The following is a 115,343-nucleotide window of genomic DNA, read 5'->3' as shown; positions in this document are numbered from 1 at the left end:
ATCAAGCAAAATGCGAGCAGGAACAGCCACTTTGCCACTGTCGGCACTGTCCACCGTAAGTTCTGTTACGATGGTTGTTTGCAAATCCGACGCGGTAACCGAAAGTTTTTCCCCGTCCAAGTCGAAAAGGAAATTTTCCAAAATCGGCAGAATCGGATTAGAAGCAATCACCCCATTAATGCCCGAAAGTTGCTTTAGTAAAGCCGTCGAATTGACTATAAATTTCATATTGATTTCTGTCTGAATTTAAGAGGGACAAAAGTACATACAAAAGCGCAAATTTCCTCAAAAAATAGGCGTTTTTTACCTCAATTTCTCGTTTTGCTGATGGCGGTCAGCATCACGCAATGTTTTCTTCTCCAAATTATTTTGAAGGGCTTCCGTAAGGTTAATGCCCGTCTGGTTGGCCAAGCAAATCACCACAAAAAGCACGTCGGCCAACTCGTCGGCGAGTACCTTGTCTTTGTCGCTGGGCTTAAAGGATTGTTCCCCGTATTGGCGGGAAATAATACGCGCCACTTCCCCAACTTCTTCCGTCAGGATGGCCATGTTCGTAAGTTCATTAAAGTACCGAACGCCTGTTGTCTTAATCCAGTTATCTACTGTTTCTTGGGCTTGCTCAATGGTCATAACTATAAGTTTTGTTTTAAAAAATTCTACAAAAGAAAAAGCCTGTATTCTTTGCATCAATGAAAAAATACAGGCTTTTAAAATAATATAATCAATTTATTTACAATGTATTACACATTTTAATCAACTGCTCAGACTCGGCCACACCCGCCAACGACTCGGCTACCGTGTAGCTGTTGATTTTACTCAAAAATGCGTCTGCTTGCTCTAAAAACATTGCATTTCGGTCAAAATTATTGAGGCTCACCACTTCCGTTGTCGTTTTGGTACGGAATGTTAGGGTTGCTTTGTAATAATCGAAATACACCGTTCCCGTTTCAAATACAAAGTGCATAAAACGCGTTGCGGGCTGTTCGTAGAAATTCAGATGTACGTGTCCCGTTACGTCATTTTCGTATTTAATCAAAAAATCTGCCCCAGCTTCCACGCTCACTTCCAAAGCCGATTTGCGATTGGCCAAACTCATAAAACTGGCTATCGGTCTGCCCACCAACCAGTTAGACATATCCAAATCGTGGCTTAGCGTCAGTGCTGCACCGCCTCCGAGTTCTTTACGCGCCGCATACGACTCGCGGTAATCTTCCCACGGATGCCAGTCGGGTAAATACTCGCCCCAATGCGTGGTAAACGAAAGCAATTTGCCATAGGTTTCCGCTTCAACAAATGCCCTCATGCGCTTGAGCAACGGATGAAAACGCAACATATACGCAATGTAAACATATACGCCTTTTTCGCTAATGGCTTGTTTGAGTGCATCCAAACCTTCCAAGTTATGCGAAAGCGGTTTTTCTACCAACACGTGCATACCCGCACGCACGCACGCGAGCGTTTGTTCTACGTGCAAAGCCGTCGGGGACGTAATGAATGCGGCCACAGGTTTCACGGCTTCCACTTCGTTCCATTTGGTCAGCACTTTTACGGTGCTGGCATCAATGTTACGCATCGGCAAATTGCGCGAACGCAACACGTATATATTACGGAAACCTTTGGCCTGAAGGTTGCCGATATGACGCTCGCCGATAGAACCTGCGCCAATCACTAATAAAGGACTTTCTGGACTAAGCATCGAATTTGATACAATTAATTTTAGGTAAAAGATTTTCGGCACGACGGAAACTGTCGATGTCGTCTATATCAATGGACAAACTCGCGTCCATCACGTAAGGCAAAATGTGACGGCCTGTCATGGATTTTTGCTCCAGCAACACCGAAGGGCGGAAAATATCCAACGTTCCTGTTTGCCAATAGACTTTCGGGAGGTTTTGGCGCGGCTCGTTGTAAGGCTCTGCGATGCCGTCCACCGTGAGCAAAGGCGTCATAAAGTCGTTTTCGCTTGCACCCAAACGCCACATTTTGTACGGAGTGTTAGGAGAAAGTGTCACGGCACGCAATGCGGTAGCGGCTGGCGTGTCAGCCAAGCGTGCGATGCAGTCGTCTATTTCTTCTACAAAACGAATCGGCGACGTAGGGCGAAGTTGTATAATAAGATCAGGAATTTCGCCTTCGTTGGCTTGCAACCATTCCAAAGCGTGCGTAAATGCCTCTACGTCAGTGCTTAGGTCGGCGGCCAAATGCGCAGGGCGCAAAAATGGAACATCTGCTCCGTATTGGCGCGACACGTCGGCGATGGCCTCCGAATCGGTCGTAACTAACACGCGATCAATGTATTTAGAGCGTTTGCTAGCCTCAATACTGTAAGCAATAAGCGGGTGGCCAGCCAACGGCAATATATTCTTGTTGGGTAAACCTTTGCTACCGCCACGCGCAGGCACAATGGCCATTATTTTCAAATCTTTATACATGATAAGTTTTTGACTATTATCGATTTTTTTAATATTATTTCGAGGTTAAAAGAAGATGACGTAAAAGTATAGAATATTGATAGAGTTGGCAAAAAAACATCTATAACAAAACATACCCTATCATTTGATTTTTTTGCTAAAATACTACCATAAAAACCTCATTTTTAGCATATTTTATTTTAATAAAAAACTGATATTCAATTGATTGTTATTATTTTTTGTGATAAAAAGACACCCAAACAAGGCTTTTTTGATAAAAATCAGGAAAAAATATGTAATGAAATGCCGTTTGGGGGCATCCGAAATGATAAAATTCTGATTTTCAATATTTTGCAAAAAATATTTTAAAAATATAACACTGATAATCAGTGAGTTGCAAAAAAAAGACAAACTATTTTTGCTTTATTTTTTTGGAATTAAAAAAAGCGGCTATTTTTGCACTCCCAAAAATTTGGGAAACAGTAGATTATAGAATTGTTTAACATCTAATTACAATAAAAGTGACAAAAGCAGAAGTAATTGCCGCTATCGCCGAAAAGACAGGCGTTGACAAAAACGACGTTCAGACTACTATCGAGAACTTCTTTGAAGTAGTAAAAGACTCAATGGCACAAGGTGATAATATTTATGTAAGAGGTTTCGGTAGCTTTATCAACAAGCACAGAGCCGCTAAAGTAGCTCGTAACATTTCTAAAAATACGGCTATGACCATTGATGCTCACTACGTACCAAGCTTCAAGCCTTCTAAAGAATTCGTGAAAATGATCAAAGAAAGCGAGAAACTTAAAGCTGAACTTAAAAAATAAGTTTTTCATTTCGGGGCAGATGCAAGACTTATGTGTTACCTTTGGGGCATCAAAGTTTTGCATCTTCCTTTTTTTCTTTTTTGACTTATGTCAAAGCAAAAATTAATAATCACAGGATTGGCACTTTTGGCAGTAGTAGGCATCTACTTTTTGCCGAAAGGCGTGGTAAAAAAAGCTGGAGGAGAGCAGGCAGTCCGCGACCAAATGGCCGGAAAGAGCAGCACCCCAACCGATACCGCACAGCATTCGGATACACACACGGATGAGCCGCAGCACGAGGAAACTCCGCTTTCGGAATCAGAAATGAAGTATTTGGCTTCTTTGCGTAAGCGTTACCAACAAGCCAAACCAAACCAAAAGGCTCAATTTGCCGACTCGCTGGCCAAGCGTTTTGCGCTAAACAATCAGTTTGACAGCGCGGCGGTTTATACAGGCCAATTGGCAAGCCACGCACCAAATGCCGCGAATTTTATCAAAGCAGGCGATGCGATGTTTGACGCAGCAGGTTTTGCACTCAAAGCCGACAAAATTGCTTACTGGACTGAGCACTCAAGGCAAATGTACCAACAAGCATTGGAGGCCGATAAAAATAACCTCGACGCAAAAGCTAAATTAGCGATGACTTATGTGGATACAGATAATCCCATGCAGGCAATCGGAATGCTTCGCGAAGTGGTAAGTGCCGACCCCAAAAACGAAACGGCTATTTATAACTTAGGTTTGCTTTCGATGCGCTCGAATCAATACGAAAAGGCCATCGGACGCTTTGAGGAACTCCTCAAAATCAATCCTAAGCACTTGAAAGCCACGTACTTTTTGGCGATGAGCTACAAACAAGCTGGCAAAAAAGAAAAAGCAATCGAGTTTTTTAACAAAGTAAAACAACTCGATAAAGACCCCGCCGTACAAGAATCGGTGGACGAAAATCTGGCAGAATTACAAGCCCTATAACCAAAACGGCCTGAAATACTTTCCACGTGGCAACTAACTGGTTTCCACAAAGTTAAAATAATTGTTTCACTTCAAAACAGGACAAATTATGCCTTGCGGTAAAAAAAGAAAAAGACACAAAATCGCTACACACAAGAGAAAGAAGCGTTTGAGAAAAAACAGACACAAGAAAAAATAGTTGTCTTATACTATACTAAATGATAGCTGTGTAATGCTTTATTGCATGGCTATCATTTTACTGTTTTATTCCCGTTCATTCTAAATCGCTACGAATTTGAGCAACGAATTGCTAATCAGTTCTACTCAAAAAGGTGATAGAATTGCTCTCTTACAAAACAAGCAACTAATTGAGTATCACGTAGAAGAAAATGGCAATACCTTCACGGTAGGCGACATTTATCTGGGCGTGGTACGGAAGGTGTCCAAAGGGCTGAATGCGGCTTTCGTGGACATCGGCCATGAGAAAGATGCCTTTTTGCATTATCAGGATTTGGGGCCTAACATTCGTTCGCTCAACAAGTTTCTGAAAAATTCGCAAAGCAACAAAGCGGCTACGCACAAACTCAACGGCTTCAAATATGAGCCAGAAATTGAGAAATTGGGCAACATGACGCAAGTGTTGAGCAAAGGCCAACAGGTATTGGTGCAAGTCATCAAAGAACCTATCTCAACAAAAGGGCCTCGCCTTTCCTGCGAGTTGTCTCTGGCTGGTCGGTACATAGTGTTAGTGCCCTTTTCGGACGCTATCAGTATTTCCAAAAAAATAACCAGCAAAGAAGAACGTCAACGCCTTTCGCGCCTGATGCAATCCATTAAGCCAGATAATTTTGGCGTAATTATTCGCACCGTAGCCGAAGGAAAAGACGTAGCCGAATTGGACAAAGATTTGAGCAATTTGGTACAAAAATGGGAAGAAGGATTTGGCTTGTTGCGCACGGCTCGCCCTCGCGACAAGGTAATCGGCGAAATGAACCGCGTTTCTTCTATGCTACGAGATTTGTTAAACGAAAGTTTTGACGGCGTATCGGTAGATAGCAAAGAAATTTATGACGAGGTCAAAAACTACATTCGCAACTTCGCCCCCGACAAAGAAAAAATAGTGCGCTTGCATACTGGTAAAGCCAAACTTTTTGAGGCTGCCGGTATAGAGAAACAACTCAAAACACTCTTTGGGAAGTCGGTAAGCCTGCCAAGTGGCGGTTACCTGATTATAGAACACACCGAAGCATTGCACGTAATTGACGTGAACAGCGGCAGCAGTGCCAACAAAGCCGAAGCGGAAGACCAAGAAACGACGGCCTTTAATGCCAACAAAGAAGCTGCTCGCGAAATAGCCCGACAACTGCGCTTGCGCGATATGGGCGGTATCATTGTTATTGACTTCATAGACATGAAAAAGGCTGAGAACAAACGCCTTATCTATGAACAAATGAAAACCGAAATGCAGGGAGAACGCTCCAAGTTTACGGTTTTGCCTCTGTCCAAATTTGGACTCATGCAAATCACCCGACAACGCGTGCGCCCCGAAATGAATGTTATCACACTCGAAACCTGCCCTACGTGCAACGGCACCGGGAAAATATCGGCCAGTATCTTGGTTGCTGACCTGATAGAACAAAACATTGAATTTATCGTTGGTAAACAAAACGAAAAAGGACTCACCGTCCGTATGCACCCGTTTTTGTATTCTTATTACACCAAAGGATTCTTCTCCAGACAAGTACAGTGGCTTTTTAGATACCACACTTGGATAAAAGTAGTAGAAGATACGTCTTTAGGTGTTACAGACTTTAAGTTTATCAACAAACAAGGCGAGCAGATCGAAATAAGTTAGTCGAATCGCATAGCCTGCCAATGAAATGTAAAGCCTCCGTAATCCAATGTGTTACGGAGGCTTTTTTATTTTTCAAGAATCAAAACGCCTTAGAGTTGCAGAATAAACGGCAGTACAAAATTTGCCACAATGATTCCGCCAAGCATAAAACAAATGGTAGCCACCAAAGACGGCCATTGCAAATTGGCAATGCCACTAATGGAGTGGCCAGACGTGCAGCCGCCCGCATAACGCGTGCCAAACCCCACCAAAAATCCACCACCAACCATCATTAACAACCCTCTGATTGTCAGCAAATTGGACAGGCCAAAAAGTTGCTGTGCCAACACATCAGGATTTTGGGAAAGGCCATAACTGGCCAATTCTTCGCGCAAATCAGGTGCAATGCCCATCTGATAATCAGGCGAAACCAACAACCAAGATGCAATAAAAGCTCCCAGCGTGATGCCCAATACAAAACTTAAATTCCAGCGTTCTTTGCGCCAATCGTATTGGAAAAAACTTATTTTGGCAGGAACACAAGCCGCGCATAAGTGCCGCAGTGACGAGGAAATCCCGAAAGTTTTGTTACCCAACAACAATAAGGCGGGAACAGTAAGCCCGATAGCAGGACCAGCCACATACCACGGCCAAGGCGAGCGAAGCCAATCTATCATTTTTTAAAGTATTATTTTTTGACTTTACAAGTGTTAATGCCAAAAATAGTATAAAGCGGGCAAAAACTAACCAAACTTGTAAGTACAAATACAAACCCAAAAACAAGTAAAATAATTTCCAGTGTACCTTCAATCACGTGCGTAAACGACAAAGTCGCGATTACTAAAGCAACCGCAATGCGAATACCGCGGTCAACTAACCCCATGTTTGCTTTCATAAGTAAAGTATTTTTTAATTGTTAAATATGCATAGAAAAAACACTATTACGAAGGTATAAAAAATATTCAATTTATAGCAAAAAAAAGATTTGAATTATTCTGTCCATACCATTTATCCCAATCTGTTTTGTTTTGGGGCAGTGGATTTCTAAATTGCCGCTTTGGTTTTACTTATCTAATCTTTTCAAAATGATTAAGAAACTACTGTTGGCAGGTTTGCTCTGCGGGACGCTTTCCGTGCAAGCCCAAAACAAAGCCGAAGACGTGAAGTCTTTTACCCTCAAAAACGGCATGAAAATCATGGTGTTGGAAGACCATTCCATTCCCAACGCCAATATGTATTTGTTCTGGCGCGTGGGTTCGCGCAACGAAGTACACGGCATTACGGGGCTGTCGCACTTCTTCGAACACATGATGTTTAACGGCTCAAAAAAATATGGCCCTAAGATGTTTGACCGCGTCATGGAAGCAAATGGCGGTTCTAACAACGCTTACACCACCGAAAACGTAACCGTTTATACCGATTGGTTTCAGGGCAAAGCACTCGAAACAATTTTTGATTTGGAAGCTGACCGCATTGGGCATCTGAACATTGATTCGGCGATGGTGGAAAGCGAACGCGGTGTAGTGCTTTCGGAGCGCAGCACAGGCCTTGAAAACAACAATTTCAACATGTTGAGCGAGGCACTGAACTCAGTGGCCTTCACGGAACATCCGTACATGATTCCCGTAATTGGCTACGAATCAGACATTAAAAGCTGGACAAAGAAAGATTTGGAACGCTATTTCCGTACTTATTACGCCCCCAATAACTGTACCGTGGTTATTAGCGGCGATGTAACGTTGGCGGAAGTAAAACAATTGGCTGCCAAATATTTAGAGCCAATTCCAGCCAACACGCCGCCGCCTGCTTTGCGCACGGTAGAGCCGCCGCAAAATGGCGAACGTCGTTTGCTCGTACACAAAGACGTAAGTTCTCCGAATGTGTTGTTGGCGTATCACGTACCCGAAACGCGCAACGCAGACTATTACGCATTGGATTTGCTCAATAGCATTTTGTCGGCTGGCAACTCGTCGCGTCTGAACAAATCGTTGGTTTTTGATAAAGAATTAGCCACAGAGCTGTTCACGTATATGCCCGAAAGTTTCGACCCGACACTTTTCTTTGTATATGGCGTGGTGGCCGACGGCGTTGCGCCTGATACATTGGAAAAAGCAATGTTAGGGGAAATTGAGAAAATCAAGAAAAACGGCATAACGGCAGACGAATTACAGAAAGTGAAAAATCAAAAATTGGTGGCTTTTTATCATCAATTAGAAACCATCAACGGCAAAGCCAACAACTTGGGTACTTACGAAGTGTTTTTTGGGGATTACAAGAAAATGTTTGATGCGCCTGCGCTTTACCAAAAAGTTACAAAAGAGGACATTCAGCGCGTAGCCAAAAAATATTTTACCAAAAATAACCGTACGGTCGGCTATTTGCTGCCCGAAACACCAGCCGACAAAGAATAATAAGTCGCTGGTTTTCTGTTATTTATTCTTGATTTAAAAAATTTCAAAATCGAATATTTCAATCCGATGAAAAAAATATTTGTCATGGCGATGTTGTTGTTTACGGCGCAACAAAGCCTTTGGGCGCAGTCATTCAAATTGCCTGCTTACCAAAAAACAAAACTCAAAAACGGCCTTACCGTTTATTTGATGGAGCAACACGAAGTGCCGATGGTCAATGTTTCGGTAGCGGTAACGGCGGGGTCTGTGAAAGACGGCAACCGTTACGGCTTGGCCGCCCTGACTGCCGACGCGCTTTTGTTTGGCACAAAAAAATACAGCAAAGAGCAAATCGAAGAAAAATTGGAGTTTGTGGGTGCAGAATTGGCCACTGGTGCGGGCAAGGAAGCGTCCGAAATTTCGGCTTCGTTTGCCAAGAAAGACCAAGCCTTAGTGCTTGATATGCTGCACGATGTGTTGGTCAATCCTGTGTTTGATGCACAAGAATTTGACAAACACAAAACACGCCTTGTGGCTCAACTCAAGCAACAAAAAGAAAGTCCGCGCGAGGTAATCGGCTCGTATTACAATGCGTTTATGTACGGTTCGCACCCTTACGGCACGCCTGTAACGGGTTCGGAAGGCACAGTGAGCAAAATCACGGTGCAGGACGTAAAGCAATTTTATGGCAAAGAATACGCACCGACCGAAACGGCCATTGCGGTGGTGGGCGATTTTTCGGCTAAAGCCATGCTCAAAGAAATTACGGCTTTGTTTGGCACTTGGCAACCAAGCAGCCAACCAACTAAACTGAATTTGGGAACACCGAATTTGGACTTTACGGAAAGCCGCATTTTGTTGGTAAACAAAGACGATGCCCGCGAAACTACGTTCCGCATTGGCGGCAAAGGCGTAACGCGCAACAACTCAGATTATGTTGGCATACAAGTAATTAACACGATTTTGGGAGGCCGTTTCACCTCGTGGCTCAATGATGCGTTGCGCGTAAATTCGGGCTTGACATACGGTGCAAATAGCCGTTTCGACCGACTGAAGTATGCGGGTACGTTCCAGATTTCGACATTTACCAAAAACTCAACGACCATCGAGGCGATAGATATGGCCTTAGACGTGTTGGACAGTTTGCACAAACACGGTGTGAATCAGGAAATTTTGAACTCAGCCAAAAACTACGTGAAAGGCAACTATCCGCCTACTTACGAAACGTCGGGTGCGTTGGCAGATTTGCTAACGGAAATGTATATTTATGGCTTTGATGAGTCGGTAATTAACAATTTCCAACGCGATGTGGACGCTATCACGCCAGAACGCGCCAAAGAAATTATTGCTAAATATTTCCCTAAAAATAATTTGCAATTCGTACTGACGGGCAAAGGCTCAGAGATTCGCGAGAAAGTGAAAAAGTACGGAAAGTATTCGGAAAAAGACATCAAAACAGACGGTTTTTAATCGTTGCTTTTGGTAGAAATGAAAATACAAACGAGGTACATCGGCGGCGTGTCGGTGTACCTCGTTTTTGTTTTTTCGGGAAAATTATACCCCAAAATCGGCCAATATGCCCACAAAAAAAGCCTGAAAGCGGCCTACACAATCCCAAACAATCTGTATATTTGCGGTTCGGATAAAATACAGTGCTTTATAAGCAAAGTACACCCCTTTGCGGCGGCTGTAAACCTTACCCAAACGCATCAAAATCAACATCAATGTCTGCAAGAGAAAAATATACCGTCGTGATAGGTTTAGAGGTTCACGCTCAATTGCTTACAGCAAGTAAAGCCTATTCCACAGACTCCACAGAGTTCGGCAATTTGCCCAATACCAACATTAGTGTTATTACGTTGGCACACCCTGGTACGCTGCCGCGCAGCAACCGCAAAGTAGTTGAATACGCTATCAAAATGGGTTTGGCGTGCCACTCGGCCATTACGCGTTACAATTTCTATGACCGTAAAAATTATTTTTATCCAGACTTGCCAAAAGGCTACCAAATCACCCAAGATAAAACGCCGATTTGTGTGGGCGGACACGTGCCTATTAAGCTAAAAGACGGTTCTACCAAAAATGTACAACTTACGCGCATTCACATGGAAGAAGATGCGGGCAAGTCTATGCACTTGGCTGGCGAAATTGAATCGTTGATTGACCTTAACCGCGCAGGCGTGCCGCTTATCGAGATTGTTTCAGAGCCAGAAATTTGCAATTCGGATGAGGCTTACGCCTACCTGAACGAAGTACGCAAATTGGTGCGCTATCTGGAAATTTGCGATGGCAACATGGAAGAAGGTTCGTTGCGTTGCGATGCCAACATTTCGATTATGCCCGTAGGCACTACCAAGTTTGGCAACAAAGTGGAAGTGAAAAACATGAACTCTTTCCGCAACGTACAACGCGCCATCGAACACGAAATTGACCGTCAAATTGTATTGGCGGAAGCAGGCCAGACGATTGTATCCGAAACGCGTATGTTCGATGCCACCACTGGCGAAACGTACAGCTTGCGCAGCAAAGAGAATCTGAACGATTACCGCTATTTCCCTGAGCCAGATTTGCAACCAATCGTAGTTTCTGACCAATGGCTTGCCGACATCAAAGCACTAATGCCAAGCCTGCCAGCCGAATTGTTCGAGAAGTTTACGGCACAATTTGGTTTGTCAGAATATGATGCTAACGTATTGACAGACAGCAAAGAAATCGCTTTATATTTCGATGAAGTTTGCCGCCATACGAGCAGCTACAAAATGGCTTCTAACTGGGTAACGGGTGCTGTAAAATCGTATTTGAACGAAAGAACTTTGCACATCAACGACTTCCCGATTAGTGCGGCACGTTTGGCCGATTTGATTGCACTCATCGAAAGCGGCAAAGTGAGCCACACGGTAGGCGCACAAAAAATATTCCCTGCCATGCTTGAAAATTCGGACGCGCCTTTGGCCATTGCCGAAAAACTCAACGTGTTGCAAGAGGGTGACGCCGATTCGCTTACGCCAATTATTGCCGAAATCATCGCGAAATACCCGCAAAAAGTAGCCGAATACAAAGGCGGCAAAAAAGGGATTTTGGGAATGTTTATGGGCGATTTGATGAAAGCCACCAAAGGAAAAGCCGACCCGAAAGTAGCCAACAAGCTCATGGAAGAAGCCTTGAACAATGCTTAAAAATCTAATTTTACAATATTTATAATACAAATTCATTAAATAAAAAGCCTATAAGTAAAATCAGACACTTATAGGCTTTTTATTTTTAGTGCAAAAGTTTCAAAATCTGAAACGCCGACGTGCATACAATCACAGCCAACACGATGTAGCGAAACGCCTTTTCCGAAGTGCGTTGCAGGATAAGTTTACCCAAATAACTCCCCAACACACTCACGCCAATCAGTACAGGAATGAGCACAATGTATTCTTTCTGAAAATAACCATTGGCCACATACACCACCGCGCGACTGCTGTCCACCCCCAAATCTATGAGTGCGGACGTAGCAATAAATATTTCTTTGGGCAAATGAAAAGCCGACAAAGTAATTCCTCGAATAGCTCCGCCTGTGCCAGCCACACCCGCCAAAAAGCCCGAAGCCACACCACCCAAATACAGATTGGAGTTTGTTTGCTCAATGGTTTTATTGAAATTGATAATCAGGTAAATAGACAAAAGAGCCAACGCGAAATTCATACCCAATTCCATGTACTTGACGGGCAAATACGCCGTAAGCCACGCGCCAATTATCACAAAAACCACCGCAGGAATCCCCAATTTCAAGGCAATGTCTTTCTGGATTCCTTGCTTAAACAGCGCGATTTTGGACAAATTGCTGAACACATGAAACACCGCCGTAATGCCTAACACGGTTTTGAAATCAAAAAACATGGACGCTATGGGCACAAACAAAATAGACGAACCAAAACCCGAAGTAGTCCCGATAATTTCTGAAATGAGTGCCAGCAGCACAAACAAATAATATTTCTCAAACATCGCGTTTTTTACAAAAAGTCCTTTTTCTCTAAAAAGTAAAGGTACACTTTTTACTATATGTTACTAATGCCAATAAAAATAGGTACGTGGCTACCACATACCTATTTCGTTCATTTCGTGTTATTTTCTCAAAAATTTCATTTTTCAAAGAAAGCAGCCGAGCCGCCAACCCACGTTTTATCTTTGTTGTAACGCACGCCCATCAGGTCGGCGCGGCCAAGCCTTACCAAACTCGTGGCCAGTGTCGGACGCGCATCGCCATCTTTCCAAATGAACAACATGCGCAATTCGGTTTTGATGTCTCCGTCTGGCGAATGTAGCGCAGGCGCGTATTCTACTTTTTTCATCAAAATATAATTTTCCTTGTCGGCAATTGCGTCGATGTCAGCTTGCGTAACATTGAAAATCACGCCCACACCCGCAAACGAAAACAACGGCTTGAGTACATAATTTTCGAGGTCTTGCGGATATTCCGTGTACTGGCTCAAAAACTTGGTTTCGGGTACATAGCGGCTTTTCAGGAACGGCAACGTGTATTTGCTGATACGGAAAAACCAGTTCGGATGGCCTGCCCATTCCACATCTACATCTTCGGTGAGGTTAAACTGCAAATCTAAATCCGTGCGGCGGCTCAACTCATCAAAAATCACGCGGTTGTAAATGCGGTAAATCGGCGTTTTGACGCCATCGCGCATATAATAAAGCTTGCGGCCTTCGCGTATCACTTCCGTAATGCACACGGGCTTGATGCCTGTATAGTCTTGGGTGCAATAAAAATCGACTTTGGTTTTTTGTTTTTCGGGTTCCACCTCCAACAAAATCACATTTTCAACGGCGTGTTTGCCCAGAAACACTTCGCGCAACAGTTCCACGTAGCTTTCGGCCGTCAGGCCTCCGAACAAATAATCAAGTTGCGGCGGAATATCAAAAAATTTGCGATAGCCCAACGCAATGAACTGCTGAAACGCATACAACGACGGGAATCCCTGTAATTCAATCAGTTGCGGAATCAGTTCGCCAGTTTGTTTGTCCTGACAAATGGCAAAATCTATGGCCAAACAAAGCGTATGTTCGTCTTCGTTGGGCACAAAAAGGCCTTCGGGAACGGCTTTTTGGGTGATTTGCTTAAAGTCTGGACGCACGATTACGTCAATAATTTCATCACAAGCCTTTACCACGTGGTCGGTCAGGGCTTTGGGAATGAAAACGGGCGTTTCGGCAATGCGAAATTCAATTTCGTAGTTGTAAGGCGCGTAAAGCCATTGGCGCAAAGCCTGATACTTTTCGTCGGTAAATTGCTCGTTGTAGTTTTGTCTGATTGGAGGAATCATAAAATCAAGTAAACAAAGGAAAAGAACGTATATAAAATAAAAGTCGTTGGGCTTTTGGCTTGGTGTGGGTGCTTTAGCTCAAATGTAATTAAAAAGCCGAACAAGAAAAATACAAAACACACCCAATACAAAATTTATAATTGTTCATTTTTGTTGTAACCATATAATTATTTGGCAAAAATAAAATTTGACAATGTAAGGCCAACCAAACGTTATTAGCCAATCGTGTTACATTTCAAAAGTTGGTGGCGTGGGCTGTCGCAAATACAAGGTTTATAAAAAAAATACAATACTTGTGGAATATTTGTTAAGCTATACGAGTACAAATAATGTTTTGTAATATGCTCAATATCAACAATAAAAAAAATATTTCAAAAAAAATTACCACCCAATTATTTTTTAACTATCTTTGTTCAGTTAAATTTAACACCCGAAACCAAAATACATCATTTATATTATGGACATGACTTTTGCTTCACCAGCAACTTCCAATGTTGCTGTAATTCCAGCCTCACAACGCCGTATTCGCCGCGCAACCGTTTTGGGTTCGGGCGTAATGGGCAGCCGCATCGCTTGCCATTTGGCCAACGTTGGTGTAGAAGTATTACTTTTAGATATTGCACCAAAAGAACCAAACGACGCAGAAAAAGCGAAAGGCCTTACTGTAAACGATAAAGCAGTGCGTAACCGCATTGTTACGGACGCTTTCACTTCTGCCGTAAAATCAAACCCAAATCCTTTGTATCATGCTTCGTTTGCAAGCCGCGTTTCGCTTGGCAACTTCGAAGACAACATGAAAGACATTGCCAATTCGGATTGGGTAATTGAGGTAGTAGTAGAAAACTTGGCTATCAAAAAAACTGTTTTTGAACAAGTAGAAAAATACCGCAAACCAGGTACACTAATTACTTCTAACACCTCTGGTATTCCGATTCATTTGATGGCGGAAGGCCGTTCGGAAGATTTCGTGAAAAACTTCTGCGGTGTTCACTTCTTCAACCCTCCACGCTATTTGCGTTTGCTCGAAATTATCCCTACGCCTCACACTGATGCAGAAGTGGTTAATTTCTTGATGCACTACGGCGACCGTTTCTTGGGCAAAACAACCGTTTTGTGTAAAGATACGCCTGCTTTCATCGCTAACCGCGTGGGCGTTTATGCCATCATGGAAGTAATCAAGATTATGCAAGACCTTGATATGACCATCGACGAAGTGGACAAACTCACTGGTCCTGTAATCGGACACGCTAAATCGGCTACTTTCCGTACTTCGGACGTGGTTGGTTTGGACACACTTACGAAAGTGGCCAGCAACTTGTACGCAGCTCTTCCAAACGACGAATCACGCGACATTTTCGTGTTGCCTGAATTTTTGAAGCAAATGGAAGCGAACAAATGGCTTGGCGACAAAACCAAACAAGGTTTCTACAAGAAAACAGTTGGGGCAAATGGCGCGAAAGAAATTCATAGCCTTAACCTCAAAACATTAGAATATGCCCCTGCGGGTAAAGTGAAATTCGCAACATTGGAGCTTACTAAAACAATTGAAGTTGTAAAAGACCGCTTCAAAGTGTTGGTAAAAGGCCAAGACAAAGCAGGCGAATTTTACAGACAAATGTTTGCTGGTTTGTTCCAATACGTTTCGCACCGCATTCCAGAAATTTCTGATGAGCTTTACAAAATTGACGATGCACTTCGTGCTGGTTTCGGTTGGGAAGTAGGTCCATTCGAGAAATGGGACGCAATTGGCGTGGCGAAAGCTATCGAAATCATGACGGCTTTGGGCAAAAAACCTGCGGCTTGGGTTACGGAAATGTTAGCAGCTGGTCACACTTCATTCTACAAAGTAGAAGGTGGCGTGCGCAAGTTCTACGACGTAGCTACCAAATCGTACAAAGGTATCCCAGGTACTGAAAACTTCATTATTTTGGACAACTTGCGCAGCACCAACAAAGTATGGGGCAATGCAGGTTCTACGATTTTCGATTTGGGCGACGGCGTTTTGGGCGTGGAATTCCATACCAAAATGAACACGTTGGGCGCGGAAGTAATCGAAGGCGTAAACAAAGCAATCTCTTTGACTGAAAAGAGCTACAGAGGTTTGGTAATTGGTAATCAAGGTTCTAACTTCTCGGCGGGTGCTAACTTGGCCATGTTGTTTATGTTTGCTGTTGAGCAAGAATACGACGAAGTGGACATGATGATTCGCCAGTTCCAAAATACGGTAATGCGTGCGCGTTATTCGTCTGTACCAGTGGTAGTTGCACCACACGGCCTTACTTTGGGCGGTGGTTGCGAGTTCACGATGCACGCAGACGGCGTACAAGCAGCAGCCGAAACGTATATCGGTTTGGTGGAATTGGGCGTAGGTCTTATCCCTGCTGGTGGCGGTACAAAAGAAATGGCTTTGCGCGTTTCTTCGTCCGTAGAAACTGGCGACCCAGAATTGAACCGTTTGCAAAATGCGTTTATGAACATCGCGACGGCTAAAGTGGCTACTTCGGCTAACGAGGCGTTCGACATGAACATTTTGCGTCGTGGCGACCGTATCTCTACGAACCTTTCTCGTCAGATTCGTGATGCGAAAGAATTTGTATTGGATTTGGCTAACGCTGGTTATACACAACCAAAACAACGCACCGATATCAAAGTACAAGGCAAAGCAGGTATCGCGCTTTTCAAAGCAGGTATCAACGCGATGCGCATGGGACGTTACATTTCGGAACACGACCAAAAAGTAGCCGAGAAACTCGCTTATGTGATTTCGGGTGGCGATTTGTCTTATCCGCAATTAGTAACCGAACAATACTTATTGGACTTGGAGCGTGAGGCGTTCTTGTCGCTTTCTGGCGAACGCAAAACATTGGAACGTATCCAAAGCCTTTTGAATGGCGGCAAAGTAATCCGCAACTAATTTATATTGTTTATTGTGTTTTGATTTTTTCAGGCTGTGTTCACGTTGAACACAGCCTGAATTTTTATATAAAAAAACTACATTTTACAAAAAACGACCACAAGCAACACAACAATCAAATTTTTATTGTTTACCGCCCGAACTGTGTGTAATTTCGTGGCTTAAATTTTTTATAATCATCTTCTTATGAAATTTGGCGTAATTGTTTTTCCGGGTTCTAACTGCGATGCAGACATGGTGCATTCTTTGCGCCACGATTTACAACAAGAAGTCGTGCAACTTTGGCACAAAGACACTGACTTGCAAGGCTGCGATTTTGTGGTACTTCCAGGGGGCTTCTCTTATGGCGATTATTTGCGTTCGGGTGCGATTGCGCGTTTTTCGCCTATCATGCAAGAGGTGATTGCGCATGCGAATCGTGGTGGCTACGTGTTGGGCGTTTGCAATGGGTTTCAGATTCTGACAGAAGCAGGACTTGTCCCAGGTGCATTGTTACACAATAACAGCCAACAATTTATTTGTAAAAATGTGTACATCAAACCTGCCACGTTCCAGACGGCTATCACGCAGGGACTTGCCGCACAAGCTTACAAAATTCCGATTGCACATGGCGAAGGCCGTTACTTTGCTTCCACGCAGGTAATCGAAGAGCTAAAAGCCAACGACCAAATTTTATTTCAGTATTGCGATGCGCAAGGCGTTGTAGCTGAGGAATTTAATCCAAACGGTGCGATTGATAACATTGCAGGCGTTTGCAACAAAGGCCGTAACGTGTTTGGTATGATGCCACACCCCGAAAGAGCTACTTCGGCGGCACTTAGCAACACCGACGGACGCGCTATTTTTGAATCTGTGCTTTCGGTTTTAGCCTAATTTTTTCAAGAAAATAAAAAAAAATATAGCAATTCTGGAACAAAAAAGAGACCTTTATGGTTTATAAAGGTCTCTAACTAATTGTTTTAGAGCGGCTGGAATGAAACGACTATTCCCAGCGTAATTCTGTATCGTTATTATCTGTGCTGTAACCAGCGTTGTTTTCTTCGGAAGAATAGCGGTCTGGTTGACGGGCGAAATCATAATCTGGCATCAGTGTCTTGACATGGTCAATGGACTGCTGCAAACCCTCCATAAACGGAAGAAAATCTTCTTTCTGTAAAAAAATCTTGTGCTTTTCATAGAAAAAGCCTTCGCCGTCATCCTTCGGAACTTTTTTGCTTTCAGTAATCGTAATGAAATAATCGCCGTGCCTTGTGGCTTTAACGTCGAAAAAATAAGTTCTTTTCCCCGCTTTCAGACGGTGCGAGTACACCTCGTTTTTATCCTGAAATTTTTTTCTTTCCACAACGTTGTTTTTAAAATGTTAATGGAGAGTAAAATTAGTAAGCAAAACCAGATTTCAAAATAAATACCCTTGATTTTTAAGGAAATTTGCAATCGGTTTGCTTTGTTGTTAAATATATTACCACTTAACCCATTTATAACCATGAAGTTTACTATTTGGATATTTTGGCTTTGTAGCTTGACATTTGCGTGGGCTGGCGGAAATAATAAACGCCCCCAAACAGGTATGGCCTCGTACTATGCCGATAAGTTTCACGGTAGGCGCACTTCCAATGGCGAAAAATTCAATATGTATGCCTATACCGCAGCCCACCGCACGCACCCTTTCAACACCATGCTCAAGGTAACGAATTTGGCCAACGGCAAATCGGTGATTGTGCGCGTAAATGATAGAGGGCCTCATGCCCGCAAGCGTGTTTTGGATTTGTCCAAGCGTGCCGCCACAGATATTGGCCTTATCCGACAAGGAAGCGGAAAGGTAAAAATAGAAGTAGTGGGCAATGAAGGCAAAATTACCAGCAAAGACCCTAAGAAAGACAAAAAAGCAACGCCAGCCCCCAACGTCATCAAAGCATTACCCAAACCGAAGGGCATTTTGGTAGCCAACCCAAACGGAAACGGCGGTTTCGGAACGGGCAAAACCTTTAGCCTTTGGGGAACAGAAAAAGAACCAATGGGTTTTGGCGTGCAAATCGGCTCTTACGACAATTTGGAAACGGCCAAAGCAGACTGCAAAGCCGTCATCAACAAAGGCGTTTCTGATGCCTATATTCAGGTAGGTTGGACAAAAGGAGCTAAAACGTACCGCGTGGTATTGGGCGAATACGCTCGCCGCGAACACGCCGAAGCCGACTTAGATAAATATAAAAAACTCGGCTACGATGGTTTTGTGAAAAAACATTTATAAACTACTGATAATCTTTCGTTTATTCACATAAAAAGCAAATTCAGTCGCCTTTATAACCTGTGATTTATTATTAACTCACTGTGTTGTTTGTTGGCAAAAACACGTTTATTTGCAAGTTGAATTTTACCAAAAACAATGCCCTTGTCTCAAATTTTATTGCTGCAAGATATTTTTTCAATAAAATGACAAGTTAGGCGTTTGGTATAAAAGTTGCCGTAATTCAATTCATTTTATGAATATCAAAACCATCATCAAACAATTTTTGGGCTTGGCCTGCATGGGCTTTTTGTTGCTATTGGCCAACTGTCAGCCACAAGACGAAATCATCACGCATTCGCCCGAAAAAAGCCTACGTTTTTCTGAAGATACGATTCTGTTCGATACCGTTTTTACGCAAATGCGCACGGCAACCAGACGCATGAAGGTTTATAACCCGAACAAAAACGCGGTGGTGATTAGCTCCGTGCAAATCGCTGAAGGCAACGCCTCCCCTTACTCCATCACCGTAAACGGACAAAAAGGCGGCAAAGTGGTAAATGACATCGAAATTAAAGGCGGCGACAGCATTTTGGTACTCGTGGAAGCCAACGTAAGCGCGACCGCCGAAAACAGTCCGTTTATCATCGAGAATACACTACAATTTGTATTAGAAAATCAAACGCAAGAAGTAAAACTTTTGGCGTGGGGACAAAATGCCACTTACTACCGTTACACCCAAAACGATAACGGCTTTTTATACTACGAAATCGCCGACGGCACGCACCTAACAGCCACCAAACCAACCGTTTTATACAATCATTTGTACGTTCCGAAAGGCTGCACGCTGACGGTAGATGCTGGGGCAATCGTGCATTGTTTCAAAAGTGTAAATATTTTTGTAGAAGGAACTATACTTTTATTAGGAACTGCCAATCAGCCTGTTACGTTTACAGGCACGCGTTTGGAAGTAGCCTACAAAAATCAACCTGACCAATGGGGTGCTATCGTGTTGCTGGAAAATGCGTTGGGCGTGATAGACCATGCCATTTTGCATAACGGCTTGCACGGCGTACAAGTCAATTTGCCGACCGATTCGCTACGCGCTACGTTACAAATTTCAAATACCGAAATCCGTAATATGTCGGGTTCGGGAGTTTGGAGCTTTGGCGGTGCCGTGTTCGCGTGGAACAACGAAATTACGGATTGTGCGCAATATTTGTTCGCGGGTCTGATGGGCGGCCATTACGAGCTATACCACAACACGTTGGGTTTCAGCAACAACATAAGTTTTCAACGCAAAACACCAGCCGTAGGCTTCAATGACTTTTATAAAGATGAGGCAAGCGGCGTGCTTTACACACAAACCAATTATCCAACGGTCAAACTTTTTAACAATATCATTTCTGGCAATCAAGCTGAAGAACTTATTTTTGGGTCGTATCAAAGCAATATTTTGCCAAACAGCAATGTGCACACCGAACACAATGTCATACGCAGCAAACGCAACAATCAGACACAAACTTTCGATACAAACGGCAACTTTCTGATAGAAAAAAGTTATTCGTTCAGAAATGCAAAAAAATATAATTTCGGGATAGACAGCCTCGAAACAATAGTAGGCAAGCCGCGTTTGGCATATCAGGGCGGGGAACAATTAAATCAAATACCTGTTCTTGATGTGAATCTTCGCACATTGCTCCAAACCGACAAAGCAGGCAACGCACGTCCACTCGACCACCCAGATATTGGCGCATATCAATATAAAGACTAACGTTTTTTGAGGATAAAAACTCCCCGAAACCTTATATCTTTGCGGCTCAAGTGGTTTTATCAAGACTTAACACATTTTTTTTATGAAATTTGCAACCAAAGCCATCCATGCGGGCGTACACCCAGACCCCAGCACAGGCGCGGTAATGACACCGATTTTCCAAACTTCTACTTATGCCCAAACCTCACCAGGTCAGCATAAAGGTTATGAATATTCGCGCACACACAACCCAACGCGCACAGCCCTACAAGACAGCCTCGCAGCCTTAGAAAACGGAACACATGGTCTTTGTTTTTCGTCGGGAATGGCCGCCATTGATGCAGTCGTTAAACTGTTAAAACCTGGGGATGAAGTAATTGCAGCCAATGACCTTTACGGCGGCACTTACCGTATTTTCACTAAAATATATGCTGATTTCGGTATTAAATTCCATTTCGTACCCATGCACAACATGGACGAAGTGCGCAAAAACTTAAATGCTAATACCAAATTGCTTTGGGTGGAAACCCCAACCAATCCGCTTTTGAACGTGATTAGTATTGCGGAAGCGGCAGCAATTGCCAAATCTAACCATTTGCTGTTGGCCGTAGATAATACTTTTGCGACGCCATATTTACAAAACCCATTGGATTTGGGTGCGGACATCGTCATGCACTCGCTGACCAAATACATGGCTGGCCACTCGGACGTAGTAATGGGCGCACTTATCGTCAAAGATGAAGCTCTGGCACAACGTTTGGCATTTATCCAAAACTCCTGCGGCGCAACACCCGGCCCACAAGATTGTTTCTTGATTTTGCGCGGCATAAAAACATTGCATTTGCGTATGCAACGCCACTGCGAAAACGCGGCGCAAATCGCTAATTTCTTAGATACACACCCGAAAGTAGAACGCGTTTATTACCCAGGCTTGCCGTTGCACCCATCGCACGAAATCGCGAGCAAGCAAATGCGCGGCTTTGGCGGGATCGTTTCATTTGTACTCAAAGGCGACGATATTGACGAGGCACGCCGTGTAATGGAAACTATCAAATTGTTTACATTGGCCGAGTCGTTGGGCGGCGTAGAATCGCTTTGTACGCACCCTGCCTCCATGACGCACGCGAGTATCCCGAAAGCCGAACGCGAGAAAAACGGCCTACGCGATACACTTATTCGCTTGAGTGTGGGCGTGGAAGACGTGGAAGACCTTATCGAAGATTTGGCGCAAGCAATTGGCTAATTTTTTTAGATACATAAATAAAAAAGTAAAACCTCCCACTTGATGATAAGTTGGGAGGTTTTACTTTTTATCTCTAAAACAAGAAAGCAACTTAGTTCACCACGACTTTAAAGCCCGATTCCTTTTCGCCTTTTTTCTCGTCTTTCTTAATGGTAACTTTATCACCATCTTTCAGGTGCTTAGACACTTCCAAGAAAGGCCCCGAAATCACTTCTTCGCCCGCCGATAAGCCACTGACAATCTGAATATTTTCAAAGTCGCTAATGCCTGTTTTTACAACTTTTTTCACGGCTTTACCGTCTTTGCACACAAAAACAACCTCATCAACTTCTTCTTTTTTCTGTGTGTCGTCGGTTGTGGTGCCGTTGTCATCTTTTTTCACTTCCTCTTTTTTCTCAACACGCGGACGCGTTGTTACGGCAGCCAATGGCACAGAAAGTACGCCGTTGCGGTGCTCTGTAATAATTTCCACGCTGGCCGTCATGCCTGGGCGGAATGGCGAATTACCCGTTTTTTTGTCAATCAAATCCAAATAAGATTCGCTCAAAATACGCACTTTTACTTCAAATTCCGTTACGGTTTCCATGCTAGAAGCATCTTTGGCAGTATTAGCAATTAAAGTAACAATGCCTTTAAATTTACGTTCTTGTTCGCTGTACGAATCTACTTCGATGTCAGCAGTATCGCCCAAATGCACGCGCACGATGTCATTTTCGTTCACGTCGATTTTCACTTCCATGTTGTGCAAATTGGCCAAACGAAGCATCTCAGTACCAGCCATTTGCGACGTACCTACTACGCGTTCGCCGTTTTCTACATTCAACTTAGAAACAGTACCGTCCACAGGCGCGTAAATTGAGGTTTTGCGCAAGTTTTCCGAAGCGTCTTTCAACGAAGCCTCCGCACTTTGTACGCTAAAATACGCTGCACGTACATTTTGCTTAGCCGACTCCAACTCTTCTACGGCTACATCGTAGTTCGATTTGCTGGTTTGCATATCCGCATCCGAAATTACTTTGTCAGCATACAATTTTTGATTGCGTTCGTATTCCAATTTTACGCGTTGCAAACGTGCTTCCGACTGCGACTCCAAAGCCTTACTTTGTGCCAAGCTGGCACGGCTGCTGCTCAAACTGGCCTTTGCACGTTCGAGCATAGACTCGTAGTTGTCGGGGCGAATTTTGAGCAATAATTGACCTTTTTTCACCGAATCGCCTTCGGCCACATAAAGTGCGATAATCTCACCTGATACGTCTGGACTAATTTTTACTTCTATTTCTGGTTGAATTTTGCCCGAAGCACTCACGCGTTCTGTGATATTGGATTTGCCCACTTTCACTACGGTTACTTCCGTGCCTTTGGGTTGGCCTACCCAGCCATTATTTTTGGCCACAACAGCCCCTATAATGACCACGACCACCAGACCAGCCAAGATATAGAGCCATTTTTTAGAATTTTTCATGGAATTTCAGATTTTATCTTTTAGCAGTTAAATAAACTTTGGGAGAAGAAATAAACGTTTCTTTCAATTAAAAATTAAGCGGTTTGCCTTCGTAAAAATCAAGCACTTTCATCTTGAAAATGAAATTGTATTTGCTGCGAATCAAGTCGGTTTCAGCTTTATTCAGGTTGTTTTTTGCCTGATTGTAGTCCACCGAATTGAGTGCGCCCACATTGAAACGCTGCTCTGTGGCACGGAATGATTCTTGGTAAGCCGTCACCTGATTTTGAGTTGTGGTAAACGTCTTTTGGGCAAGTTTGGCATCCAAATACGCCTGTTCGATGGTTTGGCGCAACGTATTTTTGGTGCTTTCTGCCGAATAACGCGCCGATTGACGACTAATCACGGCATTGGCTACATTGGTTTTGTTCTGTAAGTTACTGAAAATTGGGATATTCAGCGAAAAAGAAACACTTTCACGAAGGTTATTATCCAATTGCTTAAAGTACGCAAATTTTTCAGCGTGGCCGCCTCTCGTAACACTATACACAGGTACATTTGAACCGCTTACAGGGTCTTTCCAATACGCACCCGTCGGATATTCCACCAAAGAACCGTCGTAAACATAACGCTGCGCAATGCTCGAATAACTCGTATAAACACCCGCACTCAAGCTCAGGGAAGGCATATAACCACCTTTGGCAATGGAAATATTGCGTTCTGAGCTTTGAATACGCAATTCGGCAGCCTTGATTTGAGGTTGTGTTTTTTCGGCAGCTTCGTAGATTTGCTGTGCATTGCGCTGAAGTACAGACTCTTGCGGCGCATCTACGTTCGGAACTACAATGTCAATGGTTTCGGTCGCGGGCTTTTGAAGCAATTGCAACAAATTGAGCTTGGCCATATCCAATTGATTTTCGTAAGTCACTACATTTTGTTCATCGGCGGCCATTTGTGCTTTCAAATCCAGCAAATTGGTCATGGGCAAAGAACCTGCTTTTACGAGTTTTTCGGTGCGTTCTACTTGCGATTTGGAAGTGGCCAATTGCGTTTGGGCATTTTTCAAAAGTTCCTGCGAAAACAAAATTTGCGTATAAGCACTCACCACTTGCAAAGCAATCGTGTTTTTGTTGGTTTCAATATCCAACTCAGAAGCTTTGGTAGAAAGTTTGTTGCGCTCAATGGTGTTACGCGTCTGAAACCCACTGAACAAGTTCATGTTTACACCCAAATTGAAACTATTGGATTGAACCGTTTCATTTTGTACGACCGTGTTTGTAAATGGGTCAATCGAACGACCAATGTTATAACTATGCGAAGCCGAACCCGCCAACGACGGCAACATATTAGCCTTAGACTGCACCAAATTATTTTGGTTGGTTTCGGCTGTAAGTTCCGATTGTTTCACTTGCAAATTGTGTTGCAAGGCATAATCTACGCAGGCTTGTAGCGTCCACTTTTCGGGGTTGGCGGCGGGCGTTTGAGCAAAAGCTGAAAACGTGGCAGCCGACAAACAAATACTGAAGTACAGGGGTTTCAGGGTTTTCATTTTTTATGATAGATGATTTTGTCTAATGTTCAGAAGCCTTAGTCGAGGCCAATCAAGTACGTAATTTCTTTAATCCAAGCCAAAGAGCTAAGATATTGTAAAGTAAGTGGTCGGATGCCCGAATCCATTTCGATAAAATGGCAAGCCAAATCGTTGCGGCCTTTGCGCGAAACGGTCATCGTAGCAATGTTACAATCTTCTTGCGCCAAAATATCCGCTACAAAAGCGATAGCACCTTTTTTGTCTTCGGCGCGAATAATCAGCGTTTGCAATTGCGCCGAAAAATTAGCCGTAAAGCCATTGACTTGGGCTATATTAATGAGTCCACCGCCTCTGCTTTCACCTACCACTTCCACTTGCTTGCCGTCGGCGGCAGTGAGTTGCAACTTAATGGTGTTCGGGTGCATGGTCGAAGCATTCCCGATAGGCTTAAACTGATATTTCAAACCAGCTTCTTTGGCCAAATCAAGCGCATTTTTGATACGCACGTCGTCGGTGCGGAAGTCGAGCAAACCCGCCAAAATAGCGCGGTCGCTGCCGTGCCCTTCGTAAGTGCTGGCAAAAGAATTATAAAATGTAATCTGTGCCTCTACGGGCTGTGCGCCAAGTATATGACGTGCCACACGGCCAATGCGTACCACGCCTGCCGTATGCGAACTCGAAGGGCCAATCATTACTGGGCCAATCATGTCAAAAATGCTGCTTTTTTCTGGCATACAATCTTGTGTTAAAATATGGTGAATTATGGTGTAACGTATAACTCACAAATTTGAAGTAAATATCAGAAAAAGCCCAAAATGCGCACGGCTTTTATTGATTAAAGGAAATTTTAACTGAAAAGAGGCCTTTCTATATTGATAAATGAATTATATGGGTTTTCAGTGTTATAATTTTTTTTATTTTTTTTAAAACAAAAAAAATTACATTAAGTTGTACATATAGTTGTGCTATTATCTTTTTTTAGCGATTTTAGCCAAATGAAAAACGCGAACATCTCATTTTCTCCACTTTAATTAAAACAATACACACTCTAATCAGCTAGGTCATGATGAATCTTCGCAATTGGGTAATACCAGCCACATACGCTGTTATTGGCGTTTTCTGGATATATTTCTCAGACAACTTTATTTATAATTTTTTTGCTGAAGAGTCTGCAGAATTTATGCAAGCAGTACAAAGTATCAAAGGAATTAGTTATGTGCTAGTTACTTCTGTGGTGCTATATTTTTTTATCCACAAACACAATCAAGTAATAAAGACATCAGAAAAAGAATATCAGCAGCTTTTTGACAAGTTGCCTGTACCTCTATTTTTGTATGATGCCCAAACCCTAAAAATTTTGCACGTGAACAAGGTAGCCACAGAGCAATATGGCTACTCGGCACAAGAGTTGAAAAAAATGACGATCACGCAGATCCGCCCACCCGAGGACATCAATCTTTTACATAAACTAATTGATAATGATGCGCCCAAACGCGTCTCCAAAGATGGTGAAGTCAGGCACAAGCGTAAATCGGGTGAAGTGTTTTATGTGAAAGTACATTCCTTTGCTACTACTTTTAAGGAAAAGCAAGCGCGTTTGGTATTGGCCATCGACATCAACGAAAAAGTATTGGCACAAAACGAACTGAAAGAGCGTAACTTAGAAATTACACAGCGCAAAAACTATTTGCGTTCGCTCATTGATTCGAGTAGCAATTTTTTGGTAAGAACCAGCATGGACGGTCGTTGTACGTTTATCAATCAAGCCTTTCTTCAATTTATAGGTGAGCCTGAAGAATCAATCATTAACCAAAACATATTTGAGCTCATGAATGAGGCACAAGCCGTTTTGTGCAAAAAAAGCATTAGAGATGGGCTGCATGGTGGGCAAAAAATCATCAGTACATCATTGCTTCTGAACAAAACAAGATGGATTGATTGGGAAATCGCGCCAATTCTGAATGAATCCAATGAACGACACATCAAAGAACTGCAATGGGTAGGCCGCGACGTAACCGAAAAACATGAATATTTGCAAAGCCTCAAGGAATACAAAGAAAAATTGCAGGAGATTTTAAATTCTGTCAATGATTTGATTTGTTCGGTATGGTCTGACGACTTCTCCATTATCTATGTCAATGAGGCTAGTCGTGGTATTTGTGGCTATTCACCCCAAGATTTTTATGAGAATAGCGATCTGTTTTTTTCGGTGATTGCTCCCGAATATAAAGAACGTGTAGCCAATGTATTTTGGCAGTTGAATTATAGTGCTATCGAAACTTCTATTAATATCGAATTTGCGGTAATACATCGCGACGGCACACGTCGGCAATTGCTTACACGCGCCCAACTCAAACGCAACCACGAGCATAACCGCTTCCAAATTATTGCCACCATCACCGATATTACGGCACTCAAAGACGCGGAAAAACGGCTTACTGATATTGCCCACGAGCAATCGCACAGAGTACGCAATTCTGTTTCTTCTATCTTAGCTGTTTTTGAGTTATTCGAAGCAGAAAAAAATAATGCTATCCTTGAAGAACCAATGTTGGTGTACGTACACGACGAACTTACACGATTAGATAAAACTATCACAGACATAGTGAAGCGCACCGAAAACTTACAGCAGTACGGTAAACTGAACAAACCTTAATCGTGTTATTTGTCCGTTTGGCCTTATTGTACGCCTTTCTGCCTTTTTTTATGAACAAGGCAGCCACAAATTTGTATTATTACAGCCTAAATCATCAAACGTTGCCTTTTTATTTCTCAGATTTGTGGTATGTTAGTTATCAGGCTTATTTTTGAAAGTTTTGTTTTTGCGGTGCAAGCCCTCAAATCCAACTTATTGCGCACGATACTTTCGCTTTTGGGCGTAACCATCGGGATTTTTGCCATTATCGCTGTACTCACTTTAGTTGATTCGTTGGAAAAAAATATCCGCGACAGTATGTCCTTTTTGGGCGACAAAGTACTGTATGTACAAAAATGGCCTTGGTCTTTTGGCCCAGATTATCCGTGGTGGAAATACCTCAACAGACCCGTATCCAGCACCTCCGATTTTCGTTTTTTGGAAAAAAATCTCAAAGAACAAACCGCTATTGCCATGTTTGCTTCGCGCGGAAATCGTACCATTCGCAACGGCAGCAACAGTATGTCAAACGCGGCACTGATGGGTGTAACGTATGGCTACAATGGCATTTCGGAGGTTCCATTGGAGCAAGGCCGTTATTTTTCTCAGCAAGAAATTGATGCCAGCAAAAAAGTAATGATTATTGGCTATACCGTAGCCGACAATCTTTTCCCGATGCTCAATCCTGTTGGCCGCAAAATCAGCGTCAAAGGCCACAAATTCACGGTTATTGGCGTAATGAAAAAGCAAGGCGAAAACTTTTTGGGCGCACCCAGCAACGACTACAATTGCATTGTTCCGTACGGAGCTTTTACGCAACTCTTTGTGGTTGGAAGGTACGGCGCAGAGCCTGTCATCGGCATCAAAGGTTATGCTAATGACAAAGACCTCATGCGCTTAGAAGGCGAAGCACGCGGCCTCATGCGTGCCAAACGTGGCCTAAAACCTGCACAAGATGACAACTTCGCGGTCAATCGTCCCGAAATGATTGCAGGTGCTATTAGTTCTATTTTCAGCGTGCTAAGCTTGGCGGGGAGTATTATCGGTGGATTTTCGATTTTGGTGGGCGGCTTCGGTATCGCCAACATCATGTTTGTATCCGTAAAAGAACGAACCAACATCATTGGGATACAAAAATCTTTGGGTGCGAAAAATTACTTCATTTTATTTCAGTTTCTATTTGAAGCCATTTGTTTGAGTGTAATCGGCGGTTTGGCGGGGCTTTTCATCGTCTATTTGCTCACACTCATTCCCCAAGACATGATGGAGGTTTCCTTGTCGGCTGGCAACATTATACTTGGCTTGAGTATTTCTTCGATTATCGGCATAATCGCGGGGATTGTGCCAGCGTATTTGGCCTCACGCCTCGACCCTGTAGAGGCTATTCGCAGCAAATAATTTTTCTTGAATTATCTCCCAAAAGTGTTTTTGTTTGTAAGGCAAGCAAAAACACTTTTCTTTTTTATCCTGATGGAATATTCTTCTTTTTTTGGTGGCTATGGCCTCGACGTAGTGTTGCTTTTGGCGGCGTTTTCGTTGGTGGCGGGCTTTATTGATGCGGTGGTTGGCGGCGGCGGACTCGTCCAAATTCCGATTATGCTCATCAATTTGCCCAAAGAACCTTTGGCCACCATTTTCGGCACAAACAAAATTGCGGCACTGTCGGGCACGTCGCTGGCCGCGTATCGCTACGCCCAACGCATTCGGTTTGATTTGCGGCTGTTGGCTCTCGTGAGTTTTTGGGCATTTGCGGCTTCATTTGCTGGCGCAAAAATTGTCAGTCACTTGGACAGTGCCTCGCTCAAACCCCTGATTTTAGTTATCCTGATTCTGATTGCCATTTATACTTTTTTCAAAAAAGATTTGGGCGCAGTCCAAACCAAACACCTGACCACCTCGCGCCAAATGCTGTACGGTAGCGGTATTGGCTTAGTCGTGGGTTTTTACGACGGTTTTTTCGGGCCAGGCACGGGCAGTTTCTTGGTGCTGGGTTTTGTGGTAATACTTGGTTTTGAATTTGTTACAGCTTCAGCTTACGCCAAAATCATTAATTGCGTTACCAACTTTTCGGCCTTAGTCGTCTTTCTTTGGCAAGGCAATTTTATACTGGGGCTGGCGATAGCAATGGCCATTTTCAATGTTTTGGGCAATTGGTTGGGTAGCCGAATGGCTTTGCAGAAAGGCAACGGATTTGTGCGGGTCATGTTCCTGATTATCGTGGTGTTGATGATAGTTCGGTACAGTTATGATATTTTTGTGGCGTAAAACTTTACAGCTATGCGAAAACTTTTTGTAACAGCCATCGGCACAGATTCGGGCAAAACGTTAGCCAGTGCCATTCTTACCCAAAACCTACAAGCCGACTATTGGAAGCCCATCCAAGCAGGCACGCCCCGCGACACCGACCGCGTGCGCACGTTGGTCGATAATGCCCAAACGCAGTTTTGGCCAGAGGCTTATTTCTTGCAAATGCCTGCCTCGCCGCACAAAGCAGCCGCCAACGAAGACATTATCATTTCTTTAGACAACATACAATTGCCTGATACCCAAAACGATTTGGTGGTAGAAGGTGCAGGCGGTTTGCTCGTACCCCTCAACCGAAACGGCGATTTTGTCATAGACATTGCCGCGCGATTGCGTTTGCCCATCGTGCTGGTTTGCAATTTGTATTTGGGAAGCATCAACCATTCTTTGCTGTCCATCAACGAACTGAAACGCCGCAATTTGCCTGTGCTTGGCCTGATTTTCAATGGCGAACCAGACCCACAATCCGAAGACATTATTCTCAAACACGCGGGTTGGCCGTGCTTGTTGCGCATTTTGCCCGAACCCGAAATTACGCCTGAGGTGGTGGCACATTATGCCGCCCAAGTCCAATGGCCATAATTTTTATACAGAAATTATTTAGTGAATAAAACAAGAAAGATGACAGGCTTACAACATTTTTCTTAATCGTAAAACACTATTTATCAAAACATTAATCCGTAAATATTTTATCAATTCGTCTTTTTGAATAAATCTGTTAGGATTAAAATCTTGGTAGTAAAAACATAAATCGACTGCATTCTAATGCCGTAGGCGTGGCATCTTCAAGGCCATTGATGCCCACATCCCAAACAAATTTTACAACTGAATTGCTAAAAATTGAACAACACTTTTCCCCAAAACGTCATTGATTGGCTGCAAACCCTGCCACAAGCCCCGACTTTTGAGGCCATGCCCCAAAACCTCAGCCCCTGCCCTATCCTCTCACTGACCAAACATCTGCATTTGCATTTGGTGAGCTTGGCAGCTGCGCCGTATCCTGTGGCATTATTCGAACAAATTTCGGATACTTTTCAGGCCAAAGGCTTGCAAATCATTCATTTGTGGGAAGACGTTTGGCGGCGACAACAGCCTTTAGTTCAAGCCAGAATTTTAGGGCTTTTGGGCGAAAACAACCGCATTTATGCCCGCCTCACCTACACCAAACGCATTGATAACGAACAAACTAATTCATTCCTGAATCAATATCATAACCAGCAAACCACGCAAGCGCGGTACAAATACGGCCTTTTCGACAAACAAAATCACGCACTTTTGGCGGTGGCCACCTTCACTGCGCCGCGCGTGTTTCGCACCGAACCGAGTCTTTACAAATCCTCCGAACTGCTGCGTTACGCGAGTTTGCCCAACATTACGGTAGTGGGCGGCTTGAGCAAATTAATCAAAACTTTTGCCGACGAAGTGGACACGCAGGACATTATGAGTTACGCAGACCGCGACTGGTCGGTAGGCCGCAGTTACAGGCAATTGGGCTTTGAACAAGAAAAAAACGTTCCGCCCCAAATTTTTTGGGTAAATCCTGACACTTTCGAGCGGCACGCCCAAACCCATTTGGCGCGAAGCCTGCCACCCGACACCGACATCATCACAACGTTACAAACACAAGGACTCGTGCGCATCAGCAACGCGGGCAGCCTCAAATTTCGGCTTTTGTTATAAATGCCGCCAAACTGTATTTTTGCCCCATGAATAGCAGCAACCCAACGCCATTGATTACGATTTTGGGGCCGACGGCTTCGGGCAAAACCCGCCTTGCCGTTGCCGTAGCCCAACAACTCAACGGCGAGATTTTGAGTGCCGACTCCCGCCAAGTCTATCGCGGCATGGACATCGGAACGGGTAAAGATTTGGAAGAATACGGCCAAACCCCCTACCATCTCATCGACATTTGCGAGGCGGGCGAACGGTACAATATTTATCAATTTCAACTGGATTTTTGGGCGGCTTACGAACAAATACACACGCGCGGCCATCAGGCCATTATGTGCGGCGGCAGCGGCTTGTATCTCGATGCCGTGCTGAAGGGCTACAACCTCACGGCCATTCCCATCAACCCCACGCGCCGCGCCGAACTCTTACCACTCAGCACCGATACGTTACGGGATATTTTCTTGCAAAAAAATTCGCCCTTTGCGGCCAAAACCGATTTGGCTTCGCACAAACGCCTAATTCGCGCCATCGAAATAGCCGAATATGCCGCCAATCATACCGTCGATTTTCAAAACTTTCAGCCAATAAATTCTCTTATTTTCGGAATAGATTTGCCACGAGACCTGCGCCGCGAACGCATCGCCACACGCCTACACAAACGTCTTGACGCTGGCCTTATCGAAGAAGTCGAAACCCTGCTCACGCAAGGCGTAAGCCCCGAAACCCTCGTGTATTATGGTCTCGAATACAAATTTGTGATAGAATATTTGCAGCAAAAACAAAGCAAAGCGTATTTGACCGAACACCTAACCATTGCCATTCAGCAATTTGCCAAACGCCAAATGACATATTTCAGGAAAATGGAACGCGATGGCCTACACATTCATTGGATAGACGGGCAATTGCCTTTAGCCGAGCAATTGGAGCAGATAACCCGCCAAACGTAGAGACGCAAAGCATTGTGTCTCTAACCCATGGTTTGTGTCCTCACAAACCACATACTTGATATTAAAACCCGTAATTCCTGTTATCCTTTCCTCACCTTCTGTTAAAGTCCTCCCCTTGGGGAAGATTTAGATGGGGTTTTAATATATCATTCCTGCAATTCCTGTTATCCTTTCCTCACCTTCTGTTAAAGTCCTCCCCTTGGGGAAGATTTAGATGGGGTTTTAATATATCATTCCTGCAATTCCTGTTATCCTTTCCTCACCTTCTGTTAAAGTCCTCCCCTTGGGGAAGATTTAGATGGGGTTTTAATATATCATTCCTGCAATTCCTGTTATCCTTTCCTCACCTTCTGTTAAAGTCCTCCCCTTGGGGAAGATTTAGATGGGGTTTTAATATATCATTCCTGCAATTCCTGTTATCCTTTCCTCACCTTCTGTTAAAGTCCTCCCCTTGGGGAGGATTTAGGAGGGGTTTGAATATATCCTTCCCGCAATTCCTGTTATCCGACCTGCAACTTCTGTTATCCGACCTGCAACTTCTGTTATCCGACCTGCAACTTCTGTTATCCGACCTGCAACTTCTGTTAAAGTCCTCCCCTTGGAGAGGATTTAGGAGGGGTTTTAATAATATCCTTCCTACATCGTCTAAATTCTTTCAATAAAAAAAACCTATAAGACATTGATTGCCTTATAGGTTTTATATAAACGGATTAAAAAATCACGAATAATTATCTTACGACGGTTTGTTTGCGGTCTGCACCCGTCGAAATCAATTTCACAGGCACACCGATTTCTTTTTCAATAAATGCTACATAAGATTGTAGTGCTTCAGGCATTTGTTCGTATTGGCTCACGCCTTCCAACGACTGATTCCAGCCTTTGAGTGTGGTGTAAACGGGTTCGATGCTTTCGGCTTCGCCTTGTGTGTAAGGCATTTGTTGCGTAAGCGTGCCATCGGCCAAACGATAATGTGTACAAACGTCGATTTCCTCGAAAGTGTCCAACACGTCGGCTTTCATCATGAGCAATTGCGTAGCACCGTTAATCATGACGGCATAGCGCAACGCTGGCAAATCCAACCAACCACAACGGCGCGGACGGCCTGTCGTCGAACCAAATTCATGACCTTCTTTACGGATTTTCTCACCCGTCGCGTCGTGCAATTCTGTCGGGAATGGGCCACTGCCTACACGTGTGCTGTACGCTTTGAAAATCCCATACACTTCCCCGATGCGATGCGGCGCAACACCCAAGCCTGTGCAAGCACCTGCGGCCATCGTGCTGGACGAAGTTACGAACGGATACGACCCGAAATCAATATCTAGCAACGAACCTTGTGCCCCTTCGGCCAAAATGGTTTTGCCTTCGGCCAACCAGCCATTAATCAAGTATTCGGTATTGACCAACTTGAATGTTTTGAGAAATTCTACGGCCTCAAAGAAATGTTTTTCTTGCTCGGCAAGCTCAGCATACGCAAAGTTGAGGGCATCTAATTGGCTTTTGTGTTTGTCGGCCAACTGATTGTAACGCGCCTGAAAATCAGGCAACAAGATGTCTCCCACGCGTAGCCCTTGGCGTGCGTATTTGTCTTGATAAGTCGGACCAATACCTTTGAGCGTAGAACCAATTTTTTTCTCTCCTTTTTGGTTTTCGGAAGCCGCGTCGAGCAGACGATGCGTCGGCAAAATAAGTTGGGCTTTGAGCGAAACGTACAAGTTGCTGTGCGCGTCCGTACCTTTTTGTTGCAAGCCCACGATTTCCTTTTGGAAAATAATCGGGTCAAGCACAACACCGTTACCAATTACATTGGCGATTTGCGAGTGAAATATGCCCGAAGGAATTTGATGCAAAACGTGCTTTGCGCCATCGAACACGAGCGTATGCCCAGCATTAGGGCCACCCTGAAAACGTGCTACCACATCATAACGGGGCGCAATAAAATCTACGATTTTACCTTTGCCTTCATCGCCCCATTGTAAACCTAATAGAATATCAACCGCCATTGCTTATGTGAAAAAAGTTGGGAAAAGATTTGATTTCTCAATCGAAGCCCAAAAGTAAGCGCGTTTTCGGATAAAAGCAGTTTAATTTTCGGAAAATCGCTTAAAAAATACTGTAAGATCGCGGAAAATATAGCCAACGGCCATCAACACGCACCCAAAACTGAGGCAAAACACCCATTTTGTCGTTTTTATCGCGGATTTGTTCTATTTACGTTTTTTGCGGCTACTGAACAGTGAAAAAATGCCTCCCGCTTTTTTGGGTTTGCTTGGCTTGCTAAAAAACGAATAACTCCGACTACTGGACGAACTTGACGATTTTGGTTTACTACTGCTCGACGAAAGCGAATAACTCCGACTACGATACGAACTTGAATTCGGTTTGGTTTTGGGTTTAGGCGACAACACATAAGTACGGCTGCTATAACTTGGCTCTTCCTCGTGGCTCATCGCATAACTTTCAGTGTTATTTTTTAGAGGTTTAACACTTTTGATTTTACGCTTTTTGCGTTTCTTGATTTTAAATTTACGCCCATTTTTCCAGTGAGTTTCTTCGTAATAATAGTAGTCCGAATTAGCATAAAAACCTGCCCCTGAAGTTCTACCCAAATTACTCGGCATAGGCATTATGGCGGTTGTATCTTCTGCCACTTTCATTTTATTTGAAGCTACTGTATCCGTAGCAACGGCGGTTGTATTGGCCGTTATTGGTTCGTAGTCTTCGACTAACACCAAGCACAACAAAATAAACCAAACCAAAAATATGAAGGTATATAAACAACCCTTGCCTTTGGGTTTGGTAGTAGCATTGTTATTCATTTTCTATAAAAGTGAAGGTTCAAAATAAATTAGTGCCGTCGTCTATGAGACCTGTGGTGATGATGATAGTGATGACTTCGGTGGTGGTGGTGGTGGCTGCTGTGATGGTGGTGATAACGTCGGGGACTATGACTTCTGCTGGTTGTATCATAATTGGATTTATTGGTATCAACTGTATCTGGTGGGCTAGATTTAAAAAAAGGCAATGACGAAAAAACTTTAAAAACAATTATGTATATAATAATCGTTACTGGGATTACAAGAATGGCAGGAGCATCACGTTTAGGCTTTGATGGGTCATTATTAAAGAAAAAAGGAAATTTGGGGAAATTATCCATCATCAAATAAAGTTTGGGGTTAAATATAAAAACTGACGACTCAAACATAAAAAAATAATCTTATTTATAAGCCAAACCTTTATGTAGATTCTCGGTTTGCCGCCAATGTTTTTCTACAAAGATTATAATCCTAACGGATTTGTACCAAATGCACCGCGCCAAAGCCTTTAGGCTTGGTAGTAGGGAACAAATTAAAATCAACACCGCCGCCCGTGGCTTGTGTCCGCACAAGACACCAAAAGAAACGGCCTGTGAAGACACAGGCCATGGTTTAAAATGCAAGAAGATACCACACCTACTGCGTTAGAAACGGCGGCCAATGTTTTTCTACAAAGATTATAATCCTAACGGATTTGTATCAAATGCACTGTGCCAAAGCCTTTAGGCTTGGTATATTGGTAGAAAGCAGATAAACAATCTAACCTCCCCACCCCCCAAAATCTACCCTATTTCCCTAAATCCACCAACCCAATGTACCGAAGCAAACGGATTATGTGTATATTAGCCGCCTTAAAAATGTAATACGTTTATCTTTGTTGTCAATGAAATATAACGAATATAAAAACCCCGATTACGCGCAACTGGCCGAACAAATCTTGGCTTTTTGGAAGCAAAATCGTGTGTTTGAAGCCTCCGTTGATAGCCGTGAAGGCAAGCCTTCGTTTACTTTTTTTGAAGGGCCTCCTTCGGCGAATGGCGCACCGGGTATCCATCACGTAATGGCGCGTGCCGTAAAAGACGTTTTCTGCCGTTACAAAACCCTGAAAGGATTTCAAGTAAAACGCAAAGGCGGTTGGGACACGCACGGGCTGCCCATCGAGTTGCAAGTAGAAAAAGAGTTAGGCATTACCAAAGAAGATATTGGTAAAAAAATTAGCGTAGAAGAATACAACCAAAAGTGTCGCGAATCGGTCATGAAATTTACTGACCAATGGAACGACCTGACCGAAAAAATGGGCTATTGGGTGGATTTGGACAATCCTTATGTAACCTACCAACCCGATTATATCGAGTCTATTTGGTTCTTACTCAAAGAATTATACAAAAAAGATTTGTTATACAAAGGCTACACCATTCAGCCTTATTCACCAGCCGCAGGCACTGGCCTTAGTTCGCACGAACTAAACCAACCAGGTTGTTACAGAATGGTAAAAGACACGTCCGTAGTGGCGCAGTTCAAAGCCCAACCCAACGAACTTTTTGACCCAGCTTGGGGCGAAACGTTCTTCTTGGCTTGGACGACAACCCCTTGGACGCTTCCCGCCAACGCTGCTTTGGCCGTAGGAAAAAACATTGATTACGTGGCCGTTAAAACATTTAACCCTTACACGTTTTTACCTGTAACGGTGGTTTTGGCGAAGGCTTTGATGGGTAAATATTTTTCGGAAAAAGCCAAAGAAGTCGCTTTCGCGGACTTCAAGGCAGGCGACAAACTCATTCCGTTTGAAGTAGTAGCCGAATGGAAAGGTTCGCAACTTGTCGGCATCGGCTACGAACAATTGATGCCATTTGTACAACCCGAAAAACCCGCTTTCCGCGTCATTAACGGCGATTTCGTCAGCACCGAAGACGGTACGGGTATCGTACACATCGCGCCTACTTTCGGTTCGGACGACTTCAGGGCGGCAGCGCAAGCCGACATTCCAGCCATTTTGGTAACCGACGAAGAAGGCAACCGCGCCCCTATCGTGGACAAACAAGGTCGCTACGTGAAAGAAATCACGAAATACGCGGGTATGTACGTGAAAAACGAATATTACGCCGCCGACCAAGCTCCCGAAAAGTCGTTGGACGTGTTGATTTCTATTCAATTAAAAGAAGAAAACAGAGCTTTTAAGGTAGAAAAATACGAACATAGCTATCCGCATTGCTGGCGCACGGACAAACCCGTTTTGTACTATCCGCTGGACTCGTGGTTTATTCGTACTACTGCCTACAAAGAGCAACTTATTGAGCTAAACAAGACAATCAACTGGAAACCAGCTTCTACGGGTAGCGGTCGCTTTGGCAACTGGCTCGAAAATTTGGTGGACTGGAACTTGTCGCGGTCGCGCTATTGGGGTACGCCGCTACCGATTTGGCGCAGTGCCGACGGCAAAGAAGAAGTTTGTGTGGGTTCTACGCAAGAACTTTTGCAAGAACTAAACGCCGCCGCCGCAAGTGGACTTTTATCCGAAAGCCAAAAAGCCCAAAACTTGGACTACGTGGCCAAACTGCAAGCGGGAACGCACGATTTGCACCGCCCATTTGTGGACCAAATTTGGTTGGTTCGTGGCGGACAAGTGTTGCAACGCGAAACGGATTTGATAGATGTTTGGTTTGATAGCGGCGCGATGCCTTACGCACAATGGCATTATCCATTTGAAAATCAAGATACTTTTGCCAGTAACTATCCTGCCGACTTTATCGCGGAAGGCGTTGACCAAACGCGCGGTTGGTTCTTTACGTTGCATGCTATCGCCGTGATGCTTTTTGATAAAGTAGCGTTCAAAAACGTAATTGCCAACGGCTTGGTACTGGACAAAAACGGCAACAAAATGTCGAAACGTTTGGGCAATGCCATTGACCCATTCGCCACGCTCAAGCAATACGGCCCCGATGCGACACGCTGGTACATGATTGCCAACGCACCACCTTGGGATAACCTCAAATTTAATTTGGACGGCGTGCAAGAAACACAACGCAAGTTTTTCGGAACACTTCAAAATACATATTCGTTCTTCGCGCTATACGCCAACTTGGACGGCTTCTCTTTTGCGGAAGCTGCCGTGCCTTTGGCCGACCGCACCGAAAGCGACCGTTGGATTATTTCCAAACTCAACACATTGATTGCCAGCGTAGAGCAAGCCCTCGACGACTACGACCCAACTCGTGCGGCGCGTGTGATGCAGGATTTCGTGAACGACGATTTGAGTAACTGGTACGTGCGCCTCAACCGCAAACGTTTCTGGAAAGGCGAATACAACACCGACAAAATAGCGGCTTATCAAACGCTTTACACTTGCCTGGAAACGTTGGCCAAACTCATTTCGCCGATTGCGCCGTTTTACGCGGAACGTTTGTTCCAAGACCTCAACGCCGTAACCAAACGTGAAACCGTAACGTCGGTGCATTTGTCGGATTATCCAGTATTAGACAAAACCGCGATTGATGCCGATTTGGAAGCGCGTATGGCGTTGGCGCAAAACATTTCGTCTTTGATTCACAGTTTGCGCAAGAAACATTCGTTGAAAGTGCGTCAGCCGCTTTTGCGTGTGTTGATTCCTGTGCTAAGTGAGAAATTTAAGACTGATGTGCAGGCCGTAGAAGAATTAATTTTGTCGGAAGTAAATATTAAAACCATCGAATACATCGACGATACGTCGGGCGTGGTGGTGAAAAAAATCAAACCAAATTTCAAGAAATTGGGCAAAACCTTCGGCGCACAAATGCAAGAGGTGGCGGGTTTGGTAAAAGATTTTGACCAAGACAAAATCCGTGAAATAGAGCAAAAAGGCCAAATCGCGCTGCAACTTTCCGACAAAGTGGTTTCGCTTACGTTGGAAGATGTGGAGATTGCCTCCGAAGACATACCGGGTTGGATTGTGGCCAGCGAAAACGGCGTAACCGTTGCCCTTGATATTACGCTCACCGAAGAGCTAAAACAAGAAGGCATCGCCCGCGACGTGGTGAACCGCGTTCAGAATTTGCGTAAGGATATGGGCTTAGACGTACAAGCCAAAATCCGCATTACGGTGCAGGACAACGCCGACGCGTTGGTGGTGGCTGCGTTGCACAGCAATCAGGCCTACATTTGTACCGAAACGCAAGCCGTTGAGTTGCTGGTAAGTGCTTCTGTGCCGAATGCTACGGCAGTGGACATGGACGACTTCACACTCCAAATGTTGGTGCAGGAAGTTTAATAAAATCAACAAAAGCGAGTAGTATGGAATGATACTGCTCGCTTTTGTTTTAAAACACGAAAATATCATGAAAAAAATACACTTTAAAGGACTAAATGAATTGCGTGCTTTAGCGGCTTTGGCTGTCGTTTTTTATCATATAGAACTCTATAAAAAACGTGCTGGTACGATTAGTTTGTTCAATACATTTTTAAAGAAAAGTATTGAATCTCTTGGGCATAATGGCGTAAATCTTTTTTTTGTTTTAAGTGGCTTTCTAATTACCTATTTACTTATTGAGGAGAAAGAGAAATTTGGTAAAATTGATATAAAAAAATTTTATATTAGACGATTACTAAGAATATGGCCACTATATTATTTTATTTTTTTAGTGGCTATTTTTATTTTACCATTCGCTGTTAAAAATCTAGGCTTATTTAATGATGGCGGTTTTTATGCAAAATATATTTTAATGGTTGATGTCAATTTTGAAACATTATTTTTATTGTTTTTATTATTTTTACCCAATCTTGCACTCGCTAAGCAATTGACATTACCTGGAGCTTCTCAAGCTTGGTCTGTCGGCACAGAAGAACAATATTATTTATTTTGGCCTATCGTAATAGATAAGATAAAAAAAGATTTTTGGGTTGTATTTTTTATTGCTTTCATCATAGCCAAATCAGCATTAAATATGATAGCTGAAAACAATTTTTCTCCTGAAACTTCTTCTTTTATATATACTTTAAAAGTAGAGCTAATGGCTATTGGAGCAATTGGAGCCTATTATACATACTATCACAATGAAAAAATAATCCCTTGGACAACTAATAAATGGCTTTTTATTTTAAATACAATTTTGATTTTAATTTGCTTAAAATACCAAGTGCATCATTTGATTTTTGGTGTATTATTTCTTTATTTAATATTATATAGTATCAATGATTCACCCCTTTCTTTAAGGAATAAATATCTGGATGAAGTTGGAAAAATATCTTACGGAGTTTATATGTATCACCCTATTATCATGTTTATTACTTATTCATTAATTAATAATTTTATAGAAAAAAATAATTTAATAATTTACAATATTCTAGTGTATTTTTTCACAATTGCTGGTTCTTTTGTGATCAGCAAATTATCTTATAATTATTTTGAATCTTATTTTTTAAAATTAAAATCAAAGGGTTACACAGTAGTAGAAAGCGGAAGCTAAATTTTAGGCTCAATAAACAAAAAACCGCCGCTACTTTTCATCAAGGTAGCGGCGTTTTCGTTATTTTTATTTCTCAGAAAAAACTATTTGAGATTAAGGTCGGCGATAATACCCGCAATTTTGGCATCAAGTTGCGCGTCCACCAAGTCATAATCTTCTTTGCGAGCCAACGGCGCATTTACACTAAAATAAAACTTAATTTTAGGTTCTGTACCCGACGGTCTGGCCGATACTTTATCGCCATTTTCAAGTAAAAATTGCAACACGTTAGACGATTCCATCTCGATTTTGGTCGTTTGGCCTGTGAGCAAGTCCGTTTCTACACTTGTTTTGTAGTCGTACATTTTCACCGTGCGCGAACCGTTGATACTTTTCGGCGGATTGGCACGAAGGCCAGCCATCATGTTTTGGATTTCTTGCGCACCGTCGCGGCCTTTTTTGGTAATGGAAATCATGCCTTCTTTGTAAAAACCAAATTGCAAATACACTTCCATCATCAAATCGAAAAGGCTCATGTTTTTGTCTTTGGCGTAAGCAACCGTTTCGGCAATCATGGCGCAGGACGCAACCGCATCTTTATCGCGCACAAAATCGCCGAGCATATAGCCGTAACTTTCTTCACCGCCCAAAATGAATTGTTTTTGGCCTTCAAGCTCACGAATCACGCCCGCAATATATTTGAAGCCCGTAAGCGTATTGAAGCATTCTACGCCAAATTTTTCGGCCATTTTATCCCAAAGATTCGTCGTAACAATGGTTTTTACTACAAATTCTTTGCCCATAATCTTGCCTGCGTTTTTCCAAGCATTGAGCATATAGTAAAACAACACTGTTCCTGTTTGGTTGCCGTTGAGTAGTTGCCATTCGCCTTTGTGGTTTTTCACGGCAATACCTACGCGGTCAGCGTCTGGGTCGGTGGCCATCGCCAAATCCGCGTCCAATTCTTTGGCTTTTTTCACGGCCAAGCTCATGGCTTCGTGTTCTTCTGGATTCGGGAAAACAACCGTCGGGAAATTGCCGTCGGGCGTTGCTTGCTCGGTTACGACATTTACATTCGCAAAACCCAATTTTTCCAACACCTGCGGCACTAACGTAATACCCGTACCGTGCAACGGCGTATAAACGATTTTCAGGTTCTTTTGGCGCAAAATCATGTCTTTGTTCACCGAAAGCCCCAAAACGCGCTCTATGTAAACTTTATCCACGTCTTCGCCCACCAAACGGATATTTTCTTCCGCACGTTGCCACTTCACTTCCGAAGGGCTGGTAATGCTTTCTACTTCACCAATAATATTTTTGTCGTGCGGCGCGACGATTTGCGCCCCATCGTTCCAATACGCCTTGTAACCGTTGTATTCTTTCGGGTTGTGCGAAGCAGTAAGCACTACGCCACTTTTGCAACCAAAATGACGAATCGCAAACGAAAGTTCAGGAGTTGGGCGCATGGCCTTAAACAAATAAACCTGAATGCCGTTGGCCGAAAACACATCGGCGGTAACGCGTGCAAAAAAATCGCTGTTATTGCGGCTGTCGTGCGCGATAGCCACGCTAATCGTTTGGTCAGGATAGCTTTTTTTCAAATAATTGGCCAAACCCTGCGTAGCCATTCCGACCGTGTATTTATTCATGCGGTTCGAACCCACGCCCATAATGCCGCGAAGTCCGCCCGTTCCAAATTCTAAGTTGCGATAAAAAGCGTCGGTAAGTTCGGCCTCGTTGCCGTCGGCTTGCAACTGACGAATGACATTTTTGGTTGCCTCGTCATAATCCCCATTAAGCCACTGGTTAATTTTATCGGCGATTGCTTGTTCCATGTTTGCTGTGTAATGTTTTTTATTTTTGCTTTCGTTTGTAATGAATGCTTTAGGACAATGATTTAATGTGCTAAAGTGAAGAATTATTGTGAAGAAAAACAATTTTTCACACCACAATTATACTTTTTTAGTAAAGAAAAATTTACCCAACCAGAAAGCCATAAAAGCCGCCTAATTGGGTAAATTATTGATTATAAATCTTTTATTCTCGATTCAAAAAAATTATTGAATATTCGCCGAATCCAAAGCGTGTTGATACGTGCGGGCATTTTTCAGGTGCTGGTTATAATCTGCCGAAAAATTGTGATAACCCGAAAAGTCTTCGCGCGCACAGAAAAACAAATAATCGTGGTGCTGGTAGTTCAGAGCCGCATTCAAAGCCGTTACCGATGGCAAGTTGATAGGGCCTGGCGGCAAACCATTGTATTTGTACGTGTTGTATGGCGAAGTAGATGCCTTGTGGCCTTCGCGCACGCGCTTAATCGTGAAATCGCCCACCGCAAAAACGACCGTCGGGTCAGCTTGTAGCGGCATGTTTTGGTCTAAACGATTTTTGTAAACGCCCGCCACAATCGGCATTTCATCAGCCTTTTTGGTTTCAGCTTCGGCGATAGAGGCCAGAATAGAAACTTGTATCGGCGTGAAATTCATGGCTTTAGCTTTGGCGAGGCGTTCGTCTGTCCAGAAACGTTTGTATTCCTTTTGCATTTTCTTTACCAACTGATTGGCCGAAATGTCCCAATACACTTCGTAAGTATTCGGAATGAACATAGCCACAATCGTCGTCGTGTCAAATCCGTAACTGGCCGTGCTGTCTGGGTTGTTAAGAATGGCCTGAAGGTCAGCCGTTTGCATTTCCAACTTATCCGAAAGTTTTTGAATAAGTTCGCTTTTGAGGCGTATGTTATTGAACGTCAGCTTAATGGGTGTTTGTCTGCCCGATTTGAGCGCACGCAAAACATCAAGATTTGAAGCATTAGGTTTGATAAAATACGCGCCAGATTTCACGTCGGTGCGATAGTTGAGCGCACGCGTCAGAAACTGAAAAGACAACTCATCGTTGAGTAGCGTGTCTTTGCGAATCGAATCCAAAACGGCCTCGTAGCTGCTATTTTTGGGAATATAAAGCCACTTGCCTTCGGATTTGCCTATGAGCCAGTTCTTTGTAAAAAAAATCTGATAGCCATAAAAACTAAACGTAATAAAAAAAATGGTAGCAGTAAGCCAGATACCAATTTTGGTGTTGCGCGACAATGCCATTTTGAACCGAAATATTTACCTAATGAAAGTTTGAAAATGAGTTTATGAAATATATAAGTAACTGATAAACAGTATTTTTACAAAAACTTTAATCGCAAAGTTAAAAAAAATGCTGTTAGAATAATGCCCAAGCCCAAAAACATCCGTTCTGACGAGCTACAAAGGACAAAAAAGTAAAACCTAAACGTCTAAAAATAATAAAGGCGAGATTAAAAACCCCGCCATTACTCTAACTCTAAAAAAACCACTCTATTTTTATCACGCTTAAATTTAATTAACAAATTAGCAAACCTTTTACAAGGTTGAGGGGATCACACACAGCATTTTATGCTATTTAACTTGTAATCCTTTTTGTTACACTGCAAATATAGGGCATACCTTATTTCAAATGTTATACAAAAAAGCACTGTTTTATATTTATGTAATATAAAGCACGCTTTTCAAGTAAAATTTTATAGCAGTGTTAAGCCATTATAATGCGGGCAGAACTTTGGCGTAAACTTCACCAAAACCGACTCTAACATTATTTTTAAATGCAAACCCTCTTACTATAACGACATCTCCATCTAAAATAAATGTACGCTCAGAGCCATCAACCATGCGTATCGGATTCGTCCCTTTCCATGTAAGTTCTAGTAACGAACCGTAAGAATTTGTTTCTTTTCCGCTAATTGTACCACTTGCGCAAACATCGCCTACACGTATATTACAGCCATTTACGGTATGATGTGCAAGCTGTTGTGCAATGTTCCAATACATGTACTTAAAATTAGAACTACAAATCTGTTGTTCTTGCCCGCCTTCTGGCTTCAAAAACACCTCTAACTGAATATCATAGTTGTATTGGCCACTGTATTGCAGGTACGGCAAAACCTCAGGATTTTGCGCTGGACTATCCACTTTGAATGGCTCAAGTGCATCTAATGTTACGACCCAAGCCGACATCGAAGACGCGAAATTTTTAGCCAAAAATGGCCCAAGTGGCACGTATTCCCACGTCTGAATATCTCGCGCGGACCAGTCGTTAAACAGCGTGAAACCAAAAATATAATCGTGTGCCTCTGCCGTACTCACCGACTGCCCCAAAGCCGTTTCTTTACCCACAATAAAAGCCATTTCCAATTCAAAATCGAGCATACGTGTAGGCGTAAAAATCGGTGCAGGCGCGTCTGCTGGCTTTATCTGACCTTTCGGGCGGTGTATGTCCACACCAGACACCACAATCGACGAGGCGCGGCCATGATAAGCCACAGGCAAATGCTTCCAATTGGGCAAAAGTGCATTCGCTGGGTCGCGGAACATTGTCCCCACGTTCGTGGCGTGCTCAATGCTCGAATAAAAATCCGTGTAATCGCCAATTTCTATGGGTAAATACATTTGTACTTCTTCCACAGGAATCAAATACGGACTTTGCCCTACACTTACGGCGTGTTCGTGCAAATGACGCAAGGTGTAAGAAGTGTTATGACGCAATAAATCCGTGAGGCGTTCGCGCACAGCACGCCACACAGGGCGACCGCAAGCCATAAATGCATTGAGGCTTTTTTGAGCAAAAACCGATGTATCAAAAGCTATATCCGCCCAAAAATCAGGGTGTTTGGCGCATTGCTGGAGATTGAGAACAAAATTACCAATGCGCACGCCCACCGAAGGCGCAGGCGAATATTTGGCATGGCTATAAATGCCGTAAGGCAAATTATAAATAGAAAAGTCGCTGTTTTCGGGCACTTCCACCCAAGACGAAAGAGGCAACATAAAGACGGGATTTGTTAAGTTGGTGAAATATAGATTCGGGGCAAAGATGTTAATTTTTCGGAAAAATCCGCCGAAAGACTGTTCTTTTTGTGGGAGCAAAAAGCAAAAGCCTCTCATCGGATTGGATTCGATAAGAGGCTTTTAAATACTTTTGGAGGCAATAAATTACCAGCTTGATTTTGTAACACCTGGGATTTTGCCATCAGAAGCCATTTCACGGAAAGTAACACGTGAAATGCCGAATTTGCGCATATAGCCACGCGGACGGCCAGTAAGTTTGCAACGGTTGTGCAAACGAATAGGCGAAGCGTTACGAGGCAATTTATCCAAACCTGCATAGTCGCCAGCAGCTTTCAACGCAGCGCGTTTTTCAGCATATTTAGTAACGGCGGCTTGTCTTTTGCGCTCACGCGCTTTCATTGATTCTTTTGCCATATTAGTAAAGTTTTGACCAGTGTAAAACTACTGATTTTTCTTTAATTACTGATTATTTTTTTGGTTTGCGAAAGGCATACCCATCAATTTCAACAATTCAAAGCTCTCTTCGTCGGTAGTGGCTGTTGTTACGAAAGTAATGTCCATACCAGAGATTTTGTTTACTTTGTCGATGCTGATTTCAGGGAAAATGATTTGTTCTTTCACACCGAGCGTGTAGTTACCACGTCCGTCAAAACCTTTATCGTTTACGCCTTTGAAGTCACGTACACGAGGAAGCGCAACAGTTACAAGGCGGTCAAGGAATTCGTACATACGTTCTCCACGCAAAGTAACACGTGCACCGATAGGCATATTCTCACGAAGTTTGAAGTTCGAGATAGCTTGTTTCGATTTAGTAGAAACGGCTTTTTGGCCAGAGATAGTAGTAAGTTCTTCTACACCTATATCTACTAATTTTTTGTCTGAAACAGCCGCACCAATACCTTTGTTGATGCAGATTTTGGTAATTTTAGGCACTTGCATAACAGTTTTGTACTGAAACTTCTCTTGCAGTGCAGGCATTACCTCTTTCAAGTATTTATTTTTTAATCTTGGAGTTGCCATGTTACTTTATGATGTCGCCTGTTTTCTTAGAAAATCTTTGAAGTTTGCCTTTTTCGTCAAGTTTACGGCCTACGCGAGTAGCTTTGCCCGACTTAGGGTCAATCAGCGCCAAGTTGCTGATATGGATAGAGGCTTCTTTTTTCACGATGTCGCCTTGTTGAGCGGCAGCGTTAGCAGTAGCAGCAGTTGGTTTGATGTGTTTTGTAACCAAGTTAACATCTTTCACGATGGCACGGTTTTTCACAGCATCAACCGATAACACAGTACCAGTTTTACCTTTTGAATCGCCCGCGATAACAGTTACTTCGTCACCAACTTTGATGCGCAATTTTATTTTTTTAGGTTGTGCTTTCATTATAGAACTTCGGGGGCTAATGACACGATTTTCATAAATTGTTTGTCGCGCAATTCGCGGGCAACTGGCCCGAAGATACGCGTGCCACGAGGCTCGTCGTTGTTGTTAAGCAATACGGCTGCATTGTCTTCAAAACGAATATAAGAACCGTCTTTACGACGAACTTCTTTTTTAGTGCGTACAATTACCGCTTTCGATACAGTTCCTTTTTTGAGGTTGCTCGAAGAAAGAGCTGATTTTACGGTAACAACAATTTTATCACCTACTGAGGCATACTTCTTACGAGTACCACCCAATACGCGGATAACAAGAACTTGTTTAGCTCCACTGTTATCAGCTACGTTTAATCTTGATTCTTGCTGTATCATAATTATTTCGCTCTTTCAATAATTTCCACTAATCTCCAACGCTTAAGTTTGCTCAATGGGCGTGTTTCAGAAATGCGAACGATGTCGCCGATACCACACTCATTTTTCTCGTCGTGAGCCATAAATTTGGTAGTTTTTGTCATAAACTTACCGTAAATGGGGTGCTTTACTTTGCGCTCCACAGCAACAGTAATAGATTTGTCCATTTTGTTGCTCAACACTTTACCGATACGCTCTTTGCGTACATTACGGTCTATTGGCTGATTATTTGTTGTTTCCATTTGTCAATTAGTTAAGCAGTAGCGAGTTCTTTTTTGCGTAACTCAGTGTTCAAACGCGCAATGTTGCGGCGTGTTTCGCGCACTTCCATTGGGTTTGTAAGAGGAGTTACTGCGTGAGCAAACTTAATTTTATCAAGTCTGGCCTTTTCTTCGCTAAGGCGGCTACGAAGCTCGTCTGCGCTTAATGCCGAGAAATTTTCTTTTTTTGCCATTGTTTTGAAAAACATTTTCAGGGTTGAGTGCCGCCGTCTTCTTTATATTTGAGGAGAATTAAAAGCAGACAAACGGCCAGTCATAAAGGTAATCATCTGAAAGGCAACATACAAGGCTATTGAGCAAAATAGTAACGGATACTTTGCCGCCGTTGATAAGCTACCTTTGGGTTAGACTATTCTTGATAGTCAGGACGTACTATGAATTTGGTTCTTACTGGAAGTTTTTGGGCAGCCAAACGAAGAGCTTCGGTAGCTACGGCCAAAGGAACACCCGTAGATTCAAACAAAATAGTACCAGGTTTGATAGGAGCAACCCAGTATTCTGGAGCACCCTTACCTTTACCCATACGAACCTCTGCAGGTTTTTTGGTAATAGGCTTATCAGGGAAAATACGAACCCATACTTGGCCTTCACGTTTCATTGCACGTGTTACGGCGATACGAGCCGACTCTATTTGGCGAGCAGTAATCCAGCCAGCTTCAAGAGATTTTATAGCGAAAGAGCCAAAAGAAATCGTATGACCGCGTTGAGCGATACCACGAACTCTGCCTTTTTGCATCTTTCTATATTTAGTTCTTTTTGGTTGTAACATTGTCGTTGTCCAATACTAATGTTGTGAAATTAAACACACAACAGAACTGACAAAGAGTACACAAGTTACTGTTTATCAGTTCTATTGATTAAGGGAATGACTAGCGTTTTTTGTTGTTGTTGTTGCCAGCACCTCTGTTGTTGCCGCCACCACGTCTGTCATTACCGCGTTTGTCGTCTTTGCGGTTGCCACGACGACCTTTATCGTTGTCATTGCCTCCGAAATTGCCACGAGATTGGCTGTCACCACTTGAAGCATTTTGAGCAGCCATTGTAGCTACGTTTGGAGACAAGTCGCGTTTGCCATATACTTCGCCACGGAAAACCCATACTTTGATACCGATTTTACCGTAAACTGTAAGGGCTTCAGAGATAGCGTAGTCAATATCCGCACGAAGTGTGTGCAAAGGAATACGTCCTTCTTTGTATTGCTCAGTACGCGCCATCTCAGCACCAGCCAAACGACCCGACAATTTCACTTTGATACCTTGAGCACCTACACGCAAAGCCGCAGCAATCGCTTGCTTCATGGCACGACGGTAAGAAATACGTGCTTCAAGTTGTTGAGCGATAGACTCCCCTACCAATTTCGCATCAATTTCAGGACGCTTAATTTCGTAGATGTTGATTTGAACATCTTTTTGGGTAAGTTTTTTCAACTCTTCTTTAATCTTATCTACTTCTGCACCGCCTTTGCCAATTACGACACCTGGACGAGCAGTGTTAATAGTAAGCGTAATGCGTTTTAGCGTTCTTTCGATAATAACTTTCGAGATACCGCCTTTGGGGATACGTGCCAACACGTATTTGCGGATTTTTTCGTCTTCTACTAATTTATCAGCAAAAGTTTTACCGCCATACCAGTTGGAGTCCCAACCCTTCACGATTCCGAGTCTAAGCCCGACAGGATTAACTTTTTGTCCCATTGTTTATACCGTCATTACGTTTTTACTTACTATCAGATGAATTTTGAGCTGCGCTGTCCACAACAATCGTAACGTGGTTAGAACGTTTACGAACACGATAAGCACGTCCTTGAGGAGCTGGGCGCAATCTTTTAAGCTGACGACCTTCGTTTACGAAGATTGTTTTTACAAACAAATCAGCAGTCTCGATGCTATCGGCAGGATTTTTTTCTTGCCAGTTAGCGATCGCCGAAAGGAGCAATTTCTCCAATTTAGGCGCACCGCTTTTCGAGTCAAATTTAAGTATATTGAGGGCGTGTCCTACTTTTTTACCTCTGATAAGGTCTGCGATAAGGCGCATCTTGCGAGGTGATGTAGGCACGTTATTTAATTTTGCTATTGCTTCCATATTATAATGTGTAGCGAACAACGAACCACCCAGTCTAACGATGTAGGCTATTGTTGTTCATTGTTAAATTACTTTTTGCCTTTATCTTTCTTAGCAATATGACCACGGAAGTTACGAGTAGGTGCAAACTCTCCAAGTTTATGTCCTACCATATTTTCTGTTACATATACAGGAATGAATTTGTTTCCGTTATGTACAGCTAATGTATTGCCTACAAAGTCAGGAGAAATCATTGAGCGGCGAGACCACGTTTTGATCACGTTTTTCTTGCCAGCTTCATTCATTTCCTGTATTTTTTTGTCCAGTCTATAATCAATATATGGACCTTTTTTTAGTGAACGTCCCATTGTTATTTTTTCTTGCCGATGATTAAGTTATCTGAATACTTTTTGGGGCTACGAGTTTTCTTACCTTTAGCAAGCAAACCTTTACGTGAGCGTGGGTGACCACCCGAAGCTCTACCTTCACCACCACCCATTGGGTGATCCACTGGGTTCATCGCAACGGCACGTGTACGAGGGCGAGAGCCTTTCCAACGAGCGCGACCTGCTTTACCATCATTCTCGTTCATGTGGTCTGGGTTAGAAACTGCACCAACCGTAGCCATGCAAGTTACCAACACCATACGCATTTCACCAGAAGGTAATTTAAGCGTAGCATATTTGCCATCACGAGCAAGCAACTGAGCGTAAGCACCTGCACTGCGAACCATCGCAGCACCTTTGCCTGGCTTCAATTCTACGTTGTGGATAATAGTACCCAACGGAATCGCTGACAAAGGAAGGCTGTTGCCTACTTCAGGAGCAACATCAGCACCCGAAACAACTGTTTGGTTCACTGTAAGACCTTGAGGAGCAAGGATATAACGCTTCTCACCATCTACATAATATAGCAACGCGATGCGTGCGCTGCGGTTTGGATCGTATTCGATAGACTTCACGACAGCAGGAACGCCGTGTTTGTTACGTTTGAAGTCAATGATACGGTAACTTTTTTTGTGACCACCACCGATGTAGCGCATAGTCATAGCACCAGCACTGTTACGACCACCTGTTCTCTTGATAGAAGTTACAAGTGATTTTTCTGGCTTAGAGGCCGTAATTTCGTCGAAAGCGGGTGCAACTCTGAATCGCTGGCCAGGTGTAACTGGTCTTAATTTCTTTAATGCCATTTGTCAGTCTGAATTAAATTCCGCTATAAAAATCAATAATTTCTCCCTGAGACAAAGTTACGATGGCCTTTTTGTAAGACGCTTTACGGCCTGCGATGAAGCGACCATTTGTCATACGATTTTTGGTTTTACCAATGGCAATCATTGTGCGAACTTTGTCCACATTTACGCCGTACATTTGCTCAACAGCCTTTTTGATTTCAATTTTGTTGGCACTCTTCTCAACTACGAAGCTGTAAATACCTTTTTCGTGTAGGGATACGGCTTTCTCGTTTGTAATTGGTTTCTTTAAGATGCTCATAATTATTTCAATAAGGCTTCGATTTTCTCTACGGACTGTTCGCTAATAAGCAAGTTATCAGCATGTAAAAGGTCATAAGTACTCAACTCATTTACAGTAGTTACTTTTGCCTTCGGGAGGTTTCTGCTTGACAAATACACGTTTGCGTTGTTTTCAGGCAGTACGAGGAGCGTCTTTTTATTCAATAATGACAAACCGTCCAATACATTCAAGTAGCCTTTAGTGCTTGGCGTTTCAAAGCCAAATGCTTCAACTACCAAAATGCTATTGTCTTTTGCTTTATAAGTAAGAGCCGATTTACGGGCTAATGCTTTTAGTTTCTTGTTCAATTTGAAACCGTAGCTGCGTGGGCGAGGACCGAACACGCGACCACCACCAATAAATACTGGCGATTTCATGCTACCTGCACGTGCACCACCTGTACCTTTTTGCTTTTTCAACTTTTTAGTTGTACGAGCAACTTCAGCACGTTCTTTGGCTTTGTGCGTACCTTGACGTTGGTTAGCAAGATATTGTTTCACGTCCAAATATATTGCGTGGTCGTTTGGCTCTACGCTATATATGTCATCAGCGAGCAGAACTTTTCTGCCAGTTTCTTTACCACTGATATTTAATACTGCAATCTCCATTTCTTAGTTCTTCTCCAGAATTACGTATGAGTTTTTAGCACCTGGTACTGAACCACTAATCACAATCAAGTTGTGTTCAGCCAATACTTTAAGTACAGTTAAGTTCTGAACTTTCACGCGGTCGCCACCTGTGCGGCCAGCCATGCGCAAGCCTTTGAATACACGAGAAGGGAACGAACACGCACCGATAGAACCAGGGTGACGTTGGCGGTTGTGCTGACCGTGTGTTTGGCCACCTACACCACCAAATCCATGACGTTTCACAACGCCTTGAAAACCTTTACCTTTCGACGTGCCAACAGCGGCTACAGAATCGCCTTCAGCGAATGCAGTAGCATCAATGGTGTCGCCTAGGTTGAGCGATTGCTCAAAATTGCTAAACTCTACGAGTTTTCTCTTGGGAGAAGTGGCAGCTTTTTTGAAGTGACCCAACAATGCTTTAGTTGTGTGCGATTCTTTTTTCTCGCCAAAACCTAATTGCACTGCTTGGTAACCGTCATTATCCACCGTCTTCACTTGCGTTACTACGCAAGGGCCAGCTGCGATAACAGTAGCGGCAACACTTTTGCCATCTGCTGTAAACACGCTAGTCATGCCCACTTTTTTTCCGATAATACCTGACATTGTTATAGTTATATTTTAGGAATGTACTCCACACCACCTATTCTTTCCTTAGTCTTTGCAGATGGTGTGCCAAAAAGGACTGCAAAAGTAACAGTAATATTTTACTTTGCAAACACTTGATAAAAAATAAGTTAATTTTTTTTGAGTTTATTTTTACAAAACCTTTACCAAACCATAACATCGTTTTTGCGCAAAAAGCCCAAGCCCTAAATTGTCCAAATTTCGTTCGGCGAATCACCTTTCACGAATAGTATTTTTTCTCTTTTCAACTAAAAAAATTAACCGAATAACTTGTTCTTTTCACGAAACGTATAAATTGCGGAGGCCAAAACAATGGTCAGATTTGTTCGTTAAGCGCAAAGACTTTTACCCATATACACCATAAAACCCAACACGGTTTTGATTATTAATTTCGTTTCAGCTTATTAAATTATGAAAATATTTAAGTTTGGCGGCGCGTCGGTAAAAGATGCTCCAGCCGTTCGTAACTCCGCTAAAATCATTAAAAAACACGCCCCTTCTAACGAACTGCTCGTGGTGGTGTCCGCGATGGGCAAAACCACCAACGCCTTAGAAGTACTTTACGAAAAAGCCCATACCAAACAAGATTACAGCGCAGAGTTTAAGCAGCTCACGCAATACCATGAAGATATTGTCAATCAGCTTTTTGACAACAAACAAGCTCCTATTTTCGGGGTTTTGGTCAATATGTTTACGCGCCTTGATGCGCAATTGGAAAAGTCGCCGCTGTACAAAAACTACGACGAAGGTTATGACCAAATCATTAGTTTTGGGGAATTGCTTTCCACGCACATTGTGGCGCATTACCTCACCGAAGCAGGCGTAAATAACACGTGGCTCGATGCGCGTCGTTACATCCAAACCGACGACACTTGGCGCGAAGGCAAAGTAGATTTTGCTTGGACGGAAAAACAGGTAAAACGCGAACTTCCCGAAATCCTGACCAATAAAGTAATTGTAACACAAGGATTTATTGGCGGAACGCTCGAAGGAAAAACCACGACGCTTGGCCGCGAAGGCTCGGATTATACCGCCTCTATTTTTGCATATTGTTTGGATGCTGAGTCCCTGACGATTTGGAAAGACGTACCCGGTGTACTCAATGCAGACCCACGCCGCTTGGCCGAAACGCATCTTTACGAGCAACTTAGCTACCAAGATGCCGCCGAAATGACGTATTACGGCGCAACCGTGATTCACCCAAAAACCATTAAGCCACTGGCCAACCGTAACATTCCGCTTTTTGTACGTTCATTCATTGAGCCAGACAAATCAGGGACGCGTATCAGCAACAGCCGACCGCCCAAAATTCGCCCAGCCATTATCTTTAAGCCCAATCAAAAGTTACTTTCTTTTCATATCAAAGACTTAGCTTTTATTACCGAAAAAAATGTTTCGACCATTATCGAAGCAATTGGCAGGCTGAACGTAAAAGCTAACTTGATGCAAAATTCGGCTACGTCGTTTTCGGTGTGTGTGGACAATGACCTACGCCGCATAGAAAAACTCCGCAATTTGCTATCCGAAGAATTCAGCATTTATTATAATGAGAATTTGCAACTCATCACCATCAAAAACTACGACGAAGCCAGTGTGCAAGAAATCACACAAGGCAAAGAGATTTTGCTCGAACAGCGCACACGCCACACGTTCCAAATCGTAGTGAAAGAATAATTGTAGAAGATTCTTGAATTAAGCCTCATAGATTTTTTAGAAACCTATGAGGCTTAATTTGTTTAAAGACGTTTTAAAACATCGTAATAGTAGGCTTATTGTCAAGTATTTGGTCAATGGTGGTCATTACTTCGGGCGTGAGTTTTTCTATTACGCCGATGGCTTCCATGTTGTCTTTTACTTGCTGCACTTTAGAAGCTCCCGTAATAACAGTACTTACGTTCGGGTTTTTCAAACACCAAGCCAGTGCCAAACGCGGCATATTCGTTCCCAAATCACCCGCGACGGTGGCTAACTGCTTTACTTTTTCTACACGTGCCTGCCCTTTTTCGCCGATAAGCAAATCCGACAACCAACCCAACTCAGGATGCGCCGTAGCTCTAGACTCGCCAGCAGGTGCGCCATTGTTGTATTTGCCCGTAAGCAAACCCGAAGCCAACGGCGACCAAATGGTCGTGCCAAGTCCGATTTCTCTATAAAGTTTATAATATTCTTTTTCTACACGGTCGCGGTGAAACATATTGTATTGCGGCTGCTCCACCACAGGCGGCACCAAATTGTACTGACGCGCTACGGAATACGCCTCCATGATTTCCTGCGCACTCCATTCGGACGTACCCCAATACAACACTTTGCCTTGTGCGATAAGGTCGCTCATGGCGCGAACCGTCTCTTCCATTGGCGTATTGAGGTCTGGGCGATGACATAAGTACAAGTCCAGATAATCCACGCGCAAGCGACGCAAGGCCGCATGGCAGGCTTCTACGACGTGTTTGCGGCTCAAACCTTTCTGGTTGGGTTTGCTTCCGCCCCAAAACACCTTGCTCGACACGACGAAAGTATCTCTACTCCAGCCGCTTTTGTGCAAAATATCGCCCATCACGACTTCGGCTTGGCCGTCGGCATAGACTTCGGCATTATCAAAAAAATTCACGCCTGCGTCATACGCTGCGTACATACAATCTTGGGCGGTAGTGTCGCCCACTTGTTTTCCGAAGGTAAGCCATGCCCCAAACGACAAGGCACTTACTTGTAGCCCCGAACGGCCTAAACGTCTGTATTCCATTGTTTTAATAGCTTTTTTTAATTAATTTAAAATACCTAATTGCAAGTATTACAACTGTTTACAAACACACATAACCGCCAAGTTGGTTCAATAGCCCGCCAATTGTTGTATTTGCTCGGCGAACCACTCGCCCCAGTAATATTAATATTTACCGCGTCTTATTTGGTATTTACCGAATGTTTGTCTTGGACAAAAAGGCTGTTGTTACCTTTGTTTCATCAAAGCAGTCAAAAACACTACTAATTCAAAAACAGTAAAGTATTATGAAACGCATCGTAAGCTTAGGCATTAATAAAGAAAATCCTGCTTGGCTGAACACCAAAATAGAGCAGTCGAACAAATTGGCGGGATTGTTAATTTTCTTGGCAGTAACATTCTCTGTGATTATTCACTTTTACTTTACGCCGCTTCTTTATTTGCCTGTATTGGCTACGTTAGCTTTCGCCGCTACGCCGCTGCTTAACTACTGGGGAAACCATCTTCTATCGCGTAGTATTTTGGTTTTAGTGCCTTTCACGGTGATTAGTATTTTCAATGCCTACTACGCCAACTCATTTATAAAACCTTTGAATGGTTTTTGGGCAATGGCTCTGGCCTTCTTCGCTTTCAATTTTGCGGTATTCGACCACCGCGAACGCAAAATATTAGCCATTAATTCTATCTTAATGGGTTTGGCCATGATATGCTTTGGCCTATACGAACCACTCTTTGATGTGAATAACGGAATTGATTATGAGTTTGCCGACAGTTGGCCATTCAAACTGTTGTGTACCAGCACGGCACTTATCATTATTGCAGCTTCTTTGTTTATGCAACAAAATTATGTGCTAAAATCAGAGAAAGAGAATGCTGATTTGTTGGCTTCGCTTTCCGAAAAACAAACCTTGATGGAAGAGTCTGAAGCGACACTAAAAAACACGTTGGCCGAAGTGCAACAAGCACGCGAAGACGAACAAGCCCGTACGTGGGTAGCCAACGGTGTGGCGCAAGTAACGGCCATGACGCGCGAGGAACAAAGCGAAAATCTTGACGACCGTATTTTGTCTTTCATTATCAAATACTTAAATGCCAATCAGGGCGGTTTTTATAGAGTAGAATTTGACGACGAAAAGCAAACCAAGCCCTACATTGCCCTGAAAGCTGTGTACGCTTACGACCGCAAAAAACATTTTGAAAACCAACGCATAGAGCCGAAACAAGGTTTGGTTGGACAATGTTATATGGAAAAGGAAACTACTCGCCTCAAACAAATTCCGCAAAACTATGTACGAATTACGTCGGGTTTGGGCGAGGCGACACCAGCTTTCTTGGCAATTGTGCCACTGATTTACAACCGAGAAGTAGAAGGAATTATCGAAGTGGCCTCGTTTGAGGAGTTGAGCAAAGCGCAAATAGAATTTTTAGAGAAAGCGGGCGAGAGTTTGGCCAGCTTCATCAAATCTTCACGCACCAATGAGCAAACGCGCCGTCTGTTGGTGATTTCGCAACAACAAACCGAAGAAATGCGCTCGGCAGAAGAAGAAATGCGCCAAAACATGGAAGAGCTTTCGGCCATTCAGGAAGAAATGGAACGCAAGCAACGCAGCATGGAACACCAAGAAATGCTTTTGGAAGAAAAAAGTCGCGAGCTTTCACTTACACTCAGAGAATTGGAAGCCGCCAAAAAAGAAATTGCAATTCTACGACAAATCGCCAAACCGATGTCGTCGGTGGAATTAAATGCAGAACTTATGAGCCAGGCAGTCGCCTGAAAATGTTTGAATTAGAGTAGAGAGAGATGTATGGAGAGCAAATAGGTTTTGGTCGTTGGCCAAAACCTATTTTTTTGTCGTGGTGCTATCGCTTCACTTATTAGCCGAACACTTGATTTTTATCAATATTTCATTTAAAATATTTTTTTATATTGAGTATTAGAAGAAAAAATAGAAAACACAATAAATTTATTTAACCGAAATAAACATAAATTTCGCCGTGCAATCAATAGCACTAGCCGAATATTTAACATTTACTATTGTATTACTAGTAACTTTATTTCACTTCAAACCAAACACATTTCATTTAGCCATGAACATCGTACATCTCATCAAAAACGCAGGCATTTCGGACAAAAACCCTGATTGGCTCAATGCCAAAATTGGCCTATCCAATACGATAGCACTCATTTTCATTCCTGTTTGTATCGCCTTTACTGTAGTTATTTACTTATTCATGTATCCGTTGCTCTGGCTCATTGGCTTAGCAACAGCTGCGTTTGTATTAGCTCCAGTGCTCAACCACATTGGTCAACATATTGCCGCCAGAATGGCCGTGGTTTTTACCCCTTTTTCAGTTGTCATGATTTCTGGAGCTTATTTTTCGCAACACGAAACAGCTCCCCCTTATGGGCTTTGGGGAATGGCATTTGCCTTTTTAGCCTTTACGTTTGCCTTGTTTGACCACCGCGAGAGGACAATTCAAATTGCTGGAGTGATAGCAATTAGTATTGCGCTATTTACCTTTAAAGTTTATGAACCACTTTTTAATAACACAGAAGGCATTGATTTAAAGTTTGTATTTAGTACCGAATACACGCTTATGTGCACGGCTACGGGTATTTTAGCGATTGTGTCGGCACTGATTTTACAACAAAATTTTGTGATTGCGTCAGAAGAAAATAATATGATGTTGGTTAATTCGTTGGCCGAAAAGCAAACGCAAATGGAAGAGTCGGAAGCAACACTCAAAAATACTTTGTCCGAAGTACAGAAAGCCCGCGAAGACGAACAGTCGCGCACGTGGGTAAGCAACGGCGTGGCCCAACTCACGGCCCTGACACGTGAAGAAGAGAACGGCAGCAGTATGAATGACAAGATTTTGTCTTTCATTATCAAATATTTAAATGCAAATCAAGGTGCTTTTTATGAAATCGCCTTTGATGATAAAAATAGCACCAAGCCTTATATTTCCCTAAAAGCTGTGTACGCTTACGACCGCAAAAAACACGCCGAGCAACAACGCATAGAAATAGGGCAAGGGTTAGTGGGGCAATGTTATTTAGAAAAAACAACGACACGCCTCAAGAAACTTCCACAAGATTACGTGCGCATCACTTCGGGTCTGGGCGATGCTACGCCATCGTTTTTGGCTATCGTACCACTCATTTATAACCGAGAAGTAGAAGGTATTATAGAGGTAGCCTCTTTTAAAGAGCTAACTGCCGCCCAAATCGAATTTATGGAAAAAGGTGGCGAGGCATTGGCCAGTTATATCAAGGCCTATCGCACCAACAAACAAACGTTACAATTGCTAGAAACTTCGCAAATACAGGCAGAAGAAATGCGTTCGGCGGAAGAAGAAATGCGCCAAAATATGGAGGAACTCGCCGCTACACAAGAAGAAATGGAGCGCAAACAACGCGAAATCGAACGCCAAAACGAAATCATGCAAGCCAAAGAAGCCGCTATGGAAGCCATGATTGAGCAGTTGCAGGCTGCAAAAAAAGAAATTGAAGAGGTACGAGCCACAGAAAAAGCGCGTACCCAAGAACAAATCGAACGCCGCAATCAAATCATGCAGCAAGCCGTTACGCAATTCAAGAAAAAAGAACAGGATTTATTAGCCAAAATAGAAGCCCAAGCTCAACAAATCACAGCGTTGCAAACACAGCCTCATTAACTAAAAATCAATTACTTACCCAACACAAAGAAGTCCGAAAACTAAAGTTTTCGGACTTCTTTGTGTTTCTTATAGATCGATCATTTTTTTAAGAAATTAACCACGCTTCTGCCTCTTGGGCATTATCAAAAAAGCGAACAGGCGCATTAGAAGCTACTTGCTCCATGACCATTTCAGCGGCCAAGCCAATAATAAAATCTTCACTTTTAATAAACGCAAAACGAACCGAACCCATATTGCGGGCTTTTTCCGAAACATTTTCGTCCATCCAAGCCTGAAACGATGGCGAAAACTCAAATTTCATGTCCTTTTCGTTTACAAGAAGATTGGGAGCACGATAAGTATCTATGAATTTTACATATTCCAACATACTCTCTTTTATTTGGTCTTCTGTGGCCATTGCAGTTGTATCTTTCCAAGTAGCGTGTACTGCATTTTGTTCTGGTTTGAATTCAAAAACCACAAACGGAGTTGCGTGTGTTGCCATAATTTTTCAGTATTAAATTAGTTTGGTGATATAATATTATAGCAGCCAAATTACCACAAAAAACAAACAAAAAATAGAGCTTAAAAGACTTTTTTTATTACTTAATCACTGTGCCTAATTCTTTGTTAATATCCGCTCCCAACTTGTGCAGCACTTGGTATTCCATCAATAATTTTTCGACGGTTTCGGCGGTGGCTTGTTGCTGTTCGGCCTGTATAATTTGTTGCATTTTTTCGTTTACTAATTTCTTGACTACCATTGCTTTAAGTCTTAGAATTTGTTTGTAAGCGTTATATGCCAAATTGTCTTTTTCGTGCTCAGTATAAAGGTGGTGCATACTGAACCAACTTTCGCTAAGTTCGTGGCGTTCGGCAATCAGAGAGGCGGCCTCTTGTCGTATTTCCTCGTCCGAGTAGCGTACAAAAAATTGGTAGTCGGGCAAATGGTTTTTGGCCATTTCTTCCCTAAAAATCCCGATCATGCGGCTGTATAGTGGCGTAACAAACACAATGTCTTCCAACTGCGCAAGGGCATACTGTCCCAATTTGTATTCTTCCGAGACAGCGGCGGCGGCATATTGCAACAAAAAACGCATGGTTTCGCGCTCTTGTAGGCGAATGCTCTCCCCTATTTTGTCGCGGCTCACGCCATCAGGAGTAAGCTGTGTTTCGGCCAAAAATGCCTGTTCGTCCAGCATTTCTGGCGATGGCTGCGGGGCAGGAATTTGCGTACCTGCTTGCACCGCTGGGCGATGCGTGGGGTTTTGTTGTTGCTGTTTTTTAAGAATAATTTTATTGCTTTCCGCCAACAAAATTTCTTCTTCTACGCCCAGCAACTGGCTGCATTGTTTCAAGAAAACCGAACGGTTGATAAGGTCGGGTATCAGGCTGATACTCTGCACAATATCGCGTATAATTTCAGCTTTGCGAATGGGGTCGCGGGCGGCATCTTCCGCAAACAAACTGGCTTTGAAGGAAATAAAATCTTTGGCCGCAGTCTGCAAATAAGCCGTAAACGCCGAACCTCCCACTTTGCGCAAATAACTGTCGGGGTCGTCGCCGTCGGGGAACGTAATGGCGCGTACATTCAGGCCAGCCTCCAAAAGCATATCAATACCGCGCAACGAGGCTTTGATACCTGCCCAATCGCCGTCATAAAGCACCGTAACATTGTGCGTGTATCGTTTGATAAGTTGGATTTGCTCGGCAGTCAGCGACGTACCCGACGAGGCCACCACATTGGCCACGCCCGCCTGATGCAACGAAATAACATCGGTATAACCTTCGGCCAAATAGCAATTATCGGCCTGACGAATCGCGTTTTTGGCCTGAAACAAACCAAATAACACTTCGCTTTTATTGTAAACTTCCGTTTCGGGCGAGTTGATATATTTGGGTTGATTTTTGTCCGAACCCAAAATCCGTGCGCCAAAACCAATCACTTTCCCGCTTGTGTTATGAATCGGGAACATGACGCGGCCTCTGAAACGGTCGTACTCGCGGCCATCGTCGCGGCGAATCAGCAAACCAGATTTTTCTAAAATATCCGCCGTAAAGCCTTGTTTTTTAGCCGCTTGTAAAAGCCCGTCCCAAGTATCCGAACTGTATCCGAGTTCAAAAGCCTGTATCGTTTTGTCCAAAAATCCACGTTCGCGCAAATACGTTAGGCCTAAGGCTTGGCCGTCGGGATGCTGCGAAAGCTGATTTGCATAAAAGTTTTTGGCAAAATTCAGGGCAATAAAAATGCTTTCGCGTTCGGATTGGGCTTGCTGCTGCTCGGCACTGAGCGGCGCGGCATCTTCTTCTATTTCGATGCCATATTTTTTGGCCAAATAGCGCAAAGCCTCGCCATAATTCAGGCTTTCGATGTCCATCACAAAGCGAATGGTATCGCCAGCCTTGCCGCAACCAAAACATTTATAAATCCCCTTCGCAGGCGACACATAAAATGAAGGTGTTTTTTCGTTATGAAACGGGCAACAAGCCGTATAGTCTTTTCCCTTCTTTTTCAGTGGCACAAAATCCCCTATCACCTCGATAATATCGGCGGTTTGCTGGATTCGTTCTACTGTTTCTTGGGAAATTCTCACGGACAGTTTTGTTTTGACTAAAAAGGCACAAAAGTATTAAGTAAACGCATTTTAGCATCAATATCATACCTGAATTTTTACTTAAAATTTATTTAAGATAAAAGGCTTCTTTATTTTCCAACAAATCCTAACAAGCATGATTGCACCATAAAAACACTGCAAAATAGCAGGTCATTTCTTTGCGGAATTTCGCTACGAATACATTATTCACTAAGGACAAAGCCTTGATAGTATGTTAAGTTATTGTAAAAATACTTGGTGATAATTCAAAAAAAATCCGCAATCTTTGCAAACATTTTCACTATACAAAACAACTGACCCGTGTTAGTTGTTAGAGCTTTGATAAAATTTGCTTAATATGCTTATCAAACCAGGAGAACTATTAGCCAATATCAATTCCCCAGCGGATTTAAGGCAATTAGATAAAAGTCAATTGTTGCAAGTAAGCGACGAATTGCGCCAATTCATTATTGACAACGTGTCGGTTTATGGCGGGCACTTCGGCGCAAGTTTGGGTGTGGTAGAACTTTCAGTAGCACTGCACTACGTTTTTAACACGCCAGACGACCAACTCATTTGGGACGTTGGGCATCAGGCTTACGGGCACAAAATCCTGACGGGTCGCCGCGACCAATTCCACACCAACCGTTTGTACAATGGTATTTCGGGCTTTCCTAAGCGCAAAGAAAGCGTTTACGATACGTTTGGCGTGGGACACTCTTCTACGTCTATTTCGGCGGCTTTGGGCATGGCAGTAGCTTCCAAATACAAAAATGAGTCAGAACGTCAGCACATTGCCGTAATCGGTGATGGTGCAATGACGGGCGGCATGGCTTTCGAGGCCATGAATCACGCGGGCGTTTCGGGAAGTAATTTGCTTATTATTCTCAATGACAACTGTATGTCCATTGACCCGAACGTAGGCGCACTCAAAGACTATTTGACAGACATTACCACTTCGCACACGTACAACAAAATGCGTGATGAAGTTTGGAATATTTTGGGTAAAATCAGTCGTTTTGGCCCTAATGCTCAGGATATTGCCTCCAAAATCGAAAGCGGACTAAAAGCAAGTTTGCTCAAACAAAGTAACCTTTTCGAGTCGCTCAAATTGCGTTATTTTGGTCCTGTGGACGGCCACGACATCAATCATTTGGTTAATGTACTCAATGATTTGAAAGACATTCCTGGCCCTAAAATTTTGCATTGCCTTACCGTAAAAGGAAAAGGTTATGCGTTGGCAGAAAAAGACCAAACCAAATGGCACGCACCAGGCAAGTTTGATAAAATCACGGGAGAGATTCGCAAAAAGCATTACGATAAACCACAACCGCCTAAATATCAAGACGTTTTTGGCCACACTATCGTAGAGCTTGCCGAACAAAACAGTAAAATCATGGGCGTAACGCCTGCCATGCCATCGGGCTGTTCGCTTAATATTATGATGAACGCCATGCCAGACCGCGCATTTGATGTGGGTATTGCCGAACAACACGCCGTAACCTTCTCGGCAGGCTTGGCCACACAAGGCATGATTCCGTTCTGTAACATTTATTCTTCGTTCATGCAACGTGCTTACGATCAAGTAATTCACGATGTTTGTTTGCAGAATTTGCAAGTTATTTTCTGCCTCGACCGCGCAGGTTTTGCGGGTGCTGATGGCCCTACGCATCACGGTGCTTACGATGTGGCGTATATGCGTTGTATCCCAAACATGGTTATCGCTTCGCCAATGAACGAAGAGGAATTGCGCAACCTGATGTTTACAGCTACGCAATACGAGGGGCCTTTTACGATTCGTTACCCACGTGGCGAAGGCGTAATGCCCGACTGGAAACGCCCAATGAAAGCCCTACAAATCGGGCAAGGTCGTAAGGTAAAAGACGGCGAAAAAGTTGCAATTCTGACCATTGGCCACATCGGGAACTATGTGCTGCAGGCTTGCGAACTTTTGGCAAAAGATGGCCTAAATCCAGCGCATTACGATATGCGTTTCGTGAAGCCATTAGACGAAGCACTTTTGCACGAAATCTTTACGCAGTTCGACAGCGTGATTACGGTGGAAGATGGCTGCGTACAAGGTGGTTTTGGTAGTGCCGTACTCGAATTTATGGCTGACAATGGCTATAATGCACGCCTCAAACGTTTGGGTATTCCTGACCGCATCGTAGAGCATGGCGAGCAAATCGAACTACATCGCGAATGTGGCTTTGACCCAGAAGGCATCGCCGAAGCCGCGCGCGAAATGGCCGAACTTTCAGCTAAAAAACAAAAAGTAAAAGCAACGGTGTAATAATAACGTCAAAAGCTATAGCTATCTATACAAAATATGAGCGGGGCGCAAAATCAAATTGATTTTGCGCCCCGCTTTATTATTTATTGGCTTCCAATGTTTGATTATGAATCTAAGCGAAGCATAATTACCAAATAACTGTGTTCGCTTTCAAACTCGTCAGTAGTCGAACCTGCTACTAATTTCACTTTCACAATACCACCTTTGCTGCTGCGAATAGCTGTTGTTCCTTGCCAAACTTGGCCGAGCATAAGGGAGGATTTTAATTGAGACAAAGACGTTTCGTCAGAAATCAACTCTTTAAGAGCAGAACCTGTCAGATCGCGCGAACGATAACCCAGCATTATATCGGCCATTTCGTTGGCAGATGTAATGCTAAATGAATTATCAAGCTCCAATACCACCATCGTAGAATCGAATAGTTTCTCTTTGCGAGAAATACTCAACTGCGCACGCTCCATTTCTTCTTGTGTAGCCTGAAGCTCTTCCATGTTCTGACGCATTTCTTCTTCTTGCGCCTTCATTTGCTCGGTCATCATTTGCGACTCTTCTAGCAAACGGGTTGTACGTTCGTTTACTTTGGCCGTCGAAAGCGTAGAAGCAATGCTTTCGCCGATTTTTTCCACAAATTCAATTTCAAAATCTTGGAAAACATTAAACGAAGCCATTTCTACCACCCCGTACACTTGCTCATTTATTTTGAGCGGCACGATAATGATACTTGTCGGATTAGCATCGCCCAAGCCAGAAGTAATAGAAATATAATCTTGCGGAACGTCCGTAATGAATAGCGTATCTTTTTCTTGCCAAGATTGCCCTGTCAGACCTTCGCCGTAAGCAATTTTTTGGTCAATATATTTTTTTTTGTCCCAAGCATAGCAGCCCGCCAAATACAAATATGGTTCGTCGTTGGTATCGTCTTCGTTTACGATATAAAGGCCACCTTGATTTGCACCAAGATATTTCACCAAATTGGCTACGATTTCATCAGAAAGTTTATTGATGTTATCGTTGTTTTGGCGCAGAATTTCCGAGAATTTCGCTACGCCTTCTGTAGCCCAGTTACGTTTTTTATCGTCTTCGGCTACTTTTTGGAGGTTAGAACGCATTTCCAAAAGCGAGTTACCCAAAACATCTGCGTCACTAAGCGGTGTAAATGAGGCTTTTAGATTGCCATTACCAATATTTTCAGCAAAATTAGAAGTCGCACGCAAGCCCGCCACCAATTGTTCTACGGCTTTGGCCATTTCGCCGATTTCGTCGTTATTGAAAGTGCGATTGCTTTCTTCTGGCAGTTCACCCACACCCAAACGCAAGATAATACCTTGTATATATTTGAGTGGGCGTGTAATAGAGTTTGCCGTAAGGGTTGCTCTTACTACGCCAATCACCGAAAGGGCAATACCTAGACCTATAATTATCCAACGCAACACGTCAAAAGAATCTAATAATTTCTCTTTAGAAGCAGCAACTTCTTTACGTTTGGCATCAGATAGCACCGAAAGCTCCTTCAATACAACTGACGATGCAGGAATCAATTGGGTTTCAATAGTTCCTGTAGCGGTAAATTTTTTAATGGGATCTTCGTAATCATCAAAGGATACAAGCGTTTGCATGATTTCTTTCTCCAAAATCAAAAGTTTTTCGAATTTTTGGAAAATAGAATCCATTCGCACCGTCTGACGGCGGTCTTCCCAATAAGGCATCAAGGCTTTTATCTTTTCTTTGAGCGTAGGATATTCTACGTTATGCAACTGCTTCAAAGACTGCTTATCTTCCTCATTTTCACGTAAATACACCCAGTTAGTGGTGTACATTTTTGAGCGAATCACTAGTTTTTCAAACTCCTTGATGCCTTCCAACGAAGGGTCAATAATTTCAGAGTTTCTCTTAATGATGTTCTCACTCTCGCGCAGCGTGTAAACGCTCAGTGCTGCATTAAATACGAAAATGGCGATAAGCGTAAAAAAGCCAATAAAAATTTTATACCTGATACCTGATTTCATTGCTTAAGAGGTGGCAACTTTCGTTCCGTTTTTACGAATAAAATAATTCTACATTTAGGGTTACAGTTCGAAACATAAGGAAAATATGCTCCAAATGCGAATTTGCAAAAAAACAAGCAATAAGCAATTCTTATCACCGAAAAAATAAAAACGCGAAAATAATGTTCGCGTTTTTTATTAAAAGCGACAAGAAGTTATTCTACTGGTATTGAGAGACTTAACAACTCTTGTGATACTTTAATATTCGCCTCATCAGTTGCTTTTTTATTCAACTCAAAACGCCATTTATTTTCTTTTATCACGAAATTTATATTACTTCCCTTGTGCGCTAAACCTGGCGACTCGGTAATAACCAAAATACTACTCTTACGCGCCTTTGCTGTAATTTCGGCCAAATATCTGTTTTGGTTATGAGGTACAAAAAGCATCTGACACGGTGCGATTTCGTCCGCACCCGCAAAACGCTTCACCACGATTTTGCGGCTGCCCACCGTCTTACTACTCGCCATTTTCTCCAGTTCAGAAACAATAGGCGAGTTGCCAACTATACCAATTACAAAATCACCAGAAGAGTTAGCTGCTGGCCATTGCAAATATTTGGTAAAATTATAAATAAAAATAGAATGATACTTATAATCGGTTTGTTGCGCTATCGCGCCAACAAAACTGGCCAAATATATTACACTAAAAAACGATAATCTGATTATTGTAGTTTTCATCTTCATTGAAATATTATTGTGTTAAAGCTGGATTTTAGTAAAGATAAAGTGTATGATTTAGCAATTACAAGTGTCTATTTTTCTTGCGAAAACATTTATTTAAAATTATAGTATTTGCCCAATACCTGTAAGCATAAAATCAGGCATTAACATACCATGTTAGTATTTAAGACTTTAGGCTTGCTCTTTATCATTTTTCTATAAAAAAATAACGTGTAATTTTATTGCTTTTTTTATAAAATATTTTAGTTAAATAAAAAATCAAACCTAAATCAAGACCTTTTTTATACTTTTTATTATTAAACAGTTTATTTTATGTTTAACAATGGCTAAGAGGGTATTTTTTTGTTATATAGCTGAATATAAACTATTTATACTTTTGTATATTAAAACACTAAAACGTAAGATTTGGGCAATTTACTAACCAATTTGCACAGATTATGGTCAAATTGGTTGGTAAATTTATACGTAATAATACAAATGTATGACATTCATCTCTTCTTTAACCAGCAATAAGGCCACATTAACCCAATATTATACCACCAATCACAATATTTTTGGGGATATGAATAAAAAAGTGTTTTTGATGCAACAAAAAATAATATAATTACGTTGCTTTTTGGGCAGAGAGGAAATCTAATTCTGATATAAATATGTATAAAATACTAAAATTATATTCTTACATTATTGCTACATTATTATTGTTGGGGAGCTTTTCCCACAAAGCGGCTGCAACCCACATTAGAGCAGGTGAAATCACGGTTAAGCGCATCTCTACCACCACGCTCACCTACAAAATGACACTCACTGTCTATACTGATAGTCTTTCGCCCATCGACGACCCCGAAAATCGCCTTTATTACGGAGATGGCACATCAGAAATGAAAGCACGTACAGGCCCACGCACGCCGATTCTTGGCAAAGGAACTTGGATGAGTATTTATGAATACACTCACACGTATCCCGCCACAGGTTCTTATTTGATTTACTATATCGGTGAAAATCGCAATGTGGACGTAAAGAATATGGCCAATTCGTCCAGTACGCAGTTTTATGTTGAAACGCGTATTATTATAGACCCATTTTTGGGCATCAATAACACGCCAGTTCTCACCAACCCTGCTATTGATTTGGCAGGTATCGGACAAAAATATTTTCATACACCTGCCGCCTACGACCCCGACGGGGATAGTCTTTCTTATGAAAATATTCCTTCGATGAAAGACTACAATCCAAGCACCCAAACAGGCGTTACGGTGGACAATTATCAAAATCCTGCCGTGCGTGCTGGCGGCCAAAACGAAGCACAAACCGCCGCAGCCACGAACACCATCAACCCTATAACGGGCGTTTTGACTTGGGACGCGCCGCAACTTGTCGGTTATTTTAACACGGCCATACGCATTACGGAATGGAGACGTGGCCGCGCCATCGGCTATGTGGTACGTGATATTCAGATAATTGTACGCGACACGCGCAACTATCGTCCCAAACTCATTATACCAAAAGACACTTGCATTGCGGCTGGCACAATCCTGAACAAAACCATTATCGGCTTAGATACCAATCTTGCAGACAAAGTAAAAATCACGTCTTATGGCGGCGTTTATTCGTTGGTAGCTCCGCAACAAGCTGCCGTTTTTACGCCTCCCAATCCTATCGGCAATCCATCGTTTGCGCAATTTAGCTGGACAACTTCTTGCGCTGACGTGCGCGAACAGCCTTACGATGTTACGTTTAAAGCAGAAGATATTCCTGTTTTCGCGCCTGTATTGGCCACTACCGAAATTTGGCGAATTACGGTGGTTGCACCTGCTCCACAACTGACCAGTGCCACGCCACAACCCAACAAATCCATTATTCTTAATTGGCAAAACTATATTTGCCCAAATGCTTCTACCATTGCCATTTACAGAAAAGTAGATAGCTCGGATTTTGTGGAAGGCAATTGTAACATTGGTTTGCCCGCCTCGTCTGGTTTTGTAAAAATAGGAGAAGTAAGCAGCACAACTACTTCTTTTACAGACAATAATGGAGGGCTTGGCCTCAAACGCGGCCTAACGTATTGTTACAGATTAGTGGCCGCATTCCCTGCGCCTGCGGGTGGCGAAAGCTACGCCTCAAACGAAGTGTGTGCCTCTCTCCTACTTGATGTACCCGTAATGACAAACGCTTCCGTGCAAACCACTGCCCAAAACGGCCAAATGCTTGTGCGCTGGATACGGCCATTAGAATTTGATAAAACCCTTTATCCTGCGCCTTACCAATACCGCGTATTCAGAGCCGACGGCCTAAACGGTACAAATTACACGCAAGTGCATCAGGCTAATTCCATTGATGACACTACCTTCATAGACCAAGTAGATACACGCCAAAAAGAATACCGCTATAAAGTGGGATTTTATTATGGAAATAGTGCAACACTGTTAGACACCTCCGACGCGGCGGCGAGCATACAACTCACTGCCACAGGTAGTGTATCTAGCGTAAATTTGAGTTGGACTACGAATACTTCTTGGAGTAACACGGAGAAATATCACTTGGTTTACAGACAAGTAAATAATGTTTTTGAGGTAATAGATAGTGTATTGGCCAATAGCACTACGGTTTCTTATACAGACAATGGCACATATTTGGGCATTCCGTTGCAGGCCTCACAAACGTATTTCTACAAAATACAGACACGCGGCGCGTACCAAAACCCCAAAATTAGCCAAACACTTTATAATGATTCTTACGAAGTTTCGGCTATGCCGCGCGATACGGTTGCGCCGTGTGCACCCTTTTTGACCATCGACTCGCTGATTTGCCCGACCGATTGCCAAACACCATTTTTACCCAACAACTATAATATATTAACGTGGAAACCAAATTTAGTCGCGCCTTGCGATACAGATGTAGTGCGTTATAACATTTATTTTACGGCAACCGAAGACCAAAATCCAACGTATTTGGCCACCACGACTAACACCTCTTGGACGCATCAAAACCTCACGTCGTTGGCGGGTTGCTATGAGGTAACGGCCTTAGACCAGTTCGGCAACGAAAGCGTGCGCAGCAATCGTGTTTGTAAAGACAATTGTGTTTTGTTAGAATTTCCGAACGTGTTCACGCCCAACGACGACAACAAAAACCAAACTTTCCGCCCGATTTGCATTACGCCGCAGTACATCAAATCCATTACGTTTAGGGTGTATAATCGTTGGGGCAAAAAATTGTATGAGACCTCCGACCGCGAAAAAATCCAATGGGACGGCAACATCACAGGCAACCAACGCCAAGCCACCACAGGCACGTATTTTTACTCGGCAGAAGTGGAATTTTTCAGACTCAACCCACGCAACGCCAAACGCACGTACAGAGGTTGGCTCGATTTGTTGAAATAAAAATTGCTCATCAAACAAAAAAGCTCTTATCCGCGCCGAAGTCAGGATAAGAGCTTTTTATTTTTATTGAACAAAAGAATTACTCGCCTTGTGCTTGGTATTTGGCTTTGAGCGAACCTTCATAAATCGAGAATTTGAGGAATTTACATTCCAACGAACCGTTATACAAACTGATTTTGCGGGAAGGGCGCAAGCCAATGTGTTTGATAGCTTCCATGTTGCTGGTCAAAACCCAAACGTCATAGCCTTTGTACTTATTTTTGAGCGTGTCGCCGATAGTTTTATACAAATCCAAAATGGCACGGTCTGCGCCCATGAGCCTTTCGCCATACGGCGGATTGAAAATGGCCACACCTTTGGGCGGTGGTGGCGTGTTTTCTTCAAAACGCTTGGTTTTGAGTTTTACACATTCGTCAATTCCTGTTTTTTCGGCAGCGTACATAGCCAATTCTACATATTTTTCGGACATATCCGAACCGCTCAACGTATATTCCCAATCGTGATTAATGCGTTCGCGGGCTTCGGCACACAGTTTTTCCCAAAGTGCTGCATCAAAATCAGGCCAATTTTTAAACCCAAAATAATCGCGCAACAACCCAGGGGCAATGTTCATGGCAAAAAGTCCCGCTTCCGTAACGATAGTGCCAGAGCCACACATCGGGTCGGCAAAGTTAGATTGGCCGTCCCAACCCGTCAGGCGTACCAGCGTAGCGGCCAATACTTCATTGAGTGGGGCTTCGTGTTGGCCGCCTTGTCGGTAGCCGCGTTTGTGCAACGACTCGCCCGAACTGTCCAGAGCCACACTGCACACATCGCCCAAAATGTGCAAGTGAATGCGTACCGTTGGGTGGCGCAAATCCACCGACGGCCTTACGCCTTCGCAACGTTCACGAAATTGGTCGGCTATCGCATCTTTCGTTTTGAGCGAAACATATTGAGAGTGATTAAAATAATCCGAACCCACCACACTATCAATCGCAAAAGTATCGTGTTCGGTAAAATATTTTTGCCAAGTAACTTTCTGGATTCCTTCGTAAAGTTCGTCCTCGTTGCGCGCCTTAAACTCATGTATCGGAATGATAATGCGCAAGGCCGTGGCCAAATACAAATTTGCTTTGTAGAGCAATTCTTTGTTGGCCGTAAAACTTACGGCGCGATTCAATATCTGTACGTCGGTTGCGCCAAGAGCCGTGAGGTCGTGGGCTAAAATTTCTTCTGCACCAAAAATAGTTTTGGCAATGGCCTTGTATTGGCTTGCTAACATGAGTTTTATTTTCTTATAAAAAATTGATTTTGAATAAATTATCTATCCACTTCGCCCATCATAAAATCCAGCGAGCCGATAATGGCCACCAAGTCGGCCAGCATTGCCCCCGAACTGATAGCCGAGAGCAAAGATAAATTAACGAAAGACGGCGCACGTACTTTACAGCGAACAGGCGCATCGGCGCGGCCATCGGTTCGGAAAAAGAAACCTAATTCGCCACGTGGATTTTCGGCGCGAGCATAAAAATCCATTGCTTGCGGACGTATTTTTTTAGGCACAAAAGCCTGTGGATCAAAGTCGCGCGTGCGTTTGTGGTCGCCTTGCAAGCGGTCAAGGCATTGCTCAATAATTTTGACGGATTCTTTGCATTCGCAGGCACGCACATAGGTTCTATCCCAACTGTCGCCGAGCGTTCCCATTTGCCCCGTACCTACGGGAACATCAAAGTCCAATTCGGGATACACGGAATAGCCATCTACTTTTCGCAAATCAAAACGCAAACCCGAACCACGCAACACTGGCCCCGAAGCTCCGTAATTGATACCCACTTGCAGCGGCAAAACGCCAACATTGGCCGTACGATGCACAAATATTTTATTGTTTATCAACAAGTTATCTATTTCCGTAAGTTTGGGTTTTAGATAATTGATAAACTCGCGACATTGCTCCTCGAAACCTACGGGCAAGTCATAAAACAAACCACCAATCCAAATATAGTTGTACAACATTCGCGCCCCCGACACCCATTCCAATAAGCGTTGAATATGTTCGCGGTCGCGCATCATCCACAAAAACGCTGTAAATGCGCCCATGTCCACGCCATACGTCCCGATAGCCACAAAATGCGAAGCCAAGCGGTTCAGTTCGGCCACCAAAACCCGTATGTATTCGATGCGCGGCGGCAGTTGTTTTTCAATTCCCAGCATTTTTTCAACCGCCATCGCGTAGGCGTGTTCGCTGTTCATAGCGGCCAAATAGTCCATTCTGTCCACATACGGAATAATTTGGTTGAAGGCTAAGGCTTCGGCATGCTTTTCAAAACAACGATGCAAATAACCCAAATGCGGCACTACGTCCACGATTATTTCCCCATCACAAACCACCTCCAAACGCAAAACACCGTGCGTGGAAGGATGTTGAGGCCCCAAATTAATCACCATCTCATGCGATTTGAGTTGTTCGGGACGGTATTTGTTCGGGACGGAGGTCAGTAATAAATCGGAATGGGTCGTTGCGTCGGGCATGGGATTAATATTTGAGTGCAAAGATAAAGCAAATTGCCTCCCAAACAGAAATATTCATTTCTTCTGCGCTTGGGAATTAAAAGCAGTGCGTTTGTGGTTTAGATAACAGAAAGAAACTTTCTTTAACAAAGATTTGAAAATCAGATGACAACAAACGTAAATTCTGCCCAAGCCTCGCGCATGAAAGTAGAGATTTGGAGCGATATAATGTGCCCGTTTTGCTATATCGGCAAGCGTAATTATGAAGCGGCCATCAGCCAATTTGCAGGCAAAGACCAAGTGGAAGTGGTTTGGAAAAGTTTTCAACTTGACCCCACCATCCAGCCCGCACCCGACAAAAACGTATATCAATATTTGGCCGAACGCAAAGGCATGAGCTACGCCGAATCTGTGAAAATGCACGAACGCGTAATCGCCATGGCGCAAAGCGTCGGTTTGGAATACAATTTTGATAAAGCCGTCATCGCCAACTCTTTCGACGCGCACCGACTCATACAACTGGCCAAAACCAAAGGCTTGGGCGATGCCGCCGAAGAAAAATTATTTAAAGCCTATTTCACAGAAGGCCAAGACTTTGGAAATCATGAAGTTTTGCTCACGTTGGGAAAAGCCATTGGCCTGACGGAAACAAAAATTAATGAGGCATTGAGCAGCGATTTTTATGCGTATCAAGTGAAACAAGATATTCAGGAAGCTGCCCAAATCGGCGTAAATGGCGTGCCGTTTTTTGTTTTTGATAGAAAATACGCGGTATCAGGTGCGCAACCTTCGCAAGTTTTCTTGGAAGTGCTACAAAAATCGTTTGGTGATTGGCAAAAAACACAGCAGCCCATCAGCACGTTAGCGGGTGGCGAGGCTTGCGACATCGACGGCAATTGTTTATAACGATTTATGTTAGAAGTCTTTATGGTTTCTTATCAATTTATTTTATAATTTGAGAAAAAATCTTAACCATGAAAACAGACGTTTATACCAAAATTCTTTTGACCATTATTGCGGCGTGTTTGGTTATTCAGACCATCCAAAAAGTGGGTTTAGTCCCTGAAGCACAAGCCAGTAGTCCAAAAATTGTACGCGAAGAACCCAAATATGGCTTAGTTCCCGTCAATGCCAATGGCTCGATGGATGTGCGTATTGTGGGCGTGTCCACTTCCGACCGTTTGGACGTAAATATTGAACGCGTGGGCGGCTATTCTGTGTATAACGGAACACTTCCCATCAAAGCGAAATAATCCCAAAAGACAAAAAAGTAGATACGCACTCTCGTGCGTATCTACCATTGTACATATCTGCTAATAAAAATTATTCGGCATCTTCCGCCTCGTCGGCGGCCACTTCAGCCAATTGGCCTTTGTGTGCTTCGGCCAAATCTCTCATTTTTTGGCGAACTTTCTTTTCGATTTCGTCAGACATTTCTGGGTTGTCAGAAAGCAATGTTTTCACAGCATCGCGGCCTTGCGCAAGTTTATTACCTTCGTAAGAGAACCAAGAACCTGATTTTTTGATTACTTCCAACTCCACGCCCAAATCCAAAATTTCACCAATTTTAGAAATGCCTTGTCCGTACATAATGTCAAATTCTACGACTTTGAACGGCGGTGCAACTTTGTTTTTCACCACTTTTACGCGTGTGCGGTTGCCCAACACATTGTCCGCGCCTTCTTTGATTTGGCTCACGCGACGAATGTCCAAACGCACCGACGCATAATATTTCAACGCATTACCGCCCGTAGTCGTTTCGGGGTTGCCATATACCACGCCGATTTTTTCGCGCAACTGGTTAATGAAAATACAGCAGCAGCCCGTGCGGTTGATTACGCCCGTCAGTTTACGCAACGCCTGCGACATAAGTCGGGCTTGCAAACCCATTTTACTTTCGCCCATTTCGCCTTCCAACTCGCTTTTTGGCACCAAAGCCGCCACCGAGTCAATAACGATAATGTCAATAGCACCTGAGCGAATCAATTGTTCGGCAATTTCGAGAGCCTGCTCGCCGCTGTCTGGCTGCGCAATGAGCAAGTTTTGGGTATCAATTCCGAGTTTCTCGGCATAAACGCGGTCAAAGGCGTGTTCGGCATCAATGAAAGCCGCCAAACCGCCCATTTTTTGCGCTTCGGCGATGCAGTGCATGGTGAGGGTGGTTTTACCCGACGATTCAGGACCGAAGATTTCCACCACGCGGCCACGTGGCAAACCGCCAATCCCTAACGCCAAATCCAAACCCAACGAACCCGTCGGAATAGCAGCAACATCGGCCACTTTCTCGTCGCTAAGGCGCATTACCGTTCCTTTTCCGAACTCTTTATCGAGCTTGTCTAAGGTGGATTGAAGCATTTTGAGCTTTTCCATGCGCTCTTTATCTGCGGCACTTACTTGAGCCGACTTATCTACTTTTTCTTTCTCTGCCATGATGTAATAGAGATACTAAAATTTGTTTTGATTAATAAAGCGAACAGCACCAGCAAATATAGCTTCTAAAGCAACTCAACACACTGTATTTCAGTACACTATATGGCTGTTTTTGTACCATACAAACTTACTAAATTTCGGCCTGATTTCCTTGTTTTGAGCAAAGAAAATACAGCTTTTTTTAAGGAAAAATAAGAAGATTTGAGTAAACATCGGTATATCAATCATTAAAAGAAAATCGCCATACAATCCTTCTTATCCGAAGTAAATTACATGGCGATAATTATTTTATATTGAAATTATCTTGTCTAAAACTGAAAATAAATAAATGGTTGCAGTTCGGCGGTTTTGACTTGATACAGTACCAACACCACCAGCGCGGCCACCACCGCTTTAAGCGGCATCGGCGTAATGACAAAATAATGAATGAGTTTGTCTTTGCTGCTGCGGGGAATCCAGTGTATCAGGAACGTAACCAGAATCATGAGCAAAACCACTTTGTAAGAACTGAAAATCTGGCCAGCTAATTCGGGTTTGAAGCTAAACGCAATTTGCGAAAGCACTTGCCCGACTATTTCCATATCTGCCGCCCTAAAAAATATCCAGCAGAAAGCCACAAAATGCAAGGTGATGAAACCGCCCGCCAAGCGTTGCAACGTAGTTACAGGTTTTTTGCGGTCAATTTTGAAAATATCTGTATAAAATTTGTGTGCCGCCAACGCCATTCCGTGCAACGCACCCCAAATAATAAAACGTAAATGCGCTCCGTGCCACAAACCGCCCAACAACATCGTAATCAGTTGGTTAAGGTAAGCACGCGCCTTGCCGTGTCGGTTGCCGCCCAACGGAATGTACAAGTAGTCGCGCAGCCACGAGGACAGCGAAATATGCCAACGTCGCCAAAATTCGGTAATGTTGGCCGACTGGTACGGCGAATCAAAATTGCGGTTGAGTCTAAAGCCCATCAGCAAAGCCACACCAATGGCAATGTCCGTGTAGCCCGAAAAATCGCAGTAAATTTGGATAGTGTAGCCATACACCGCCAACAAATTTTCCAGCCCCGAATACACCAACGGGCTATCAAAAACCCTGTCCACGAAATTGATAGAGATATAATCCGAAATCAAAATCTTTTTGGTAAGCCCCACCAAAATCAGCCAAACGGCGTGGCCAAATTCGTATTGGCTCAACTCAAAACGGCGATAAATTTGTGGAATAAAATCCGAAGCCCGCACGATAGGCCCCGCCACCAATTGCGGGAAAAAACTCACAAAAAAAGCATAATCCAAAATGTTATCCACTGGATAAATTTCTTTGCGGTAAATATCCACACAATAACTAATCGACTGAAACGTATAGAACGAAACGCCCACAGGCAAAAAGATTTTGTGAATGTCGAACTGCTGCCCAAACCATTGATTTGCAGCCAACGAAACTATATTTACGGGATGCAACTCACTGCCCGACAGTGAGTTGATAATATCGGCCAAAAAATATGTGTATTTGAAATAACCCAAAATAGTAAGGTTCACGATCACGCACAAAGCCACATACAATTTGCGAAGCGAGTCTTTTTGTTCTTTGTAAATGAGCTTACCCATCAGGTAATCCCAGCCCGTCGTGAACAACAATAGACTTACAAAAAAGCCGCTTGATTTGTAATAAAAAAACAGGCTGAACAGCAACAAAAATATATTTCGTAATGTTTTCTGAGTGTAAGAGAACTGAAAAAACAGCAAAACCAAACCAAAGAACAGCCAGAACTGCGCGTTGGTGAATATCAAAGGATTATTTTCGGAGTAAGAAAAAAAAGAGAACACGATACTTTTAATAAAATTGAATAAGCCACAAACTTAGTAAATCTGTGGAAGAGTTACTACTTTCGCGGCTTGATTAGGTTGCCCAAATCAGAAACATACTACAACTACTAATAATTTTTTATATAACAAAAAAACAATTTCCTTGATTATGGGGACTAGTAAGCCTATTCTCTATTTTGTAGGTTTATCTTTCGGTAATTTGGAGCAACTAAACGAGTACTACGAGGTATCTCACTTCCCGTCGCCTGAGGGACAGAGTTTAAGTAATTTGCCTAAACCGACGCTTTGGGTAGTAGCTTACAAGTTATTAGATTATATTCCAGACCATTTGAGCCAAAACATCGTGGTGGTGTGTGATAAACACCAAGAAGAAGAAGCTCTTTCACACACTTACTTAACAGATGTAATTTGTCGCGAAAATTTAAGCATCAAAAGACTTTGGTTCATTATTGAAAAAGCAATAAAACAAGTCTCCCGTGCGCAAAAGCATCTCGAAGAAAAAGACTGGTTGAGCATGATAGCTCAAAGCACGACGGACATTGTTTTTATTCTAAGTCCTTCAGGTGCAATATTGTACATTTCGCCATCAGTAACCAATATTTTGGGTTACCTGCCCGAAGAGCTTACCGAAAAATTGGCATGGGATTTTATTCACCCCCGAGAACGCAGCGAAGTATGCGAAATATTTAACCGCAAAGAATGGGATAAGACGCGCAGTGTCTATTTTCCAGAACTTCATTGCCGTAGCAAAACGGGAGAATGGATTCCGATGGAAGCATTTGGCGGAAGACTTTCGGCGCAAACCCAATTAGATGGCCTTATTTTTAGCCTTCGGGACGTAACTACGCAAAAGCAAACACAAAAGCAGCTTACTTATACGGAGCATATTATTTCCCAAATTAAGGAAGCGATCATTGGTACTAATGCCCGTGATGAAATTACCTATATGAACCCTGCTGCCGAAACGTTGTATTGTACAACCTCGAAAGAGGCCATAGGCAAGTCGCTTTCTGAGTTGCTCACCATGCATTGGTTTGACCCCGAACAAGAACAAAAATTTGAAAGAGATACTCAAAGCTTAGGCTACTGGCAAGGCGAAACCATACATGTCGGTAGCACGGGAGAGCATATTTATGTGGATATGAGCCATAACACTGTATCTTATACAGATGGAAGCCTCGAAAAACTTTTGGTTATTCGGGATATTAGGGAAAGTAAAAGCAAAGATTTTCAATTGAGTGTCAGCGAATTGCGTTTCAGGAATTTGGTTGAATCTATTAGCGATTTGGTTTGGAGTACTAATACCGAAAGTGTATTTACCTACATCAGCCCTGCCGTAGAGCAAGTACTTGGCTATTCGCCCGACGAAATAATCGGGAAACCGACTTGGTTGCTAATGCCCCTTGTAAATGTAGATCAAAACATGGCATATTTTCAGGAAGTAAAAAGCAGGCGCGGATCTTTTTCTTTCTATCAATTACAATTTTTAACCAAAGACGGAAGCACAGTAGTGTTAGAGATGTCTGGTACGCCTTTATTCAATTTCAAAAACGAATGGATTGGTTATCAAGGCATTATGCAAGATATTACGCAGCGCATCAACAGCGAAAATCAACTGAATCGGAATTTGCGCGAAAAAGAAACACTCATCAAAGAAATACATCATCGCGTAAAAAATAATATGCAGATTATTTCAAGTTTGTTGTTTTTGCAAGCCCAAAAAATACAGGATAAAGCCATTTTAGAACTTTATGCCGACAGCCAACGCCGCATCAAGGCGATGGCTTTGGTGCACGAAAAACTGTATCAGTCGCCAGACCTTTCGCGAATAGAGTTTAATAGTTACCTGCAAAGCCTTGTGAGTATGTTAGCCAGCTCGCACCGTAGTAGTCATGTAGAACTTATGGCCATTGCTTCCGAAACGTTATTGTATTTGGATATTGAGACGGCCATCCCTTGTGGACTCATTATCAATGAGTTAGTTTTAAATTGTTACAAATATGCTTTTCCTGATGGTCGTGATGGAAAAATTTACGTAACCTTTCACCAAGACGAAAAAACAGGTTTATATCAACTTAAAGTTTATGACAACGGCATTGGGTTACCCGAATTTGTCATGGAAACTTCTACTTTAGGCATGCCATTGGTAAAAGGTCTTGCAGGCCAAATCAATGCTACGTTTGAAACTTATAACGACAACGGTGCAGTGTTTGTCATTACTTTTTCCGACAAAACCAGCCGCGAAATGCCAAGCAAAGCATAAAAACAAAAGCCCCCAACTATCACACCGATGGTTGGGGGCTTTTTCTTATTACTTGATTAATTTCTGATACTTTTCAGTTTTGGTTGGGTCGAGTTGCGACAATATATTGTAGGCCGATTGTTTTTCTTGTGGCGCACCATCCGAAAAAACATTGATTAGCTCGTTGGCTTTGGCATCAAAAAAGTTGTTCAGCACCAAACAAGATGGCTTTTGTGTATTGACAGTTTTTATTTTGTTCAAAACATCTAAAATCACTGTACGCGACTGTTCTGGATTTTGCAAATACGTGTCCAGTCCCAAGCGATAATAATTATAAAGCCCTTCGCGGTACGGCGTAACTTGCTGATTGAGCATATTTTCCAACAACCAATAACGGCATTTTGTCCCGTCAAAAGCCTGCCAGCCTTTGCTTGTACCTTGCGAGCCATTGGCCATGATTACTTGTGCTTTATTGTAATACGGTTTTCCGCCCAACTTAGAGAACGTGTCCGCATCGTAGCCCAGCATCACATATGCATAAAACGCCAACAAAGACGTAAGATCATTGGTATAGGTATTTTCGTTAAATTCCATAGGCTGGCCTTCTGTGTATTGGAATGCCCAATCTTGGTCTAAATAATTAAATACCATCGTCTCATAGCCAGAGCCGTACACGGGTCGCGCCGACTGGATTTGCGCCGTAGCCTTGTATTTTCCTACCCCCACCACTTCCGTAATGGTAATCAGGATATTACAAGAAATACGTTCTTCGTTGCTGTACGTGTCCGTAGTCCAGCGGCGTAAGTTCATAAAATCAATAATCGAACGCTTCATTTCCACAAAAACGCGGGTGTCCACGCTTTGCGCCTTGTCGTCATTGATATTGACATTACAGTTAAATTCTTGTGCCTGAGTAGCCACAGCCACGCCACAAACCAACGCCAACGAAAGAAAATATTTACGCATCATCACAGTTTTTGCCCAGTTTTTTGGTTTTGGGTAAATTTTGTTACTAACCAATTTCAATGACCACATCAGCTGTAAGCGGGTGGCTCACGCAAGTAAGAACGTATCCAGCATTGAGTTCATTGTCCGAGAGACCTTCTCTTTCGTCCAAATGCACTTTGCCCGACTTGCACTTGCCTCTACAGGCCGTACACAAACCGCTTTGGCACGAATACGGCAAATCTATGTCTTTGTCCAAAGCCGCTTCCAAAATTGTTTGGTCGGGTTGCACTTCAAACGCGTGCGTTTCGCCATCGTAAATCACCGTTACGGTACGCGTAATAATGCCTTGTTCTTCTACGGCGGCTTGCTTGGCGGCCTCGTCTATGCTGCTAAAGAAACTTTCGCGGTGTACGTTGGCTTTGGCTACGCTCTTACTGGCCAACAAATTCTGTACCGTGTCCATCATTTCTTGCGGGCCGCACATAAAATATTCGGTGCTTTGCACAGGCATCGCGGGGGCAAGCTGATACAACAATTCGTCCATCAATTCTGTACTAATACGACCTTTCGCGCCGCTCCATTGCGCAGGCGGCTGCGTGAGCGTATGCACCACGCGCAAACGCGTTGGGTACGAGGCTTGCCATTGTTTGAGTTGCTCATAAAACATGATGCTTTCTTCCGTGCGGTTGCCGTACACCAACGAAACATAACTGTTTGGTTCGTTTTGCAACACTTCTTTCAGTATCGCAAAAAGTGGCGTAATGCCGCTCCCCGCACCCACCAACACAATATGGCGTTTGGCGGCGGTTTCGGCTTTGAGCGCAAAATTGCCCATCGCAGGCAACGAAAGTAACGTATCTCCAGCTTTTAGGTTTTTAGCTAAAAAATTAGACATCAAGCCATTAGGCACTGTTTTAACGGCAATCGTAGGTTTGTCGGTGCTGCTCGGTGCGCTACAAAGCGAGTAGGCTCTGCGTACTTCGTGGCCGCCAATCGGGGCAATAATGGTCAGAAACTGACCCGCCGTATATTCTAAATTTTGTTCAAAAGCAATGCTAACTGCTTCGGGTGTTTCTTGCACTACCGCCGCCACTCGAAGCGTAATCGGGTTTGTACTCATAATTTCGTAGGTTCTGTTTGCTAAATGATTAGCAATAATTGTTGTGTTAATATTTAGAATTTGGTGTCAATAATTTCTTTCTATATTTCTTTAACGAAACGTCTAATCGACATAAAAAATGTTATCGGGGTGAACGGCAGGCTGACCCGTCAGAGCCAAATACACTTGCGCCACCAATACTACATCGTGGCGGGCAAGGTCTGCAATTTTAGGTAAATTTTCTTCAGGATTTTGATAATAAAAAGCCGAAACTTTGTCGTGCTCCAGCGTATCTTCAGGCATTTGCGGCACGCCAAGCAATTCAGCCAACAAAACCAAAGGCGCGTAACTACGACGGTCGCCAAAACGCCACATTTCCATGGTATCCAACAAAGGCATTTCCCAAGGCTTGCGCAAAGGCGAGTACAACAGTTCAGGAATGGGCATTTGATGTACAGCCATGCGGCGACACAAAAACGGAAAATCAAATTCGCGGCCATTGTGCGCACACAACAGCGTGCGACGCACATCGAAGCGTTTTTGCCCCAAAAGCATGACAAATTGTTGCAAAATACTGGTTTCGTCTTTGCCCGTAATGGCTTTGCTACGCAAACACCATTGGCCGTATTCGTCTTCGTAAAAATAAGCAACCCCGATGGCCACTATTTGCCCAAATTCTGCCAACAAGGCCGCTTTCTGGTCGTACCATTCGGCGGGCTGCAAAGCAGATTTTTCTTCTGACCAATAAGCGGCTTTTCTGTCCCACATTTTTTGCATGGTGGGCGAAAGTTGTGCATAATTGGCTGTAACAGAAGTGGTTTCTATGTCCAAAAACAAAATGTCTTTAAGTTTCGGCTTGTTGTTGCTCATCGGGGTTTTTAAGTTTTATTCAATTTAGTTTGCAGAAGTTTCTATAGGCGTAAGTGGCACCAACACACCATCTTTCAACACAGGAATAACGCTGTATTGGTCGGGTGTAAGGCAAAACTTAATGTCTTCTGTAATGTTCAAATTATGCAGGCGGCTCACGTGCGAAGAAGCCGACAAAAACGTAAGCATATCTTCTTTTGCACTATCGTACAGTACTTTAGCCAAAATTGGTGCGTCTGTCGCGAAGCTATATTCATTTTCCAACAAAGCCACCAAAGCCCCCGCATAAAGCGTGTCTTCGGCGTTGGCCATGCCCTTCCAGCCCGAACAAAGCAACACCACATCGTTTGGCAGCGTGTGCAAATATTCGGCTACAGTCGTTAGGTTCAAAAACGAACCAACTATAATTTGTTCGGCTTCGCGCGAACGCGCAATGGCCGTTGTGCCGTTGGTGGTCGTCATGCCGATCGTCTGACCCACCAAATACGATTCCATGTAGCTAAAAGGCGAGTTGCCAATGTCAAAACCTTCGGCTTTTTTGCCATCGCGTTCGGCTGCCGTAATGTAACCTGCCGCTTTTAGTTCCATACATTCTTCCAAACTGGCCACTGGAATAATGCCAGCCACGCCATGCGCCATCGCGACCGTCATGCACGAGGTAGCACGCAAAATATCAATTACAACGACCACTTTGCCGCGCATATCAAACAAATGCAACAACTCAGGGCTCAAACAAACGTCAATCTGTTTCATCAGAAATCTAAAGAAGGGAATTTTTTACAACAAAAGTTTAATTTATTTTGGCGAAAGCCATGCTTCTGGATTTAGGCGGTCTTTTACTTTCCAAATTTGGAATTGAAGTTCAGCTGCACCGTCTTTGTCGGTCATTACTTCTCCAATGCGGTCTTTGGCTTTTACTTTTTGGCCTGCTTTTACCGATACGTCTTTCAGGTTGCCGTACACGGTGAAATAATCGCCGTGAATAATGGTAACGAGCGTACCAGCACCAGGCATATTGGCAATAAAACCAACTGTGCCTTTAAACACTGCTCTTACGTCTTCTCCTTGATTGGTTTGGATATTCACCCCCAAGTTGTCCACATATACACGCGGCAAAACGGGATGCGGTTGGCGGCCAAATTTACCCGAAATAAAGCCAGAGGCCACAGGCCAAATCAGGCGCGATTTATTTCCTGCAAAAGAGTTGGACAATTGCGCCGCTTCGGGCGTAAGGGTAATTTTGTTTTCTTCGGCTACTTCGCGGTTGGCCTCGCGTGCTTCACGCGCTGCACGACGCATTTCGCGGCGCACAAGGTCGGCAATCATGCGTTCCATGCGTTGGTCGGCATCTTGGCGGGCTTGCAAGTCGGCGCGAAGTTCGCGTTCGCGTGCCGAAAGCTGCTGTACGAGTTCTTTTTGTTGGCCTTTGAGTGCTTGCAATTTTTCGTTTTCGGAAAGTTGGGCTACCAAAAGCGTAACTTTTTGCTTTTTCTTGCTCACTAATTTTACTTGCTGCGATTCAAGCGTACGGCTTACTCTACGGATTACTTCCACTTGTTCGCGGCGCATTTCCGAATATTGCTTCATGTATTGCACGCGCATCACCATGCTATTGAAGGTCGGGGCAGACAAAATAAACATGAGGCGATCATGAACGGTAGCTTTGGAGGCCGCATACAGCATAGTAGCGTATTCGCTGCGCAGCTTGGCCATATCTCGTTCCAAAGAAAGTTTGATAATATCTATTTCGGACATATCCTGCGTGAGCAGGTTTATTTCGCTATTGATGGAGTTGATGAGTCTGCGTCTTGCCGAGACCTGTTGGTTCAGGGCATTGAGTTGGCCAATGGTTACTTTTTTCTCGGAAGTAGTTTCTTCCAAAATTCGCCCAGCCTCTTCTATTTTTTGTTGATTCTCCTTTCGTTCTTCTTCGAGTTCGGCTTTGCTTTTTTGCGCCAAAGCCACTGGCGCAGTAAGCAGCAGAGCCGCCAGCCCGAAAAACCATACAAACCGATAATTAGGAAACATACACCTGTGAATTATGCTAATACTACAAGTTGCAAAAGTACCCTAAAATTATCAAAAGAAGTAATGAGTAAAGCTAAAAGTATGTAAAAAGAAAAAGCCAAACATCAGATGTTTGGCTTAAAATGTATTTTTGTACCAGGAGTGGGACTTGAACCCACACAACCTTTAGGGGTTACAGGATTTTAAGTCCTGCGTGTCTACCAATTTCACCATCCCGGCGGCCTTCGTCTAAGCGATTTTAAACGAAAAAAGAGCGAAAGACGGGGTTCGAACCCGCGACCTCGACCTTGGCAAGGTCGCGCTCTACCAACTGAGCTACTTTCGCTTGTGCTTTTCTGCTTTGTTATTGCTGAATTGCGATGCAAAGGTAGGCAGGTTTTTCTAATCTGCAAACTTTTGCTAGAAAATTTTTCGACTTTTTTCTCTATAATCACAAAAAATACTGATTATCAAATTGTTAAATTTTGAAAATTTTTCAAAAAAATGAAGCAACAAAAAATATTACCGCAAAAACACTGCTCTAAACCATTATCTATTTCTTTTTGCTGCAACCAAAATTTTATGTTTTGCTCCATTATTTTTCAGAAAAAATAAAAACAACATGACCACACAGAACGTCTATATCCGAAAAGTAACAGATTGTAGATTGTTTTAGGTGCATGGCAAAAATATCCGAATTGGCAATTAGCAATCTTTTTTAGGAGGCATTTTTGAAAATTTTATAAAAATAAATCCTATTGCACTTATTTTTTTGAGCTAAATCATTACTTTTACAAACCTACAACTACTACGGTAGTAAGGCGAATCCAAACATCAATCCAACAAAATTTATATTTAGCAATGATACAAGTAGTTCCTACCATTTCGATAGTAGACGGAAAAGTGGCGAAACTTTCTTCCTCTGCCACCCTCAATGCGGCTCTTTACGAAAAATCGCCTTTAGATTTAGCCAAATATTTTGAAGACCACGGCATGAAGCGATTGCATTTTGTGGACTTAGACGGAGCAGAGCAACAATCGGTTGTAAATTACCAAACCCTACAAGTAATCGCAGGCCATACCAACCTGAACATCAACTTTAGCGGCGGTATCCGTACCGACGGCGGCATACAATTGGCTTTGGAAAACGGCGCGAAAACCGTAACTATCGCCACAATGGCCGCCAAACACCCAGACGTATTCATGTCTTGGCTCATTTCGTTTGGCCGCGACAAACTGGTATTGGGTGCCGACACGACCAGCGAAGGCCTTATCAAAATCAATAATTGGCATCAGACAACCAACATCAATACTTTTGACCACATCCAATACTACTACGACAGAGGCGTGCAATTCCTCAAATGCACGGACGTAACCCGCGACGGTGTGTTGGAAGGGCCAAACTTTGAACTTTACGAAAAAGTAGTAAAAATGTTCCCGAATATGCGCGTAGTGGCCAGCGGCGGCGTACGTTCAGTAGCCGACATCGAAAAACTCAACGAGTTGGGCGTATGGGCTGTGGTGGTGGCCAAAGCTTTCTACGAAGACCGAATCATGATGAAAGATTTGTCAAAATTTTTGGCATAATTATTTTTATATCAACGTATTACCCAAATCCCTGTGTCGGCGAAAACTGGCACAGGGATCATTTTTTATTACAAAATTTATTCTCCAAAGATGGAAAACCTACAAAAACTCGAAGCCGTACAAGAACGCGACATGGATATTCTTATCCTCGAAGAGCTCGAATGCAACGAAAATTTCAGAACGCATTTTACCAACCAACTTCATTTGCCCGAAATGCAGGAATATGAGGGCGCGTGGCGCAGTGTTACGGATTCAACTTTAGGCGAAACTGATATTTTGGTCAAATACATTAGCTCCGAAAACCAAGTTATTTGCCTGCTGATCGAAAATAAAATAGATGCCAATTTCCAGCCCGAACAGTTCGCGCGATACGAAAAAAGAGGATTAAAATACCTGCAAAGCAACGAATGCGACGCATTTTTTTGCATTCTGATTGCTCCCCAAAAATACATCAGCAATCAAAGCGATTTTGAGATTTGTTTCAGTTACGAAAACCTGATGCAACTCATCGCCAGTGAAGCCACGCCCAGAGCTGCATTTCGCGCCAATCTGGTACAAATCGCTATCGAAAAATCAAGAAGAGGCTATCAGGCCGAGAATTGCGAAGTGGTACAGCGGTTTTGGATGGCTTATTGGGAATACAAAGAGGCAAATTATCCGCTGTACGCCATGAAAAAACCCGAAAGCGTGCCAGAGGGAAGTGATTTTATTGTTTTTAGTATTAGAGAAAACGAAAAATTAAAGTTTCGGCACAAACTAAGACACGGTTTTGTAGAAGTTACTATTCCCAAAGAATTTGGAAGAAAACCGAATATTTCTTTACCCGACCACTATTTTATCAAAGAGTTTGATAAAGGTGCTTTTGCCATTCGGCAAGTTGTCCCCAAGCTCAACAGAAAAGAACCTTTTGAAAATCAAGTGGCGGCTGTACAAGTTGGCTTGGCCGCTTTAGACCAAATGGTTTCCTTCATGAAAGAAAACCATTTGTATCTATAAATTTTTTACACGAAATCTGCTTTGGGCGAAACCAACACTTTCAGGGATTGGGGCTTCATGCTCAGCTCTAAGGTTTTGCCCATTTGCACGGGTTCGCCGTCCAGATGTACGCTTCCCTCCTGCTCGCGTTCCACCACCACGCCGCCACTTTTCCACGTTTCCATAAAATTGGAACGGTGAATATTTTTGGCAAACATGCGCAAACCAATCCCCGCCGCCTGATACAAAGGAAATTGACTCATCACGCACACGTCCATTTTACCGTCCTGAATGTCGGCCAACGGTGCAATAAAAGCATTGTTACCGAACTGGTTGGCATTGGCAAACGTGATAAGAAAAGCCTCGCGCACCTGCGTTTGGTTATCGAAATGCAGTGTATAGCGTTGCGGTTTGTACGAAAAAAACTCGTTGAGTGTCGTGCGCACGTAAGTACTCAGGCCGCGTGTGTGCTGCTGGGCAAACAAATACGCAATATGCGCATCAAAACCCATTCCCGCCGTACAAAAAAACGCTTGGCCGTTCATTTGGCAAGAGTCAATGGTGCGGACTGCCGCCGTTTTCAAGTGCTCAATGGCCGCGAGTTGTGCCATCGGGATTTGTAAATGTCTGGCCAAGCCATTGCCCGAACCCATCGGCAAAATGGCCAATGCGGTATCCGTCCCGACCAAACCCGTCGCGGTTTCATTTACTGTTCCGTCGCCACCAACCGCCAAAACGGCCTCAACGCCACGTTGTGCGGCCTCGCGTGCCAACTCGGTGGCGTGGCCTCTGTGTTGCGTGTTCAAAATTTCTACGTCCCAATGTTGGGCTAAGGTTTTGCGCACAAGGTCAGGGATTTGAGATTTGTCTTTTGTCCCTGCAATTGGGTTAATAATTACACTTAATTTGGGCATGGTTATAGGAGAAAAAGCCTGTACTCAACGCATTGTAGTACAGGCCACTAAGCAGATTTTTATTTAAAATGAAGTAAGGCTTTTTGGGCAACAGTCGTGCCAATGGCCAACGACGAAGTAGCCGCAGGCGAAGGCGCGTTGCAAACGTTGATGATGTGGCTATCTTCCAAAATCAAGAAATCGTCTATCAGGCCGCCCGTGCGGTCGCAGGCTTGCGCTCTTACGCCCGCGCCACCTTCCACCAAATCACTTTCTTGTATTTCGGGAATGAGTTTTTGCAAGGCTTTCGTAAAAGCAGCTTTGGAGAAAGAACGGTAATATTCGCCCAAACCCGTTTGCCAATATTTGGTAGCAACTTTCTGGAAACCTGGCCAACGCACCGACTCCCAAAATTCCGTCCAGTCAAAATCTGTACGTTTGTAGCCTTCGCGCTTAAAAGCAAACACCGCGTTTGGACCTGCCTCTACGCCGCCTTTCATCATGCGCGTAAAATGCACACCCAAAAACGGAAAGTTCGGGTCGGGTACAGGATAAATCAAGTTTTTAACTAAATATTCTTTCTCTTTTTTCAGGACATAATATTCGCCACGAAACGGAATAATTCGCACGTCCAAAGAAGGTTGCCCCAGAGCCGCGATTTTGTCGGAATACAAACCCGCGCAGTTGATAACCAAGCGAGCCACCAACGTTTTGCGGTCGGTTACTACGTCCGAAACATTGGTTTGTTTCTTAATATCCAGCACTTTATGGTTAAAAAACAAACTCACGCCTGCGTTTTCCAGCAGTTTGGCGTATTTCTGCGCCACTACTTTATAGTTCACGATGCCCGTATAAGGCACGTGCAAACCCGCCACGCCGTTTACGTGTGGTTCGTATTCACGCATTTCGGCTACGTCTATTTTGCGGGTTTTGGTAAGGCCGTTGGCAATGCCGCGTTGGTAAATATTTTCGAGGGCTTGCAACTCAGATTTGTCGGTTGCAACCACGATTTTGCCGCACAAATCGAAAGGCACTTCATGTTTTTGGCAAAAGTCAATCAGTTGCCAATAGCCATCTATGCAATTTTTGGCCTTTAGGCTACCAGGTTTGTAATACAGTCCCGAATGGATTACGCCGCTATTATTGCCAGTCTGATGGCGTGCGGGTTCGTCTTCTTTCTCTATAAGGGCGATGTTGAGGGTCGGCTCACTTTCTTTCAGGCGCAAAGCCGTAGCCAGTCCCACGATGCCACCGCCAATAACTACAATATCATAAGTCATTGTCTGGAAAGGTTATAAAGTTTTGGTAATGCGTTGTTTTTTTTGACAAAAGAATTTATTCCCAAAGTGGATAATGCTCCAATTGCACTTCTTCTTGGAAAAAATATTTGGTTGAGTGTTCAAACGATTCTGTGTAATCCGATACATAAAAACGTTTGGTTGGTTGCGGATTTTCAGTGCGCAACAAATTATTTTCTGCTAATAAATTTTGTAAAGATTCGGCCACAATAAGCGAAGAATCAAGCACTTGTACATTTTCTTTGTAATACGACTCGATGTCGTGTTTGATAAGCGGATAATGCGTACAAGCCAAAATCAGGGCTTGAATATCGGCCAACACAGGCGAAGAAAGATATTCGTTGATAATGTTTTGACTAATGTTATGATTGAAAAAACCTTCTTCAATCATGGGCGCGAGCAGCGGCGTAGCCAACGAACAAAGCGTAATGTCGCGGTCTAACTCATCGGTTTTTTTTCGGTAAATATTAGAAAAAACCGTCTGTTTCGTGCCAATAAGTCCCACGCGCTGGCCTGCATAATGCTGCCCCATGTACCGAATAGTAGGGTCTATCACATTCAGGACTTTTGCTTTGCTGCCCACGTATTCGCGCACCAACTCGTAGGCGGCAGCCGAAGCCGAATTACAAGCAATAACGATGGCTTTTACCTTCTGTTTGAGCAACATATCGCAGATTTTGACCGAATAGGCCTGTATCGCTGCGGTGGATTTGTCGCCGTAGGGCAAATGCGCCGTATCGCCGAAATAAATAATATTTTCGAGGGGAAGAACTTGCGTAATGGCGTGGGCAACCGTAAGCCCGCCAATGCCGCTATCAAATATGCCAATGGGCTGATTAGCCGTATTTTCCATAAATCAAAAAAGATAAACAGGCGCAAAAGTACGGATACTATCCTAATGAACAAGAAGAGAATAATATTTGGCGGCGATAGTTGCGGGAAGTCGGTTTTTATAAAGAAATAGTCATTGATTTTAATTTGAATAGAAATGAAAGATATTATTTTTTCTCGGCCAAGCGCAACGAAAATTCCTTCAAGACTTTGTCGCGTCGCATTCCGATTCTAAATTTTGTTTTGATAAATAACAACATAAATACATTGTATATCATATAAAAAAATGACCCAAACATCGTTCCAAAAAAGATTGTCAGAGTGAAGCCATCTATTATTTTAATACGTTCTGATATAAGCATATAAGCGAAGAGTAAAAAACTTAACGTAAAAACCCAAAGACTAATATTTGCCTTTTTTAGGCTTTTTTTTCTGTCAATTACCAGTTGTTCGACAGGGGCTATTCCTTTCTTTTTTCTTCCCGTAATTCCGTCTATACAAACAATATACTCCTTATTTTCATAAGTATATTTTACTGTCCAAATGGGTACATAACAAAAATCCATTTCGCTTTCTAAACGTCGATATACGCCCATAGCCCCTAGACGCTTAATATAATTCTGCCAAGCGGTTTCTTTGCTCTGCACCAGAGCAGATATATCAAAACCCATACTGTATTTTTCTTCGTAAGGTATAATGAGCGCAGGCTTGACCTTGATATAATCTAAGACACGTAAAGCATTCGGTTCAATACTTTGCGTGTCGCCAGCATAGGTCAATTCATGATATTTTTTAAGTTCTTCTTCATGAAATACCTGAAATGTCCATGTGGGCAAATATTGACCATGAATAAAATTAATCGTTGTTTTTTCGAGAATATCAACAGGAATTGTATTGTTGTTATTGACAAGCCAGTCATAAAACAAATTCTCTATTTGTTTTTTAGAGAGTTGAAATGGAATGATATTGTATTTTATATTTTCAATATATTCTTCCTGAATATCAGATACTTGATTGCACAACTCACAACCTAAACTTTGTGTTTCGGGATTGAAAGTAAGTTTGTTGCCGCAGTTAGGGCAAGTTGTTTTGTCTAATGGAATAATCATTGATTTTAATTTGAATAGAAATGAATAATATTATTTTTTCTCGGCCAAACGCAATGCAAATTCCTTCTGGACTTTGACATATCGAAGCTGTATTCTGCCTTGAATAAATATTGACATAATCACATTGTATAGCAGGTAAATAATTGATAATAATATAGTTATCAAAAGAATTGGTAAAATAGTAACACTCGTAACTTTGGCACGTTCGGATATAAGCATACAAGCGAAGAGTAAAAAACTTAGGGCGAAAGTATAAAAGCTAATCTTTACCTTTTTTATCCTTTTTCTTTCGTTAATTACCAGTTGGTCAACAGGAGCTATTCCTTTCTTGGCTATTCCAGAAACGCCATCTATAAAAACAACATATTCTTGGTTTTCGTAAGTATATTTTACTGCCCAAACAGGCATATAACAAAAAATCATTTCGCTTTCTAAACGTCGGTGTACACCCATAGCCCCTTGACACTTAATATAATTCTGCCAAGCAGTTTCTTTGTTCTGCACCAGAGGAGCTATATCAAAACCCATACTGTATTTTTCTTCGTAAGGTATAATGAGTTCAGGCTTGATGTTGATATAATCTAAGACACGTAAAACATTAGGTTCAATACTTTGCGTTTCCCCAGCATAACTCAATGCTTGATGTTTTTTAAGTTCATTTTCATGAAATACCTGAAATGTCCATGTAGGCAAATATTGACCATGTATAAAATTAATCGTTGTTTTTTCGAGAATATCAATAGGAATGGTGTTTTTGTCATTGACAAGCCAGTCATAAAACAAATTCTCTACTTGTCTTTTTGACAATTGAAATGGGATAACATGATATTTTATATTCTCAACATATTCTTCCTGAATATCAGATACTTGATTGCACAACTCACAACCCAAATTTTGCGTTTCTGGATTGAAAGTAAGCGTATTGCCGCAGTGAGGGCAAGTTGTTTTATCTAAAGAAATAGCCATTAGGTAGCTTTAATAAAGAATAACATTCATAAGAAAGTGTTCAAATATCAAATTTTTAGGATTTATTTCCAATAAAACGCGGCGTAACCCAAAAATTTGGCAATCAGTGCCTAAGTTGTATATTTGCTGCGGCTCTTGGCGGTGTGCAAAGCATTGTTATCAATAACCTGCTTGTACTCAATGCCTCGCGGCTGCCCTATAAAAAACATGCTCAAGTAATACCGATTGTATCAATTACTTAAAATGTCAAACCAATTTACCAAAATCAAGAATGACAAAAGCTACAATAGCAGCAGCGATACTGTTGTCATGGGGAACATTGAGCGCACAACCCAACACACATTATTTAGCAGATGGTAAAAAAATAAGCGTTTATACTACTGCCAAAAACACCAATTTAAAATTAAGTAAAACGGCAGATTTGGCCTTTACCAAATCAGAACAGCCCTTAGAAACAGAAGTTTCTGTATTTGTGGAACCCTCGATTCAGTTCCAAAATATCGTCGGAATTGGCGGTGCTATCACCGATGCCAGTGCCGAAACTTTTGCCAAACTGTCCGCAGACAAGCAAAAAGAGTTGCTAAGTGCCTATTACGATGCCGAAAAAGGCATTGGTTATTCCATTATGCGTACCCATATCAACAGCTGCGATTTTAGTAGCGGGAGTTATTCTTACGTGAAAGAAGGAGACAAAACACTAAGCACTTTTAACATCGCGCACGATAAAAAATATCGTATCCCGATGATTAAGCAAGCTCTCAAGGTGGCCAGCAATCCGATGAAAATGTTTGTAAGCCCTTGGAGTCCACCTGCTTATATGAAAGACAACAACAATATGTTGCGCGGCGGAAAGCTCCTTCCCGAATATTACCAAACTTGGGCGGATTATTTTGTAAAATTCATTCAATCGTACGAGAAAGAAGGAATCCCTGTTTGGGCCATGACGATTCAGAACGAACCAATGGCCACGCAAACTTGGGAGTCGTGTATTTTTACGGCAGAAGCCGAACGCGATTTCTTGAAAAAATACTTGGGGCCAACGATTACCAAAAACTTTCAGGACAAAAAAATCATTGTTTGGGATCATAACCGCGACATGATGAAACAACGCGCCGACGTGATTTTCTCTGACCCCGACGCGTTCAAATACGTTTGGGGTATGGGCTTTCACTGGTACGAAACTTGGTCGGGCGGAACGGAAATGTTCGATAACACCAAAGCCGTACACGAAGCGTATCCGAATGTAAATCTGTTCTTTACGGAAGGTTGCAAGGAAAGTTTCAAGCAAGAAGGCTACCAACTTTGGGACAATGGCGAACATTATGGCCGCAATATTTTGCACGATTTCAACAACGGAACAGTAGGTTGGACAGACTGGAATATTTTGCTCGACGAAAAAGGCGGTCCTAACCACGTTGGCAATTTTTGCTTTGCGCCGATTCACGCCGACACCAAAACTGGCCAGTTGATTTATACACCGATGTACTATTACATTGGCCATTTCTCGAAATTCGTACAGCCCGAAGCCAAGCGCGTAAGCTCGGCGGTGAGCCGCAGCAACCTGCAAAGTGTGTCGTTCCAAAACAAAAACGGACAGGTTTCGACGGTGGTCATGAACGAGACAGACAAAGAAGTAAAATACAATTTGATAGTTGGTGCGCAACGTGTAACCCTCAACATCCCTGCACACGCGATTCAAACACTTGTTTATTAGTCTTTTAATCAAAATTTAATACCCAAAATACAGGAATATAAAGCCCGCAGAACGCAGGTTTTGTATTCCTGTATTACTTTTGAGAAATTAATTAAATACAAATTGCTTTCTCAAAACACTGCTTTAATGAATCAACCTTTCGACCGAATACAAGATACGCTCTCTTACTTTGGGGTAGAGTGTCGGCAGCCCTATTATATTTCTACGGGCAATCAGCTCACCGACTTTCCCGCCGCACCGTTTCGCATGGACTATTACTCTTTGTGCATTTGCTCGCAAGGCCAAATAGAGGTAGAAATTGATAACCGCCTGTGTAGCATCGGCCAAAACGGAATGATGGTGGCCGCCCCGTCCACGATTATTCATTTTTTGGCTTTCAGCAAAGATTTTCGCATGAAGTTGCTTTTTTTTGACAAAAACTTCCTAATGCCCAATGCGTTGGTGTTGGAAGATATTTTTTTGTTACAAAATCGTTCGTATAGCCTCATCGAGAGCCGCGCCACCGAAAGCGAAAAATGCCTCAAACTTTTGCAATATCTGGAGCAAAAAACGCAAGAAACCAGCGTTTACAAAGACGAAATCGTACGGACAATCATTTATTATTTGTTGCTGGAAACGGCAGAACTATTTCAGCAGTCGCCGCAAAAGCAACTTCAGACCAAAAGCGCAACCAAAGACCTTTATTTTCGGTTTGTGGAGCTGGTCAAAACGCAGGCACGCCACCACAAAGACGTGTTATTTTATGCCGAAACACTTTGTATTTCAAGTAAATATCTCATCGAAATTGTACGCAAAAACGCAGGCAAAACGCCCAGCCAAATCATAGACGAAGCCCTACTGAAAGAAGCGTGTTTTTTATTGAACAAAAAACACCTGAACATTTCGGACATTGCCTATGAACTCAACTTTAGTTCGGTGGCGACGTTTAGCCGTTTTTTCAAAAAACACACCCAGCATTCTCCGCAACAGTACCGCGAAAAGCAACCGACTTTGCGCTAAATTTTACGGAATTTGGGCAAACAATTAGTTTGAGCCTGTCGGGTACCTTTGTTATTATCTAAAACAACACAAAGCGTATGAGCTCAACAAACGAAAATAGAAAAGCCTACTTTATTGGCGGCGGCTTGGCCTCTTTGGCGGGTGCGGTGTATCTGCTCGAAGAGGGCGGCTTTAAAGGCGAAAACATTCACATTATCGAAGCTCTCCCGATTTTGGGCGGCAGCAACGACGGTTCGGGCAAAAAACAAGATGGTTTTGTTTGTCGGGGCGGGCGTATGCTCAACGAAGAAACCTATGAAAATTTTTGGGATTTAACCAGCCGTATTCCGTCGCTGGACATACCGAATATTTCTGTAAAAGATGAAATATTGGCATTCGACCACGCCAACCCGACTTACGCCAAAGCCCGACTCATCGACAAAGACAGTAACATTTTGCACGCGCACGACATGGGTTTTAGTAATGACGACCGCCTTCAATTACTCAAACTCTTTTTCACAGACGAAAATACGCTCGATAACATGACGATTCGCGACTGGTTCGGCGAACAATTTTTCACAACCAATTTTTGGTATATGTGGCAAACTACGTTTGCGTGGCAAGAATGGTCGAGTCTGTTTGAGTTCAAACGCTATATGCACCGCATGATTTTGGAGTTTTCGCGCATCGACACGCTCGAAGGCGTAACCCGCACGCCGTACAACCAATATGAATCGGTGATTTTGCCGCTCAAATCGTTTTTAGACAAACATCAGGTAGGTTATTCGCTGCGCAAAACGGTTACGGATTTGCAGTTTGCCGACACCGACAACATCACCGTAACGGGCATAGAATGCCAAAACGCCGACGGCCAAACCGAAGTGATTCGTGTAGCCGAAACGGATTTAGTATTTTTTACAAATGGCTGTATTACAGATAATACCAGCAACGGCGACTATAAAACGCCAGCACATTATTTGCCCGAAAATCCGCCTTCGTTTTTGTTGTGGAAGAAAATAGCCGACAAAAAGCCAAATCGTTTGGGGAATCCGTTGCCGTTTTTCAGCAAACCCGACGAGACCAAATGGTATTCGTTTACGGCTACTTTTTGGGGTGATAAAATGCTACAACTTTTGGAGGAATATTCGGGCAACAAACCTGGTAGCGGCGCATTGATGACGTTCAAAGATTCTTCGTGGCGTATGTCGATTGTGGTAGCCGCGCAACCGCACTTCAAGGCGCAGGGCAGCAACACAACCGTTTTTTGGGGTTATGGCCTGTATCCCGACAAGGTGGGCGATTTTGTCAAAAAACGCATGATAGACTGTACGGGAGAAGAAATCCTGACCGAACTGATTGGGCATTTGCATTTCCAAGAGCATGAGCAAGCAATCAAAGAAAGTGTAATTAATGTTATACCCGTGATGTTGCCTTACATTGATGCGCTGTTTCAGCCACGCGCCAAAGCCGATCGCCCTGCGGTTGTGCCAGTTGGTTCTACGAATTTGGCCATGATTAGTCAGTTTGTCGAAATCGCCGACGATATGGTTTTCACGGAAGAGTATTCGGTGCGTGCCGCACGCTTGGCGGTTTATACGCTTTTGGGGCTGGACAAAGAGGTTTGCCCCGTTACGCCCTACCAAAAACGCCCTGATGTGCTGGCCAAGGCCGTACATACGGCCTACCGCCATTAATTTTATCTATTACCTAACCTCATAGTATAAAAGTAAACCCTTGTAGCTTAATTGTTGCAAGGGTTTACTTTTGTTTTATGAAAATGTGTCATGAAGATTAAGTAATTATTATTTACTATATTCACGGCCATTTTTGGTGCCTTCTGTCTCTATACAATCAATATTGTTTTAATACTATTATTTTCATAACATTATTAACAATAAAATGCTTATAAAGCATTTTACTTAAAACTTATATCCATGTTCTCACAAAAATTACGCAACATCTTTTTCGGGTTGTTGGCCTTGCTTGCCTCTGCCCAAACTCAAGCCCAAGTAGTGATTAGCCAAGTATATGGCGGCGGCGGAAGTGGTGGTGCAACATATCAAAATGATTATGTAGAGCTGCATAATTCTGGCGCAACAACCGCCACGCTTACCAACTGGGCAGTACAATATGCAAGTGCAACAGGTACGAGTTGGACAGTAGGGTCATTTTCTGGAAGTATTCCAGCGGGAGGATATTTTTTAATAAAATTGGGAAATGCTGGAACAGGAGCTGCATTACCTTCTCCTGATTTTACCAGCACTAGCATCAATATAAATGCTACTACAGGTAAAGTAGCATTAACAAATTCAACTACAGCACTTTCTGGGTCAAATCCTGTGGGAGGTGCTACAATAATTGATTTTGTGGGATTTGGTACTGCCAATAGCTACGAAACCGCAGTTGCTCCTGCACCAAGTGTTACGACGGCCATTTTTAGGGCTGCGAATGGCTGTACAGATTCTAACAATAACTCTTCAGATTTTTCGACAGCTACACCTTCGCCGCGCAACTCCCTCTCGACGGCTGTACTTTGTGGAGGAAGTAATAGTATTGGAGCATCGAGCACTCCAAGCAACGTAACATTGGCCAATTGTACGGATGTCCAAAATATCACGGTTACAGGCGTAACGTCAACAGGTACATTTACGAGTGGTAACACTTACACAGCACAACTTTCGGATGCTTCGGGTAGTTTTGCTACACCTTTGGCAACTGCTTCGGTGAGTAGCACAAGTAACACAGTACCAGACATTACTATTAGTGTTCCAGCAGGTACACTTACGGGAACAGGCTACAAAGTACGTGTAGTTTCCTCTAATCCTGCGGTTACAGGTACGGCCAGTGCTGCATTTACCATTACACAAAATGGAGCTTGTAACAGCAATACAACCGACTATTTCCGTAGCCGACAAACAGGCACTTGGGCTACCGCGAGCAACTGGGAAAGCTCTGCGGACGGTATAAGCTGGATTACAGCTACTTTAGCCCCTACTTCTGCGGCTAACACGATTACCATTCAATCGGGGCATAATATTTCTATTACCGCAGCAACTTCATTCGACCAACTCTCTGTAGAGGGAACACTTACATTGAATGCAAACGCCAATACGATTACGATTGCAAACGGCGCAGGCACAGATCTAACGGTTAATAGCGGCGGTATAGTAGAAGTAGCTGGCTCTAATGTAGATAATATTACTTTTACAGGAACTGTTATTGTAAATACAGGTGGTATTGTGCGTTATACGTCAGGAGGTGGAAGTAATATTGCCCAAAAATTAGCAGGAACTTCGACCAATACGAAAGTAGTCTATGCCGACGGTGGGATTTTTGATTGGAATACTGCTTCGCAATTTAGTTCTAACGGCATCACTTATTTTTCTACTTCTAATACTTCTGATATTCCTGTTTTTAGGGTATCGCAGAATGCGGGCAACGTTGGAGCTGGAAACGCGACTGTAATTAATGGATTATTGGAAGTTGCTTCTACAGGGTCGATTACTTTGGCCAATAGTGCAGCCAAAACATTCCGTAATGGAATTAATAATGCAGGTACTCTCACACAAGCAACTTCTTCTGGCGCATTACTTATTACAGGTACTACGGCATATCTAACGGGTACTGGAACTATTAATTTGGCAACGGCAGGTATGAACAGCACTGCAACTACACTTACGTTAGGTGCTAATAAAACGATTAACAACAATGGCGTAACAAGTAACTTTACTGTCAGTAGCGGTACTTTTGAGATGGGAACTTATGGATTAGCTGGAGATGCTAACTTTACGCTTGGCGCAGGTGCAACATTAAAAACAGCACACGCAAATGGTATTGGAGCGGTAGCCATGACAGGCACTAATACGTTTACTGCTGGCGCAAGTTATGAGTTTAATGGTACTTCGTTACAAACAATAAACAACCCAACGGGCATTTCTGCCGCTAATTTTACAGTGAACAATAGTGCAGGTGCTAAACTTAGTAACAGCATTACGGTTGCCAACTCGGCATTGCTCACGGCAGGCAGTTTAGATCTCAATAGCTATAACCTTGATTTGTCCACTACAGGCCTATTATCAGAAAATCGTGCTAGCAACTATTTGGTAGTAGATAATACTTCGGGCTTGAGCCAATCCAACAAAGGCGGTTATGTGCGTGCCAGCAGCCGTAGTACGGACGGAACACTTACAGAAGTGGCAGGTTTGGGCATTTCGCTCACTGATGCAGGTACGGTAAGTATAGACCGTTACCATTATGCACCAACTGGTTCTATCAATAAAGTATATGAAATAACGGGTACGCCTTCTAATTCTACCATGAAAATAGAATTTGCTACTACGGAATTAGGTTCACTTTCGGCCAGCAGCAACTTGCATTTATATCGTTATGATGGCTTGAGCATGTGGGAAGATAAAGGCGGTGTTTGGACAGATGCGGCAGTAGATTACGTAACACTGACTGGCGTAACGGCCTTTTCTCCTTGGACGGTTGGCGACCAAAGTCTTTTGCCTGTTACGCTTTCGCGCTTTTCGGCTTTACGTAAAAACACTGACTTAATTCAACTTACGTGGGCTACAGCTTCCGAAACTCACAACAAAGGATTTGGTATTGAGCAAAGTTTTGACGGAAACATTTTCCAGCACATCGGATTTGTGGAAGGTGCAGGCAACAGCCGCCAAACCAAAGAATATAGCTACACACTGCGCAACTCACAAGCGGCTTATTATCGTCTGCGCCAAACCGACAACGACGGGAAGATTTCCTATACGGCTACACGCTGGGTGAGTGGCACAAAAGAGCCCGTAAATATTTATCCGAACCCTGCTAAAGGTTTGTTTACATTCCAAGTAGGCAACGCAGACGCAAATACTGAAGCACATATTACCAATACGTTGGGTCAAATTGTTTGGCAAGGCGTTTCGGGTCAAATAGAGGCAAGTCATTGGCCTAAGGGTGTGTATTTCTTGCATTTCAACCATCAGGGAGAAGCAAGAACCGAAAAAATTATTATTGAGTAAATTTTATTATTTTGAATAGCAAAATCCTCTTATGGCTTTCGGGCTGTGAGAGGATTTTTGTATTTTGGGGAACAAATAAACGTAACTCTTATGCCATTTCTTCCCGACCGTGTCAGGGCAATGCTTGCCGATGTGCCCAATGTAACCGAAAAACAAATGTTTGGCGGCTTGGCTTTTATGGTCAATGACAAACTGTGCGTGTGTGCCTACGAAAATGAAATTCTTTGCCGTCTTGACCCTGCTTTGCAGGAAGAAGCCGCCGAGCAGCACGGCTGCCGCCTCATGCACTCCAATGGCCGCACGTACAAAGGCTATATTTATGTAAACGAGCAAATTCTTAGGCAGGAAAATCAGCTCCAATATTGGGTAAATCTTTGTTTGGAGTTTAACCAATATGCCCAAAAGTCAAAAAGGTAATTATGCCTTCACAAGGCAAAAAAATCCCATCAATTTACACACAGAAACCCTTCCGCCAAAATATTTATTGTGATGAGCAAAAGAGTCCAAATTTGGGCATTTTGTCCGTGTGTACAGCTTCTACGTTGCTGACCAATGCTATTTACTGGTTGCAACGAACCCACCACCGTCTGCGAATCACTAAATTTTATTCTTTAGCACAATCGTTTTTATTTGAAAAGTCATGGCTGCTATTCTTTGTTCTAAGAACAAAGAATAGCAGCCATGACGGTAATACACTAAAAATGTATTATCGTACAAAAACTCTGTAAGTATTGGTTTCGTTGGCAGCGCGTACTTGCACCAAATAAACGCCTTGCGATAAGGCTGGCGGCGCAACACTGCTTACACTTCCTGTATTTACCGCTAAATTGGTTTGGTAAACACTACGTCCCATGGCATCTGTGTAGAATAATTCTACCTCTGACAATGGCGTTTCAGTCGCTACCAAAGTCGCTGTTCCTTCTGCAGAAAAGGACACAGACAAGGCTTGTGAAAGTGATTGATGTGTAGCTACGGCGCGGCTGTAAGTCAGCTTACCATCATAGTCATATTGCGCCAAACGATAATAAACGATACCATTATTTTGTTCGTGGTCAGTATATGTGTACGATGTTGTGCTATTGCTATTGCCCATACCTTTTACTTCTGCAATGGCCTTATAAGTTTGGCCGTCACCTGAGCGTTCTACCATGAAATGACTATTGTTGGTTTCTGAAGCCGTAGCCCAAAGCAGCGTAACGCCTGATTTGGCTATTACTGATTTCAAATAAAGCAAGGTAACAGGCAAAACATTTTGATTTCCAAATCCATTACAGTTGTTAGGACAAATTACATTACCATCTGCCGCCGTCCATACATCAGTGCCTCCTATACTAATTAAGGTACTGCTTCCACCACCTGTACTTTTAGTAATTGTACTTGGCGAATTCATAATTACCCCAGAACCTGCGGGCAAATTCAATTTCCTTCCATTCACAAAATGTAATTCTCCATAATTTTCAATCCGAACAGGAGAACCAACAATCGTAATTTGTGCATCTACGTTCACCACATGGCCTGCTTGAATGATGATAATATCTCCGCCAATAGGAATACGTCCACACGACCAATTAAGAGGATTAGTCCAGTTTCCACTTCCATTAGAGGTACAAGTAGCTGCCAGAACTAACGTGGGAACAAATAAAATAAGCACTATACAAAACAATTGTGTAAAAAGCGAAATACGCATAGCCAATAAATTTTAATGTGTGATGCAACCGTTTTTTTTAAAACAATAAAGTATTGGGCAGAGTAGGCAGGAGGAATTTAGCAACAAATATTTATTTCACTTATATACTCATTATCAATATAAGGTAAATAAATATTCAATTAAGTATATTTTTGTCGTATAAAATTTATATTAGGTGCTCACAAACGTGAAAATGATTATCAATAGTGCCAATGATAACACCCAAATAGCATATGCTGGACACCTCCAACATTAGCAACTAATAGACAAAAATAACTATACAAAGATAATTATAAAAACAATAATTTTGCAGGCAAATAGGTGAAATCTACTTAATAGTTCGGCTGAAATTCAAATAAAAACATACATTAAGAATGGATAGATAATTATTGTTTTATTTAAAAAAACAACCTTAATAACATCATTGATCTCATGACTACCAATGTTGCCCTATGCCCTACTCGCTTCTCGAAACACTGCTTTTGACTAGTCATGCTAAAGCCAAACACTGAGTACCGAACAGTTGCGGCAATGGCTAGCAAGCAAAATGACACGCTATCAGATGCCTGCCCAAATCGTGTTGGCGCATAGGTTGGCACTAACGGCAGTCGGCAAAATTAATCGAAAGGAAATAAAAGCAAATCCACTATATTAGCCTTTCCATTATATCGTTTCCCAAAAAATATATAAAATGCTGGATTTAGAATCAATTTTAGAAAAAGAATTGCCCGCCATCTGGGACAAACTCAAAGCCAAAGGCATAGACATCGTAAGCGACGAAGATAACATTCGATTGATGATGGAAAAAGCCTACGAAATGTTGCCGACACCCGTGCGCTTGGTAGTAAAGCGAGACACATTCATCAATTTCGCCTTAGAGCACAAAGACAAAATTTTGCCCGAAAAGCCCAAGCCCACCAAAAAGAAAATCACTGCCACCGCAACCAGCAAAACCACTACCGCAGCCAAAAAAGAGACAGCCAAACCAGCGGCCACCAAAACACGCAAAAAGACAGACTAAGGCCAAAAGTTTTGATACCTTTGCGGCCATGTTGTTGGAAGTAGAAAACATCTCAAAAAAATACGAAAATGCCCTTACGCCTGCCGTGTCGGGCATTTCATTTACCTTAGACGAAGGCCAATGGCTCGGACTCATTGGCGAAAGTGGTTGCGGAAAAAGTACATTGTTACGGATTTTGGCAGCACTAGAAGAACCCGACACGGGCTTGATTCGTTTGAATGGGAAAAAAGTATTGAGTCCCGCGTGGAAATTAATTGCGGGCCACTCAGACATCAAACTCGTGCATCAGGACTACCAACTCATGCCGCGCCACACGGTTTGGGAAAATATCGCGTACAGTTTGCGTGCCTACAAACCCGAATATCAGCGCAAGCGCGTCGGGGAACTGATAGAACGTTGCAAACTCGATAACCTTTCCGACAAACTGCCCGCGCAACTTTCGGGCGGCCAACAACAGCGCGTAGCCTTGGCGCGTTCTTTGGCCGAAATTCCGATGGTTTTACTCTTGGATGAGCCTTTCAGCAATTTGGATTATACTCACAAAAATGCTGTACGTCAGCAAATTGTGGAAATGATACGCGAAAACGGGACAACCGTCATTTGGGTAACACACGACACCGCCGAAGCCCTCGCCTTCCCCGATACACTCGCCCTCATGCGCGACGGCCAATGGTTACAAACTGGCACGCCGCAAACCCTTTACCATCAACCCAACAGCGAATACGCCGCCAATTTTTGGGGAAATGCCAACATCGTAGCCGCTGACGCACTGGCGCAAATATGGCCTCAGTTTTCTATTTTTCAACAAAAAACTGGCAATGTGTGTCTTCGTTTTGAGCATTTGGAATTGCAACCCAATCCCACGGCCAACACGGCACAGGCACGCTTGCTACAAACCCGATTTTTGGGACATTACTACGAAATAGATTTATTGTTGGGGGAAAATTTGCGCCTGACAGCCAAAGCGAACACCCTACCCAACAACCATTTATTATACGCAACTTTTCACCCCGACACTTTGATATGGCTATAAAAAAACCTAAAAACTGGGTAGCCTCTACCCTGCTCTGTTGCGGCTTGCTGGCAGGCTGCTACCAACAACCACCCAAACAGAAAGCTGTAACACAAAATACTGATTTAGAGCCTTTTCTTAAAAAATTCAAAACATTGCCTTTGCCGCTTTTAGAATCAGATTTTTTTATGATGCAAGCAGGCAAAGCCATCACGCAACCCGAAATTTCGCGCTACGAGTTGGGCAAGCAAGACACGCTTTGGGCGATAGGCAAAGTCTATGACACGCGTAAATTTTCGGGAGTTATTTGTCAAGAAAAAATCCCGCACGGTAAACAAACGCGCCTAACCACCTTGGCCAAAGATGGCAGCAAAATTTCGCAATTGCTCCTAACCAAAGAAGTACAAGCCGAAGGAATGGACGATTGGCGTGCCGAAATCACCAACAATATGCACATTTTCGTTACGCACCGACATTTTACCACCGACGGGCAAGCCGTAGCCAAAACCCGCATGGAATATTTGCTTGGCGAAAATGGCGTAATCGGGCTACTCACCCAAAAAACAGACACGCTGCCCTTAGAATGACAAAAAGCCGCCTTCCACTTTTGTAGCAGAAGGCGGCTTTTTCTATTTTCTTTCTCCAAAAATTAATCAACCAAAATACCAGTGTTCGGGATTTGGTCAATTTTTACGGGAGCTTCACCATCTTTGAACGCAGCACGTGGGCGCAAATTCAAAGTTTGGAACAATTCTTTATCAGCATCTACCTCAGGATTTGGCGTAGTAAGCAATTTATCACCCGCAAAAATCGAGTTAGCACCCGCCATAAAACAAAGTGCTTGTTCTTCTTGGCTCATGCGCACGCGGCCAGCCGAAAGGCGAACCATTGCTTTTGGCATAATGATACGCGCCGTCGCAATCATACGCACCATTTCCCATACCGAAACGCGAGGTTGTTCTTCCATTGGCGTACCTTCTACGGGCACAAGGGCGTTTACTGGTACAGATTCTGGGTGTTCGGGCATGGTTGCCAACGTGTGCAACAAACCGATACGGTCTATGTGTGTTTCGCCCAAACCAATGATACCACCCGAACAAACCGCAATGCCCGACTTGCGCACGTGCTGGATAGTGTCCAGACGGTCGTCGTAAGTGCGAGTCGTAATTACTTTATCGTAATGCTCTTCGCTGGTGTCAAGGTTATGATTGTAGGCATAAAGGCCAGCATCTTTCAATTTTTGGGCTTGGTCTTCGGTAAGCATACCCAAAGTACAGCAAACTTCCATACCCATTGAGTTTACGCCTTTCACCATTTCCAGCACGTTGTCAAAGTCTCGATTGTCGCGCACTTCGCGCCAAGCCGCACCCATACAAAAACGTGTACTGCCGCTATCTTTGGCGTTACGCGCTGCGTCCAACACTTCGTTTACGGGCATAAGTTTGTGTACTTTTACGTTGGTGTGATAACGTGCCGCTTGCGGACAGTAGCCACAATCTTCTGGGCAACCGCCTGTTTTTACAGACAAAAGCGTACAAACTTGTACTTCTTGCGGGTCGTTATATTCGCGGTGCGTCGTGGCAGCTCTGTAAATCAAATCCAAAACTGGAGAATTGTATATTTCAGCGATTTCTTCGCGAGTCCAATCGTTGCGGATAACTGTTTTGCTCATCGTTGTTTTTTAATTATGTGTAAAGTAAAAATATAGCTCAAATTTGATTTAAACCCTGTTTTTCGGACGAACCGAAAAATAGTAGGTAACATTGGTAGGTAAATTTTTTTAGGCTTGCGCCCAAAAAAATTTTCTTCTCCAAAGGGTCAGTTACTTACTTAATTCTTTCCCAGCATTAGCCGTGTTTCTGCATGTGCTTTTTGTTCTGTCAATAATAGATTTTTTACAAACTCAAGCTCTTTTTTGTAAAACTCAAGTTCTTCTTGAACCTTCTCTTTGGTAGCCTGCCATTCTTCGCGAATGGCACTATTATTAGTCCTGTAAGTATCTGTACTTACATTATCCTGACACTGCGCTAAAAGTTCAGGCAGTGTCATACCTAATATTTCCGCGTATTTTTCCAGTGTTTGGCTTGTAAAGTTGTCCCTCGCGAAATCCTGATAAACAGTTTGGCGTGTTTTATTCAGTTTTTCGGCAACAGTAGTAATACTGATATTTTTTTCTTTACACAACTGCTTGATTACTAATCCTATATGTTTCATACTGAAAAATATTTACATTTTTTTATTATGAATACTTGCAATGTAAGTATATATACTACATATTTGTAATGCAAACACTTACACGTTAATACAAATATGGTGTATTGCATTACAAATGTAACAACAAATTTCATTCCAAAAAAGCGTATGGCACGAGATACATTTAACGTAACAATTTCTTTGCCAAAGGCAATAGAATTGGATTACAAAAAATTAAAAAAGCAAAAAAGATTAGCATTGAGTCAGATCGTAACCGAATCGCTACGAAACCAGTACCCCGAAATCAAAGAAGCGTTGGAGGCTAAACAGGTGTAGTGTATGCGTAGAGCTAAAAGAAGAACAACCCCCAAACCAAGAAGTCGAGGGTTGTCGAGAGTAAGGCCAAATGCTCAATCAATCAATAACTTGTCCGAGCGTGTAACCAATGATAGTGCCAATCAAAGTGCCAGTAGTACAATTGTCGATAATGCAGCACTTACCCAAGAGAACGACAGTAATCAAGCAAGCGACAGTAATAAAACCTTGATAAATAAGATTTTGCTTGTGTTTTCGGGTGCGGTAATTGGTGGCTTGTTCGTAGCGGCTTGCAGCAATTCGGGCGGCCTCAGTTCGGGCGGCACTTTTAGCGGCGGCAGCATCAGAAGCAGACGTGTTTTTTTGGTTAAAAAAGTCTCTTACAGATTCCACGACAAAGCCCGCCAAAGAAACCCAATCTTCAGGCGATTTGGCGGAAAAATTAGTTTTCTCATTGGCTTTGTTACCGCTTTGGTTCTGGTCGGTTTTGCTCATTTTCTTATAAGATTTAAAAGTTAAAATTTGAACAATAGTAAGAAATGAAAGAGACAAAACAAAGTAAATCCATAAGGATATTTTTGGCTTTTCAACAGTAAATACTATGGAAAACAAAGAAAAACCCGCCTACACGGAATCGGAAAAGCTACTCAGATTAGAGTGTTTGAAATTGGCACGGGTTGAGTATAGCGGACAATCCTCACTACCAAGCCCACGGATAGCAGAAGAGTTTTACGAATGGGTAACTAATCCAGCCTACGAACACCCGAATCAACAAACTGTAACGGACTGGATAAACGGAGTTAAGCCGTATGGAGAAAGAGCCTAAAGGCCGTAAGCCCAAAAAGGAAGAAAGTAGCCGCGTTATATCTGTTAGTCGTTGGTATTTTACTTCTACTGATTACAGTGTCCTAAATCAGATTTTGGCCTATAAAGTCAAAAAACAACGTCGAAAATCAATTTTCACATTTTAAAAATACAAAATTATGAGTAAGGACAAAGAAAAAGCAACCCCCGAAAAAGAAGGGTTGCAGTTGGTTGAAAATGCAAATACTGATGTTTCGTTACGCCTTAGATGCTTAGAAATGGCAGCAGGCGCAGGCGACATTTTAAGCAAGATGCACGAAGCCAAAACTATGTATAACTGGATTGTTGGTTGTGAAAAACCAAGCAAACCAATTAAGCAATAACGGCAAGTGCACTGACAGGGATTTTTACGGATTCTATGTTATTTCCCTTGCTGTGATAACAAACAGCCATTTCAACATCTATTCCATCTAATGTTTCTGTGTATTTGTAGCCAACTGTAAATGTAGGTGCTGAATTAACTTCTGCTACTTCATCACTAAGCAGCCTAACAACATTTCCTTCTTCGATTTCATTCATTTTAATCGGGATTTTGAGGTTTGAGAAAATTTAAAGCCTTAGCTCCTACTAAGGCTACTCAAACCTAAGAATTTCAATAATTCAAAGCAAGCGTTAAACTATACGAATAAAAACAACCTCAAAAATAAATTTTCACAACCCCCCCCCTTATAAAAAATGGAAAATCAAATTATCAAACCAGCGTATTGCCTTAAAGAATTAGACAATTTGGCAAAACGCCTATCCTTGTATAGTGATAGCGAAATTGCAATTAAAGACCCTGACGAAATTACTATTTGTCATATCAACATAGAGGGTGAAGATAGCAATTATATTGCTAGACACTTATCTCGTATAGCTGACAAGGCCAAAGATATTGGCATTCGTTTTCTTTCTATTAGGTATGGTTACGGACGAGTGAACAAACCTATTGTTTTGTATTTGGCCGACGAGGTGCCAGAAAAACAAGCGCAATCCGAACAAGCCAATGCCTTTGATTCACCATCTCAATTGTTCGGGGAAATGTCGCAAGAAGCTAAACGGAAAGGTTACGCAGTTATGCACGCTTTCTTATCTGAAATAGTGCCTGTATTAGACGAGTTCAAGGAGGAAATAGCCGCCCGAATGAATACAACCGTTTTTCGTTTTGATGAAGATGAATAACGAAGCCAAATACCTAACTATCAACTTAACCGCCGCACAAGGCGCAGTACTTGCTGAGCAGTATGTAAGAGTGGTTAAGAAAGAAAAGTGTATTAATGCTTCTTTCGCTTTTGAACTACAAAGAGGTTCGTGCAGGGAGATTTTAGGTGCGAAAATAAGGAAGTATAATGCAGATATTCAGCTTGTATCACCAACGGTAATTGTACCTATTCGAGTTACTTATATTCAATTTCTTTGGCTTATCGAAGTGGCTAATTATTGGGAGACTATAAACGAAAACTTCAATCCGAAAACAGACCTAAGAGCAAGCATATTGCTTGCAGCCAAACACGCAAGCGAAAGGCATTTTCGCTTTAAATATGCCTTAAAAAAAGAACCATATTATGGCACTTTATGTGGTGATTAATATATGAAACGAATCAACAAAGCCGCAGTAATTGAGTATTTGCGCACGCTCCCTACTCCACTAAAAACAGAGGTAGCCAACTTGTACGCATCGCAATTCAAATCGACAACAGGCGCATATACAACAGCCTTAAGCAGGGGTACATTTGGCCGTTTGGAATTAGAATTTTTGGCTAAGTATTTGGTAAAAAACGAAGCAGACGAGGAGAGTATTTACCCGCCACCGCCACCAAAAATACAGCTATCTCCCGAGCTTTCGAGGTATTTTATTTTAAAATCAATACCCAAATCATTATTGGAAAATAACTAAATCATCTCATAAATGAAAAATCAATCTAAAATCCCCAACCCGAACCGCCCGCCTTAGTAGTTTGTGTGTTGCTGTGTGCCTACCTTGAAGTTATTCGGGCACACGGAGTAGAAGGTTTCAGAATTTTGCGCACAAGTGCATTTATTTTAAGTGCACTTGTGTAAAAAAAGCCCAAATACAGACGTAAACGGGCTTTAAACTTAAATATTAAAAGTATGTATATTGAATATTTTAAAATGCAAAGCAAAGGTAAAAAATTTTCTCTTGACCTGCAAAAAATGAGTCAAGAAATAGCCAAAGAATTGGCTATTTGTTTAGAAAAACGCGGTTTTATGGTTGAATTTGTTAATGTAAATTAGTATGGCAAAAGTATTATTAGCAATCGACATTGCAGACGCGCTTGTATTGCGCAATCATATTAATAATATATTGGATTCGGAGGAATCAGATAGTCTTCAAAATATCTTATTAGACCTACAATCTGGTATTGATATTTACGACATACACACAAAGACAGAATTTTCCGAGCAGATGCGCATTTTATTAGAAAATGCAGGTGAAATAATTACAACCCAAACCGACCAAAAGCCATGACTCAATTTATATTTTCAACTAAAGAAGTTGATTTTTTTAAATCTGCTTTATTGGATAAAATAAAAGAACCTATTGCAGGTGTTTTGTATGGCAAACTTAACGATAATTGTTTAATTTCCCTAACGGAAGAAGAAATTAATTATCTCAAAAATGTAGCCGACACGGAGTATTTGGAAAGGTCAAAAGGCCGCGCGTTTGAATTGCGTTATACGCAAACCACGACTTTACGCAAGATAGCCATGATGGCAGCCAATGACACAGAAAAACAGGCTTTAGTAAAATTAACCAACATTCAATTTTCACTTTTTTAGTCATGCAAATAACTACACGCCCAAGCCTGCTACACGCGCCAATTATTGGCAATGCAGCTAATGTAATTTGTAATAATACAATTGGTAATAATACGGCTACTAATGTTGTTTTTCGGGCTAAAAAAAGCCCGAAAACAGCCGTAACGGAAATGTTCGATTTGCTCAAAACGCGCATCGCTGAGTATAATTTTACTTGCAAATTATTGCGTCATACAATCAGAGGTACATTTTTAACGGCCATCAAAAATGTAGTTAATCTCTTTGCGGCCTCTTTTTCACAATTACAAGATTATTACGTGGAATTTAGTACGGCCATGTTAGCGGGTGCAATGAACCAGAGCACCGACAGTGCAGCGCGTCACATCAAAAAAATGTTAGTGTTAGGTTTCTTGCAAGAAACTGACATTGCGCCAACGCATAGGCATTTTGCACGATTCAACACAGTTTATAAGGTGGACTTGACGGCCATCAATAGCGAGGCTATTGTAAAGCTCATAGAGCAGGAAAAAGAAGACGACATCAACCCCAATCTTGGATTAGTCAAAAAGCACAGGAAGCCACGCAAGCAAGTACAGACCGAGCCAGTGGAGGGAGAGCCAGTGCAGGCAGTAGAAGCAACCACAACAGAAGCAACCACAGTTACAGGCCAACAACCCGCCGAACTGATAGCCGTGCAAGAAGCAGAAGTGGTATTTGTTGAAGCAGGAGACGACGGCGACGGCCAAAGCCTGTACGAGTACTATATGACAGACGAAGAGGCCGCCCAAAGCCCATACGTTAGCCCCGCGAAATTTGAGGCATCAAATCAAAGCCCTTGTATTGCCGTTCCTGTGTACTGTGTTATGCCATTCTACGCGAATTTAACACAGCTTAACCGAAAAATTGAAATTCTCACTAATCAACTGAAAATCAACGACACTTCTTTTTGCATATACCGCAATTTGCGGCACATATTAAATAGTAACTTTTCAAAAGTAAAAGGTATTACATATAAAAAACTATTTAATAGTAACTAAGCGGTGGATATGTGGATAAGTCTCGGACTGTTAAAAAACTGAAATGAAAATTGCCCTTTAACGGCTTAAAGTTTAACATTTTTGCAGTGTTATGAATTGAGTTTTGCGACTAAGGACTTTTTTACAAAAAAAATAACAGGGGGCGGGGCGCGGCGGCCACATAGACCGCAAAAACAATGCGTACAGTGTAATGTTTTGTTAAACTCGCCGACTACAGAGGCCAAAGGGGCGCAAAAGCATGTAGCACTGCAATTATAGCCCTTTTTGGTGGTTTCTCCAAATTTTAATTCCAATCCTATGCTAATTTCTGATAAAAAAGCAGGGCGCGTGTTATTGCCGTCCAGCGAGAGCGATTCCCTTTTTGTAATGCAATTGTATTATAACGAGAATCATTATAAGAGTAAAACGCAAAACATTGCCCGTTTCTGGTCTATGGACTTTGAAGACGAAAGAAACGGAACAATGCAATACGAGACCCTGAATGAATACAATGGATACATCAAGTTTATCCAATACGTTCAAAAACTCAATGTTTCGGGCAGGCTTTGGAGGGCTTTTATATACTACAATACAATTTTAGACCCCAACGGCAAACCCGAACTAATAACAGGTTTTGCAGGCACGAAGCCCAAAAACTTCTTAACCCAAACCGAAGCGTACAGCGGCCTGACAATGGAGCAGGTGCAAACGAGCCGCACGATATGCACCGACGCACCAGCCGCCCCGATTGAATTAGATTTTGGCCAAAAGGCAGTGCAGCCGCCGCAGGCAGTCGAGGCCATCACACGCACGATTAATCAATTTCAAAACCATTATTAGCCATGTGGAATCTACTAAATAAAATCAATCTATTAAGCAGCTTTGCCGCATTTTGTTACGGGCTGTTTTTGGGTGCAAGCCTTATGTTTTTTGCAGCCATTTTATATACTGATTATTTTAAATTTTAATCCTTTTTTTATGCAAAACCAAACAACAACAGACGTTTACGAAAACGCACCAACCGCCGCACAAGGTGTGGTTATTTTGAATAAAATTATCCCTGCATTGCGTGCGTTTCAAAAAATGACACAAAATAGTATTAATACTTATTTTGCGCACTACCACAATAAAGGATATAAGGGCGATATAAAGTATATCGCAAAAAAAATTCAACAAAATAAAAAAGAAATAGCTAACGTGTATTGCAACTTAGATTACAACAACCAAACCGCTTTTTTTCGTGTTTTAAGCTTGCCATTATCCGAACCGATGCAAGATATATCTGAATGGCACGACGACCCAGAGCTTGGAAAAGTAGTTGCTTTCTACGAAAATAACGCAAAGCAGCCATACAAATACAGGCCAATAGAAACTGTTTTGTTGCATAAGTTTTGCCTCTTTTCACTCAATCACAGTAGCGTTTCTTCTTTGGATTTTTCGTGTTCTATTTACAAGGAATTAGGCTACAAAAAATCCTGTATTAACTTTAAAGGTTGGGCAGATTATTGGTTGTTTCTACAAAACAACAAGCAGGCAGCCGCGACAGGCGCACAAGAAGAATTTGTTCATTATTTAATCAATTATAAATAAAATCAAGCATTATGATAAATGCAGGTTTATTCTCTTTTTTAGCCATTCCAGACAAATTAAGCAATCAGCAAGCTGTTGGTTTTATAAGGGATAATTACCCTAATATGAAGTGTTTGGGCGAAGTTGACAAGTTTAATCCTGAAAAATTTGGCGTGAGTAAAAAAGAATTTGAGGAGTTAAGAATTAAATACAAAATTACGTCAAGTCATTACTTTGGTAGTCCTGTGTATTACGTTTTTCTTTCTTAAACTATCACACTTTTATGTATTTTTTAGGTTCGTTGTTGGAGTTTGAAAAAGCCGCAATAGAGCTTTGATTTAATTATAAAATAACCCATGCAAACAGTATTTATTTATGGCAAAGTTTTACCCTCTAAAGTACGAGCTTCAACCAGAACACAGGGAAGTGGTGGAATTATTCAATGTCTCCCAGATTATTTCTATCAGAGAAATAGATACAGAAGAAGTTCTTGTTGGTAGATTTGCCGTGGAAAGAAGATTAGAATCCAAGTATTTAAGGGTTTTGGTTAAAAAGGAAGAACGCGAATTTTACGTGTTTTTTTCAGGAACATTGTTAGAGTTTGAAAAAGCCGCAATAGAGCTTTGATTTAATCACAAAATAACCCATGCAAATAGTATTTATTTATGGCAAAATTTTATCCTCTACATTTCGGTTCGGACGAAAGCGAAAAAGAGAATATAGCAGAGTTGTTTAATCCCTCTCAAATCCTGAGAATAGAAACAGTGGAAGACGAAAATAAAATATATTTATGCCTTGCTGTTTCTTATTCAGGAAGGGAACTATTTATGTATTTTTTCGGGGATGTTGAAGACCTGACAAAAGCCGCAATAGAGCTTTGATTTAAACAAAAAAAAGCACCCGTAACAGGGTGTTTTTTTTGTTTAAAAACATTATATTTACGTTAATTTAATCATCAAAAAATTACAATGCAAATGAAAGTATTACCTAATCACATTTATCAAATGGATATTTTAGAAGGCATTAAATATTTGCCTGATAAATCCATCAAAACAATTATAGCCGACCCGCCGTATTTTTTGGGAATGACACACAACGGGCAGAAAGGCTCTTTTGTTGATTTGGCCATTTGTGCCCCCTTTTTTTCGCAATTGTTCGCACAATTCAAAAGAGTATTACAAGACGACGGAGAAGTATTTTTTTTCTGTGATTTTAGAAGTTACGCATTTTTTTATCCTATATTCAATTCTGTTTTAAAGCAGAAAAATTTAATTGTTTGGGATAAAGGAAATATGGCAGGCAATCACTACAATTTTTCACATGAATTTATAATATTCGGCACAAAAGAAGGTTGCAATATTAATCGGGGCGGTTCTAATGTATGGAAAAAGCGCAGGGTTTAGTTCGGGCGCAAAGAAAACCAACGGCGAAAAGGTGCACGACACGCAAAAGACGATTGAGGTTATTACAAAGATTATTATAGACAGCACGCAGGAAGGGGACACTGTTCTTGATGCGTTTGCAGGCAGTGCCACAACATCACTGGTGAGCCGTGAGCTTAATCGTAATATTTACGCCTTTGAATTGGATTTAAAGAATTTTGAAATAGCACGAAAGAGGGCTATGCAGGGTTTGGTGGTGCAACCTAATTTCTTTAGAGTATAATCGAAATATCAAAAAAATACCTACGTTATGAGTACAAAAAATAAAGGAGTTGCTGCTTTTGTTTTAGCCTTTTTAGCTGCAATTTTACATAGTCTTTTCCAGCGAAATAGGCGAAAAAACATAAGTTGGCTAACCAATAAAACCAATATAGATATATGGTTTAAACCCGAAGAAGGAACAAAGGCCGCTTCTTTAGCGTCCAATACGGCAACTATAAGCAAAATAGATGGCTTTGCGTTCAATGGCAAGATTTACAAAGTATCAGACGGCACTACCGTTACCATTAACGAAGATAGTACAATTACTTACAGTGTGGTTTATGCTGATGTGTTAGAGTTAGTAGCCTATCCTTTTAGAACAAAACCATTAAAGAGCCCTCCAGACGAGGGATGGAACGACCTTTTCAATAAAATAAAATAACCATGAATAATAAAGTAGTAGCGTTCAGTCCTTACGCGTGTGTAGTTTGGATTTTATCATTTTATTTTTTGGCATATACTTTTGGATACACCCCAGCCAGCGACCCCAAAACACTGACAGGGTATGAGTTACATCACCTTGTCAGTGTAGGTTTACTTGCGGCGACAATAGTATCACTTATTTTTTTTGTAAGGCAATTATTCATAAAAAAGACCATAACAAAAGAGTTTGTTGTGTTTTTTATCGGATTAACCGCCCTTGTATTGTTTTTTGCGTACAGTAATGTATTTAATTGGTACGCAGATTAAAAATATATTACCTGTACCTATATAAAAAAAGCCCCGTTTTTGGGGCTTTTTTTATGGCTTACTACCAAAAGGTCCGAGCGCGTCCACGATTAAAGATACTTCTTTGGGTGTGAACATTTTTCGGCGACCAATATTTACAATATCTTTTATTCGTGCGTGTACAGATTTGAAATCCCTGAAATTATACGCTTCTGTTATTTGGGCTTTACTCATAGCAGTAAAGTTAAAGTTATTGGCTTCTTTTTCTTTCATGGCATTAGGTAAACAATGTTAAAGCGGATTAAAACGGAAAATAACGGAAAATAGGGAACGAAAGGAGACGAAAGCGGACGTAATCGGAAACGTTATTTTTTCGGAATATACCTTTGCATTCAACAATACAGCACGACAAAACAAAGATACAAGTTTCACTTAAAAAAAGCATTCACAATATGAAAAAATAATAAAGACAATGGCAAAAAATATTGTCGGTAAAATATTAGGGCTTGGATTGATAATAGCCTTATTAATGGCAGTTTGGGAATACCTGCAAAAAGCATTCAGAGCCGACCAATTAAAGCCGCTTATTTCGAGTTTTTCGGTGGGTAAATTAGGGTTTTCATCAATCCAAAGTTTGCCGCTAAAAGTAGTAATGGCTATTTCTAATTTCTCCCCTACTTTATATAATTTACAACAAATTCAAGTAGAGATTTATGATAAAGACGGGACTAAATTATTAGCAAGCCAAGATGTACCACTTACGCAAGGCGTTAGCTTGCAACCCAATGCTCAAACATTAATACCTGAGCTAAATTTTAGCGTATCTAACGCCAATGTGGTACAATATCTATTTTCGGGAGACAAGATAAAAGCAGCCGAAACCATGCTAAAATTAGCCATTGGGCAAAAGGCGGGTTTGACTTTAAGGGTAAAAGGATTTATTAGAGCCGAAGGGCTTAAAATACCACTAAATGAGGAGGTTAGTATATGACAATAACAACTAACAATCTTTCAAAAGTGAGTAAACCTTCAGGTTTGGCCATCAAATTAAGCGATAGAGCAGACGCAGGGCAAACAGTAGGATTTTTGTTTGAAGACATCGAAAAAAACGCCGAACAATTGCGGCCATTATTGGCCAATGTAGCGGTTTACGATGCAAACGGAATACTGCTTTTAAATCAAACTTTGCGCAAACTTTGGGATTTTTGCAGGAAACATATTGAATATAAATTTGACCCAAAAAACCAAGAGGTTTTGTATTCGCCGCGCCGAGTTTGGCATCAGAAATTTGGAGATTGCGACGACCAAACGAAGTTTTTACTTTGCTTTTTATTTATGCTCAAAATTCCGTTTAAAATTCGGATTGTAGGCTACAATAAAAACAGGGGATTTGCGCACGTTTTTCCCGTTTCTTGGACAGAAAATGGCAAAGAAATTATCTTGGATTATGTACCCGAATGCCAATATTTTGGCCACACGCCACCCTATTTATTTTACAAAGACTTTCACAAAAA

At 42.6% G+C, this 115,343-nt stretch carries 117 protein-coding genes and 2 tRNA genes (1 of these 119 running past the window's edge); 60 read left to right on the top strand and 59 right to left on the bottom strand.

What is annotated here, in order from left to right; translation table 11 throughout:
- From dnaN to BM090_RS16010, 4 genes are all read right to left on the bottom strand, one after another.
- On the bottom strand, positions 1-228 hold the 5' end (the start) of the coding sequence (dnaN, locus tag BM090_RS16025; protein WP_091515836.1) for a DNA polymerase III subunit beta. Its footprint begins 897 nt before the window's first position; the window shows 228 of its 1,125 coding nt (coding positions 1-228); the start codon lies at positions 226-228; its stop codon lies beyond the left edge, outside the window.
- 75 nt (positions 229-303) lie between these two features.
- Complete coding sequence (locus BM090_RS16020; RefSeq protein ID WP_091515951.1) at positions 304-630, bottom strand: nucleotide pyrophosphohydrolase; 327 nt, start codon at positions 628-630, stop codon at positions 304-306.
- A gap of 100 nt (positions 631-730) precedes the next feature.
- Positions 731-1,696, bottom strand: coding sequence for a Gfo/Idh/MocA family protein (locus BM090_RS16015; RefSeq protein ID WP_091515833.1), 966 nt, complete (start codon positions 1,694-1,696; stop codon positions 731-733).
- Positions 1,689-2,432, bottom strand: a complete 744-nt coding sequence (locus BM090_RS16010) for an acylneuraminate cytidylyltransferase family protein (protein WP_221405417.1) — start codon at positions 2,430-2,432, stop codon at positions 1,689-1,691. The genes BM090_RS16015 and BM090_RS16010 overlap by 8 nt, the downstream gene beginning before the upstream one ends.
- 500 nt (positions 2,433-2,932) lie before the next feature.
- Here BM090_RS16010 and BM090_RS16000 point away from each other — a divergent pair, with 500 nt between their 5' ends.
- From BM090_RS16000 to BM090_RS15990, 3 genes are all read left to right on the top strand, one after another.
- The gene (locus BM090_RS16000; protein WP_091515826.1) at positions 2,933-3,238 is read left to right on the top strand and encodes an HU family DNA-binding protein; all 306 of its coding nucleotides are present in this window, start codon (positions 2,933-2,935) and stop codon (positions 3,236-3,238) included.
- Between the two features lie 87 nt (positions 3,239-3,325).
- Positions 3,326-4,189: a tetratricopeptide repeat protein gene (locus BM090_RS15995; RefSeq protein WP_091515822.1), complete on the top strand. Its 864-nt coding sequence runs from the start codon at positions 3,326-3,328 to the stop codon at positions 4,187-4,189.
- 274 nt (positions 4,190-4,463) lie between these two features.
- Positions 4,464-6,023: an Rne/Rng family ribonuclease gene (locus tag BM090_RS15990; protein ID WP_091515818.1), complete on the top strand. Its 1,560-nt coding sequence runs from the start codon at positions 4,464-4,466 to the stop codon at positions 6,021-6,023.
- An 89-nt stretch (positions 6,024-6,112) separates the two neighbouring features.
- Here the strand turns inward: BM090_RS15990 and BM090_RS15985 are convergent, their stop codons facing one another.
- Together BM090_RS15985 and BM090_RS15980 are read right to left on the bottom strand one after the other, a co-directional pair.
- Complete coding sequence (locus tag BM090_RS15985; protein WP_091515815.1) at positions 6,113-6,679, bottom strand: YeeE/YedE family protein; 567 nt, start codon at positions 6,677-6,679, stop codon at positions 6,113-6,115.
- A gap of 11 nt (positions 6,680-6,690) precedes the next feature.
- On the bottom strand, positions 6,691-6,897 hold the full coding sequence (locus BM090_RS15980; RefSeq protein WP_091515810.1) for a YgaP family membrane protein: 207 nt from the start codon (positions 6,895-6,897) through the stop codon (positions 6,691-6,693).
- 190 nt (positions 6,898-7,087) lie between these two features.
- Here BM090_RS15980 and BM090_RS15975 point away from each other — a divergent pair, with 190 nt between their 5' ends.
- From BM090_RS15975 to gatB, 4 genes are all read left to right on the top strand, one after another.
- The gene (locus BM090_RS15975) at positions 7,088-8,413 is read left to right on the top strand and encodes a M16 family metallopeptidase (protein WP_091515807.1); all 1,326 of its coding nucleotides are present in this window, start codon (positions 7,088-7,090) and stop codon (positions 8,411-8,413) included.
- Between the two features lie 66 nt (positions 8,414-8,479).
- Positions 8,480-9,862 (top strand): M16 family metallopeptidase, encoded by a 1,383-nt coding sequence (locus tag BM090_RS15970; RefSeq protein WP_091515804.1) that lies wholly within the window; start codon positions 8,480-8,482, stop codon positions 9,860-9,862.
- Between the two features lie 18 nt (positions 9,863-9,880).
- Positions 9,881-10,147, top strand: a complete 267-nt coding sequence (locus BM090_RS18200; protein WP_143084009.1) for a hypothetical protein — start codon at positions 9,881-9,883, stop codon at positions 10,145-10,147.
- Entirely contained in the window at positions 10,117-11,568 is a 1,452-nt protein-coding gene (gene gatB, locus BM090_RS15965) for an Asp-tRNA(Asn)/Glu-tRNA(Gln) amidotransferase subunit GatB (RefSeq protein ID WP_091515801.1), read from the top strand. The genes BM090_RS18200 and gatB overlap by 31 nt, the downstream gene beginning before the upstream one ends.
- Positions 11,569-11,653: 85 nt before the next feature.
- On the opposite strand, the gene BM090_RS15960 is transcribed toward gatB, so the two are convergent.
- Entirely contained in the window at positions 11,654-12,382 is a 729-nt protein-coding gene (locus tag BM090_RS15960; protein ID WP_091515797.1) for a sulfite exporter TauE/SafE family protein, read from the bottom strand.
- A 137-nt stretch (positions 12,383-12,519) separates the two neighbouring features.
- Positions 12,520-13,713 (bottom strand): hypothetical protein, encoded by a 1,194-nt coding sequence (locus tag BM090_RS15955; RefSeq protein ID WP_091515794.1) that lies wholly within the window; start codon positions 13,711-13,713, stop codon positions 12,520-12,522.
- 457 nt (positions 13,714-14,170) lie between these two features.
- On the opposite strand from BM090_RS15955, the gene BM090_RS15950 reads away from it, so the two are divergent.
- Together BM090_RS15950 and purQ are read left to right on the top strand one after the other, a co-directional pair.
- A complete protein-coding gene (locus tag BM090_RS15950; RefSeq protein WP_245756748.1) occupies positions 14,171-16,627 on the top strand; it encodes a 3-hydroxyacyl-CoA dehydrogenase/enoyl-CoA hydratase family protein in 2,457 nt (818 codons plus the stop codon).
- A gap of 186 nt (positions 16,628-16,813) precedes the next feature.
- Positions 16,814-17,500, top strand: coding sequence for a phosphoribosylformylglycinamidine synthase subunit PurQ (gene purQ / locus BM090_RS15945; protein WP_091515790.1), 687 nt, complete (start codon positions 16,814-16,816; stop codon positions 17,498-17,500).
- Positions 17,501-17,609: 109 nt separating this feature from the next.
- On the opposite strand, the gene BM090_RS15940 is transcribed toward purQ, so the two are convergent.
- Complete coding sequence (locus BM090_RS15940; protein WP_091515787.1) at positions 17,610-17,969, bottom strand: DUF3276 family protein; 360 nt, start codon at positions 17,967-17,969, stop codon at positions 17,610-17,612.
- Positions 17,970-18,110: 141 nt separating this feature from the next.
- On the opposite strand from BM090_RS15940, the gene BM090_RS15935 reads away from it, so the two are divergent.
- From BM090_RS15935 to BM090_RS15925, 3 genes are all read left to right on the top strand, one after another.
- Positions 18,111-18,875, top strand: a complete 765-nt coding sequence (locus BM090_RS15935; RefSeq protein WP_091515784.1) for a septal ring lytic transglycosylase RlpA family protein — start codon at positions 18,111-18,113, stop codon at positions 18,873-18,875.
- A gap of 232 nt (positions 18,876-19,107) precedes the next feature.
- Positions 19,108-20,625, top strand: a complete 1,518-nt coding sequence (locus BM090_RS15930) for a hypothetical protein (RefSeq protein WP_091515781.1) — start codon at positions 19,108-19,110, stop codon at positions 20,623-20,625.
- Between the two features lie 82 nt (positions 20,626-20,707).
- Positions 20,708-21,847, top strand: a complete 1,140-nt coding sequence (locus tag BM090_RS15925; RefSeq protein ID WP_091515777.1) for a cystathionine gamma-synthase — start codon at positions 20,708-20,710, stop codon at positions 21,845-21,847.
- A 91-nt stretch (positions 21,848-21,938) separates the two neighbouring features.
- Here BM090_RS15925 and BM090_RS15920 read toward each other — a convergent pair whose 3' ends face one another.
- The 3 genes from BM090_RS15920 to sdaAB all read right to left on the bottom strand — a co-directional run bounded on the left by BM090_RS15920 (position 21,939) and on the right by sdaAB (position 25,553).
- A complete protein-coding gene (locus BM090_RS15920; RefSeq protein ID WP_091515774.1) occupies positions 21,939-23,309 on the bottom strand; it encodes an efflux RND transporter periplasmic adaptor subunit in 1,371 nt (456 codons plus the stop codon).
- A 67-nt stretch (positions 23,310-23,376) separates the two neighbouring features.
- Positions 23,377-24,837: a TolC family protein gene (locus BM090_RS15915; RefSeq protein ID WP_091515770.1), complete on the bottom strand. Its 1,461-nt coding sequence runs from the start codon at positions 24,835-24,837 to the stop codon at positions 23,377-23,379.
- A gap of 38 nt (positions 24,838-24,875) precedes the next feature.
- Positions 24,876-25,553, bottom strand: a complete 678-nt coding sequence (gene sdaAB, locus BM090_RS15910; protein WP_091515767.1) for an L-serine ammonia-lyase, iron-sulfur-dependent subunit beta — start codon at positions 25,551-25,553, stop codon at positions 24,876-24,878.
- A 446-nt stretch (positions 25,554-25,999) separates the two neighbouring features.
- Between sdaAB and BM090_RS15905 the strand changes: the two genes are divergently transcribed.
- The 6 genes from BM090_RS15905 to miaA all read left to right on the top strand — a co-directional run bounded on the left by BM090_RS15905 (position 26,000) and on the right by miaA (position 32,376).
- The gene (locus BM090_RS15905) at positions 26,000-27,475 is read left to right on the top strand and encodes a PAS domain-containing protein (protein ID WP_177199974.1); all 1,476 of its coding nucleotides are present in this window, start codon (positions 26,000-26,002) and stop codon (positions 27,473-27,475) included.
- Positions 27,476-27,604: 129 nt separating this feature from the next.
- Entirely contained in the window at positions 27,605-28,852 is a 1,248-nt protein-coding gene (locus BM090_RS15900) for an ABC transporter permease (RefSeq protein ID WP_091515760.1), read from the top strand.
- Positions 28,853-28,924: 72 nt separating this feature from the next.
- Positions 28,925-29,719, top strand: coding sequence for a sulfite exporter TauE/SafE family protein (locus BM090_RS15895; protein ID WP_091515756.1), 795 nt, complete (start codon positions 28,925-28,927; stop codon positions 29,717-29,719).
- A 12-nt stretch (positions 29,720-29,731) separates the two neighbouring features.
- Positions 29,732-30,340: a dethiobiotin synthase gene (gene bioD, locus BM090_RS15890; protein ID WP_091515753.1), complete on the top strand. Its 609-nt coding sequence runs from the start codon at positions 29,732-29,734 to the stop codon at positions 30,338-30,340.
- 258 nt (positions 30,341-30,598) lie between these two features.
- Complete coding sequence (locus tag BM090_RS15885) at positions 30,599-31,438, top strand: hypothetical protein (protein ID WP_091515750.1); 840 nt, start codon at positions 30,599-30,601, stop codon at positions 31,436-31,438.
- A gap of 26 nt (positions 31,439-31,464) precedes the next feature.
- On the top strand, positions 31,465-32,376 hold the full coding sequence (miaA, locus tag BM090_RS15880) for a tRNA (adenosine(37)-N6)-dimethylallyltransferase MiaA (RefSeq protein WP_091515747.1): 912 nt from the start codon (positions 31,465-31,467) through the stop codon (positions 32,374-32,376).
- A 728-nt stretch (positions 32,377-33,104) separates the two neighbouring features.
- Here miaA and BM090_RS15875 read toward each other — a convergent pair.
- Both BM090_RS15875 and BM090_RS15870 read right to left on the bottom strand, forming a co-directional pair.
- Positions 33,105-34,379, bottom strand: a complete 1,275-nt coding sequence (locus tag BM090_RS15875) for an adenylosuccinate synthase (RefSeq protein WP_091515744.1) — start codon at positions 34,377-34,379, stop codon at positions 33,105-33,107.
- 204 nt (positions 34,380-34,583) lie between these two features.
- Positions 34,584-35,195, bottom strand: coding sequence for a hypothetical protein (locus BM090_RS15870; protein WP_091515742.1), 612 nt, complete (start codon positions 35,193-35,195; stop codon positions 34,584-34,586).
- 11 nt (positions 35,196-35,206) lie between these two features.
- Between BM090_RS15870 and BM090_RS15865 the strand changes: the two genes are divergently transcribed.
- Positions 35,207-35,404 (top strand): hypothetical protein, encoded by a 198-nt coding sequence (locus BM090_RS15865; RefSeq protein ID WP_091515739.1) that lies wholly within the window; start codon positions 35,207-35,209, stop codon positions 35,402-35,404.
- Between the two features lie 259 nt (positions 35,405-35,663).
- On the opposite strand, the gene BM090_RS18490 is transcribed toward BM090_RS15865, so the two are convergent.
- Positions 35,664-35,801, bottom strand: coding sequence for a hypothetical protein (locus BM090_RS18490; RefSeq protein ID WP_177199973.1), 138 nt, complete (start codon positions 35,799-35,801; stop codon positions 35,664-35,666).
- A 274-nt stretch (positions 35,802-36,075) separates the two neighbouring features.
- Here BM090_RS18490 and ileS point away from each other — a divergent pair, with 274 nt between their 5' ends.
- Together ileS and BM090_RS15855 are read left to right on the top strand one after the other, a co-directional pair.
- The gene (gene ileS, locus BM090_RS15860) at positions 36,076-39,435 is read left to right on the top strand and encodes an isoleucine--tRNA ligase (RefSeq protein ID WP_091515737.1); all 3,360 of its coding nucleotides are present in this window, start codon (positions 36,076-36,078) and stop codon (positions 39,433-39,435) included.
- Between the two features lie 67 nt (positions 39,436-39,502).
- Entirely contained in the window at positions 39,503-40,630 is a 1,128-nt protein-coding gene (locus tag BM090_RS15855; RefSeq protein ID WP_177199972.1) for an acyltransferase family protein, read from the top strand.
- An 83-nt stretch (positions 40,631-40,713) separates the two neighbouring features.
- On the opposite strand, the gene BM090_RS15850 is transcribed toward BM090_RS15855, so the two are convergent.
- The 17 genes from BM090_RS15850 to rplC all read right to left on the bottom strand — a co-directional run bounded on the left by BM090_RS15850 (position 40,714) and on the right by rplC (position 52,350).
- On the bottom strand, positions 40,714-42,444 hold the full coding sequence (locus BM090_RS15850) for a phospho-sugar mutase (protein ID WP_091515730.1): 1,731 nt from the start codon (positions 42,442-42,444) through the stop codon (positions 40,714-40,716).
- Between the two features lie 222 nt (positions 42,445-42,666).
- Positions 42,667-43,704: an endolytic transglycosylase MltG gene (gene mltG / locus BM090_RS15845; RefSeq protein WP_091515726.1), complete on the bottom strand. Its 1,038-nt coding sequence runs from the start codon at positions 43,702-43,704 to the stop codon at positions 42,667-42,669.
- A gap of 471 nt (positions 43,705-44,175) precedes the next feature.
- Entirely contained in the window at positions 44,176-45,459 is a 1,284-nt protein-coding gene (gene fahA / locus BM090_RS15840) for a fumarylacetoacetase (RefSeq protein ID WP_091515723.1), read from the bottom strand.
- A 165-nt stretch (positions 45,460-45,624) separates the two neighbouring features.
- A complete protein-coding gene (gene rpsN / locus BM090_RS15835; protein ID WP_091515720.1) occupies positions 45,625-45,894 on the bottom strand; it encodes a 30S ribosomal protein S14 in 270 nt (89 codons plus the stop codon).
- A gap of 45 nt (positions 45,895-45,939) precedes the next feature.
- A complete protein-coding gene (gene rplE, locus BM090_RS15830) occupies positions 45,940-46,500 on the bottom strand; it encodes a 50S ribosomal protein L5 (protein ID WP_091515716.1) in 561 nt (186 codons plus the stop codon).
- A gap of 1 nt (position 46,501) precedes the next feature.
- Positions 46,502-46,855, bottom strand: a complete 354-nt coding sequence (gene rplX / locus BM090_RS15825; protein WP_091515712.1) for a 50S ribosomal protein L24 — start codon at positions 46,853-46,855, stop codon at positions 46,502-46,504.
- The gene (rplN, locus tag BM090_RS15820; protein ID WP_091515709.1) at positions 46,855-47,223 is read right to left on the bottom strand and encodes a 50S ribosomal protein L14; all 369 of its coding nucleotides are present in this window, start codon (positions 47,221-47,223) and stop codon (positions 46,855-46,857) included. The genes rplX and rplN overlap by 1 nt, the downstream gene beginning before the upstream one ends.
- A gap of 2 nt (positions 47,224-47,225) precedes the next feature.
- Entirely contained in the window at positions 47,226-47,504 is a 279-nt protein-coding gene (gene rpsQ, locus BM090_RS15815; protein ID WP_091515705.1) for a 30S ribosomal protein S17, read from the bottom strand.
- Positions 47,505-47,515: 11 nt separating this feature from the next.
- Positions 47,516-47,716, bottom strand: coding sequence for a 50S ribosomal protein L29 (gene rpmC / locus BM090_RS15810; RefSeq protein ID WP_091515702.1), 201 nt, complete (start codon positions 47,714-47,716; stop codon positions 47,516-47,518).
- Between the two features lie 176 nt (positions 47,717-47,892).
- A complete protein-coding gene (gene rplP, locus BM090_RS15805) occupies positions 47,893-48,312 on the bottom strand; it encodes a 50S ribosomal protein L16 (protein WP_091515698.1) in 420 nt (139 codons plus the stop codon).
- Positions 48,313-48,412: 100 nt separating this feature from the next.
- Positions 48,413-49,237, bottom strand: a complete 825-nt coding sequence (rpsC, locus tag BM090_RS15800) for a 30S ribosomal protein S3 (RefSeq protein WP_091515694.1) — start codon at positions 49,235-49,237, stop codon at positions 48,413-48,415.
- Positions 49,238-49,259: 22 nt separating this feature from the next.
- Positions 49,260-49,625, bottom strand: a complete 366-nt coding sequence (rplV, locus tag BM090_RS15795) for a 50S ribosomal protein L22 (RefSeq protein WP_091515691.1) — start codon at positions 49,623-49,625, stop codon at positions 49,260-49,262.
- Between the two features lie 68 nt (positions 49,626-49,693).
- The gene (rpsS, locus tag BM090_RS15790) at positions 49,694-49,972 is read right to left on the bottom strand and encodes a 30S ribosomal protein S19 (protein WP_091515689.1); all 279 of its coding nucleotides are present in this window, start codon (positions 49,970-49,972) and stop codon (positions 49,694-49,696) included.
- A 2-nt stretch (positions 49,973-49,974) separates the two neighbouring features.
- Positions 49,975-50,796: a 50S ribosomal protein L2 gene (rplB, locus tag BM090_RS15785; RefSeq protein WP_091515686.1), complete on the bottom strand. Its 822-nt coding sequence runs from the start codon at positions 50,794-50,796 to the stop codon at positions 49,975-49,977.
- Between the two features lie 13 nt (positions 50,797-50,809).
- Complete coding sequence (gene rplW, locus BM090_RS15780) at positions 50,810-51,097, bottom strand: 50S ribosomal protein L23 (RefSeq protein WP_091515682.1); 288 nt, start codon at positions 51,095-51,097, stop codon at positions 50,810-50,812.
- 2 nt (positions 51,098-51,099) lie between these two features.
- Positions 51,100-51,726, bottom strand: a complete 627-nt coding sequence (gene rplD, locus BM090_RS15775; protein WP_091515680.1) for a 50S ribosomal protein L4 — start codon at positions 51,724-51,726, stop codon at positions 51,100-51,102.
- A 3-nt stretch (positions 51,727-51,729) separates the two neighbouring features.
- Positions 51,730-52,350: a 50S ribosomal protein L3 gene (rplC, locus tag BM090_RS15770; protein ID WP_091515677.1), complete on the bottom strand. Its 621-nt coding sequence runs from the start codon at positions 52,348-52,350 to the stop codon at positions 51,730-51,732.
- A 432-nt stretch (positions 52,351-52,782) separates the two neighbouring features.
- On the opposite strand from rplC, the gene BM090_RS15765 reads away from it, so the two are divergent.
- The gene (locus BM090_RS15765) at positions 52,783-54,045 is read left to right on the top strand and encodes an aspartate kinase (protein ID WP_091515674.1); all 1,263 of its coding nucleotides are present in this window, start codon (positions 52,783-52,785) and stop codon (positions 54,043-54,045) included.
- 73 nt (positions 54,046-54,118) lie between these two features.
- Here the strand turns inward: BM090_RS15765 and BM090_RS15760 are convergent, their stop codons facing one another.
- On the bottom strand, positions 54,119-55,111 hold the full coding sequence (locus BM090_RS15760) for a potassium channel beta subunit family protein (protein ID WP_091515670.1): 993 nt from the start codon (positions 55,109-55,111) through the stop codon (positions 54,119-54,121).
- Positions 55,112-55,374: 263 nt separating this feature from the next.
- On the opposite strand from BM090_RS15760, the gene BM090_RS15750 reads away from it, so the two are divergent.
- Together BM090_RS15750 and BM090_RS15745 are read left to right on the top strand one after the other, a co-directional pair.
- Positions 55,375-56,862, top strand: a complete 1,488-nt coding sequence (locus BM090_RS15750; protein WP_091515663.1) for a GAF domain-containing protein — start codon at positions 55,375-55,377, stop codon at positions 56,860-56,862.
- Positions 56,863-57,175: 313 nt separating this feature from the next.
- Complete coding sequence (locus BM090_RS15745; RefSeq protein ID WP_091515660.1) at positions 57,176-58,765, top strand: GAF domain-containing protein; 1,590 nt, start codon at positions 57,176-57,178, stop codon at positions 58,763-58,765.
- Positions 58,766-58,853: 88 nt separating this feature from the next.
- On the opposite strand, the gene BM090_RS15740 is transcribed toward BM090_RS15745, so the two are convergent.
- Together BM090_RS15740 and dnaG are read right to left on the bottom strand one after the other, a co-directional pair.
- On the bottom strand, positions 58,854-59,252 hold the full coding sequence (locus BM090_RS15740; protein WP_091515657.1) for an STAS/SEC14 domain-containing protein: 399 nt from the start codon (positions 59,250-59,252) through the stop codon (positions 58,854-58,856).
- Positions 59,253-59,349: 97 nt separating this feature from the next.
- Positions 59,350-61,341, bottom strand: coding sequence for a DNA primase (gene dnaG, locus BM090_RS15735; protein ID WP_091515653.1), 1,992 nt, complete (start codon positions 61,339-61,341; stop codon positions 59,350-59,352).
- 358 nt (positions 61,342-61,699) lie between these two features.
- Between dnaG and dxs the strand changes: the two genes are divergently transcribed.
- Entirely contained in the window at positions 61,700-63,634 is a 1,935-nt protein-coding gene (gene dxs, locus BM090_RS15730; protein ID WP_091515649.1) for a 1-deoxy-D-xylulose-5-phosphate synthase, read from the top strand.
- Between the two features lie 104 nt (positions 63,635-63,738).
- On the opposite strand, the gene BM090_RS15725 is transcribed toward dxs, so the two are convergent.
- Both BM090_RS15725 and BM090_RS15720 read right to left on the bottom strand, forming a co-directional pair.
- Positions 63,739-65,640 carry a GAF domain-containing protein gene (locus BM090_RS15725; RefSeq protein ID WP_091515645.1) on the bottom strand — a complete coding sequence of 634 codons (1,902 nt, stop codon included), beginning with the start codon at positions 65,638-65,640 and terminating at the stop codon, positions 63,739-63,741.
- Positions 65,641-65,834: 194 nt separating this feature from the next.
- Positions 65,835-66,359: a YfiR family protein gene (locus tag BM090_RS15720; RefSeq protein ID WP_177199971.1), complete on the bottom strand. Its 525-nt coding sequence runs from the start codon at positions 66,357-66,359 to the stop codon at positions 65,835-65,837.
- Positions 66,360-67,012: 653 nt separating this feature from the next.
- Between BM090_RS15720 and BM090_RS15715 the strand changes: the two genes are divergently transcribed.
- Positions 67,013-69,745, top strand: coding sequence for a T9SS type B sorting domain-containing protein (locus BM090_RS15715; protein WP_091515635.1), 2,733 nt, complete (start codon positions 67,013-67,015; stop codon positions 69,743-69,745).
- 79 nt (positions 69,746-69,824) lie between these two features.
- Here the strand turns inward: BM090_RS15715 and BM090_RS15710 are convergent, their stop codons facing one another.
- Positions 69,825-71,009, bottom strand: coding sequence for a THUMP domain-containing class I SAM-dependent RNA methyltransferase (locus BM090_RS15710; RefSeq protein WP_091515633.1), 1,185 nt, complete (start codon positions 71,007-71,009; stop codon positions 69,825-69,827).
- A gap of 38 nt (positions 71,010-71,047) precedes the next feature.
- Positions 71,048-72,256 carry an NADH-quinone oxidoreductase subunit D gene (locus tag BM090_RS15705; RefSeq protein ID WP_091515628.1) on the bottom strand — a complete coding sequence of 403 codons (1,209 nt, stop codon included), beginning with the start codon at positions 72,254-72,256 and terminating at the stop codon, positions 71,048-71,050.
- A gap of 144 nt (positions 72,257-72,400) precedes the next feature.
- Here BM090_RS15705 and BM090_RS15700 point away from each other — a divergent pair, with 144 nt between their 5' ends.
- Together BM090_RS15700 and BM090_RS15695 are read left to right on the top strand one after the other, a co-directional pair.
- Positions 72,401-73,141: a DsbA family oxidoreductase gene (locus tag BM090_RS15700; RefSeq protein WP_245756747.1), complete on the top strand. Its 741-nt coding sequence runs from the start codon at positions 72,401-72,403 to the stop codon at positions 73,139-73,141.
- Between the two features lie 68 nt (positions 73,142-73,209).
- Positions 73,210-73,488: a hypothetical protein gene (locus BM090_RS15695; RefSeq protein WP_091515624.1), complete on the top strand. Its 279-nt coding sequence runs from the start codon at positions 73,210-73,212 to the stop codon at positions 73,486-73,488.
- A 70-nt stretch (positions 73,489-73,558) separates the two neighbouring features.
- Here the strand turns inward: BM090_RS15695 and recA are convergent, their stop codons facing one another.
- Positions 73,559-74,605 carry a recombinase RecA gene (gene recA / locus BM090_RS15690; RefSeq protein WP_091515940.1) on the bottom strand — a complete coding sequence of 349 codons (1,047 nt, stop codon included), beginning with the start codon at positions 74,603-74,605 and terminating at the stop codon, positions 73,559-73,561.
- Between the two features lie 368 nt (positions 74,606-74,973).
- Positions 74,974-76,449 (bottom strand): MBOAT family O-acyltransferase, encoded by a 1,476-nt coding sequence (locus BM090_RS15685; RefSeq protein ID WP_245756746.1) that lies wholly within the window; start codon positions 76,447-76,449, stop codon positions 74,974-74,976.
- Between the two features lie 184 nt (positions 76,450-76,633).
- Between BM090_RS15685 and BM090_RS15680 the strand changes: the two genes are divergently transcribed.
- On the top strand, positions 76,634-78,748 hold the full coding sequence (locus BM090_RS15680) for a PAS domain-containing sensor histidine kinase (protein WP_091515617.1): 2,115 nt from the start codon (positions 76,634-76,636) through the stop codon (positions 78,746-78,748).
- Positions 78,749-78,796: 48 nt separating this feature from the next.
- Here the strand turns inward: BM090_RS15680 and porD are convergent, their stop codons facing one another.
- From porD to BM090_RS15645, 7 genes are all read right to left on the bottom strand, one after another.
- On the bottom strand, positions 78,797-79,693 hold the full coding sequence (gene porD / locus BM090_RS15675) for a type IX secretion system protein PorD (RefSeq protein WP_221405416.1): 897 nt from the start codon (positions 79,691-79,693) through the stop codon (positions 78,797-78,799).
- A 46-nt stretch (positions 79,694-79,739) separates the two neighbouring features.
- On the bottom strand, positions 79,740-80,795 hold the full coding sequence (locus tag BM090_RS15670; protein WP_091515603.1) for a ferredoxin--NADP reductase: 1,056 nt from the start codon (positions 80,793-80,795) through the stop codon (positions 79,740-79,742).
- A gap of 102 nt (positions 80,796-80,897) precedes the next feature.
- A complete protein-coding gene (locus BM090_RS15665; protein ID WP_091515601.1) occupies positions 80,898-81,644 on the bottom strand; it encodes a ribonuclease H-like domain-containing protein in 747 nt (248 codons plus the stop codon).
- Between the two features lie 24 nt (positions 81,645-81,668).
- The gene (locus BM090_RS15660; RefSeq protein WP_091515598.1) at positions 81,669-82,397 is read right to left on the bottom strand and encodes a 2-phosphosulfolactate phosphatase; all 729 of its coding nucleotides are present in this window, start codon (positions 82,395-82,397) and stop codon (positions 81,669-81,671) included.
- A gap of 42 nt (positions 82,398-82,439) precedes the next feature.
- A complete protein-coding gene (locus BM090_RS15655) occupies positions 82,440-83,672 on the bottom strand; it encodes a murein hydrolase activator EnvC family protein (RefSeq protein WP_091515594.1) in 1,233 nt (410 codons plus the stop codon).
- Positions 83,673-83,805: 133 nt separating this feature from the next.
- Positions 83,806-83,891 (bottom strand) — tRNA-Leu (locus BM090_RS15650).
- Between the two features lie 33 nt (positions 83,892-83,924).
- Positions 83,925-83,997: transfer RNA gene (locus tag BM090_RS15645), tRNA-Gly, on the bottom strand.
- A 515-nt stretch (positions 83,998-84,512) separates the two neighbouring features.
- Between BM090_RS15645 and BM090_RS15640 the strand changes: the two genes are divergently transcribed.
- Together BM090_RS15640 and BM090_RS15635 are read left to right on the top strand one after the other, a co-directional pair.
- On the top strand, positions 84,513-85,238 hold the full coding sequence (locus BM090_RS15640) for a 1-(5-phosphoribosyl)-5-[(5-phosphoribosylamino)methylideneamino]imidazole-4-carboxamide isomerase (protein WP_091515585.1): 726 nt from the start codon (positions 84,513-84,515) through the stop codon (positions 85,236-85,238).
- Between the two features lie 90 nt (positions 85,239-85,328).
- Positions 85,329-86,234: a PD-(D/E)XK nuclease family protein gene (locus BM090_RS15635; RefSeq protein WP_143084008.1), complete on the top strand. Its 906-nt coding sequence runs from the start codon at positions 85,329-85,331 to the stop codon at positions 86,232-86,234.
- A gap of 5 nt (positions 86,235-86,239) precedes the next feature.
- On the opposite strand, the gene BM090_RS15630 is transcribed toward BM090_RS15635, so the two are convergent.
- The 5 genes from BM090_RS15630 to BM090_RS15610 all read right to left on the bottom strand — a co-directional run bounded on the left by BM090_RS15630 (position 86,240) and on the right by BM090_RS15610 (position 91,310).
- On the bottom strand, positions 86,240-87,127 hold the full coding sequence (locus BM090_RS15630) for a diacylglycerol/lipid kinase family protein (RefSeq protein WP_091515583.1): 888 nt from the start codon (positions 87,125-87,127) through the stop codon (positions 86,240-86,242).
- Positions 87,128-87,186: 59 nt separating this feature from the next.
- Positions 87,187-88,386: an L-2-hydroxyglutarate oxidase gene (gene lhgO, locus BM090_RS15625; RefSeq protein WP_091515582.1), complete on the bottom strand. Its 1,200-nt coding sequence runs from the start codon at positions 88,384-88,386 to the stop codon at positions 87,187-87,189.
- Positions 88,387-88,441: 55 nt separating this feature from the next.
- Positions 88,442-89,257 (bottom strand): glutamate racemase, encoded by an 816-nt coding sequence (murI, locus tag BM090_RS15620; protein ID WP_091515581.1) that lies wholly within the window; start codon positions 89,255-89,257, stop codon positions 88,442-88,444.
- A 145-nt stretch (positions 89,258-89,402) separates the two neighbouring features.
- Positions 89,403-90,344 carry a hypothetical protein gene (locus tag BM090_RS15615; protein ID WP_091515580.1) on the bottom strand — a complete coding sequence of 314 codons (942 nt, stop codon included), beginning with the start codon at positions 90,342-90,344 and terminating at the stop codon, positions 89,403-89,405.
- Positions 90,345-90,374: 30 nt separating this feature from the next.
- Positions 90,375-91,310, bottom strand: a complete 936-nt coding sequence (locus tag BM090_RS15610) for a hypothetical protein (RefSeq protein ID WP_091515576.1) — start codon at positions 91,308-91,310, stop codon at positions 90,375-90,377.
- A gap of 271 nt (positions 91,311-91,581) precedes the next feature.
- Between BM090_RS15610 and BM090_RS15605 the strand changes: the two genes are divergently transcribed.
- The 5 genes from BM090_RS15605 to BM090_RS15585 all read left to right on the top strand — a co-directional run bounded on the left by BM090_RS15605 (position 91,582) and on the right by BM090_RS15585 (position 99,437).
- Entirely contained in the window at positions 91,582-93,024 is a 1,443-nt protein-coding gene (locus BM090_RS15605) for a glycoside hydrolase family 30 protein (protein ID WP_091515573.1), read from the top strand.
- A gap of 126 nt (positions 93,025-93,150) precedes the next feature.
- Positions 93,151-94,023: a helix-turn-helix domain-containing protein gene (locus BM090_RS15600; protein WP_091515570.1), complete on the top strand. Its 873-nt coding sequence runs from the start codon at positions 93,151-93,153 to the stop codon at positions 94,021-94,023.
- A 77-nt stretch (positions 94,024-94,100) separates the two neighbouring features.
- Positions 94,101-95,696, top strand: a complete 1,596-nt coding sequence (locus tag BM090_RS15595) for an oleate hydratase (RefSeq protein ID WP_091515567.1) — start codon at positions 94,101-94,103, stop codon at positions 95,694-95,696.
- Between the two features lie 240 nt (positions 95,697-95,936).
- Positions 95,937-99,020, top strand: a complete 3,084-nt coding sequence (locus BM090_RS15590) for a T9SS type A sorting domain-containing protein (protein ID WP_091515564.1) — start codon at positions 95,937-95,939, stop codon at positions 99,018-99,020.
- Positions 99,021-99,110: 90 nt separating this feature from the next.
- Complete coding sequence (locus tag BM090_RS15585; RefSeq protein WP_091515560.1) at positions 99,111-99,437, top strand: TfoX/Sxy family protein; 327 nt, start codon at positions 99,111-99,113, stop codon at positions 99,435-99,437.
- Between the two features lie 289 nt (positions 99,438-99,726).
- Here the strand turns inward: BM090_RS15585 and BM090_RS15580 are convergent, their stop codons facing one another.
- Positions 99,727-100,707, bottom strand: coding sequence for a T9SS type A sorting domain-containing protein (locus BM090_RS15580; RefSeq protein ID WP_091515556.1), 981 nt, complete (start codon positions 100,705-100,707; stop codon positions 99,727-99,729).
- A gap of 691 nt (positions 100,708-101,398) precedes the next feature.
- Here BM090_RS15580 and BM090_RS15575 point away from each other — a divergent pair.
- From BM090_RS15575 to BM090_RS15565, 3 genes are read left to right on the top strand one after another with little or no spacing between them, the layout of a single operon-like run.
- Positions 101,399-101,728, top strand: a complete 330-nt coding sequence (locus tag BM090_RS15575; protein ID WP_091515552.1) for a hypothetical protein — start codon at positions 101,399-101,401, stop codon at positions 101,726-101,728.
- Positions 101,729-101,756: 28 nt separating this feature from the next.
- Positions 101,757-102,761: an ABC transporter ATP-binding protein gene (locus BM090_RS15570; protein ID WP_091515549.1), complete on the top strand. Its 1,005-nt coding sequence runs from the start codon at positions 101,757-101,759 to the stop codon at positions 102,759-102,761.
- A complete protein-coding gene (locus BM090_RS15565; RefSeq protein WP_091515545.1) occupies positions 102,752-103,327 on the top strand; it encodes a hypothetical protein in 576 nt (191 codons plus the stop codon). Before BM090_RS15570 ends, BM090_RS15565 begins: the two co-directional genes overlap by 10 nt.
- Before the next feature lie 62 nt (positions 103,328-103,389).
- On the opposite strand, the gene bioB is transcribed toward BM090_RS15565, so the two are convergent.
- Together bioB and BM090_RS15555 are read right to left on the bottom strand one after the other, a co-directional pair.
- Positions 103,390-104,412 carry a biotin synthase BioB gene (bioB, locus tag BM090_RS15560; protein ID WP_091515541.1) on the bottom strand — a complete coding sequence of 341 codons (1,023 nt, stop codon included), beginning with the start codon at positions 104,410-104,412 and terminating at the stop codon, positions 103,390-103,392.
- Positions 104,413-104,570: 158 nt separating this feature from the next.
- Positions 104,571-104,954 (bottom strand): helix-turn-helix domain-containing protein, encoded by a 384-nt coding sequence (locus BM090_RS15555; protein ID WP_091515537.1) that lies wholly within the window; start codon positions 104,952-104,954, stop codon positions 104,571-104,573.
- 147 nt (positions 104,955-105,101) lie between these two features.
- On the opposite strand from BM090_RS15555, the gene BM090_RS18485 reads away from it, so the two are divergent.
- Entirely contained in the window at positions 105,102-105,269 is a 168-nt protein-coding gene (locus BM090_RS18485; RefSeq protein ID WP_177199968.1) for a hypothetical protein, read from the top strand.
- A gap of 78 nt (positions 105,270-105,347) precedes the next feature.
- Here the strand turns inward: BM090_RS18485 and BM090_RS15545 are convergent, their stop codons facing one another.
- Entirely contained in the window at positions 105,348-105,743 is a 396-nt protein-coding gene (locus BM090_RS15545; protein ID WP_091515531.1) for a hypothetical protein, read from the bottom strand.
- Positions 105,744-105,849: 106 nt separating this feature from the next.
- Between BM090_RS15545 and BM090_RS15540 the strand changes: the two genes are divergently transcribed.
- Together BM090_RS15540 and BM090_RS15535 are read left to right on the top strand one after the other, a co-directional pair.
- Positions 105,850-106,074 carry a hypothetical protein gene (locus tag BM090_RS15540; RefSeq protein ID WP_091515528.1) on the top strand — a complete coding sequence of 75 codons (225 nt, stop codon included), beginning with the start codon at positions 105,850-105,852 and terminating at the stop codon, positions 106,072-106,074.
- Between the two features lie 157 nt (positions 106,075-106,231).
- Positions 106,232-106,435, top strand: coding sequence for a hypothetical protein (locus BM090_RS15535; RefSeq protein ID WP_091515524.1), 204 nt, complete (start codon positions 106,232-106,234; stop codon positions 106,433-106,435).
- On the opposite strand, the gene BM090_RS15530 is transcribed toward BM090_RS15535, so the two are convergent.
- Positions 106,425-106,631 (bottom strand): hypothetical protein, encoded by a 207-nt coding sequence (locus BM090_RS15530; RefSeq protein WP_091515521.1) that lies wholly within the window; start codon positions 106,629-106,631, stop codon positions 106,425-106,427. The two genes, BM090_RS15535 and BM090_RS15530, sit on opposite strands and share 11 nt — an antisense overlap.
- 156 nt (positions 106,632-106,787) lie before the next feature.
- On the opposite strand from BM090_RS15530, the gene BM090_RS15525 reads away from it, so the two are divergent.
- The 16 genes from BM090_RS15525 to BM090_RS15455 all read left to right on the top strand — a co-directional run bounded on the left by BM090_RS15525 (position 106,788) and on the right by BM090_RS15455 (position 113,850).
- The gene (locus BM090_RS15525) at positions 106,788-107,273 is read left to right on the top strand and encodes a hypothetical protein (RefSeq protein ID WP_091515516.1); all 486 of its coding nucleotides are present in this window, start codon (positions 106,788-106,790) and stop codon (positions 107,271-107,273) included.
- A complete protein-coding gene (locus tag BM090_RS15520; RefSeq protein WP_143084007.1) occupies positions 107,266-107,679 on the top strand; it encodes a hypothetical protein in 414 nt (137 codons plus the stop codon). The genes BM090_RS15525 and BM090_RS15520 overlap by 8 nt, the downstream gene beginning before the upstream one ends.
- A 3-nt stretch (positions 107,680-107,682) precedes the next feature.
- Positions 107,683-107,988, top strand: a complete 306-nt coding sequence (locus BM090_RS15515) for a hypothetical protein (RefSeq protein WP_091515508.1) — start codon at positions 107,683-107,685, stop codon at positions 107,986-107,988.
- A 215-nt stretch (positions 107,989-108,203) separates the two neighbouring features.
- A complete protein-coding gene (locus BM090_RS18480) occupies positions 108,204-108,347 on the top strand; it encodes a hypothetical protein (protein ID WP_177199967.1) in 144 nt (47 codons plus the stop codon).
- A 1-nt stretch (position 108,348) separates the two neighbouring features.
- Entirely contained in the window at positions 108,349-108,582 is a 234-nt protein-coding gene (locus BM090_RS15510) for a hypothetical protein (protein WP_091515504.1), read from the top strand.
- Positions 108,579-108,893: a hypothetical protein gene (locus BM090_RS15505; protein WP_091515501.1), complete on the top strand. Its 315-nt coding sequence runs from the start codon at positions 108,579-108,581 to the stop codon at positions 108,891-108,893. Before BM090_RS15510 ends, BM090_RS15505 begins: the two co-directional genes overlap by 4 nt.
- Before the next feature lie 2 nt (positions 108,894-108,895).
- A complete protein-coding gene (locus BM090_RS15500; protein WP_091515497.1) occupies positions 108,896-109,909 on the top strand; it encodes a hypothetical protein in 1,014 nt (337 codons plus the stop codon).
- Between the two features lie 297 nt (positions 109,910-110,206).
- Positions 110,207-110,728, top strand: coding sequence for a hypothetical protein (locus BM090_RS15495; RefSeq protein ID WP_091515493.1), 522 nt, complete (start codon positions 110,207-110,209; stop codon positions 110,726-110,728).
- Between the two features lie 138 nt (positions 110,729-110,866).
- A complete protein-coding gene (locus BM090_RS15490) occupies positions 110,867-111,478 on the top strand; it encodes a hypothetical protein (RefSeq protein WP_143084006.1) in 612 nt (203 codons plus the stop codon).
- A gap of 11 nt (positions 111,479-111,489) precedes the next feature.
- The gene (locus BM090_RS15485; RefSeq protein WP_091515488.1) at positions 111,490-111,726 is read left to right on the top strand and encodes a hypothetical protein; all 237 of its coding nucleotides are present in this window, start codon (positions 111,490-111,492) and stop codon (positions 111,724-111,726) included.
- A gap of 106 nt (positions 111,727-111,832) precedes the next feature.
- Complete coding sequence (locus BM090_RS15480) at positions 111,833-112,084, top strand: hypothetical protein (RefSeq protein WP_091515484.1); 252 nt, start codon at positions 111,833-111,835, stop codon at positions 112,082-112,084.
- 38 nt (positions 112,085-112,122) lie between these two features.
- On the top strand, positions 112,123-112,338 hold the full coding sequence (locus BM090_RS15475) for a hypothetical protein (protein ID WP_091515481.1): 216 nt from the start codon (positions 112,123-112,125) through the stop codon (positions 112,336-112,338).
- Positions 112,339-112,425: 87 nt separating this feature from the next.
- Positions 112,426-112,860, top strand: a complete 435-nt coding sequence (locus tag BM090_RS18925; protein WP_091515479.1) for a DNA methyltransferase — start codon at positions 112,426-112,428, stop codon at positions 112,858-112,860.
- Positions 112,835-113,122, top strand: coding sequence for a DNA methyltransferase (locus BM090_RS18860; RefSeq protein ID WP_091515476.1), 288 nt, complete (start codon positions 112,835-112,837; stop codon positions 113,120-113,122). Before BM090_RS18925 ends, BM090_RS18860 begins: the two co-directional genes overlap by 26 nt.
- A gap of 27 nt (positions 113,123-113,149) precedes the next feature.
- Positions 113,150-113,542: a hypothetical protein gene (locus BM090_RS15460; protein WP_091515472.1), complete on the top strand. Its 393-nt coding sequence runs from the start codon at positions 113,150-113,152 to the stop codon at positions 113,540-113,542.
- Positions 113,543-113,544: 2 nt separating this feature from the next.
- The gene (locus tag BM090_RS15455) at positions 113,545-113,850 is read left to right on the top strand and encodes a hypothetical protein (RefSeq protein WP_091515468.1); all 306 of its coding nucleotides are present in this window, start codon (positions 113,545-113,547) and stop codon (positions 113,848-113,850) included.
- Positions 113,851-113,901: 51 nt separating this feature from the next.
- Here the strand turns inward: BM090_RS15455 and BM090_RS15450 are convergent, their stop codons facing one another.
- Positions 113,902-114,102, bottom strand: coding sequence for a hypothetical protein (locus BM090_RS15450; protein WP_091515466.1), 201 nt, complete (start codon positions 114,100-114,102; stop codon positions 113,902-113,904).
- Positions 114,103-114,301: 199 nt separating this feature from the next.
- Here BM090_RS15450 and BM090_RS15445 point away from each other — a divergent pair, with 199 nt between their 5' ends.
- Both BM090_RS15445 and BM090_RS15440 read left to right on the top strand, forming a co-directional pair.
- Positions 114,302-114,820, top strand: coding sequence for a hypothetical protein (locus tag BM090_RS15445; RefSeq protein ID WP_091515463.1), 519 nt, complete (start codon positions 114,302-114,304; stop codon positions 114,818-114,820).
- Between the two features lie 26 nt (positions 114,821-114,846).
- Positions 114,847-115,343 (top strand): hypothetical protein (locus BM090_RS15440; RefSeq protein WP_177199965.1); only part of this gene is annotated, 497 nt, incomplete at its 3' end.

Source organism: Flexibacter flexilis DSM 6793, assembly GCF_900112255.1.
Classification (GTDB): Bacteria; Bacteroidota; Bacteroidia; order Cytophagales; family Flexibacteraceae; genus Flexibacter; species Flexibacter flexilis.
The sequence above is the reverse complement of the archived record's forward strand: the minus strand, read 5'-3'. Positions and strand labels throughout refer to the sequence as shown.

Coding starts and splice junctions, on each gene's coding strand:
- fahA (WP_091515723.1), bottom strand. CDS start 45,459: ATGTTGCCTCTTTCGTCTTGGGTGGAAGTGCCCGAAAACAGCGACTTT.
- BM090_RS15985 (WP_091515815.1), bottom strand. CDS start 6,679: ATGATAGATTGGCTTCGCTCGCCTTGGCCGTGGTATGTGGCTGGTCCT.
- BM090_RS15700 (WP_245756747.1), top strand. CDS start 72,401: ATGACAACAAACGTAAATTCTGCCCAAGCCTCGCGCATGAAAGTAGAG.
- lhgO (WP_091515582.1), bottom strand. CDS start 88,386: ATGACTTATGATATTGTAGTTATTGGCGGTGGCATCGTGGGACTGGCT.
- BM090_RS18490 (WP_177199973.1), bottom strand. CDS start 35,801: ATGGCCTGTGTCTTCACAGGCCGTTTCTTTTGGTGTCTTGTGCGGACA.
- BM090_RS15590 (WP_091515564.1), top strand. CDS start 95,937: ATGTTCTCACAAAAATTACGCAACATCTTTTTCGGGTTGTTGGCCTTG.
- BM090_RS15450 (WP_091515466.1), bottom strand. CDS start 114,102: ATGAAAGAAAAAGAAGCCAATAACTTTAACTTTACTGCTATGAGTAAA.
- BM090_RS15510 (WP_091515504.1), top strand. CDS start 108,349: ATGGCAAAAGTATTATTAGCAATCGACATTGCAGACGCGCTTGTATTG.
- BM090_RS15895 (WP_091515756.1), top strand. CDS start 28,925: ATGGAATATTCTTCTTTTTTTGGTGGCTATGGCCTCGACGTAGTGTTG.
- rplW (WP_091515682.1), bottom strand. CDS start 51,097: ATGAGCATCTTAAAGAAACCAATTACAAACGAGAAAGCCGTATCCCTA.
- BM090_RS15660 (WP_091515598.1), bottom strand. CDS start 82,397: ATGAAACAGATTGACGTTTGTTTGAGCCCTGAGTTGTTGCATTTGTTT.
- BM090_RS18480 (WP_177199967.1), top strand. CDS start 108,204: ATGTATATTGAATATTTTAAAATGCAAAGCAAAGGTAAAAAATTTTCT.
- BM090_RS15530 (WP_091515521.1), bottom strand. CDS start 106,631: ATGAATGAAATCGAAGAAGGAAATGTTGTTAGGCTGCTTAGTGATGAA.
- BM090_RS15475 (WP_091515481.1), top strand. CDS start 112,123: ATGGCAAAATTTTATCCTCTACATTTCGGTTCGGACGAAAGCGAAAAA.
- BM090_RS15925 (WP_091515777.1), top strand. CDS start 20,708: ATGAAATTTGCAACCAAAGCCATCCATGCGGGCGTACACCCAGACCCC.
- BM090_RS15505 (WP_091515501.1), top strand. CDS start 108,579: ATGACTCAATTTATATTTTCAACTAAAGAAGTTGATTTTTTTAAATCT.
- BM090_RS15930 (WP_091515781.1), top strand. CDS start 19,108: ATGAATATCAAAACCATCATCAAACAATTTTTGGGCTTGGCCTGCATG.
- BM090_RS15565 (WP_091515545.1), top strand. CDS start 102,752: ATGGCTATAAAAAAACCTAAAAACTGGGTAGCCTCTACCCTGCTCTGT.
- rplC (WP_091515677.1), bottom strand. CDS start 52,350: ATGTCAGGTATTATCGGAAAAAAAGTGGGCATGACTAGCGTGTTTACA.
- BM090_RS15480 (WP_091515484.1), top strand. CDS start 111,833: ATGGCAAAGTTTTACCCTCTAAAGTACGAGCTTCAACCAGAACACAGG.
- BM090_RS15570 (WP_091515549.1), top strand. CDS start 101,757: ATGTTGTTGGAAGTAGAAAACATCTCAAAAAAATACGAAAATGCCCTT.
- BM090_RS15500 (WP_091515497.1), top strand. CDS start 108,896: ATGCAAATAACTACACGCCCAAGCCTGCTACACGCGCCAATTATTGGC.
- BM090_RS15935 (WP_091515784.1), top strand. CDS start 18,111: ATGAAGTTTACTATTTGGATATTTTGGCTTTGTAGCTTGACATTTGCG.
- BM090_RS15850 (WP_091515730.1), bottom strand. CDS start 42,444: ATGGAACAAGCAATCGCCGATAAAATTAACCAGTGGCTTAATGGGGAT.
- rpmC (WP_091515702.1), bottom strand. CDS start 47,716: ATGGCAAAAAAAGAAAATTTCTCGGCATTAAGCGCAGACGAGCTTCGT.
- BM090_RS15740 (WP_091515657.1), bottom strand. CDS start 59,252: ATGGCAACACACGCAACTCCGTTTGTGGTTTTTGAATTCAAACCAGAA.
- BM090_RS15555 (WP_091515537.1), bottom strand. CDS start 104,954: ATGAAACATATAGGATTAGTAATCAAGCAGTTGTGTAAAGAAAAAAAT.
- rplV (WP_091515691.1), bottom strand. CDS start 49,625: ATGGAAGCAATAGCAAAATTAAATAACGTGCCTACATCACCTCGCAAG.
- BM090_RS15535 (WP_091515524.1), top strand. CDS start 106,232: ATGAGTAAGGACAAAGAAAAAGCAACCCCCGAAAAAGAAGGGTTGCAG.
- BM090_RS15670 (WP_091515603.1), bottom strand. CDS start 80,795: ATGAGTACAAACCCGATTACGCTTCGAGTGGCGGCGGTAGTGCAAGAA.
- BM090_RS15575 (WP_091515552.1), top strand. CDS start 101,399: ATGCTGGATTTAGAATCAATTTTAGAAAAAGAATTGCCCGCCATCTGG.
- rpsS (WP_091515689.1), bottom strand. CDS start 49,972: ATGGGACGTTCACTAAAAAAAGGTCCATATATTGATTATAGACTGGAC.
- BM090_RS15460 (WP_091515472.1), top strand. CDS start 113,150: ATGAGTACAAAAAATAAAGGAGTTGCTGCTTTTGTTTTAGCCTTTTTA.
- BM090_RS15725 (WP_091515645.1), bottom strand. CDS start 65,640: ATGAAATCAGGTATCAGGTATAAAATTTTTATTGGCTTTTTTACGCTT.
- BM090_RS15705 (WP_091515628.1), bottom strand. CDS start 72,256: ATGCCCGACGCAACGACCCATTCCGATTTATTACTGACCTCCGTCCCG.
- rplB (WP_091515686.1), bottom strand. CDS start 50,796: ATGGCATTAAAGAAATTAAGACCAGTTACACCTGGCCAGCGATTCAGA.
- BM090_RS15515 (WP_091515508.1), top strand. CDS start 107,683: ATGAAACGAATCAACAAAGCCGCAGTAATTGAGTATTTGCGCACGCTC.
- BM090_RS15545 (WP_091515531.1), bottom strand. CDS start 105,743: ATGAGCAAAACCGACCAGAACCAAAGCGGTAACAAAGCCAATGAGAAA.
- BM090_RS15905 (WP_177199974.1), top strand. CDS start 26,000: ATGCAAGCAGTACAAAGTATCAAAGGAATTAGTTATGTGCTAGTTACT.
- BM090_RS16020 (WP_091515951.1), bottom strand. CDS start 630: ATGACCATTGAGCAAGCCCAAGAAACAGTAGATAACTGGATTAAGACA.
- BM090_RS16010 (WP_221405417.1), bottom strand. CDS start 2,432: ATGTATAAAGATTTGAAAATAATGGCCATTGTGCCTGCGCGTGGCGGT.
- rplP (WP_091515698.1), bottom strand. CDS start 48,312: ATGTTACAACCAAAAAGAACTAAATATAGAAAGATGCAAAAAGGCAGA.
- BM090_RS15695 (WP_091515624.1), top strand. CDS start 73,210: ATGAAAACAGACGTTTATACCAAAATTCTTTTGACCATTATTGCGGCG.
- BM090_RS15665 (WP_091515601.1), bottom strand. CDS start 81,644: ATGAGCAACAACAAGCCGAAACTTAAAGACATTTTGTTTTTGGACATA.
- BM090_RS15520 (WP_143084007.1), top strand. CDS start 107,266: ATGAATAACGAAGCCAAATACCTAACTATCAACTTAACCGCCGCACAA.
- miaA (WP_091515747.1), top strand. CDS start 31,465: ATGAATAGCAGCAACCCAACGCCATTGATTACGATTTTGGGGCCGACG.
- BM090_RS15915 (WP_091515770.1), bottom strand. CDS start 24,837: ATGAAAACCCTGAAACCCCTGTACTTCAGTATTTGTTTGTCGGCTGCC.
- BM090_RS15455 (WP_091515468.1), top strand. CDS start 113,545: ATGAATAATAAAGTAGTAGCGTTCAGTCCTTACGCGTGTGTAGTTTGG.
- BM090_RS15745 (WP_091515660.1), top strand. CDS start 57,176: ATGAACATCGTACATCTCATCAAAAACGCAGGCATTTCGGACAAAAAC.
- BM090_RS15920 (WP_091515774.1), bottom strand. CDS start 23,309: ATGAAAAATTCTAAAAAATGGCTCTATATCTTGGCTGGTCTGGTGGTC.
- recA (WP_091515940.1), bottom strand. CDS start 74,605: ATGGAAAAGCTCAAAATGCTTCAATCCACCTTAGACAAGCTCGATAAA.
- BM090_RS15630 (WP_091515583.1), bottom strand. CDS start 87,127: ATGCCCAAATTAAGTGTAATTATTAACCCAATTGCAGGGACAAAAGAC.
- rplE (WP_091515716.1), bottom strand. CDS start 46,500: ATGGCAACTCCAAGATTAAAAAATAAATACTTGAAAGAGGTAATGCCT.
- purQ (WP_091515790.1), top strand. CDS start 16,814: ATGAAATTTGGCGTAATTGTTTTTCCGGGTTCTAACTGCGATGCAGAC.
- gatB (WP_091515801.1), top strand. CDS start 10,117: ATGTCTGCAAGAGAAAAATATACCGTCGTGATAGGTTTAGAGGTTCAC.
- BM090_RS15995 (WP_091515822.1), top strand. CDS start 3,326: ATGTCAAAGCAAAAATTAATAATCACAGGATTGGCACTTTTGGCAGTA.
- BM090_RS18860 (WP_091515476.1), top strand. CDS start 112,835: ATGTATGGAAAAAGCGCAGGGTTTAGTTCGGGCGCAAAGAAAACCAAC.
- BM090_RS15975 (WP_091515807.1), top strand. CDS start 7,088: ATGATTAAGAAACTACTGTTGGCAGGTTTGCTCTGCGGGACGCTTTCC.
- BM090_RS15605 (WP_091515573.1), top strand. CDS start 91,582: ATGACAAAAGCTACAATAGCAGCAGCGATACTGTTGTCATGGGGAACA.
- rplD (WP_091515680.1), bottom strand. CDS start 51,726: ATGGAGATTGCAGTATTAAATATCAGTGGTAAAGAAACTGGCAGAAAA.
- bioD (WP_091515753.1), top strand. CDS start 29,732: ATGCGAAAACTTTTTGTAACAGCCATCGGCACAGATTCGGGCAAAACG.
- bioB (WP_091515541.1), bottom strand. CDS start 104,412: ATGAGCAAAACAGTTATCCGCAACGATTGGACTCGCGAAGAAATCGCT.
- BM090_RS15710 (WP_091515633.1), bottom strand. CDS start 71,009: ATGTTAGCAAGCCAATACAAGGCCATTGCCAAAACTATTTTTGGTGCA.
- BM090_RS15640 (WP_091515585.1), top strand. CDS start 84,513: ATGATACAAGTAGTTCCTACCATTTCGATAGTAGACGGAAAAGTGGCG.
- BM090_RS15600 (WP_091515570.1), top strand. CDS start 93,151: ATGAATCAACCTTTCGACCGAATACAAGATACGCTCTCTTACTTTGGG.
- mltG (WP_091515726.1), bottom strand. CDS start 43,704: ATGGCATTGTCGCGCAACACCAAAATTGGTATCTGGCTTACTGCTACC.
- BM090_RS15540 (WP_091515528.1), top strand. CDS start 105,850: ATGGAAAACAAAGAAAAACCCGCCTACACGGAATCGGAAAAGCTACTC.
- BM090_RS15750 (WP_091515663.1), top strand. CDS start 55,375: ATGAAACGCATCGTAAGCTTAGGCATTAATAAAGAAAATCCTGCTTGG.
- BM090_RS18200 (WP_143084009.1), top strand. CDS start 9,881: ATGAAAATACAAACGAGGTACATCGGCGGCGTGTCGGTGTACCTCGTT.
- rplX (WP_091515712.1), bottom strand. CDS start 46,855: ATGAAAGCACAACCTAAAAAAATAAAATTGCGCATCAAAGTTGGTGAC.
- BM090_RS15950 (WP_245756748.1), top strand. CDS start 14,171: ATGGACATGACTTTTGCTTCACCAGCAACTTCCAATGTTGCTGTAATT.
- rplN (WP_091515709.1), bottom strand. CDS start 47,223: ATGATACAGCAAGAATCAAGATTAAACGTAGCTGATAACAGTGGAGCT.
- sdaAB (WP_091515767.1), bottom strand. CDS start 25,553: ATGCCAGAAAAAAGCAGCATTTTTGACATGATTGGCCCAGTAATGATT.
- BM090_RS15680 (WP_091515617.1), top strand. CDS start 76,634: ATGGGGACTAGTAAGCCTATTCTCTATTTTGTAGGTTTATCTTTCGGT.
- ileS (WP_091515737.1), top strand. CDS start 36,076: ATGAAATATAACGAATATAAAAACCCCGATTACGCGCAACTGGCCGAA.
- BM090_RS15870 (WP_091515742.1), bottom strand. CDS start 35,195: ATGAATAACAATGCTACTACCAAACCCAAAGGCAAGGGTTGTTTATAT.
- BM090_RS15980 (WP_091515810.1), bottom strand. CDS start 6,897: ATGAAAGCAAACATGGGGTTAGTTGACCGCGGTATTCGCATTGCGGTT.
- BM090_RS18485 (WP_177199968.1), top strand. CDS start 105,102: ATGGCACGAGATACATTTAACGTAACAATTTCTTTGCCAAAGGCAATA.
- BM090_RS15635 (WP_143084008.1), top strand. CDS start 85,329: ATGGAAAACCTACAAAAACTCGAAGCCGTACAAGAACGCGACATGGAT.
- BM090_RS15715 (WP_091515635.1), top strand. CDS start 67,013: ATGTATAAAATACTAAAATTATATTCTTACATTATTGCTACATTATTA.
- BM090_RS15955 (WP_091515794.1), bottom strand. CDS start 13,713: ATGATTCCTCCAATCAGACAAAACTACAACGAGCAATTTACCGACGAA.
- BM090_RS15595 (WP_091515567.1), top strand. CDS start 94,101: ATGAGCTCAACAAACGAAAATAGAAAAGCCTACTTTATTGGCGGCGGC.
- rpsN (WP_091515720.1), bottom strand. CDS start 45,894: ATGGCAAAAGAATCAATGAAAGCGCGTGAGCGCAAAAGACAAGCCGCC.
- porD (WP_221405416.1), bottom strand. CDS start 79,693: ATGCGTAAATATTTTCTTTCGTTGGCGTTGGTTTGTGGCGTGGCTGTG.
- BM090_RS15970 (WP_091515804.1), top strand. CDS start 8,480: ATGAAAAAAATATTTGTCATGGCGATGTTGTTGTTTACGGCGCAACAA.
- dxs (WP_091515649.1), top strand. CDS start 61,700: ATGCTTATCAAACCAGGAGAACTATTAGCCAATATCAATTCCCCAGCG.
- BM090_RS15765 (WP_091515674.1), top strand. CDS start 52,783: ATGAAAATATTTAAGTTTGGCGGCGCGTCGGTAAAAGATGCTCCAGCC.
- BM090_RS15485 (WP_091515488.1), top strand. CDS start 111,490: ATGATAAATGCAGGTTTATTCTCTTTTTTAGCCATTCCAGACAAATTA.
- BM090_RS15960 (WP_091515797.1), bottom strand. CDS start 12,382: ATGTTTGAGAAATATTATTTGTTTGTGCTGCTGGCACTCATTTCAGAA.
- BM090_RS16015 (WP_091515833.1), bottom strand. CDS start 1,696: ATGCTTAGTCCAGAAAGTCCTTTATTAGTGATTGGCGCAGGTTCTATC.
- BM090_RS15490 (WP_143084006.1), top strand. CDS start 110,867: ATGCAAAACCAAACAACAACAGACGTTTACGAAAACGCACCAACCGCC.
- BM090_RS15580 (WP_091515556.1), bottom strand. CDS start 100,707: ATGCGTATTTCGCTTTTTACACAATTGTTTTGTATAGTGCTTATTTTA.
- BM090_RS15655 (WP_091515594.1), bottom strand. CDS start 83,672: ATGTTTCCTAATTATCGGTTTGTATGGTTTTTCGGGCTGGCGGCTCTG.
- BM090_RS15495 (WP_091515493.1), top strand. CDS start 110,207: ATGCTAATTTCTGATAAAAAAGCAGGGCGCGTGTTATTGCCGTCCAGC.
- murI (WP_091515581.1), bottom strand. CDS start 89,257: ATGGAAAATACGGCTAATCAGCCCATTGGCATATTTGATAGCGGCATT.
- BM090_RS18925 (WP_091515479.1), top strand. CDS start 112,426: ATGCAAATGAAAGTATTACCTAATCACATTTATCAAATGGATATTTTA.
- BM090_RS15445 (WP_091515463.1), top strand. CDS start 114,302: ATGGCAAAAAATATTGTCGGTAAAATATTAGGGCTTGGATTGATAATA.
- rpsQ (WP_091515705.1), bottom strand. CDS start 47,504: ATGGAAACAACAAATAATCAGCCAATAGACCGTAATGTACGCAAAGAG.
- BM090_RS15720 (WP_177199971.1), bottom strand. CDS start 66,359: ATGAAAACTACAATAATCAGATTATCGTTTTTTAGTGTAATATATTTG.
- BM090_RS15525 (WP_091515516.1), top strand. CDS start 106,788: ATGGAAAATCAAATTATCAAACCAGCGTATTGCCTTAAAGAATTAGAC.
- BM090_RS15760 (WP_091515670.1), bottom strand. CDS start 55,111: ATGGAATACAGACGTTTAGGCCGTTCGGGGCTACAAGTAAGTGCCTTG.
- BM090_RS15875 (WP_091515744.1), bottom strand. CDS start 34,379: ATGGCGGTTGATATTCTATTAGGTTTACAATGGGGCGATGAAGGCAAA.
- BM090_RS15615 (WP_091515580.1), bottom strand. CDS start 90,344: ATGATTATTCCATTAGACAAAACAACTTGCCCTAACTGCGGCAACAAA.
- BM090_RS15585 (WP_091515560.1), top strand. CDS start 99,111: ATGCCATTTCTTCCCGACCGTGTCAGGGCAATGCTTGCCGATGTGCCC.
- BM090_RS15855 (WP_177199972.1), top strand. CDS start 39,503: ATGAAAAAAATACACTTTAAAGGACTAAATGAATTGCGTGCTTTAGCG.
- BM090_RS15610 (WP_091515576.1), bottom strand. CDS start 91,310: ATGGCTATTTCTTTAGATAAAACAACTTGCCCTCACTGCGGCAATACG.
- rpsC (WP_091515694.1), bottom strand. CDS start 49,237: ATGGGACAAAAAGTTAATCCTGTCGGGCTTAGACTCGGAATCGTGAAG.
- BM090_RS15900 (WP_091515760.1), top strand. CDS start 27,605: ATGTTAGTTATCAGGCTTATTTTTGAAAGTTTTGTTTTTGCGGTGCAA.